The 115,343-nt window shown below is 49.5% G+C and carries 100 protein-coding genes, 1 tRNA gene, 2 pseudogenes and 1 riboswitch (1 of these 104 running past the window's edge); of the genes and pseudogenes, 79 read left to right on the top strand and 24 right to left on the bottom strand.

Translation table 11 applies throughout. The features are described from left to right. From C812_RS10775 to C812_RS10755, 5 genes are all read left to right on the top strand, one after another. Positions 1-175: the end of a response regulator transcription factor gene (locus tag C812_RS10775; protein ID WP_016312693.1), read on the top strand. 1,385 nt of this gene lie to the left of the window's left edge; the window shows 175 of its 1,560 coding nt (coding positions 1,386-1,560); its start codon lies off the left edge, out of view; its stop codon occupies positions 173-175. A gap of 3 nt (positions 176-178) precedes the next feature. Further along, positions 179-1,999, top strand: a complete 1,821-nt coding sequence (locus C812_RS10770; protein WP_016312692.1) for a cache domain-containing sensor histidine kinase — start codon at positions 179-181, stop codon at positions 1,997-1,999. Between the two features lie 199 nt (positions 2,000-2,198). Further along, on the top strand, positions 2,199-3,551 hold the full coding sequence (locus C812_RS10765) for an ABC transporter substrate-binding protein (protein WP_016312691.1): 1,353 nt from the start codon (positions 2,199-2,201) through the stop codon (positions 3,549-3,551). A gap of 103 nt (positions 3,552-3,654) precedes the next feature. Next, the gene (locus C812_RS10760; RefSeq protein WP_016312690.1) at positions 3,655-4,551 is read left to right on the top strand and encodes a carbohydrate ABC transporter permease; all 897 of its coding nucleotides are present in this window, start codon (positions 3,655-3,657) and stop codon (positions 4,549-4,551) included. After that, on the top strand, positions 4,544-5,371 hold the full coding sequence (locus C812_RS10755; protein WP_016312689.1) for a carbohydrate ABC transporter permease: 828 nt from the start codon (positions 4,544-4,546) through the stop codon (positions 5,369-5,371). The genes C812_RS10760 and C812_RS10755 overlap by 8 nt, the downstream gene beginning before the upstream one ends. Positions 5,372-5,386: 15 nt before the next feature. Here the strand turns inward: C812_RS10755 and melA are convergent, their stop codons facing one another. After that, positions 5,387-6,685, bottom strand: a complete 1,299-nt coding sequence (gene melA / locus C812_RS10750; protein WP_016312688.1) for an alpha-glucosidase/alpha-galactosidase — start codon at positions 6,683-6,685, stop codon at positions 5,387-5,389. 155 nt (positions 6,686-6,840) lie between these two features. Between melA and C812_RS10745 the strand changes: the two genes are divergently transcribed. Next, entirely contained in the window at positions 6,841-7,701 is an 861-nt protein-coding gene (locus tag C812_RS10745) for a helix-turn-helix transcriptional regulator (RefSeq protein WP_016312687.1), read from the top strand. A 63-nt stretch (positions 7,702-7,764) separates the two neighbouring features. Here the strand turns inward: C812_RS10745 and C812_RS10740 are convergent, their stop codons facing one another. After that, on the bottom strand, positions 7,765-8,955 hold the full coding sequence (locus C812_RS10740) for an ROK family protein (RefSeq protein ID WP_016312686.1): 1,191 nt from the start codon (positions 8,953-8,955) through the stop codon (positions 7,765-7,767). Between the two features lie 200 nt (positions 8,956-9,155). On the opposite strand from C812_RS10740, the gene C812_RS10735 reads away from it, so the two are divergent. Then, positions 9,156-9,240, top strand: a tRNA-Leu gene (locus tag C812_RS10735). A gap of 72 nt (positions 9,241-9,312) precedes the next feature. Here C812_RS10735 and C812_RS10730 read toward each other — a convergent pair. Then, the gene (locus C812_RS10730) at positions 9,313-10,647 is read right to left on the bottom strand and encodes a sensor histidine kinase (RefSeq protein WP_016312685.1); all 1,335 of its coding nucleotides are present in this window, start codon (positions 10,645-10,647) and stop codon (positions 9,313-9,315) included. A gap of 1 nt (position 10,648) precedes the next feature. Then, the gene (locus tag C812_RS10725; protein WP_016312684.1) at positions 10,649-11,335 is read right to left on the bottom strand and encodes a response regulator transcription factor; all 687 of its coding nucleotides are present in this window, start codon (positions 11,333-11,335) and stop codon (positions 10,649-10,651) included. 276 nt (positions 11,336-11,611) lie between these two features. Here C812_RS10725 and C812_RS10720 point away from each other — a divergent pair, with 276 nt between their 5' ends. The 8 genes and pseudogenes from C812_RS10720 to C812_RS10685 all read left to right on the top strand — a co-directional run bounded on the left by C812_RS10720 (position 11,612) and on the right by C812_RS10685 (position 18,435). Beyond that, positions 11,612-12,646, top strand: coding sequence for a DJ-1/PfpI family protein (locus tag C812_RS10720; protein ID WP_016312683.1), 1,035 nt, complete (start codon positions 11,612-11,614; stop codon positions 12,644-12,646). 43 nt (positions 12,647-12,689) lie between these two features. Beyond that, complete coding sequence (locus C812_RS10715) at positions 12,690-13,328, top strand: DUF2306 domain-containing protein (RefSeq protein WP_016312682.1); 639 nt, start codon at positions 12,690-12,692, stop codon at positions 13,326-13,328. A gap of 112 nt (positions 13,329-13,440) precedes the next feature. Beyond that, a pseudogene (locus C812_RS10710) lies at positions 13,441-13,843 on the top strand (type 1 glutamine amidotransferase family protein); the annotation flags it as partial. A 367-nt stretch (positions 13,844-14,210) separates the two neighbouring features. Beyond that, on the top strand, positions 14,211-14,525 hold the full coding sequence (trxA, locus tag C812_RS10705) for a thioredoxin (protein ID WP_016312679.1): 315 nt from the start codon (positions 14,211-14,213) through the stop codon (positions 14,523-14,525). 24 nt (positions 14,526-14,549) lie between these two features. Continuing rightward, positions 14,550-15,452, top strand: a complete 903-nt coding sequence (locus C812_RS10700; RefSeq protein WP_016312678.1) for an NAD(P)/FAD-dependent oxidoreductase — start codon at positions 14,550-14,552, stop codon at positions 15,450-15,452. A gap of 111 nt (positions 15,453-15,563) precedes the next feature. Next, the gene (locus tag C812_RS10695; RefSeq protein WP_036625318.1) at positions 15,564-16,472 is read left to right on the top strand and encodes a class I SAM-dependent methyltransferase; all 909 of its coding nucleotides are present in this window, start codon (positions 15,564-15,566) and stop codon (positions 16,470-16,472) included. 78 nt (positions 16,473-16,550) lie between these two features. After that, positions 16,551-17,942, top strand: a complete 1,392-nt coding sequence (locus C812_RS10690) for an MDR family MFS transporter (protein WP_016312676.1) — start codon at positions 16,551-16,553, stop codon at positions 17,940-17,942. Positions 17,943-18,033: 91 nt separating this feature from the next. Further along, the gene (locus C812_RS10685; protein ID WP_016312675.1) at positions 18,034-18,435 is read left to right on the top strand and encodes an Rrf2 family transcriptional regulator; all 402 of its coding nucleotides are present in this window, start codon (positions 18,034-18,036) and stop codon (positions 18,433-18,435) included. A gap of 280 nt (positions 18,436-18,715) precedes the next feature. Here C812_RS10685 and C812_RS10680 read toward each other — a convergent pair whose 3' ends face one another. Beyond that, positions 18,716-19,735, bottom strand: a complete 1,020-nt coding sequence (locus C812_RS10680) for an alpha/beta fold hydrolase (RefSeq protein WP_016312674.1) — start codon at positions 19,733-19,735, stop codon at positions 18,716-18,718. A 146-nt stretch (positions 19,736-19,881) separates the two neighbouring features. Here C812_RS10680 and C812_RS10675 point away from each other — a divergent pair, with 146 nt between their 5' ends. The 3 genes from C812_RS10675 (at position 19,882) to C812_RS22265 (ending at position 21,454) form a co-directional block, all read left to right on the top strand. Beyond that, positions 19,882-20,766, top strand: a complete 885-nt coding sequence (locus C812_RS10675; RefSeq protein WP_016312673.1) for a LysR family transcriptional regulator — start codon at positions 19,882-19,884, stop codon at positions 20,764-20,766. Positions 20,767-20,885: 119 nt separating this feature from the next. Continuing rightward, positions 20,886-21,173, top strand: a complete 288-nt coding sequence (locus C812_RS10670) for a hypothetical protein (protein ID WP_167669318.1) — start codon at positions 20,886-20,888, stop codon at positions 21,171-21,173. 116 nt (positions 21,174-21,289) lie between these two features. After that, positions 21,290-21,454, top strand: a complete 165-nt coding sequence (locus C812_RS22265) for a hypothetical protein (protein WP_016312671.1) — start codon at positions 21,290-21,292, stop codon at positions 21,452-21,454. 415 nt (positions 21,455-21,869) lie between these two features. Here the strand turns inward: C812_RS22265 and C812_RS10665 are convergent, their stop codons facing one another. Then, positions 21,870-22,508 carry an HD domain-containing protein gene (locus tag C812_RS10665; RefSeq protein WP_016312670.1) on the bottom strand — a complete coding sequence of 213 codons (639 nt, stop codon included), beginning with the start codon at positions 22,506-22,508 and terminating at the stop codon, positions 21,870-21,872. A gap of 141 nt (positions 22,509-22,649) precedes the next feature. Between C812_RS10665 and C812_RS10660 the strand changes: the two genes are divergently transcribed. From C812_RS10660 to C812_RS10650, 3 genes are all read left to right on the top strand, one after another. After that, on the top strand, positions 22,650-23,552 hold the full coding sequence (locus C812_RS10660) for a LysR family transcriptional regulator (RefSeq protein ID WP_016312669.1): 903 nt from the start codon (positions 22,650-22,652) through the stop codon (positions 23,550-23,552). 238 nt (positions 23,553-23,790) lie between these two features. Continuing rightward, on the top strand, positions 23,791-24,312 hold the full coding sequence (locus tag C812_RS10655; RefSeq protein ID WP_016312668.1) for a putative ABC transporter permease: 522 nt from the start codon (positions 23,791-23,793) through the stop codon (positions 24,310-24,312). 33 nt (positions 24,313-24,345) lie between these two features. Then, positions 24,346-25,269 (top strand): divergent polysaccharide deacetylase family protein, encoded by a 924-nt coding sequence (locus tag C812_RS10650; RefSeq protein ID WP_016312667.1) that lies wholly within the window; start codon positions 24,346-24,348, stop codon positions 25,267-25,269. Here C812_RS10650 and C812_RS10645 read toward each other — a convergent pair. Further along, on the bottom strand, positions 25,256-25,966 hold the full coding sequence (locus tag C812_RS10645) for an N-acetylmuramoyl-L-alanine amidase family protein (protein ID WP_028537994.1): 711 nt from the start codon (positions 25,964-25,966) through the stop codon (positions 25,256-25,258). The two genes, C812_RS10650 and C812_RS10645, sit on opposite strands and share 14 nt — an antisense overlap. A 161-nt stretch (positions 25,967-26,127) precedes the next feature. Between C812_RS10645 and C812_RS10640 the strand changes: the two genes are divergently transcribed. After that, the gene (locus C812_RS10640; RefSeq protein ID WP_016312665.1) at positions 26,128-26,355 is read left to right on the top strand and encodes a YqzE family protein; all 228 of its coding nucleotides are present in this window, start codon (positions 26,128-26,130) and stop codon (positions 26,353-26,355) included. A gap of 186 nt (positions 26,356-26,541) precedes the next feature. Here the strand turns inward: C812_RS10640 and C812_RS10635 are convergent, their stop codons facing one another. After that, positions 26,542-28,038, bottom strand: a complete 1,497-nt coding sequence (locus C812_RS10635; protein WP_016312664.1) for an aminotransferase-like domain-containing protein — start codon at positions 28,036-28,038, stop codon at positions 26,542-26,544. A 133-nt stretch (positions 28,039-28,171) separates the two neighbouring features. Here C812_RS10635 and C812_RS10630 point away from each other — a divergent pair, with 133 nt between their 5' ends. Continuing rightward, positions 28,172-29,128 (top strand): DMT family transporter, encoded by a 957-nt coding sequence (locus C812_RS10630; protein WP_016312663.1) that lies wholly within the window; start codon positions 28,172-28,174, stop codon positions 29,126-29,128. 83 nt (positions 29,129-29,211) lie between these two features. Here C812_RS10630 and C812_RS10625 read toward each other — a convergent pair whose 3' ends face one another. The 4 genes from C812_RS10625 to C812_RS10610 all read right to left on the bottom strand — a co-directional run bounded on the left by C812_RS10625 (position 29,212) and on the right by C812_RS10610 (position 34,461). Next, on the bottom strand, positions 29,212-30,273 hold the full coding sequence (locus tag C812_RS10625; RefSeq protein WP_016312662.1) for a hypothetical protein: 1,062 nt from the start codon (positions 30,271-30,273) through the stop codon (positions 29,212-29,214). A gap of 165 nt (positions 30,274-30,438) precedes the next feature. Beyond that, a complete protein-coding gene (locus tag C812_RS10620) occupies positions 30,439-31,398 on the bottom strand; it encodes a YqhG family protein (protein ID WP_016312661.1) in 960 nt (319 codons plus the stop codon). 6 nt (positions 31,399-31,404) lie between these two features. Then, positions 31,405-33,183 (bottom strand): DEAD/DEAH box helicase, encoded by a 1,779-nt coding sequence (locus tag C812_RS10615; protein ID WP_016312660.1) that lies wholly within the window; start codon positions 33,181-33,183, stop codon positions 31,405-31,407. A gap of 231 nt (positions 33,184-33,414) precedes the next feature. Further along, positions 33,415-34,461 carry a 2,3-butanediol dehydrogenase gene (locus C812_RS10610; RefSeq protein WP_016312659.1) on the bottom strand — a complete coding sequence of 349 codons (1,047 nt, stop codon included), beginning with the start codon at positions 34,459-34,461 and terminating at the stop codon, positions 33,415-33,417. 482 nt (positions 34,462-34,943) lie between these two features. Between C812_RS10610 and C812_RS10605 the strand changes: the two genes are divergently transcribed. Beyond that, on the top strand, positions 34,944-37,529 hold the full coding sequence (locus C812_RS10605; protein ID WP_016312658.1) for an adenosylcobalamin-dependent ribonucleoside-diphosphate reductase: 2,586 nt from the start codon (positions 34,944-34,946) through the stop codon (positions 37,527-37,529). A 75-nt stretch (positions 37,530-37,604) separates the two neighbouring features. On the opposite strand, the gene C812_RS10600 is transcribed toward C812_RS10605, so the two are convergent. The 4 genes from C812_RS10600 to C812_RS10585 form a co-directional block, all read right to left on the bottom strand. Continuing rightward, a complete protein-coding gene (locus C812_RS10600) occupies positions 37,605-38,690 on the bottom strand; it encodes a Ger(x)C family spore germination protein (RefSeq protein ID WP_016312657.1) in 1,086 nt (361 codons plus the stop codon). Then, on the bottom strand, positions 38,687-39,778 hold the full coding sequence (locus C812_RS10595; RefSeq protein WP_016312656.1) for a GerAB/ArcD/ProY family transporter: 1,092 nt from the start codon (positions 39,776-39,778) through the stop codon (positions 38,687-38,689). The genes C812_RS10600 and C812_RS10595 overlap by 4 nt, the downstream gene beginning before the upstream one ends. 18 nt (positions 39,779-39,796) lie before the next feature. Continuing rightward, entirely contained in the window at positions 39,797-41,251 is a 1,455-nt protein-coding gene (locus tag C812_RS10590; RefSeq protein WP_016312655.1) for a spore germination protein, read from the bottom strand. A 151-nt stretch (positions 41,252-41,402) separates the two neighbouring features. After that, positions 41,403-42,167 (bottom strand): SDR family NAD(P)-dependent oxidoreductase, encoded by a 765-nt coding sequence (locus C812_RS10585; RefSeq protein ID WP_016312654.1) that lies wholly within the window; start codon positions 42,165-42,167, stop codon positions 41,403-41,405. Between the two features lie 111 nt (positions 42,168-42,278). On the opposite strand from C812_RS10585, the gene C812_RS10580 reads away from it, so the two are divergent. Beyond that, positions 42,279-42,671, top strand: a complete 393-nt coding sequence (locus C812_RS10580) for a MerR family transcriptional regulator (RefSeq protein ID WP_016312653.1) — start codon at positions 42,279-42,281, stop codon at positions 42,669-42,671. A 410-nt stretch (positions 42,672-43,081) separates the two neighbouring features. Here the strand turns inward: C812_RS10580 and C812_RS22260 are convergent, their stop codons facing one another. Continuing rightward, complete coding sequence (locus C812_RS22260; RefSeq protein ID WP_016312652.1) at positions 43,082-43,477, bottom strand: hypothetical protein; 396 nt, start codon at positions 43,475-43,477, stop codon at positions 43,082-43,084. A gap of 144 nt (positions 43,478-43,621) precedes the next feature. On the opposite strand from C812_RS22260, the gene C812_RS21525 reads away from it, so the two are divergent. Continuing rightward, complete coding sequence (locus tag C812_RS21525) at positions 43,622-45,601, top strand: M28 family metallopeptidase (protein WP_208855752.1); 1,980 nt, start codon at positions 43,622-43,624, stop codon at positions 45,599-45,601. A 143-nt stretch (positions 45,602-45,744) separates the two neighbouring features. On the opposite strand, the gene C812_RS10570 is transcribed toward C812_RS21525, so the two are convergent. Then, positions 45,745-47,184, bottom strand: a complete 1,440-nt coding sequence (locus C812_RS10570) for an MFS transporter (RefSeq protein ID WP_016312650.1) — start codon at positions 47,182-47,184, stop codon at positions 45,745-45,747. A 691-nt stretch (positions 47,185-47,875) separates the two neighbouring features. On the opposite strand from C812_RS10570, the gene C812_RS10565 reads away from it, so the two are divergent. From C812_RS10565 to C812_RS21875, 10 genes are all read left to right on the top strand, one after another. Beyond that, a complete protein-coding gene (locus C812_RS10565; RefSeq protein WP_016312649.1) occupies positions 47,876-48,784 on the top strand; it encodes an ABC transporter permease in 909 nt (302 codons plus the stop codon). A 33-nt stretch (positions 48,785-48,817) separates the two neighbouring features. Beyond that, the gene (locus C812_RS10560; protein ID WP_016312648.1) at positions 48,818-49,738 is read left to right on the top strand and encodes a carbohydrate ABC transporter permease; all 921 of its coding nucleotides are present in this window, start codon (positions 48,818-48,820) and stop codon (positions 49,736-49,738) included. 58 nt (positions 49,739-49,796) lie between these two features. Continuing rightward, positions 49,797-51,494 (top strand): extracellular solute-binding protein, encoded by a 1,698-nt coding sequence (locus tag C812_RS10555; protein WP_016312647.1) that lies wholly within the window; start codon positions 49,797-49,799, stop codon positions 51,492-51,494. A 36-nt stretch (positions 51,495-51,530) separates the two neighbouring features. After that, a complete protein-coding gene (locus tag C812_RS10550; protein WP_016312646.1) occupies positions 51,531-52,514 on the top strand; it encodes a Gfo/Idh/MocA family protein in 984 nt (327 codons plus the stop codon). Positions 52,515-52,532: 18 nt separating this feature from the next. Continuing rightward, a complete protein-coding gene (locus tag C812_RS10545) occupies positions 52,533-53,615 on the top strand; it encodes a Gfo/Idh/MocA family protein (protein ID WP_016312645.1) in 1,083 nt (360 codons plus the stop codon). A gap of 294 nt (positions 53,616-53,909) precedes the next feature. Beyond that, on the top strand, positions 53,910-54,500 hold the full coding sequence (locus C812_RS21520; RefSeq protein WP_167669317.1) for a hypothetical protein: 591 nt from the start codon (positions 53,910-53,912) through the stop codon (positions 54,498-54,500). A gap of 115 nt (positions 54,501-54,615) precedes the next feature. Beyond that, positions 54,616-55,590, top strand: a complete 975-nt coding sequence (locus C812_RS10535) for a hypothetical protein (RefSeq protein ID WP_016312643.1) — start codon at positions 54,616-54,618, stop codon at positions 55,588-55,590. Further along, positions 55,577-56,881 (top strand): hypothetical protein, encoded by a 1,305-nt coding sequence (locus tag C812_RS10530; RefSeq protein WP_016312642.1) that lies wholly within the window; start codon positions 55,577-55,579, stop codon positions 56,879-56,881. Before C812_RS10535 ends, C812_RS10530 begins: the two co-directional genes overlap by 14 nt. Continuing rightward, positions 56,871-57,542: an ABC transporter ATP-binding protein gene (locus C812_RS10525; RefSeq protein WP_016312641.1), complete on the top strand. Its 672-nt coding sequence runs from the start codon at positions 56,871-56,873 to the stop codon at positions 57,540-57,542. The genes C812_RS10530 and C812_RS10525 overlap by 11 nt, the downstream gene beginning before the upstream one ends. 74 nt (positions 57,543-57,616) lie before the next feature. Further along, positions 57,617-57,901, top strand: a complete 285-nt coding sequence (locus C812_RS21875) for a transposase (protein ID WP_084770697.1) — start codon at positions 57,617-57,619, stop codon at positions 57,899-57,901. Between the two features lie 272 nt (positions 57,902-58,173). Here C812_RS21875 and C812_RS21870 read toward each other — a convergent pair whose 3' ends face one another. Beyond that, positions 58,174-58,479, bottom strand: coding sequence for an IS110 family transposase (locus C812_RS21870; protein WP_167669315.1), 306 nt, complete (start codon positions 58,477-58,479; stop codon positions 58,174-58,176). Positions 58,480-58,530: 51 nt separating this feature from the next. Here C812_RS21870 and C812_RS10510 point away from each other — a divergent pair. The 4 genes and pseudogenes from C812_RS10510 to C812_RS10495 all read left to right on the top strand — a co-directional run bounded on the left by C812_RS10510 (position 58,531) and on the right by C812_RS10495 (position 62,121). Further along, a pseudogene (locus tag C812_RS10510) lies at positions 58,531-59,676 on the top strand (IS3 family transposase). Between the two features lie 134 nt (positions 59,677-59,810). Next, positions 59,811-60,089 (top strand): hypothetical protein, encoded by a 279-nt coding sequence (locus C812_RS10505; protein ID WP_167669314.1) that lies wholly within the window; start codon positions 59,811-59,813, stop codon positions 60,087-60,089. Between the two features lie 166 nt (positions 60,090-60,255). After that, positions 60,256-60,903 (top strand): GntR family transcriptional regulator, encoded by a 648-nt coding sequence (locus C812_RS10500; protein WP_016312637.1) that lies wholly within the window; start codon positions 60,256-60,258, stop codon positions 60,901-60,903. Between the two features lie 42 nt (positions 60,904-60,945). Then, positions 60,946-62,121: a helix-turn-helix domain-containing protein gene (locus C812_RS10495; protein WP_016312636.1), complete on the top strand. Its 1,176-nt coding sequence runs from the start codon at positions 60,946-60,948 to the stop codon at positions 62,119-62,121. A gap of 52 nt (positions 62,122-62,173) precedes the next feature. Here C812_RS10495 and C812_RS10490 read toward each other — a convergent pair whose 3' ends face one another. Further along, positions 62,174-63,082 (bottom strand): RraA family protein, encoded by a 909-nt coding sequence (locus C812_RS10490; RefSeq protein ID WP_016312635.1) that lies wholly within the window; start codon positions 63,080-63,082, stop codon positions 62,174-62,176. 287 nt (positions 63,083-63,369) lie between these two features. Between C812_RS10490 and C812_RS10485 the strand changes: the two genes are divergently transcribed. The 4 genes from C812_RS10485 (at position 63,370) to C812_RS10470 (ending at position 67,535) form a co-directional block, all read left to right on the top strand. Beyond that, positions 63,370-64,326 carry a carbohydrate ABC transporter permease gene (locus C812_RS10485; protein WP_016312634.1) on the top strand — a complete coding sequence of 319 codons (957 nt, stop codon included), beginning with the start codon at positions 63,370-63,372 and terminating at the stop codon, positions 64,324-64,326. Then, on the top strand, positions 64,323-65,150 hold the full coding sequence (locus C812_RS10480; RefSeq protein ID WP_016312633.1) for a carbohydrate ABC transporter permease: 828 nt from the start codon (positions 64,323-64,325) through the stop codon (positions 65,148-65,150). The genes C812_RS10485 and C812_RS10480 overlap by 4 nt, the downstream gene beginning before the upstream one ends. Before the next feature lie 65 nt (positions 65,151-65,215). Further along, positions 65,216-66,526: an ABC transporter substrate-binding protein gene (locus tag C812_RS10475; RefSeq protein ID WP_244268304.1), complete on the top strand. Its 1,311-nt coding sequence runs from the start codon at positions 65,216-65,218 to the stop codon at positions 66,524-66,526. 25 nt (positions 66,527-66,551) lie between these two features. Continuing rightward, a complete protein-coding gene (locus C812_RS10470; protein WP_016312631.1) occupies positions 66,552-67,535 on the top strand; it encodes a mannonate dehydratase in 984 nt (327 codons plus the stop codon). A gap of 87 nt (positions 67,536-67,622) precedes the next feature. On the opposite strand, the gene C812_RS10465 is transcribed toward C812_RS10470, so the two are convergent. From C812_RS10465 to C812_RS10455, 3 genes are read right to left on the bottom strand one after another with little or no spacing between them, the layout of a single operon-like run. Then, positions 67,623-69,011, bottom strand: a complete 1,389-nt coding sequence (locus tag C812_RS10465; protein WP_016312630.1) for a mandelate racemase/muconate lactonizing enzyme family protein — start codon at positions 69,009-69,011, stop codon at positions 67,623-67,625. A gap of 48 nt (positions 69,012-69,059) precedes the next feature. Continuing rightward, positions 69,060-69,836: an SDR family NAD(P)-dependent oxidoreductase gene (locus C812_RS10460; RefSeq protein ID WP_016312629.1), complete on the bottom strand. Its 777-nt coding sequence runs from the start codon at positions 69,834-69,836 to the stop codon at positions 69,060-69,062. After that, positions 69,833-70,630 (bottom strand): SDR family NAD(P)-dependent oxidoreductase, encoded by a 798-nt coding sequence (locus C812_RS10455; RefSeq protein ID WP_016312628.1) that lies wholly within the window; start codon positions 70,628-70,630, stop codon positions 69,833-69,835. Before C812_RS10455 ends, C812_RS10460 begins: the two co-directional genes overlap by 4 nt. A 171-nt stretch (positions 70,631-70,801) precedes the next feature. On the opposite strand from C812_RS10455, the gene C812_RS10450 reads away from it, so the two are divergent. The 11 genes from C812_RS10450 to C812_RS10400 all read left to right on the top strand — a co-directional run bounded on the left by C812_RS10450 (position 70,802) and on the right by C812_RS10400 (position 86,206). Beyond that, a complete protein-coding gene (locus C812_RS10450) occupies positions 70,802-71,695 on the top strand; it encodes an RCC1 domain-containing protein (RefSeq protein ID WP_016312627.1) in 894 nt (297 codons plus the stop codon). Positions 71,696-72,163: 468 nt separating this feature from the next. Then, positions 72,164-72,253: riboswitch (cyclic di-GMP riboswitch) on the top strand. Positions 72,254-72,404: 151 nt separating this feature from the next. Beyond that, the gene (locus C812_RS10445) at positions 72,405-73,217 is read left to right on the top strand and encodes a CheR family methyltransferase (protein WP_016312626.1); all 813 of its coding nucleotides are present in this window, start codon (positions 72,405-72,407) and stop codon (positions 73,215-73,217) included. Between the two features lie 19 nt (positions 73,218-73,236). Continuing rightward, the gene (locus C812_RS10440; RefSeq protein WP_016312625.1) at positions 73,237-74,274 is read left to right on the top strand and encodes a protein-glutamate methylesterase/protein-glutamine glutaminase; all 1,038 of its coding nucleotides are present in this window, start codon (positions 73,237-73,239) and stop codon (positions 74,272-74,274) included. Positions 74,275-74,426: 152 nt separating this feature from the next. Further along, the gene (locus tag C812_RS10435) at positions 74,427-76,535 is read left to right on the top strand and encodes a chemotaxis protein CheA (protein WP_016312624.1); all 2,109 of its coding nucleotides are present in this window, start codon (positions 74,427-74,429) and stop codon (positions 76,533-76,535) included. Between the two features lie 2 nt (positions 76,536-76,537). Next, complete coding sequence (locus tag C812_RS10430; protein WP_016312623.1) at positions 76,538-77,029, top strand: chemotaxis protein CheW; 492 nt, start codon at positions 76,538-76,540, stop codon at positions 77,027-77,029. A 17-nt stretch (positions 77,030-77,046) separates the two neighbouring features. Next, a complete protein-coding gene (locus C812_RS10425) occupies positions 77,047-78,765 on the top strand; it encodes a methyl-accepting chemotaxis protein (RefSeq protein WP_016312622.1) in 1,719 nt (572 codons plus the stop codon). A 198-nt stretch (positions 78,766-78,963) separates the two neighbouring features. Further along, the gene (locus tag C812_RS10420) at positions 78,964-79,926 is read left to right on the top strand and encodes an ABC transporter permease (protein WP_232228376.1); all 963 of its coding nucleotides are present in this window, start codon (positions 78,964-78,966) and stop codon (positions 79,924-79,926) included. An 18-nt stretch (positions 79,927-79,944) separates the two neighbouring features. After that, on the top strand, positions 79,945-80,835 hold the full coding sequence (locus C812_RS10415; protein WP_016312620.1) for a carbohydrate ABC transporter permease: 891 nt from the start codon (positions 79,945-79,947) through the stop codon (positions 80,833-80,835). A 119-nt stretch (positions 80,836-80,954) separates the two neighbouring features. Further along, complete coding sequence (locus C812_RS10410) at positions 80,955-82,652, top strand: type 2 periplasmic-binding domain-containing protein (RefSeq protein ID WP_016312619.1); 1,698 nt, start codon at positions 80,955-80,957, stop codon at positions 82,650-82,652. A gap of 70 nt (positions 82,653-82,722) precedes the next feature. Then, positions 82,723-84,645, top strand: a complete 1,923-nt coding sequence (locus C812_RS10405) for a cache domain-containing sensor histidine kinase (protein WP_016312618.1) — start codon at positions 82,723-82,725, stop codon at positions 84,643-84,645. Then, the gene (locus tag C812_RS10400) at positions 84,617-86,206 is read left to right on the top strand and encodes a response regulator (protein WP_016312617.1); all 1,590 of its coding nucleotides are present in this window, start codon (positions 84,617-84,619) and stop codon (positions 86,204-86,206) included. Before C812_RS10405 ends, C812_RS10400 begins: the two co-directional genes overlap by 29 nt. Positions 86,207-86,313: 107 nt before the next feature. Here C812_RS10400 and C812_RS10395 read toward each other — a convergent pair whose 3' ends face one another. Further along, complete coding sequence (locus C812_RS10395; protein WP_016312616.1) at positions 86,314-87,297, bottom strand: aldo/keto reductase; 984 nt, start codon at positions 87,295-87,297, stop codon at positions 86,314-86,316. A gap of 423 nt (positions 87,298-87,720) precedes the next feature. Between C812_RS10395 and C812_RS10390 the strand changes: the two genes are divergently transcribed. The 24 genes from C812_RS10390 (at position 87,721) to aac(6') (ending at position 115,170) form a co-directional block, all read left to right on the top strand. After that, positions 87,721-90,012: an AraC family transcriptional regulator gene (locus C812_RS10390; protein WP_244268302.1), complete on the top strand. Its 2,292-nt coding sequence runs from the start codon at positions 87,721-87,723 to the stop codon at positions 90,010-90,012. 267 nt (positions 90,013-90,279) lie between these two features. Next, positions 90,280-91,242 carry an ABC transporter permease gene (locus tag C812_RS10385; RefSeq protein ID WP_016312614.1) on the top strand — a complete coding sequence of 321 codons (963 nt, stop codon included), beginning with the start codon at positions 90,280-90,282 and terminating at the stop codon, positions 91,240-91,242. Positions 91,243-91,257: 15 nt separating this feature from the next. Beyond that, the gene (locus tag C812_RS10380) at positions 91,258-92,157 is read left to right on the top strand and encodes a carbohydrate ABC transporter permease (protein ID WP_016312613.1); all 900 of its coding nucleotides are present in this window, start codon (positions 91,258-91,260) and stop codon (positions 92,155-92,157) included. Positions 92,158-92,185: 28 nt separating this feature from the next. After that, positions 92,186-93,826, top strand: coding sequence for a type 2 periplasmic-binding domain-containing protein (locus C812_RS10375; protein ID WP_016312612.1), 1,641 nt, complete (start codon positions 92,186-92,188; stop codon positions 93,824-93,826). Positions 93,827-93,851: 25 nt separating this feature from the next. Further along, the gene (locus C812_RS10370; RefSeq protein ID WP_036625072.1) at positions 93,852-94,901 is read left to right on the top strand and encodes a glycoside hydrolase family 88/105 protein; all 1,050 of its coding nucleotides are present in this window, start codon (positions 93,852-93,854) and stop codon (positions 94,899-94,901) included. 246 nt (positions 94,902-95,147) lie between these two features. Next, positions 95,148-95,906: an SDR family oxidoreductase gene (locus C812_RS10365; RefSeq protein ID WP_016312610.1), complete on the top strand. Its 759-nt coding sequence runs from the start codon at positions 95,148-95,150 to the stop codon at positions 95,904-95,906. Between the two features lie 94 nt (positions 95,907-96,000). After that, positions 96,001-96,174, top strand: a complete 174-nt coding sequence (locus C812_RS22255; protein ID WP_016312609.1) for a hypothetical protein — start codon at positions 96,001-96,003, stop codon at positions 96,172-96,174. Between the two features lie 171 nt (positions 96,175-96,345). After that, a complete protein-coding gene (locus C812_RS10360; RefSeq protein ID WP_016312608.1) occupies positions 96,346-96,831 on the top strand; it encodes a nitroreductase family protein in 486 nt (161 codons plus the stop codon). A 215-nt stretch (positions 96,832-97,046) separates the two neighbouring features. Beyond that, the gene (gene helD, locus C812_RS10355; RefSeq protein WP_016312607.1) at positions 97,047-99,422 is read left to right on the top strand and encodes an RNA polymerase recycling motor HelD; all 2,376 of its coding nucleotides are present in this window, start codon (positions 97,047-97,049) and stop codon (positions 99,420-99,422) included. Positions 99,423-99,502: 80 nt separating this feature from the next. Next, complete coding sequence (locus C812_RS10350; protein ID WP_167669313.1) at positions 99,503-100,216, top strand: TetR/AcrR family transcriptional regulator; 714 nt, start codon at positions 99,503-99,505, stop codon at positions 100,214-100,216. Positions 100,217-100,374: 158 nt separating this feature from the next. Further along, positions 100,375-101,238, top strand: a complete 864-nt coding sequence (locus tag C812_RS10345; protein ID WP_016312605.1) for an NmrA family NAD(P)-binding protein — start codon at positions 100,375-100,377, stop codon at positions 101,236-101,238. A 273-nt stretch (positions 101,239-101,511) separates the two neighbouring features. Beyond that, entirely contained in the window at positions 101,512-101,838 is a 327-nt protein-coding gene (locus C812_RS10340) for a hypothetical protein (RefSeq protein ID WP_016312604.1), read from the top strand. Between the two features lie 134 nt (positions 101,839-101,972). Beyond that, entirely contained in the window at positions 101,973-102,494 is a 522-nt protein-coding gene (locus C812_RS10335; protein ID WP_016312602.1) for a GNAT family N-acetyltransferase, read from the top strand. A gap of 29 nt (positions 102,495-102,523) precedes the next feature. Continuing rightward, the gene (locus C812_RS10330) at positions 102,524-103,030 is read left to right on the top strand and encodes a GNAT family N-acetyltransferase (RefSeq protein ID WP_028539901.1); all 507 of its coding nucleotides are present in this window, start codon (positions 102,524-102,526) and stop codon (positions 103,028-103,030) included. Between the two features lie 69 nt (positions 103,031-103,099). Then, positions 103,100-103,642, top strand: a complete 543-nt coding sequence (locus tag C812_RS10325) for a histidine phosphatase family protein (protein ID WP_016312600.1) — start codon at positions 103,100-103,102, stop codon at positions 103,640-103,642. A gap of 190 nt (positions 103,643-103,832) precedes the next feature. After that, positions 103,833-104,120, top strand: a complete 288-nt coding sequence (locus tag C812_RS22555) for a hypothetical protein (protein ID WP_167669312.1) — start codon at positions 103,833-103,835, stop codon at positions 104,118-104,120. A gap of 249 nt (positions 104,121-104,369) precedes the next feature. Further along, positions 104,370-105,446: an ABC transporter substrate-binding protein gene (locus C812_RS10315; RefSeq protein ID WP_016312599.1), complete on the top strand. Its 1,077-nt coding sequence runs from the start codon at positions 104,370-104,372 to the stop codon at positions 105,444-105,446. A 13-nt stretch (positions 105,447-105,459) separates the two neighbouring features. Continuing rightward, complete coding sequence (locus tag C812_RS10310) at positions 105,460-106,437, top strand: FecCD family ABC transporter permease (RefSeq protein WP_244268301.1); 978 nt, start codon at positions 105,460-105,462, stop codon at positions 106,435-106,437. Then, positions 106,434-107,216 (top strand): ABC transporter ATP-binding protein, encoded by a 783-nt coding sequence (locus tag C812_RS10305; protein WP_016312597.1) that lies wholly within the window; start codon positions 106,434-106,436, stop codon positions 107,214-107,216. Before C812_RS10310 ends, C812_RS10305 begins: the two co-directional genes overlap by 4 nt. Positions 107,217-107,259: 43 nt before the next feature. After that, positions 107,260-108,198 (top strand): magnesium chelatase ATPase subunit I, encoded by a 939-nt coding sequence (locus C812_RS10300; RefSeq protein WP_036625299.1) that lies wholly within the window; start codon positions 107,260-107,262, stop codon positions 108,196-108,198. Beyond that, positions 108,188-110,227, top strand: coding sequence for a VWA domain-containing protein (locus C812_RS10295; protein ID WP_016312595.1), 2,040 nt, complete (start codon positions 108,188-108,190; stop codon positions 110,225-110,227). The genes C812_RS10300 and C812_RS10295 overlap by 11 nt, the downstream gene beginning before the upstream one ends. Before the next feature lie 12 nt (positions 110,228-110,239). Next, entirely contained in the window at positions 110,240-114,007 is a 3,768-nt protein-coding gene (locus C812_RS10290) for a cobaltochelatase subunit CobN (protein ID WP_016312594.1), read from the top strand. A gap of 110 nt (positions 114,008-114,117) precedes the next feature. Further along, positions 114,118-114,672: a GNAT family N-acetyltransferase gene (locus C812_RS10285; RefSeq protein ID WP_016312593.1), complete on the top strand. Its 555-nt coding sequence runs from the start codon at positions 114,118-114,120 to the stop codon at positions 114,670-114,672. 57 nt (positions 114,673-114,729) lie between these two features. Then, the gene (gene aac(6'), locus C812_RS10280; RefSeq protein WP_016312592.1) at positions 114,730-115,170 is read left to right on the top strand and encodes an aminoglycoside 6'-N-acetyltransferase; all 441 of its coding nucleotides are present in this window, start codon (positions 114,730-114,732) and stop codon (positions 115,168-115,170) included. Positions 115,171-115,343: the final 173 nt, after the last annotated feature.

Genomic DNA, 115,343 nt, shown 5'->3' with positions numbered 1-115,343 from the left:
CCGGGTTCGGATTGCCAAGGCGATGGAACTGCTGCGTTCAGATGGATTGCCGATCTCGGAAATCGGCAGCCGCGTCGGTTATTCGGACCCGAGTTATTTCACCAAAGTGTTCAAAAAACATACGGGATTGTCGCCGCGGGAATACCGGCGGCAGCAGCTCGCCAAGAGGGGATGACGGATGAAGTTGATCGAAAAATTTCGCCGCAGCCGTCTGATTTCCAAACTGTTCATCGTCATGACCGTCAGCATCGTTGCCGTGTGTCTGCTCACCTCATTGATCACCATCCGCATGGCGGAGCGGCTGTTCGCTGAGACGTTCAGTATCACCAACGGGAAGGTATTAAATCAGATCAATACTGGACTGGAATCATTTAACGATTCCGTCGTTAATGCCGTCACGTTTGCCTCGCAAAGCGGTTCGGTGAAGACGTATCTCACCGGCGGGGATACGAATTCGGTGGCGATGTCGAAGGTTTACTACCGCATGGCGGAGCAGATGGAGCAAATCTCGTCCAATCTGGGGGCATATGATGTTGCTGTCACCATTATCGGGGTTAATGGGCGCAGCTATTCCACCGATCCGTATTATTGGCCGGCGTCGCCGCAGGATCTTTCCGACGATCCGTTAACCCGCCAAGCTGCCGCCGAGCCGCTGCGAGTGTTGTACCAATACGATGAGCGGGACGGGAAAGCGGGCAAGGAACGGTTTATTGTGGCTACGAAAGCGTTGGTCGACCGAACCGGCGGGCTTAGTTACGGGATGCTCTATATCGCGATACGGGAGTCAGAGTTTCGGCGTTTTTTTGCCAACTTTACCAGCAACGGCAACGATGTTTTGGTGCTCGATCCTTCTGGAGTCGTGGTCTCCAGCAACCGCACGGAGCTGATCGGCGGCAAGTCGCCGGAGCTGCTACGCGATGTGGAGACGCTGAAGCGCGACCAGCTCGATTATTTAAACGGTACAGCGTTTGGTCAAGATGCCATCATTCTGGCGAATGAGCTTCCGCCTTATCATTTCTATCTAGTGAATCTGATCGACCGGCAGTACACCGCCGGGCAGATCATGAACATCCGCCAACTGGCGCTGATCTGCTTGACTATCATTGGCGCTGCGCTGCTAGTTGTGTTCGTGATCTCACGCCGATTAACGCTGTCGTTAACCCGTTTGGTTCGGCTGATGTCGACCATCACAAAGAAGGATTTCCGCAATTATATCGCTGTCAGCGGCAGTTATGAGGTAAGAGAGCTGAGCAAGGCGTTTAACTATATGCTGGACGAACTGAACGATTATGTGCACCGGCTGCTGGAGACGCAGAAGGAGCAGCGGAACGCCGAGCTCGCCGCATTGCAGCGGCAGATCAACCCGCATTTTCTTTACAATACACTCGCTTCGATCAAGTTGTTGGTGCAGAAGGGCAATAAGGAGACGGCCGCCGAGACGATTAATGCGCTGATCTCCCTGCTGCAAAATACGATCAGCAATGCCAACGAAACGATCACGATCGAGCAGGAACTGGAGAACTTGAAAAACTACGTATTTATTAAACAAGTCCGGTACGGCGACCGAATCAAGGTAAGCTATTTCGTGTCGCCTGACTGTATGCATTGCAAGGTCCCGAAGCTGATGCTTCAGCCGTTTATCGAAAACGCCTTTTTCCATGCGTTTAACGTCAAAACCGAAGGGACGATCTACATCCTGATCTCGAGAACAGAGCACACGCTTGTGTGCGAAGTGGCAGACAACGGGGACGGGATGGAAAATGGCGGACAAGAACTAATGCTGGAGCAGCACACTTCTGACGAATCAGTTTCGGGTACTTCCAAGGGGCGGAGACGGAAGCCTGCGGGTATCGGTATTCAGAACGTTAATCACCGAATCAAGCTGTTGTACGGAGAGTCCTACGGTGTACAGATCTCCAGTGTTAAAGGGCAAGGGACGCAAATTCGCATTGTGCTCCCGTTAATGGAGGAAACGGACGTTACCGGGGATGCGGTCTAAAGATTTTTCCATTTTCCAAAAAAAAGACCACTGCCGCGAAAGCCCCTCCTTCACACGGACAAGAAAATCACCAAACCACACAAAGATATTCCTAACGGCCGGTTCAACCGCAATGCTATCCTAAAAGCGAGCAAAAGGAAGCGCTTACTTATGAGTTGAAAGCGCTGCCCATCATTAAACATGAGGGGGATGAACCGAAATGAGAAAAAGCTTGATTGTGCTGCTAGCCAGTTTACTGCTAACGCTGGTGGTGTCTGCTTGTTCCGGAGGTTCCGGAACTTCAGGAAACGGTGGGAACGCGGCAAATCCAGGCAATTCAGCCGATTCGAGTGCAGGAGACGGCGTGGGAGCGTCGCAAGGCAGCCAGGAAATCACAGTTTGGGCTTGGGATCCCAACTTCAACATTGCGGCATTGAACCTGGCCAAAGAACGCTATGAAGCGAAGCATCCCGACGTGAAGGTGAACATCGTAGAATATGCGCAGGACGATATCGTGCAGAAGCTGAACACCGGGCTCAATTCGGGAACAACCAAAGGGCTGCCCAATATTGTGCTGATTGAAGACTACCGGGCGCAAAACTTCCTGCAGGCTTATCCGGATGCATTCCGCGATATGTCTGATGTGATCAAAGCAGAGGATTTCGCCGAGTACAAAATCGGGCCAACCAGCTATAACGGCAAGCAATACGGCGTTCCGTTCGATTCCGGAGCAACAGGGCTGTATGTGCGGACGGATTACCTGGAGCAGGCAGGTTATACCTTGGACGATGTAACGAACATCAATTGGAACCAATATATCGAAATCGGCAAGAAGATCAAGGAAGTTACCGGCAAAGATATGCTGACTCAAGATCCCAATGACCTCGGGTTAATTCGGGTGATGGCGCAGTCAGCAGGAGAGTGGTATCTGAAGGAGGACGGCAAAACGCCAAACTTGGCGGACAATCCGGTAATCAAGGAAGCGCTGGAAACGTACAAAGCGATGTTTGATGCGAATATCGTCAAGATGAATTCGGACTGGAGCCAATTCCTGGCGGCCTTTAACAACGGAGATGTCGCGACCGTGCCTACAGGTAACTGGATTACGCCGTCCGTGAAAGCCGAGGCCTCCCAATCCGGCAAATGGGCGGTTGTCCCAACGCCGAAACTCGCGGGCAGCGCCAATTCCGTGAACGCCTCGAGCCTTGGCGGCAGTTCATGGTATGTCATGAACCTGGACGGTCAGGACGCGGCAGCGAATTTCCTCGCGGAAACGTTTGGTTCGGACAGCGAATTCTACTCCCTGCTGCTGGAGAAGATCGGTGCGATTGGTTCGCTGAAGGCAGCCTCCAGCGGTTCTGCTTATGATAAAGCCGATGATTTCTTTGGCGGCCAGAAGATTTATGCAGATTTCGCGAAGTGGACGGAAGAAGTGCCTAAGGTCAATTACGGGCTGCACACCTATGCGATTGAGGACATTCTGGTCATCGAAGTCCAAAATTACTTAAACGGCAAAGATGTGGACAGCGTCATGCGCGACGCTCAAGCTCAGGCTGAATCCCAGCTGCAATAAGCGAAGCGAAAGGAACCAGTGAAACCTTGGGCTGTTCCCAGTTCCAAGGTTTCACTGGTTCTGAGGCGGCCTTGCGGACTACAAAGAGAAGGAGATGAAATCAATGAGAGCATCCGGGCCTGCACTTCGCTTGCGCTGGAAAACATCGATTGTCGGTTGGTCTTTTGTCCTTGTTGCGGTGCTGATGATCGCTTGGTTTTATTTCTATCCGATGATCCAAGCTTTCATCCTGTCGCTGCAAACCGGCACCGGTTCGAATCTGACCTATCACGGGCTGGGGAATTACCGGCGGTTGTTTACAGACTCCATGTTCCTGACCGCGGTCAAAAATACATTGATTTACCTGGTTGTTCAGGTGCCGATCATGGTGTTGTTGGCTTTGGTGCTGTCCGTCGTGTTAAATGACCGGAATTTGAAGTGGAAAGGCTTCTTCCGCACGGCGATTTTCCTGCCTTGCATCACGTCACTGGTCGCGTACTCGGTCATTTTCAAGTATCTGTTTGCAGGCGACGGATTAGTGAATCTGATGCTGCTGCATTTGCACCTCATATCCGAACCGATCCCCTGGATCACCGACCCGTTCTGGGCGAAGGTGACGATCATTATCGCGATCACTTGGCGTTGGACCGGATATAACATGATTTTTTACCTATCAGGGATTCAAAATATCGAGCCGACGATTTACGAAGCGGCCAAAATCGACGGGGCGTCGGCGGTGACGCAGTTTTTCCGGATTACGATTCCGCTCCTGAAACCGATCATCTTGTTTACTTCAATCACTTCGACCATCGGCACGTTGCAGCTGTTCGACGAAGTGATGAACATTACGCAGGGCGGACCTGGGAACGCCAGCTCTACGATCTCGCAGTACATCTACAATCTCTCGTTTAAATACTCGGCAAATTTCGGGTATGCGGCAACGGTGTCGTATTCCATTGTCGTGATGATCATACTCTTATCCATCATCCAGTTTAAAGTGGCAGGTGATCGCGATGCTTAGAGCGGCCAAACGATTTTCGATGTATGCCTTCCTCGCTGTGGCGGCGTTTGTCTCGATTTTTCCGTTTCTATGGATCATCGTGAGCTCAACGAACCCGTCGGTGGACGTCACCCGGGGCAAGCTGCTGCCAGGCTCCCATTTTATGGTGAACCTGCGCAACCTGATGGATTCGGTTGATATGTTAAATGCGTTGAAAAATTCGCTGGTCGTTTCCGTCTCCACGACGCTGCTGGCCTTGTTGATCGCTTCATTGGCGGGGTATGGCTTCGAGATTTACCGCAGTAAAGCGAAGGACATCGTATTTAATGTGCTGCTGCTGTCGATGATGTTGCCCTTTGCAGCTTTGATGGTGCCGCTTTATCGCATGTTCGGCCGCATTACCAATCTGTTGCCCTTGATCGGCATCGATACGCTGGCCGCGGTAGTGCTGCCAACCATGACGACGGCGTTTCTGATTTTCTTCTTCCGCCAGAGCACCAAGATGTTCCCGAAGGAACTGTTGGAAGCCGGCCGAATAGACGGTTTATCCGAGCTGGGGATGTTCTTCCGGGTTTATGTGCCTACGATGAAAACGACGTATGCGGCAGCGGCGATCATTACGTTTATGAGCAGCTGGAACAACTATATGTGGCCGCTGATCGTGCTGCAGACGCCACAGAAGCAGACGGTGCCGCTGCTGATCTCGACGCTGGGTTCCAGCTACTCACCGGATTACGGACTGATCATGCTGGCGATCGTTATTTCAACGCTTCCGACGGCCATTGTATTCTTCGTGATGCAGAAGCATTTTGTGGCCGGGATGATCGGGTCGGTCAAATAATTGAGAGACTCGCCATTAGTGATAAGTTGGCAGCCAATCGCCATGCGCTTCGATTAAGTCATCGCACAATGCGATAATATCATCGATGGACAACTCGGCGGACGTGTGGGGATCGAGCATGGCAGCATGGTAGATATGCTCCCTCTTACGGGTAATCGCCGCTTCGATCGTCAAGAGCTGGGTGTTGATGTTCGTCCGGTTTAACGCAGCGCATTGCGGCGGCAGATTTCCTACATAGGTAGGCGTTACGCCGCTGGCATCCACAAGGCAGGGAACTTCCACGCACGCTTCGGATGGCAGGTTCGGGATCAGCCCTGTGTTCATGACGTTGCCTCCGATCTTAAACGGAACATTGGTTTCAATGGCTTCCATGATGTACGAAGCGTACTCGTGCGTGCGTTCATGCTTCAGCTCCCGGTTGTTCACGAGCTCTTCGCGCATGCGCTCCCAATTCGAGATTTGCTCGACACAGCGGCGCGGGTATTCATCCAGCGGAATTTGGAAACGATCGATCAGTTCAGGGTAATTCCGTTTGATGAAATAGGGATGATATTCAGCGTTATGCTCCGACGATTCGGTCACGTAGTAACCAAATTTCAACATTAATTCGAAACGGACCATATCATGATGCGGCTGCTTTTGCTTCTCTGCCGCAAGTCGTTTGATTTCGGGATAGAGGTCAACGCCGTCCCGGGTAACTTCGAGCAGCCAAGCCATGTGGTTGATGCCTGCGATTTTTGCCTGAACCCCGGTTGCGTCCAGACCTAGGCTGTCGAACAATCCGGGCACGCAAACCTGCACGCTGTGGCAGAGACCCACGGTACGAACCTGGCCATATGTATTCATGACGTTGGTCAACACGGCCATTGGGTTCGTGTAGTTGAGGAACAACGCGTCGGGACACACTTCTCGGATATCTGCGGCAAAGTCCAGCATTACCGGAATGGTCCGCAGATTGCGGAAGATACCGCCGATCCCCACTGTATCGGCTATCGTTTGGCGCAGCCCGTATTTCTTCGGAATCTCGAAATCCGTGATCGTACATGGATCGTATCCGCCGACTTGGATGGCGTTGATCACGTACTTCGCACCTCTCAGCGCTTCCTTCCGATCGGTGTAGGCTTTGACGACACACGTGCTGCCGCTGCTATGCTTCAAATTGGTTAGCATGTTCTCGGAATCTTTGAGGCGCTGCAGGTCGATATCGTACAAAGCCAGCTCGAAGCCTTGCAACGCGGGAGTCAACATACAATCGCCTAGTACGTTTTTTGCGAATACTGTACTTCCAGCCCCGATAAATGTAATTTTGGACATGTTTGATCTCCTCCTTTTTCCTCCTCAATATAGCTTTCCGGCTGATGGAAAGGTATGGAGGAATGAAAGGGAAGTATGGAGGAATGTTGTATTTTGGTCTGCCATCCCTTACGCTAGGGAGAGCAGGCCACTATGCGTTCAGGAGGTTGTGAGGATTGTTTCCCGATCACGACTTGTTTGAAGTCCAGATGAACCCCGATGACCGAGAGCGGGATATCACGATTTTGTTTAGCGGACAAGGGCGGCCGCACCCGAACCATCGCATTGGGCCGTCCGTGCATGACTATTTTTTGCTGCATACGGTGTTTGAAGGGAAGGGGATGTTTACCTGGGGAGGACGGGAATACCCCTGCCAGAAAGGGGATACCTTTGTCATTTTTCCCGAGGGACTGTTCACTTACGAGGCAGATTCGCGGGATCCGTGGCATTACGCATGGGTTGCGTTAAGAGGACCGGGGGTCCTTCGGCAGTTGGCGGATGTTGGCATTACACCGGATAAACCGGTGGTAAGTTCTGAAGAGCCGGAGGAACTACGGGAGTTATACGCTCGGCTGCGATCATCGTTTCGTCAAAGCGACCCTCCGCATTTGGAGAGTCTTGAGGCAGCGGGCTGGATGACGCTGCTGCTGCATCATTTCGGAAGGGTGAATCGGGAGCACCTGCCTCGTAACGCAGCGAAAGAGCCAACGATGATCGACCGGCAGGTAGAGCAGGCGATCCGCTGGTTCCAGCTGCAGTATCCGCAGCAGATCGGTATTGAAGAGCTGGCGCGCAATTTAGGTTACCATCGCGCCCATCTGTTCAGCGCCTTCAAGGCCCGGACAGGACTGTCACCGAAGCAGTACTTAACGAAGGTCAGGATCGAGAAAGCGAAGGAGCTGCTCACCGGCCCGTTAACCATTGACCAAATCGCTTCCTCCGTAGGTTTTAACGATGCGTTATACTTCTCGCGGCTATTTAAGAAATCCACGGGTATGTCCCCTAGTGAATATCGCAGCAGGAGTGGAAGGGGATAGGAGGACAGCGCTCAGAAACATGCAAAAGGCGCTGTGTGCAAACAACGCCTTTTGCGTGATGTTCTAATCCCCTGACCAGCGCTGCAGCACCATCAAGGCGGCTCCTGTGGCTACGGCGGATTCGGTTAGCTGCCCTTGGGTGAAGAGCGGATTATACTGAGGGTAATGGTACGCATTCTGCTTGGCGACCTCCACCGCAGTATCGAAGACGAGCGGGTGCGCGTTGATCAGCGGGCCGCCCAATACAACATATTCAGGGTGTAACGCATTAATCAGATTCGCCAGCCCGGTTCCGAGGCAGACCGCCGTCTCCTGAAATTGTTCCTTAACCAGTGGATCATCCTGCGACAACGCGTCAACCAGAGTCGCGAAGTTGATCTGCTCCGGGGCTAGGCTGGACAAGACGCTGTTGCGGCCGCTCTTCAGCTCTGCACGTACCCGATCTTCCAGCGCAGGCACGGACACGAAAGCCTCCAAGGCACCGGAGTTGCCTTTATTGCGGAGCTTGGGTCCGTTCATCTGAATGATCATTTGTCCAATCGCTCCCTCGGTATCGGCGGCGCCCCGAAGAATCCGGCCTTCTGACATAGCGGCGGACCGGATATTCACGCCGACGTGTACGTAAAGCGCATGGCGGATCGTGTCCGAGCGCAGGGCCCAGTGTTCGCCGATCAGCGCGGTGTTGGCGCCGTTATCTAGCTGGGCCGGGATACCCAATCTCTCTTCAAGCATGGCACAGATCGGGACGTGGCGCCAGGACGGCGCGGGGAACCACTCCGGTTCGAGGATGATGCCATTCTGATGATCCAACGGGCCTACCGCCCCGATGCCCAGGCCCAGTACGTCGGCGGATGTGATGCCATGCTCATGAAGAAACCTTTTGGCCGTATCGGTAACAAGGTCGGCCAGCACCTCCGGTGTCATGTGTTCATCCATTTTCCAACGAGCCAACGACAACGGGGTCAAATGCATATCATACAAACCGAGAACCGAGTAAATTCGGGAAATCTCCAACCCTAAGATATACCGGTACTTCGGATTGGTTTGGAACAAGATTGGCTTGCGGCCGCCGGTCGAGTTCCCCAGCCCGGAGATCACGAGCAGCCCCCGGTTGGTCATCTCCTCCAGGAACCGCGTCATGCTGCTGGGGGTGAGTGAAAATTCGTTCATTAAATCGGCTTTGGAGACGGTGCCGAGAAATGAGATTCGGTCATAAATCTGTTTCTTAATAGAAGGATTGGAATGAGTCAACATTGATTAAGGTCTCCATTTCCAAGTTCATACTGCGGGATATTTTTAGGTATCAAATATAAAGTATAAAGGGAGTTGGAGTGTAAAACCAGCCCCTCTGAACTTTGATCAGAACGATAGATTAAGGATTTTCCTGTTGACTCTCTGAAAAAGAAGTGATAATATATATTCTGTTGCTGCAAATGATTGCATCAACTATTTATGCGGTCGTGGCGGAATTGGCAGACGCGCACGGTTCAGGTCCGTGTGGGCTAACCCCCCGTGGAGGTTCGAGTCCTCTCGACCGCATCACTTCATCAATGACAGGCTCCTGATCTGCTGTTTCTAGCAGAGCAGGAGCCTTTTTGATTACTCAATATCTTAATCAGGCGCAGCTGCAGGCATCCAACCAGTTAGCAGCGCTCCGCCTTCCGAATGGTTACCTGCGGAGAGCTCACCTCCGTGAAGCCTTACAATTCTTTGTGAAATGGTCAGCCCTAATCCGCTGCCTCCAGTTAAACGATTTCTAGATGCTTCACCGCGATATAGAGGTTCAAAAACTCGATGTAGTTCTTCCGAGGAGAAGCCCGGGCCGGTATCACGGATCATAAACTTTATCTTGTTACCTTCTTTATCACATTGAACAACAATTTCACCATGCGAGGGTGTGTGTCTGACGGCATTATCCAACAAATTGTTTATCGCTCGCTCCAATAAATGCAGATCACCGTTAATGAAGCAGTCGTCTGCAGCATGGGTCGAGATCGAGAGGTTCTTTTGGCGAGCTAGCGGACTTAAACTTTCAACCGATTTCAGGATGATGAATTTAAAATCAATCTTCTGATGATGAAGATCCATCTGCACATGCTCCATCTTTGTAAATGTGAACAGGTCCTCTACCAACCGGTCCAATTGCGCCGATTTTTCCTTACAAACCGCCAAATATTTGGTTATTTTATCCGGGGATTGGGCAATGCCTTGCTCCAGACCATCCAAGTAACCTCGTAAGGCGAACAATGGGGTACGCAAATCATGAGCAACAGCTGTAATCACGAATCGGCGCTCTTCTTCCAATTCCGCTTGTTTTTGAAAAGCTTTTTGCATTCCATTCACCATCACTTCGAATGCATCGCGTACCTCAGAGATTTCGGTGATATAGGATCTAGGCAACTCTACGTCCCAATCTCCTGCAGCGATTTTTCTAGCTGCAAAGCTCATCTTTTCGAGAGGCTTTAGAAGAAACCTTCGCATTTCAACACCGACAATAAAAAAAGCTAACAATAGCCCGGTAAATATCGAAATGAACTTAGCCGCATTTGACTTCGGAAGATAAATCATGACCTTTCCAAGTAAATGACCGTCCTCTATAATGGAGAACCGTTCGGTAGAAGGCAATACGCCATGGCTCTGCGGATTAGAACGGTAAATTTCTTGATCTGATGCAGATAGAATAGCCGCTTCCATTTTCGCTTGTTGCAACTCATGATGCAATTGGTTTTGCCAATTCGGATCCCTCCATTTGTCCGAATTGGTTTCGATCAGCCGTACGATCTTCTCGATCCATTGTCCTTGCAGAATCTCGGCTTGAGATCCATTTTTTGCGAAGCTGAGCGTGTTTGTCTCTATGAAGTGTGTTGTCACATAAAAGATCCACGGCACTAGCATTATGAAAAAGAAAAGCAGTAAAGTAAACGAACGAATACGAAGTGTTCTCATCTTAACCTCCCTCGAAGCGATACCCTATTCCCCATACGTTGACTAGGTATTGAGGATGGTTCGGATCGGATTCAATTTTTTCGCGAAGTCGACCGATGTGCACCCGAATCGTATGCCTGTCGCCTACTCCATTCCAAAATTTCGAAAGTATCTGTTCATATGAAAAAACATGCCTGGGGTGTTCGGCAAATAATCGCAATAATTCATATTCCCTCGGGGTGAGCACTATACTCTTCCCATCCACGAACACTTCTCTTGTGGATAGATTTAACTTGATGCGGCCAAAATCCAGGATTCTCTCACTCATTTGCAGTTGGGAAACAGAACGTCGTAGTACAGCTTTAATCCTGGCTACAATTTCACCGGGTGAAGCGGTTTTGACAATATAATCATCACCGCCGAGCGTCAGGCCGCGAATCTTGTCCACATCGTCGCTGCGTGCGCTCAAGAAAAGGATCGGAACGTTACTCTTCTCCCTAATCCGGCGACATAACTCAAACCCGTTTTGACCCGGCATCATGATGTCAAGAACAATACAATGAATGGAATTCTGCTCAAACAATGTCCAAGCTTGAATAGAATCACAAGCGGTTATAACGCGAAAATTTTCGTACTCTAAAAAGTCGCTCAATAGTTCAACAATGCTTTGATCATCGTCTACAACCAGTATGGTACTGATTTCACTCATGAATATCCCACCTTTGAAAACTAGTTTATCATTTAACCCCATGCAACAAACAGAACCACCTAATTTGTGATGATTTGTTTATTGTTTTGTGACCTTTATACAACTTCATTTGAGATACTCGTTTGTTACGATACTTCTTGCCGAGTCGGACAGCAAATATCGCGAGTTAGGGCTTTTCTACGCAAAAAACGGATGAAGGAGGTTGACATATTTCCCAGATACGATCCGCAGCTTCGAGAATCAATCGACTGACTTTGAATATGAGGAGGATTATGGATGTTAACGGTTCAAGTCGTGCTTTTTGATGGCTTTGACCTTCTGGATGCCATTGCGCCTTACGAGGTTTTTTGTGCCGCGGCAATGTATGCTGAACACGCGTTAAGCGTAGAATTCGTCACCGCTGAAGGGCCGAGAATCGTCACCAGCGGCATCAACGGGTTAAAAATTGAAGCGAGCGGCAGACTGAACCCGGAACGTACGGGCATCATTCTCGTACCTGGCGCGTCGGGTGACGTCGAAGGAGATGGGCCGAATTCGCCCCCAGCCATTCTGTCTCGGGCATTGAATACGGAATTGGCTGGATTGATTGAGCGAGCACTCGGGCAAAAAGACATCATCGTTGCCACGGTTTGCGGCGGTTCCCTGTTACTGGCCATGGGGGGGCTCTTGGAGGGCAGACCGGCGGTAACGCATCATCTGGGCATGAATGTACTTGGAGCAACCGGAGCCATTCCCGTTCCTGCACGCGTAGTGGATAGCGGCGATCTGGTTACTAGCGGCGGCGTTACTTCGGGACTCGATGTAGCGCTGTATCTGGTGGAACGCGAGCTTGGACCGCGTATCGCGCACGCGGTAGAGCAGCTGTTCGAATATGAACGGAGAGGAACGGTCTGGCGGGAAGAAGGAAGGGCGCCTAGCTCTCACAAGGCAGAGACCGACGAAGAAACGAACATCGCGACGAACAATACGGGGATGATTTATGATACCTCGGAAATCAAATTACCCGGAGAATCTGAATTCGACGGGGATTGGGATACGACAATTGCTACGCCTGTTGGGAAACTGGAGGTCAAGCTCTCCATTTCCATAAGGAATGGGTTGATCCAAGGCCAGGCCACACAAGGGGATGAGACGGTCGAGTTTATAAACCCCTTACTTCAGGACAATAAGCTTACCTGGTCGCTGCGCGTCACGAAACCTATGCGGTTAAATCTAAAATTCGAAGTTATCGTGCGTGGAGATGACATGATTGGATTCGCCAGGGCCGGCATACTGCCTGCATCCAAATTAACAGGCAAGCGTGTTACCTAACCCATAAATGCGATTTGGCAATTAAAATGAGGGGATGGATCGCATGAAGGAGTGGAAAATATCATACGGCCTTTTGGCCTGCATCAGTATTCTATTTATCCTTTACGCTTTGGTGGCCAATTTTATTATCGATCCCGAAGCAAAGGCGTTTATAAGCCATAAAATCGGCCTGAAGCGCGAACTTAATCTTCCGGTCTGGATCAACGTTATGCACGTTCATGTTGCGTTTGCCTGCATCGCCATGGCGACAGGGTTGCTCAACTTCTCCAACCGCGTCCTTGAAAAAAGCCGCAAGTTCCACCGTATAAACGGCTACGTTTATTTAGTATCCGTCCTTCTTGTCGTGATTACTTCCGGATATATGGCTCCTTATGCTACCGGAGGAAAAATAAGCAGTATGGGGTTCAACGCTCTTAATCTAATATGGCTGTTTATCACCATTACGGCGCTTGTACAAATCAAAAAGAAACGCATCATTCGGCACCGGAACTGGATGATCCGAAGTTACGCCTTTTGTTTTACGAACATGACAATTCATCTCATCACCTCCCTTTTTTATCAGGGATTTGGTCTCATTTACGCTACCAGCTATACAATTGGCGTTTACGGCTCTATTGTGCTGCTGTTGATCATTCCTAACATCATTATCAGAAATATCAATCGATCCAGAAAGGCAGTGTAGGATGAAAAAAATTATAGGAGTACTCATGTCGTTTGTACTAGTTCTATGTCTAGTTACCTCTACAGCAAGTGCGAATTCAACAGAGAATAATGATCCATTCAAAGACAAAAGGATGTATGTTCAAATCGTCTTGTTCGATGGTTTCGATCTGCTGGACGCATTAGCACCATACGAAGTATTCGCTGCTGCGGGAATGTACTCAAAAGGAAGTTATTGTAGCTACAGTATGTGGTGGTACACTACTGCCTGCGATGGGAGGTTTGTTGAAAGATAGACATGCGGTTACCAATCAAATAGGCATGGAAGCGTTAGGAGCTCTTGGTGCAATTCCGATTGAAGCAAGAGTCGTTGAAGATGGTCCTCGCTTCGTAAGCGGGGGAGGCGTGACTTCGGGTCTTGATGTGGCCTTGTATTTGATTGATCGTGAGTTAGGTCCCCAAATCGCAAATGCTGTAGAAAAGTTATTCGAGTACGAGAAAAGAGGCACGGTGTGGCGAGCGGAAGGCATTGCGCCGATCAATTTTAACGAAAACTAATACCGATCCGATAAGAGCAACAGCGGCAGACTAGGATGCAAAAGACCCTAGCCTGTCCGCTGTTGTTGGCTCGATCACAGGCCAAAAGAATGCAACTGGCCTTGGTTTGGCTAAATTTTCATGAGACTGACTTGCATCTTATCCAAAACAAAGTTATCATAGATACATAAAGTCTTTAATTTGAAATGGAGGAGTGCTATGAAAATTCACAAGCAACTGATTATGCGTTTGAGGTGATGTTCTATTTTTTAGTGGCAACAACGCCGGACAAGATTACTAGACCCATTTTATGACAAATTAAAGATATTATATATCCATAGTATATTTAATTGAAAGGAAGATCACGATGGCTATTCAACATGCGAAAGATTCTACTTTTAAAGAGATGGTGCAGACGGAAGGGATAACAGTAGTGAATTTTTGGGCTGCTTGGTGCGGTCCATGCAGAATGTTTGCACCTGTATTAGAGGAGTTTGAAAAGGAAGCAAATGATTCCATTAAAGTCGTTAAAGTTAATGTAGACGAAAATCCGGTAACCTCTTCACAATTTCAGATTATGAGCATACCGACAACCATTATATTCAAAGATGGACAGCCTCTATATAAAGAAATAGGCATATTGTCGAAAGGTGAACTGCAGCAGCTTGTTGCCTCCAAATAAATCAACAAAAAAGGGGAGATTCTTTTGACTTATGATTGTGCTATTATCGGCGGAGGCCCGGCAGGACTCAATGCGGCTCTGGTACTTGGACGAGCCAGACGCAGTGTTGCGTTATTTGATAACAGCCAGCCCCGAAATGCGGTTACACATGCTTCTCATGGATTTATAACAAGAGACGGTGTGACACCAGCTGAGTTTAGGCGTATTGCATATGAGGAGGTTCTGGGGTATCCCTCCGTTGAACTTTTACCTTGGGAGGTAACCGAGATTCACCGGAATGATCACAGGTTCGTCGCCGTGGCGTCAACCGGAAAACAGATTGAAGCACGCAAATTACTGATCACCACGGGACTTAGGGAGATTTTCCCGGATATTCCAGGTTTACGTGATTGTTATGGAACAAGTTTGTTCAGTTGTCCCTACTGCGATGGTTGGGAGCTTCGAGATCAGCCGCTAATTGTTGTTTCCGAGAACTCTGGAGTGTTTCATATGGCCAAGCTGCTCTATACCTGGAGTAAAGATCTTGTGATTTGTACAAATGGGCATGCGGTTCTGGACAACGATCAAAAACAATTGTTGAAATCCAGAAACATCGAAGTGGTTGAACAAGCAGTAACGATGTTTATCGGTTATGAGGGGAAATTGCGGCAGGTGGAATTTGCGGATGGCACACGAATCGAGAGAACGGGAGGATTCATTACACCGGAATGGAAACCGAAGGCGTCTTTTCAGGGTTCGCTTGGTTACGAGGTAAATGAGTTTGGCGGTATCGCCACAAATGAGTGGGGCAAAAGCTCGGTTCCAGGTGTGTATGCCGCCGGGGATGCAGCTTACGTAATGCCTTCCCAGTTGATTTATGCCGCAGCAGGCGGAAGCAAAGCGGCGATTGGCATCAACATGGAGCTGACAGAAGAGGATTTCGTTTAGCTCTAAGTGGACATGTCCTTCTCTTGGGGAAAAAGTTTCTTATAGAGAAGGACTTTTTTCAAAAGTCATAAGTGTAATGGCTACATATAACAGAAAGGGATGAAGAGGATGATGACGAACGATTTTTTTAATGATGCCGTTTGGGAAGCAGCTTGGAAGAATGATCCAGATACAGCGGTTAGCAAAATGAAAAAAGCTGGAATTGATCCAGCACATACTTTTGACCATAGGGCAAAGTCATTTAACGAGCAGGCGTTTAGCGAAGAAGGCAGGCGAAGAACAAAACGGATTATGAATTGGCTGGAAAGTCAGGGTGTGACATTTAAAGATATCTCCATATTAGACATTGGAGCGGCCTCAGGCGGATTTACCGTGCCATTTGCGGAGAGAGGGGCTAGTGTTACTTCTGTGGAGCCTAGTCTTCCATTAGTTGAGCTATTGAAAAGTAATATAACGGGATTAAAGAACGGGAATGTAGAGATTGTGGCTGAGCCTTTTGAAGACATTGATATTCAAGCAAAGGGGTGGGAAAAAGCCTTTGATTTCGTATTTGTCTCCATGTGCCCGGTTATTGTCGATTGGGACAGTGTGGAGAAAGTGCTGAGCTGCGCACGACAGTATTGCTATATCAGCCTGTCTGTCGGCTTCAGGGAGCACAGTCTGGTAAAAGAGATTTGGCCTTTGGTCACTGATCAGCCCATGAAAACGGAACATTTGGAAATGGCTTATTTGCTCCATTTACTGTATCTCAAAGGGTATTCCTATCAGTCGCTCGTAACCCGGGAAATGAAATCTACAGAAGTATCTAGAGACACGGCGCTCCAGGAGGTTATGGAATGGCTGAGAATTTTCGGTTTGACTGCGGACGACCAGAATAGGAAAATCATAGCCAATTATTTGGAACGGACCTATCCGACGGATAAGGTTGTCATCCAGCAGGGTGGGCGTTTTGGCAAGGTGCTTATTCAATTGAAGGATCAGAGCATGTACACCGGTGTCCAAGAATTTCCCCATAAGTAATTTCTTTAACTGTATAATGGATAAAAAATATCTGTAATATCTACAAACTGGAGTGTCTGTAGTAAATTGAGGAACGTTATGAAAAGAAAACCTGTAATCATTGTCGCATCTCTAATCGTCGCGAATTTTTTGGCACAACTCATGCAAACCATGCTGAACACGGCTTTGCCACAAATGATGCTTGACCTTGGAATCCAGGTCAATCGGGCGCAATGGCTGATCACCGTCTATCTTCTGGTTTCTGGAATTGTCATCCCTGTGACGGGATTCCTGATCGGAAAATACTCGACGAGAACCCTATTTTTCGCATCCGCTGGGGCCTTTACGACAGGGACGCTAATTGCCGGCTTCTCCGTCGACTTCACATTGATCCTATGCGGACGAATTATTCAGGGGATTGGCGCCGGATTGCTGGTACCAGTGTTCCTGAATACGATTATCCTAGTGTTCCCAAAGGAAAAACTCGGGGCAGCGATGGGGCTGGCCAGTCTCATTGTGGGACTCGCCCCTGCACTGGGGCCGACGATTTCCGGCTTCGTGATTCAAAATCATTCTTGGAGAATCTTATTCTATGGGGTGGCGCCCATAGCGATCGCGAACCTGTTTGTCGCATATTATTGCTTGGAAAACGTTTGGGATACGCATAAAGCGAAATTGGACTGGAGATCTATTCTCTATTCGAGTTTGGGCTTCGGTTGTCTGTTGTATGGATTTAGCATCCTTAGCGATCAGGGAAAAGGGATTCAGTTTGCGCTGACCTTCCTTATCGTGGGATTCGCAGTGTCGTTTCTGTTTGTGAAGCGCCAATTCAAACTGGCCGTCCCTTTGCTTGATTTCAACGTATTTCGTTACCCGAGATTTACTTATGCATCGATTATAGGCGTAGTCCTGTTCATTGTGATGGCCGGGGTGGAACTGCTGCTCCCGATATATGCACAAAATGTCAGGGGACTACTGCCTAGAGAATCGGGGCTAATGTTGCTCCCAGGTGCATTGCTGATGGGGGTGTCCGGAGTGGTTTCGGGTAAAATCTACGACCGTTATGGCGGTCGCTATTTGATTCGGATTGGCTTCTTCGGGATAGCCGCCGTAACGGCCCTATTAACGATAGCGCTATCGATTCACGCTCCGTATGGTCTGTTGGTAGGGTTATATGCGTTGCTTATGACCGGGGTCGGTTTTATGATGACCCCAATTACTGCTTTTGCCATGGCAAGCTTGCCGAATTCGATGATGAATTACGCTTCGCCGATGACCACGGCCATACGTACATTGGGCATGTCAATGGGCGGGGCTCTGCTCATCACCCTGGTGACAATTACCGCAGATTACAGCTCATTATCTTTTCCGATCAATATGCATCAAGGAATTCAAGCCGCATTTTGGTCACTAGCCCTCGTTGCAGCGAGTGGTTTTCTTCTTACCTTCTTTGTTCCATATGGTAAAGGTTCAGTGGAATATAACGAATAAAGGAGTAATAAGGGAGGCGATATTTGACATAAGCCAATGTAAAAAGTTATTATGGGCACATAAAGTCCATAATTGAGGTGAACATCACGTTATGAAATTTTCTAAAGCGACAAACTATGCTCTTCATACGATGCTCTTTCTTGCCGCATTCCCGCCGAACAAACTTATCGGCGTACAGCAATTGGCGGAGAGACAAGAGGTTTCTCCAACGTATTTATCCAAAATCCTTACCAAGCTGGTCAAGGCAGGAATGATTGAATCGACTTCAGGAGCCAATGGTGGATATCGCTTAAAACGGAATTGGGAAGAAATCTCGTTTCTCGACGTGATTCAAGCCATTGAAGGCTCCGCCTCCTTATTCGACTGCGAAATGAATCATGGATCAGAGTGTTTAGTTCAGAAGGTGATGGTATCGGCTGAAGAGAAAATGGAGGACTTTTTAAAAAAACAAAAATTATCTGAGATTGCTAAGAAAATGACAGTAGTTCTTTGAAGAAAAACTGTTTTTATGAGAATGGTTTATTTTATTAAACCGTGTTCACGAAGAAGAGCTCTCGATATACCTTAATGGTGAATCGAGAGCTTCTTTTGCATATTCGGAAACTTGTCGAATGCAGGAGCCTGGAGGTTCTGGTTTAAACTGAGAAAATAAGTTTTAGACTCACATGGTGGTGCTGAACGGGCAGTATAACGCGATACAGACTCTGTGGTGTATATAAGCTGAATGCTTATCTGAAGGCAGTCCCCTCAGCCAGGGCCCAGTTAAAGATCATTTATTCGTGAGGGCTAAGGGCTAACAAGCGTTTCAGGTTATCATCAATAAACAGATTATCCGCACTGTTGATTCCACGGCCGGCAAAATGGCCCCAGATGGACGGAATTGGCTTAAAGTCGGCATTAGGCATAAACTTGGCTTCGTATGCATTATCGTCGGCTGAGCAGAAGAGGTCCGTGCTCCCCGGCATGATGCAGGCTAGAGCTTTAATGCTTTTAAGCGCCTTCTCAAAATCCCCGTTGTATGAAGGGTTCGCACTAATATCTGCATGCTGGCCTGTCTCTAACATGGCCAGTACATTATGCGGATCCATCTTCATGAAGCTATGTTCCCAGACCTCGGTCACAAAGGCCTCCAAGGAGTCAAAGCCTAACTCCCGGTACAGCTCCTCCCTATAAAACGCCTGCGACAGTCCCCATCCGGCATAAACCCGGCCAACGGCGCGCATGTCTTCGGAAGTCAGCTGGTTTAGCTTGCTTGAATCAAAGCCTACTCCTGCCAGCAGCGCGGCCTTCAGACTGTCCAGCACCACAAAAGTATGAGGCCAAGTTTTGGCAATTCCCGCGAAAGGCGCAATTCGTTCCACCATCTCCGGGTAACTTGCCCCCCACTGAAAGGCTTGAATGCCGCCCATGGACCAGCCCACTACGAGTGCGATCTTTTGAATGCCAAATTGTTCGGTCACCAGCCGATGCTGGAAACTAACGTTGTCATAGAGGGTTACCTTGGGAAAATGAGCTCGGTCAAACGGAGGGGCTGTGTTGCTGGGAGATGAAGATAACCCGTTGCCCAGTAGATTGGGAACGATAATAAAATATTTGTCCGGATCCAGGGCCATTCCGCTGCCAATCAGCCATTCATTCTGAGTATGCTGGTCACCAAATGCAGTCGGATAGACGATAACATTATCTTTTTGTGCATTTAGTGTCCCATAAGTCTTATATGCTAGAAAAGCGTTCGGCAAAATCACTCCTGATTGCAAGGTGACATCACCCAAATTAAAAATTTCATAATCCATCCTAGAGGCCTCCCTTCTAAATGAAACCACATGTTCAAGGTCAGATGTGATTTCTTGTGTTTAGTATAGAGTCGTGATACTCTCAGGGAAAGTGAACATAATTCACAATAGTATTCAATAATTTTGAAGGTATGGGGGATCGATAAATGGAGCTGCGTCAACTGAATACGTTTTGTACGGTTGCGTCAACCTTAAATTTCACTCGGGCCGCAGAGGTGCTGAACTACGTACCCTCTAACGTTACCATGCAAATAAAAGCCTTGGAGGAGGAGCTGGATGTTCGTCTCTTTGACCGCTTGGGCAAGCAGTTGGTTCTCACCGCAGCGGGTAAACGCTTTTTGATACATGCCCGGAGCGTTCTGGACAAATTGGACGAAGCACGCAGCGTTGTTCATGATAACGAGTCTTTAAGCGGTACTCTGACGATAAGTGCCAATGAGGTTATTTGTGTGTACCGGCTTCCTGCTGTCTTTCGGCACTTTCGTTCGCAGCATCCCAGCGTTCGTCTGATCTTCCGCTCCGTTCCCAATCAAGAGCTCAAACAATCGCTTTTTGAGGGGAACTCAGATATCGTCTTCATGCTTGACGAGCCCATTCGCTCAAGCGGACTTGCCGTAGAACCGCTGCTGGAAGAAACCTTCCGCCTGTTTGCTGCTCCGGATCACCCGCTTGCTAGGCAAAAGGAGCTGCAGCTGGAGGATTTTCACGGAGAAGTGTTCCTGACGAATGAAAAAGGCTGTCCTTATAGAACCATGATTGACCGGTCATTTGAGAAAGAGGGCATTGACAGTATTACGTATTTAGAGTTTCAAAGTGCAGAAGCCATTAAACAATGCGCCATTTCGGGAATCGGTATAGCTTTTCTCCCAGAAATCGTAACGGAAGCCGAGGTAGAGCGCGGTGAACTTGTTGCCCTTCCCTGGCAAATTCCCGATCTGCATGTGTATACACAGATGTTATGGCATAAAGACAAGTGGCTTTCACCCATCCTGTTGTCTTTCATAGAAGCGGCGAGAGAAGTTCTGACTTAACCCCCCTTTTTTTGTCGGGATACAATCAAGGACTTTAGTTTTCACATGGGAGGAAATTGATGGATCTATAGCGTCTCACGCACCGGGAGCAACTGCTGTCGAAGTTGTAAAGTGTTCTAATGTCTGCAAGGAAGCTTCTGCGTTATATGGATGTAGAAGGAAAGAAGGCGGATTCGTATTTCGAACTTAATGAACTGAGAGAAGTTGGCACGCCTAGTATTAACATTATCACACTGACGGGATATCAATATACTGAGGCAAGTTTCTCGGATATTATCACTACGCTTATCACTCTACTAAATAAATCCGCAAAAATAAAAATCCAAAATAGATATTTTTTAAAAGCCGATTTTTGTATGGATTATTCATGCAAAAAATCGGCTTTTTTTGTTTTTATTAAAAAATGAGAGGATGAATAAATATGTTCAATTTATTTAGAAAAGAGAATCGTATTCAAGCCGAGGTCACTTCTTTTATATAACAAGAAAAATATCGGAGTAAAAAGGCGGATGAGTTTATTCGGATGCTCTCAGAAGCCATCCCATATGTTGCAGAAGAAGTATGGGGGTTGCGAGATAAAGAAATTACGATTGGCGATAATATTGTTTTTCAGTTAGAGGAAAAACGATTTTACCTCATGGAAGAGATAAACGACACAATACAAGAAGTTGAGAGGTTAAAAGGGTAATTATACTGGAGAAGCGTGCAGGTAATTATGAACTATGCTAAAGATATGATCGAAGATATACAGGGTTACCAACATTCCTCCAGCCTCTCTTAAATTGAGGGCAGCATTATAGCAGAAATACGTCAATATAAACAACGATAAAGGCCAAGCCAGAACAGCTCCGACAATTTTACGAATACAGGGGGACTACAATCGTCGTCCCAAACTCGAACAAAATCATCAACGAAAACAGTTGTTTGGGGCTGATTGAAACTTTGCTCAATGACTGTCTCTCCATTAAACCGGTGTTGTTATACTGTAATTATTCGTAATCCTTCCCTTATTTATGAGACAAAAAAAGGAGCTCCAGCGAGAGGATCTCACTGAAGCTCCTTGGGATTTGTCAGTCATTTGCATCAGTTACCCGGATCAGGACTTACTCGTTCCAAGGCGAATGATGAATGCAATCGCAGAAATTGGTCCGTTTAAAGTCAGGGATCATTGCAGCGCAAACGTCGGCTTTAATGTTGCCGAAGGTCGTTTCTGTTTTGTGTTTGAAGCCCTCGAAGAACGCGGGGATGATCCGGTTCTTGAAATCGTTGCGCGGGAAAGCTGTTACGATCTCATGGCGCAGCTCTTCGGAGATGGCATCAAAGTTTTCGCCCATAACGTCATAACCAACCCCATGGTAGAGCAAGGCGACTTCCGGTTCTTTGTACTGGGCAACGCCGATGGTAGTATGCAGAGCGATGGCATCCCAGACCAAGCGGATGGATTCCTGCGGCACACCGTGGCTGTTCAGGAAGTCGCGGGCGGCGTTCGCACCGTCAACTTCAAAGCGCTTGTCCGGGCTGCTGTAATGCTTGGTGAGCCCGAGATCATGGAACAAGGCGCTGATGTATAGCAACTCGGGATCATATTTTACGTTGTTCTGGGTACCCTGCAGGGCACCAAACAAAAATACGCGATTTGAGTGGTTCCACAACAATTCGTCTCCGTATTCACGCAACAGTTCAGCGGCTTCTTTGGCAAGTTTACTATCCGGTATTTTAACATCGGCGATCAAGTTCGACATGGTGATTCCTCCTTAGGTTTTATGATTTCTCTCACGCATTCATCGTACCTTTCGCTCTATCTATTGATCAATACGATTGTTTCGATGATAATAATAGATAGATTAAATCGATAGCGTGAGTTTAAGGAAGGATGGAGGAGCATGGAAATTCGGCAACTGGAGTGCTTCAAGGCGGTTTGTCAGGAGATGCATTTTACAAAGGCGGCTGAACGGTTGAACATCTCGCAGCCTACGCTTAGTTATCAGATCAAGCTGTTGGAGGATGAACTAAAGGTTCCGTTATTTAATCGGATTGGTAAGAAGATTACGATGACTCCGGCGGGGGATATTTTGCATAAATATTGCACCCTGATTTTTAACGCCTTGGAAGGGGTTCAGCAGGAAATTTCCGAGCTGCATCAGTTGGAGCGCGGTGATTTGACGGTAGTTACGTTGATTGGTGAATTAAATGAACTCATTTCCGGGTTGCTTGGCGAATTTTATCCGCGGCATCCCCGCCTGCACCTCAAACTGCTGGGGGTTGAAGATGTTGTCGAGTACGTGGTGTCGGGGGAAGCGGATTTTGCCGTGACGATCCTGCAGGAGGGGGACGAGCGGTTTGAAGTCATTCCTCTCTATAATGAAGAATTTTATTTCGTGGCTTCACCGGATCATCCGCTCGCCGGACAGGCTTCTGTTGATTTCGATCGAATTGCGCATGAGCCGGTAGTGATGTTTCCCGAGACGCACCGTTGTCGCCAGCTGGTTGATGCGGCCTGTGCACTCAAGGGGTTTACACTGCACCCCCATATCGAAACGACGACCATTGACTCTTTGCTGCAGTTAGTCCGTTCCGGCGCAGGCGTAACGATTCTGTCTAAAACACTGTTGGAAATGTACGACTTGCAAAAACTATGTCTGCTGCCGCTGTGCAATCCATCCTTGACTCGAACGGTAGGAATCGTGTATCTCAAAGACAAATACCTATGTGCGGCGGCACAGGAATTCATTGCGTTGATTCAAGAACGGGTCCAGAAGTTGAAGAAAATCCAAGTACAGGACTAAATAGCTTATAATGAGAATGCAAGATCATGATTCCTCCAAAAATCAAGAGCGGCCCGTCTTGAAGAACCGTATGTGCCGCATCCGGTGCTGGGGATGTAGCCATCCAACCGCCCCTGGGGAGAAGCCTGTTTTAGTGCTTCTCCCCAGGGGCTTTTTTATATCAAGCAGGGTTAAGGCGATGCAGCGCATGTTTCCCGACAGGGACAGTCATACTAGCAGAAAAGGAGGCTGGTGTGGATTGACGACGGGGGAAATCGCTTTTTACTTTTTGCTGTACGCGTTATTGGGCTGGCTGCTCGAAAATGTGTACAACTTCTTTACGCAAGGCGTGTTCTGGAAGGAAGGCTTTATGAAAGGACCGTTTAAGCCAATGTACGGCGTGGCCCCGATTCTCTTGCTGTGGCTTGTCCAGGAAGGAGGACACCGGCCGCTGCTTACCGGATTGCTGTGCTGCATCATCCCAACCGTAGTGGAAGGAGTTAGCGGCTGCTTGCTGCTGATGTTGTTTGGTCGCAGATGGTGGGATTATTCGGGGCAGCGCTTCCAGCTTGGAGGGCATATCTGCCTCAAGTTCTCGGTGTATTGGGTCGTTCTGTCGATATTGATGCTGAAAGTGGTGCACCCTCTGGCGGAGCAGGCTTATCGAAGCGTTTCTGCTGTCTGGCTGGTGGTGGGTCCGGTGCTGCTCTTATTATTTGCCATTGATCTGGCATGGACCTGTCTTACGCGGCGAAGAGAATATCGCGGGAGCTTGATCTAGCCCATCGTTGACAAGAAGAAAGGAGGAAACCTCATGTCCGAGTTCAATCAAATGGTTCGACGAATCCTGATCCTGGCGGTCGGCGGTCTTACTGCACTGTTGCTAACGACCTCGATTAGCGGTCAAGCCGCGCCATCAGCAAATCAGTTCGTGGAGAACTCCAGTACGGAAACAGGTGAATTGAAGTCAGCAGCGCATGATTCTAAAGCCTCCCTTAAACCGCGTTCTGCTTCCCGCAAGGTGGCGGTCATTATTGATGATTTAGGCAACGGGATGGAAGGTACTGAGGAAATCCTCAACCTGCCGATCAAATTAACCGTGGCGGTTATGCCATTCTTGGAAACGACGCAGGAGGATGCGCGGCGCGCGCATGAACGCGGGCACGATGTGATCATTCATATGCCGATGGAGCCCAAGCAAGGCAAGCCGGAATGGCTAGGACCTGGGGCGATCCTCACCAGCATGTCGGACGAGGAGATCCGGCAGAGGGTAGAAGCTGCGATTGACCAAGTTCCCTACGCCGTTGGAATGAACAATCATATGGGCTCGAAGGTCACCGAGGATGAGCGGGTGATGTCGGTGGTATTACAGGTGTGCCGTGAGCGGGGGTTATTTTTCATTGACAGCCGAACGAACTATCGGTCCGTTGTTCCCCGTTTAAGCGAGGCGATGGGGCTGCCTCGGTTGGAAAACAATATTTTTCTGGACGATGTTGGCAGTGAAGCCCACGTGACGAAGCAACTGCGGCAAGTTCTGAACATGCTGAAGAAGGGGGAGCGCAATAGCTGCGTCACGATTGGGCATGTTGGTATACAAGGGAAGAAAACAGCGGCTGCTTTGAAAAAAAATATCCCGATCTTACAATCCGAAGGCATTGAGTTCATCGGAACGAGTGAGCTGGTATGGGAACAATTTAGTCCCAGCCTACAGCTGGGACCGGGGGTTACATTACCGTAAAGTATTCGGCGATGCCGCGATACAACGCTTCGGCAATCTTCTGTTGACCGCGTCTGTTCGTGAGAATAGCGCGGTCTTCCTCGTTGCTGAGAAAGCCCATCTCTACAATGACGGCCGGACAATCAACATGGTTAAGTAAGTAAAACGGTTTGCCAAGCTCCGGACTTCGGGAAATGTCCAGTTGGTAGAACCGCTCCAGCGACCGTTGAATCGAAGCAGCCAGCATCGCGCTGCGTCCTTCGTTCTGGTGGAGTACAAGCGGTCCGCGTTTCGCCGAGTTCCGCCCCCAGTTGACATGCAGGCTGACGACGATCGAAGCTGGCAACTGTTCGCTAAGTTCCTTGCGCTGTGCCAAATCCCGCAGGTGCCGTGAGCGGCTCTGAAGCCAACGGTTGTCGTCGCTTAATGCGTAATCACCAGTTCGGTTAAGAATCGCGCGGTAGCCGTGGCTTCGGAGGACGACGTAAAGCCGACGCCCGATTTCGAGATTGATGTCCTTTTCTAGAAATTGCTTATAGGACGTGCCGCCGTCAATTCCGCCATGGCCGGCATCGATAAGGATCACCGGCTCGGGGAAGGCATGCCTGAGGTCATTGCCTTCATCCGCCGCAGTCGCAATACCGCAGCTTCCCGAGGCAACGGAGACCGTGAACAGGAGTGTTATCAGGCATCGTATCATCTTTCCCATTTGTCTCACCTTTCAGGAGATACTTCCTCTATAGAGTGAACCTGCGGCGGAGAAATCATGCATTCCGCGGCTTCGTCAGATGCCTGGAGGATTTGTGGGTTTAAGGCAGGGGGAAACGGCACAAACTAAAGCTAACGAAGAACGACAAAGCGAGAAAGGAGCTTATCTCCATGGCTAAAGGTGACGAGCTGGTCAAATATATCACCGAACGAGTGGTAGATTACGTGGAAACTCCGCGGGAAATCCGCCGTGAGCGGTCGAAAGCGAAGGAACCGTGGAGTCGGCGCTGGTTCGGCATGATCCCGTTCTCCATCTCCTTGTGGGCGGGGCAGCTTCCCAAGCCAAAGAAGAAAGAAGTCCAGAGAAAAGAACAGGCCTCCCACTCACGGGAAGTTTGAGCAAGCCAAAGCTTGAACCCGGTTATGAATGACAGCCGCCTTCTGTCCCGAAAGGGAGAGGGCGGCTGTTTAAGTTAGCATAGTGCAGAGGCATCCTTGGTCTTGCTATAGCCTTCGTCAACGCCATCTTCATCGTGACCTGCTTTGCAACTCACTACCCTGCGTCAACGTACCCTATGCTTCAATTTATCCTCGTTGTACGAACTCATCTGTTAACTGGATCAACAGGTGAATGCCTTCGCGAATCTGAGCCTCATTTTGAAACGAAAAGCTAAGCCGGATCCGTTCGTCTAATTCTCCCAAGGGATCGCAGATCGTTCCGGGGACAAACGTCAACCCGCGACGGATGCCCTCGGTGAGCAGTTGATTGGAGTTTATGCCTGCAGGGAGGCGGACCCACAAGTTCAATCCGCCTTGCGGACGGTACCACTGCCATCCGGTGCCCGGGGCGAGTGCTTGCTCCATGACGTCCCGGCGAATCTGCAGCGCCGTCCGTAGCTTCTCCAGGTGCTGTTGGAGCCGCTCGGACTCGAAGCAGTGCTGGAACAGCTTCTGGTTGACCAGCGGCGTGCCGTTGTCGGCCAGCGATTTGGCCGTCAGCAGCGGGGCCATGACCGCTGTGCGAGCGGCAACGGCACAAATGCGCAGCCCCGGCGCCAAATATTTGCTGAAGCTGCGCAGGTATACGACCCAGCCTTCGGTATCGTAGGAATAAAGCGGCGGGGGAGGCGGCATATCGAAGTAGACGTCATGAACCGCGTCGTCCTCGACGAGCAGGCAACCGTAGCGCTCAGCCAGCTCGACCAGCCGCTTGCGTTGGCTGGCCGGCACGGTATATCCCGTCGGATTATGAAACGTGGGATTCATATAAAACATCCGGGGCTTATGGCGTTTCAGATAAGCCTCAACAAGGTCGAGATCGTATCCGTCCCGATGAATCTCCACAGGCAGGAGACGCGCGCCTCGCTGACGGAAGCAATCAAGCGCCGAACTGTAGGTTGGGCGTTCGACCAAGACATAATCCATCGGACGAAGATAAACGCCCGCCAACAGGTCGACCGCTTGTTGTCCGCCAGTCGTAATCAGCAGCTCGTCGGGGGAGACCTGAAGCTTATCTTTCCGCTGCATATCTGCACAGAGCAGTTCCCGCAGCTCCTCGTCCCCCTGGACGGACGAATACGTGCCCAGCAGCTTAGGATAACGGTCGAACACCTGCTTCACGTGGTCCGACAGGAACAGGTTCGGCAGCAGATTCGGGTCGATGAGCGCCTGGGAGAACGAGTAGACGGCGGGGATCTGGTGAATCTCGCTTAACGAATTTTGCAGATACCCGGTCCTGTGCCAAGCGACAGGAGGAGACGTGGTTCCGCCTGCTCTGCCGGTGCCCTGGTTGGAACGGGGGGGACTCCCATCTTCGGGTACAGCAGGTTTTGTGGACGGTCGGCTTCCGGACACGAAATAACCGGATTTTTCCTTGACGTAAATGGTTCCGCGCTCTTTCAGCACCCCGTACGCCCGGAAGACGGTTAATCGATGAAGCTGCAGCTCGCCTGCTAACTCACGTACGGAGGGCAGCTTATCATGCGCTTTCCAATCCCCCCGATCAATCCGGTCTAAAATATACTCGATCACTTGCGTATACCGAACTCTCCGGGGTTGTGCCAGCTTTGGTCTTACGTTCATCGTCATCCTCCTTGCGTTGTGCCGTGAGTTCTATTTTAAACCGAAAAACCGAGAATCTGTTCTATCCCGTGTCATCTGTTCTGTTCTCTTTCCTGTATGATACAGATCAACAGCTGAAAGGGGAAGATTTTCGATGATTGTGATCAACTATTTCATGATGTGTCTCGTGTTTGGCACGACGTTTTTAGCGATCAAAATTGGCGTGGATCATGCTGCGCCTCCATTCTTTGCGGCAGGGGCCCGCTTCTTCGCCGCCGGGGCAATTCTGTTTCTGTGGATGGTTTGGAGGAAAAAAGCGAAGTGGTCTCTGCTGCTGCGCAAGGAGATGCTGGTGACAGGCGCTTTGTTGACCTTCGGGACGTTCGCCTTGTTGTACTGGGCGGAGCAATACGTCACCTCTGGCGTCGCTGCGGTATTATCGGCTACCGGGCCGCTCATGATCCTGTTGATGCAGATGATGGTGCTGCGGCAAAAAGCGACCGGACGCGCTGTCCTGGGTATTCTCATCGGCTTGTCCGGCGTCATGCTGCTGGTGCTGCCCAACATGGTGTCAGTTCAGGCCGGGTCCCGCTGGGCGATCGGCTGCGCGGCGGTGTTGATCGGGGAAGTGGTGTATTCGGTCGGCGCGTTATATACCAAACGAGTCACGGAGAATTTTGCTGCCGTCTCGCCGATTGCGCTGAATGCGGCACAAATGATCTACGGCGGCTTGCTGCTGTTCCTCCTGTCGGCTTTTACCGAACGAGTGACAATGGGAGATTTGCTGGAGCCGACGGTGCTGGGCTCACTCATCTATTTAACCGTGGTGGGGTCGATGGTGGGACACAGCTTGTTTTACTGGCTGGTGGCCAAGACTAACCCGGTGTTTCCCTCGACTTGGCTGTACGTATCGCCGCTGATTGCGATGACAATTGGCGTGTTGTTTTACGGCGAAACGGCCGGATGGCTCGCGGTGTTAGGCGGGGTTGCGATTATTGCCGGCACGGTGCTGACCAATTTGGACAGCTTGCGCCAGCTGCTTCGCAGGCCGGCACGATTGACGGCACAGGCTGCCGCAGAGGGAGGTACGGGTTCGACGACGGGGTCGTAGGGGAGGCCTGAGAAGATGTCTGGAAAAAACTGCAAAAAAGAGCACTGCCAGCAAACAGCAGTGCTCGTGTCAGGTCTCGCATTTTAAAAAGTGACGAATTTCCCGCTCGCCATCAAGGCATCCAGCGCGATCACCCGGAGGGTCGTGTCGGTGCCCGTAACGACGTAAACGGCTTCGGTTTCGGTCCCAGCTTCTGCCGAAGGGGCGGTTAGTGTCTCGGACAAGCTGTCGTTCTTCCAGATTTGATAGCCGTAGACCGGCAGAGGGAAGGAATAAGTGCGTTCGGCTCCGGAAGCCGCATAGACGAGCTTCTGGCTTGTTGTTAATTGACCGATGAAGTTGTTCGGCTTCAACGTCAAAGGCTTGGCCGTCATCCATAGCAGGTTATCGTAAGGATCGAAGCGGGATGACGTATACACCATAGCGGCGGGCGATAAGGCATCGCGGCTGCCGGCGGCCAGCCGCGGCGGCGCGTAGCCGCCCGCCTGCTTGTCCCAGCTGCCCGTCGTCTCGGGCAGCCATTCGCCGTCGGCGGCATTGACGTAGCCGGGTTCACCGCCCTCGGGCAGGTGAACCCTCCACGCGGCCAATGCCGGGCCGGCGTAGAGCGGGACGGCGGTCACGCGTCCCGCAGCGGCTGCGCCGAGGCCGCTCTGCCGCAGGGCGGCCTCGAGCAGCGCCGGGTCGAATACGGAATAAGCGCCCATTCCGTATTCGACCAGCTTGTAATCTCCGCTCTCTGTCGCGGAGATGATGAGGTAGCCGCGCGGCGTTCCAGCCGCACCGCCGGCGGCTACGGTGACGAGCCAGCTGTGCGTGCCCGGTCCCAGCGGCTCGATGGCGGCGCCGGCGCCAGCCCAAGCCGTAAACGGCTCGGACTGGGCCAGCTTGTCGATGGCCTCGGCGGCAAAGCGCCGCAGCGCCTCCGGCGCTGGCGTATCCGCCGTGGCCCGCAGCGTCGCCAGCGCGACCGTCCCCGTCCACGCGTCGGCCGCGCTGCCTGTGCCTTCGGCGGCCGCTGTGCCCAGGCCGCCAAGCCCTCCCGCTGTGCTGGCTGCACTATATAAGATGCTTGCGCATAAGAGAATTTTGCAAGTAATCGATCGTTTCTTCAGGTTGGTTCGGGAATAACGCGGTTGCAGCATGAGATCGCCTCCCTGGCAATTCGTTTGGCACCTTGGCCATTAAATTTCGATTGCTTGTCCATTGTACCGAAGCCGGTCCAAAAAGGATGTTACAACCTGTCGCGCGGCTGGTCTGCCAACCGCTTCTATTTTTGCGGTCTTTTAGCGAGATCCGTCTATTTGTCGTTACCTCGGCGAACGCAGATGAAAGATGCCGCAGCCCATGGCGGATACGACAATTCTCGGCTCATATTGCCAGCGGATTTCCTCCCGTCTCGCTTCATATTGCTCCGTTGCGCCTTGCGCCCGCTCGGGTTCAGGATCTTTGATCAAATCCTTGTAATAGGCGTCGATCAATGCCAACTCATCGCTCAGCCGTTCGCGCGCTTCCTTCGCCCAGCTGTCGTCATAGGCCTGGATCCGTTCGGTCAGACGCTGTTCTAATGCCAGCCGACCGGCATCCAAGGACAGGCGGGTAGGCTCGATATGGATATTCTCTGGCAATCGGGGAACCAGCGGCTTGCCTGCGATTCGCGACTGAAACGATTCATCGACCGTACCAGACTGCAAGGATACCCCGTAAAAATGGAGCTCCTCCCGCTTCATATCACAGCAGAACTCCACCTTAAAGCAAACCCCGAGCCACGGCTCATAGGCGGCGGGCAGCAGGGCGGTTCGCTGCCGTGGTCCCGGCTCCTCGAACAAGTACACGTAGCGGCCGCCTTTTCGTGCCGCCTCAAAAATCTGTTTGAGCCGCGGGCTGCCAAACGCCAGCTCTTCGCGCTGAATCCGTCCGGGGCCAAGCACCGGCAGCGGCCGGACCGCGCCAAAGTAACGCCCCAGCAGGGTGTCCTCCTGGGCGGTTTCCATCGGTTGCCCGGCGTTCGCCTGCTCTTGAGCTGCTTTCGCTTTCTCAGCCGCTTGATGCGCCTCCGGGTCAAAAATAAACGAAAACGACATCGTTTCCGGCTCCGCTCCGGTCCGATCGATGAACCCCCAATAATAAGGGCGGTTCGTCAAATCACGGTCGGCGCGAGGGGAGAGCTTCACCGTGACGTGATGGGGCGATTTTTCGAGAAACTGGCATTCCGTCGCTTCCAAATAAGTCATCACAAAATCGCGAATCTGCTCTCGGGTCATCGACATAACCGTTTAACCTCCCAAGAGCTGCTGCAGGCCGCCGCTGTCCCCGCGGTCTTCGGCTTCTGCATCCAGCTCGGATTTAATCGTATCGAACTTGCGTCCCAGCGAATCGACGCGGCTGGCGATTTCCTCGTCGCTGCCGGATTCCAGAATGATTTGGTAGAGGCTTTTTTCCAGGGAATGCTGCTTCTCGAACCGTTCCAATATCACATCCAGGTGGCCGATGACCATTTCGAACATATTGATCTTCTCATGCAGCAAGTGAAGGATGTGTTCTTCAATCGTGCCTTTGGTGGACAGGTTATAAATATGGACGTCATTGGTTTGCCCCAAACGATGGACGCGGCCAATCCGCTGCTCCACACGCATCGGGTTCCACGGCAAGTCGAAGTTGATCATCTGGTGGCAAAACTGCAGATTGATCCCTTCGCCGCCCGCTTCAGTAGCGATCATGACCTGAGCGCGGCCGCGGAACAGGTCCATCATCCAGTCTTTTTTGCCGCGATTCATTCCGCCCCGATACGGCACCGCCGTCATTCCGCGCTCGCGGAAGTATTTCAGCAAATACTCCTGCGTCGCCCGATACTCGGTGAACACGATCACCTTGTCGTTCATCTCGCGGATTAGCTCCATTGCTTTCTCCGCTTTGCTATTGGCCTTGATCTGACGGATCAGGTCGACGAGATCCCATATCCGGTCGCGGATCGGGGAGTCTGGAGCGAGCTTCTTCGACAAGTTCACCAGCGTAACAAATACGGCGTCGCGGCTGCTGCACACCTCGCGCTGCAAGGTGACAAGGGACAGCATGCTGTTCAGGTCGCCGCCGTTGGCCTGATATTGGTCTTTGACAAAGGAAGTGACCCCATCATACAGATTCTTCTCCTCAGGGGATAACTCCACATCGATGTTGCGGACGATCCGCTTGGTGAATTCCAACTCTCCGTCGCCGCGCCGGTTACGGATCATGACCTTGGCCAGCTCATCCTTCAACTGCTCCTCATTCTTCGGCAGCCGCTTGTCAACGACGAAGTTGGCGGCAAACTCGCTTTGACCGCCCAGTTGTCCCGGCTTCAGGAGCGTGATCAAGTTAAACAGCTCGCCGAGGTCGTTTTGCACCGGGGTGGCGGTGAGGAGCAGACAATATTTTTTTCGCAGCTGCAGCATGAACTGGTAATTTGACGTTTTCTTGTTTTTCAACTTATGGGCTTCGTCCACGATCACCAGATCGTATTCGTTGTTGAGCAGAATGTTCTTATGTGGGTCGCGCTTTGCCGTGTCCATGGACGCGACCACTACGTCGTTGTGCCAGGAATGCTCCTTCTTCTGGGCAACGGCTGGAATGCCGAACTTCTGGTTCAGCTCCCGAACCCATTGCAGCACCAAGGAGGCGGGCACCAGGATCAACGCTTTTTTCACTAATCCGCGCACGATATATTCCTTTAAAATTAAACCTGCTTCGATCGTCTTCCCCAGTCCCACCTCGTCAGCCAAAATGGCTCGTCCGCGCATCTCGAACAGGACTTTGCGGGCAGTTTCCGTCTGATGGGGCAGCGGGGTGACGTTGTTCAGATGCTTTATGCACTGCATTTCCTCAAAGCTGGTCACAAGCGAAGCGGTTTCGGCCTCAAGGGCAAGGTTAAACAGCTTCCAATCGTCCCAGGGGCCGCCCTTTTGATGCCGGGTCTCCAGTTCGTTGAACCAGCTTCGGTCGAAGTCGATGGGAATCGGGGCGTGCAGGTCTGGCGACGCGGCCGGGTGGGGGGAAGGGCCGGAGGGATGTGGATTCATAGTGTAAAACCTCCCTTTCGGTGCGTAATTATCAGCTCGATTACGGTGAGAAGAAATCCGAATCAGGCAGCTCTTGTGCTTAAATTGCAGACGTAGGTGTAGTATGGACGAAAAGGAAGGAGTTCATAACTTTGGAAGGGCAGGAGGGGAGGCGGGATGCTAACTTTCTGATATGTAAAAAAGCCGGTCAGGGATTATCTCCCGGACCGGCGAATATCTGTTTACTCGATTTTACTCTGCTTTCACCAAGATCTTGATTTGGTTCCGCTCTTTGAGGAGTCCTTCAAAGCCTTCATCGATGGCTTGGTCCAGCTTAATGCGCTTCGTCACCAGCTTGTCCGCCGAGAAGTACCCTTGAGCCATCAAGCTGATTACCGCCGGGAAGACATCGCGATAGCCGATAATGCCGTTCACGGTGCGTTCCTTCATGACGATGTTTTGCGGATGGAGGGAAGCTTCCTTCTCGAAAATGCTGACGATCATCGTTTCGCCGCCAATTTTGGTGGATTGGATCGCTTGGGTGAGCACAGGAGAAACTCCGGTTACTTCATAGGCGACATCCACACCGCCTTGAGTGCGTTTGTGAATTTCCTCAACGGCATCGTATTCTTTTGGATCAATGACAATGGCGCCAAGCTCGGCAGCTTTCTGTTTCCGTTCCTCGGACAGCTCGACTGTATAGATTTCCGATGCGCCTGAAGCCTTCAGCGCTTCGATCACGAGCAGACCAATTGGCCCGGTGCCAAAGACCGCGGCTTTATCGCCTACTTTCAATTTACTGGAGCGGACAGCGTGAAGAGCTACAGCGGATGGCTCAACCAGAGCGCCTTGCTCGAAGGATACCGAATCCGGGATTTTGTGCAGCATTTGTTCCGGTACATTGGCATATTCGGAGAATCCGCCGCCTCCGCCCGCCAGGCCGAAGAAGCCCATTTTATCGCAAAGATTGTATTTCCCTTGTTTACAAGCCTCGCAGGTTCCGCAAGCATAAATCGGTTCAACGACAACGCGATCGCCTACAGCTACGCGGGTGACGCCTTCGCCAACCTCAACCACTTGACCGGAGAATTCATGTCCCATGACGATTGGCGCTTTATCTCCGCTGAGCGGGTGGGTCTCCAGCGGAATGAATATCGGGCCAGCTACATATTCATGCAGATCACTGCCGCAAATGCCGCACCATTCCACCTTGATTTTCGCTTTACCCGGTTCCGCCTTCGGCTCCTCGATGTTCTCCAGTCTTAGGTCCTTGACGCCATGCCATCTTAACGCTTTCACTTGAACTCATCTCCTCGTAAATTATGAACCTCATATACTAGGTTACTCCTTTTTCGCGGAGTGGCATCGATCAATTGTTAAAATTGTGTTAATTCAAATTCAATTAAACTTAGGAGATGTTTCCCTGGTTTCTTGGAAATGGTTACAAAGCGGTTTCATAGTTTTGAGTCTGAAAAATAGAGAGAATGGAAGGAAACGGGGGGTTGGGCCAGATGAAATCGGATTAAAGCCTAAAATTTCACTCTGAACTGCTATGACAACGAGATATTGTATAGTATAATGGTATTCGCACACAATATATTGTGATTCATACATATGATATTACCGTTTACAGGGTGTGTGCTGCGGTGATCAAGTGGGCAGATTCCGGCTTGATACAGCGTTTTTTTTCGTTTTTTTGCCTAATTTTCACTTCAGGAAACGAGGCGAATGACCGATTAATTAATGGATACTCTGAATCAATTTTTAGGAGGGTGTTTTCTTTGAAAACTGTGCAAAAACAGCGCCTTGAGGGGCTAAGTGAGAAAATCTTCTTGGACCGGTACGCCTGGAAGGACGCAGATCCTAGCCACGCTAAAGTAGGCGATGTCGTACTTGTTCTGACGAAGGACGACCCCAAATTCCCGACGAAGGAAGTAGGGGAGGTTGTTGCCCGTGACGGTCGCAAGGTCACGGTGAAGACCCGCCGGGGAGATCTGGTGGAGACCGACGTCGAGAAGCTGACCCTCAATATCGAGAAAACGCCTGAAGAAATGTGGGACCGTCTGGCCAAAGCGATGGCTTCGGTAGAGGAGACGCCGGAGAAACAGAAGGAATGGGAAGAGAAATTCCGTTATATTCTGGATGATTGGAAGCTTGTTCCGGGCGGACGGATTGCAGCTGGCGCAGGTGCCAGCGATGAGTTAACTTTGTTCAACTGTTACGTTATTCCTTCGCCGAAGGACAGCCGGGGCGGCATTATGGAAACTCTGTCCGAAATGACCGAGATCATGGCTCGCGGCGGCGGTGTTGGGATTAACTTGAGCTCCCTTCGTCCGCGTCGTGCGATCGTTCGTGGCGTGAACGGCTCTTCCAGCGGTGCGGTTTCTTGGGGCGGCTTGTTTAGCTACACCACTGGTCTGATTGAGCAAGGCGGCAGCCGTCGCGGTGCGTTGATGCTGATGATCAATGACTGGCATCCGGATGTGCTGGACTTCATTACCGTGAAGCAAACGATGGGCCAAGTGACCAATGCGAACCTGTCGGTTTGCGTCAGCAACGCCTTCATGAAAGCTGTGAAGGAAGACCTCGATTGGGAACTGGTCTTCCCGGATACAACTTATGAGGATTACAACGAGGTGTGGGACGGCGATCTTGATAAATGGAGAGCTGATGGACGTAAAGTCATCCACTACCGTACCGTCAAGGCGCGTGAAATCTGGCATACGATCATCGAATCGGCTTGGAAATCCGCTGAGCCGGGCGTGGTCTTCATGGAATACTACAACCAAATGTCCAACAGCTGGTACTTTAACCCGATCATCTGTACGAATCCGTGCGGGGAGCAAGGGTTGCCGGGCTGGGGCGTATGTAACCTGTCGGCGATGAACTTGTCCAAGTTCTACGATGAAGAGAAACATGATGTCGCATGGGATGAACTGGCGACAACTACGCGTTATTCGGTTCGCTTCTTGGACAATGTCATCAACAAGACGCCTTATCATTTTGAAGAAAACGAGAAGAACCAGAAGAAAGAGCGCCGCGTCGGCCTCGGAACGATGGGTCTGGCCGAGCTGATGATCAAGCTGAACATCCGTTACGGCAGCCCGGAATCGCTGGAATTCCTCGATAAATTGTATGGCTTCATTGCGAAGGAAGCTTACTTGGCCTCTGCGGATATCGCAGAAGAGAAAGGCTCCTTCCCGGCATTTGAAGCTGATAAATTCCTGCAAAGCGGCTTTATGAAGAACATGACGGAAGTGTATCCGGAAGTTGGCGAAGCAGTTCGTACCAAAGGGATTCGCAACGTCACCATCATTACCCAAGCGCCAACGGGCAGCACGGGGACGATGGTAGGCACCTCGACGGGGATCGAACCGTACTTTGCCTTCAAATATTACCGTCAAAGCCGTCTCGGCTTCGACGAGCAATTCGTGCCGATCGCTCAGGAATGGATGGACGCGCATCCGGGCGAACCGTTGCCGGATTACTTCGTAACGGCGATGGATTTGTCTGCGGAAGATCATATCCGCGTACAAGCAGCCATTCAACGTTGGGTGGACAGCTCGATCTCGAAAACGGCCAACTGCCCGTCCGACTTCACGGTTGAAGATACGAAACGGCTGTATGAACTAGCCTTCGACTTGGGCTGCAAAGGCGTAACGATTTACCGTGACGGCAGCCGCGACGTGCAAGTTCTGCAAACCGAGAAGAAAGAGGAGAAGAAAGAGGAAGCACCAGCTCAAGCTAGTGCACCGGCAACTCCACAACCGGCAAGTGCTTCGGTTCAAGCTAGCAGCCCAAAAACCGGCGAACAATACAAGAGACGCCCGCAAGTGCTGCATGGAGCAACGTATAAAATTAACACGCCGTTTGGCATGGCTTATATCACAATCAATGACATGAACGGGACTCCAGGTGAGATCTTCTTGAACGTAGGGAAAGCGGGTTCTGACGTATTCGCGATGGCCGAAGCCCTTGGCCGCGTCTGCTCGCTGTTCCTGCGTTACGGCGACCATGGCGAGAAGGTTGAACTGCTGATTAAGCACCTCAAAGGCATCGGCGGAACGGGAGCCATCGGCTTTGGTCCGAACCGTGTAGAATCGATCGCGGACGCCGTCGCCAAAGCGTTGGAGACACATGTACAAAACGGCCCATACGGGGACCACGACCCGGCTCCGGTAGCCGCAACGGTTGCCCAAGAGACGGCGCACGTTCATGATACAGCAGACGGCTCGCATGGCGGCCACAACCACGGCAGCGCACCAGCCACCTCTCGGGACCTGTGCCCATCGTGCGGATCGGCCTCGCTGATCAACATTGAGGGCTGCAAAACTTGCAGTAACTGCGGATATAGTAAGTGTTCTTAAGCAATTCAATAACACCTTAGGTCAGGCGACTTTTGCCTGACCTTTTTTTGTTGTCAGAAGTATAACTTAATACCCCTATCTTCGTATGCCTTCCCCTACCACTTGAATATTAGCAACAGTCCGAAGCTTCAAATGGGGATAGTGCGCTTTCCAGGTGTCTTCCTCCCAATGCCGGGTCTTGCTCCGGACAAAGTCGCCTATGCCGAGCGGATCAATTTCATTTCGCTGGAACTTCCACATGAGTTCATTCCCTGAACGTTCTAAATTTTCCTTGAGTGCTTCGCGTACCTCTTCGATCGTATGTGAGGAAAAATTCTCACCATTCAAATCCGACACGGTGACCTTCATGTTCAGCATAATGTGGATTTCGTCCTGTTCTAGGTTATCCGTCGATCTTATGAGCTGATAGGTCGGCTTAGTCCGTATTAGTTGAACGGTGATAATCGTTCCGGTTGGCAACTTGACACTGATTCTGCCGTTATGTTTTTCCTCCAGGAGAAGCTTCAAGGTCGTCATTTCTTTCACATTAATGGACGTTATATACTTATCGTGTTTAAACAGAGCTAAGCCGCAAAGAGTGACTTTATGATCATCATCAAGTTTTATCAACGGCAGGAAGGGGTCTATGCCTCTCCCTAAGAGGGCGTACTCGAATAGATGAATGTCTTGCTTCGGAAGGTATCCGTATTCGATATTCTCCTCAAGTAATCTTTCTAGGAACATGCCTTTTACTTCTTTGCCGTTGAAGTCTGCATGCAGAAGCTCCTTCGCCGTCCCATCGACTACCGTTAGATGCATTTTTCGAGTCGATCTGCCATCCCGCAATATCACATCCAGATCTTTTTCCAGGCCCTGTGTTGCCACTTCCTTTCCATACAAGAACACCGTAGTTTTCGAGGGATAGATGCGTCGATTGATTTTCCTTTGCATCTTCTCAGTAATCTCTGCCTTGGTAGGACCTGCAAGCGTGATCACTTGATCCGATACCGTTTCTATATTTCCAGGGCTGAAAGATGGGAACGCGAAGGTCAGTTCGATTTCATTATTATCGACAAAATCCACCCCGCCTGTCAGCGGTAAGGCGATTCGATCCACAATCTCTTGATCCACACATGCGTTCATCAATAAGCAGCACAAAAATATCGGAATGAACTTGCTCATGATACTTTCCCTGCCTTTGACCGGATGAGATGCAGGATATATAGGAGAGGAATATATCCATACAGCAGATATAAGCTGAAGTTGGATAATATAGTTTGAATCTTCTCCATGATCTCATCGCTCGATAAGATACAAAAAATGGCAAGTACGATAATCAGGATGACCGGTACAGCATGTTTCTGTTTCATGTTGCTTACCGATTTCAGAATTCTGGCCGCCGACCATAGACATAAACAGACGATCGGCATAACCCGGAAAACATGGATGGCTGCCCCCATAAACTCGAACCGTTCGAGAAAAGGGAGTTGTACGAATTTAAATTTTGTCATGACAGGCCATATTTCCTTAGCCAGCTGTTCAGGCTTGAAGAGCAGAATGGAGAGAAACATCGATAACAAGTAGGTAACCGTCGTCGCAGCGTTTCCGGCATGGGCCCATCTTTGAGACTTTGGAGCATTTTTGACGAATATGTAATAAAAAAATAACAATTCAAAGCCCATATAGGAGAACGTGATAGGTTTGGATGCTTTGATAAGCTCTGCCACTGTATGTTCAAAAATGGGAGTCAGATTGCGAAAATGAAAATAGGGTGCTGAGAATACGAGTGTAAGCACCAAAACTTGGGTCGTCAGGGTGAAGGCGCAGATCCCTGCAATGGTGCGGATGCCGCCGGAAACAATGTAATAAACCAGCAGGAAAATCACGAAGCCGAGTACCCATTCGCTAATTTCAGGAAACAGCCAGGCTTGAACGAGTTTAATATACGAGCTCACTTGGAATGCGGCTGTTACCATGAAATAACAAAGAAACAGGAGGTTGAATACATGTCCTGTCCATTTCCCAAGCAATTGCTGATGAATTTGGATTAAGTCAGCGTTGCGTCGGGTCAATATTCTATACATCAGGAAAATAATAAGATGAACGCTTATCGCGCTTATTAGAACCGATATCCATACATCTTGTCCGGCCCATTGAATAGCCGGGGTAGGCATGGACAGGTAGCTAAGCCCATACTGAGAGGAATGGATCAATACCATGACATAAAAATCCGATACCTTGAAGCGATCCTGTATGGGTGGCGACTCCATGACATGTACCTCCTCTGTTCAATAATCGTCCGTATCCATCGGATTTTGGGACTTATTCCCTCTATTGTTTACTTTTGGTGTACGGAAGTAGGATGGGGGACGACCCATCTTGTCGAATTGCAGCCTTATGAGCGTATCGAAATGATCCTTCGAACGCCATGGGTAGAAAGGGGCCAGATAAGGCATTCCAAGTGATGTCAGCCTGATCAAGTGGGTTATAAGGAATAGGGTGCAAATGGCTATGCCGAGCACTCCCCATAAGTGAGCTGCAATAATAAACGGAAAACGTAATAGCCTGATCGTGGTGCTCATCCGAAAAACGGGAATCGTAAATGACGCCATCGCCGACGAGGCAACGATAATCAGCAAAATATTGCTTGTTAATGCCCCTTCCACAGCGGCAGTACTGAGTACAAGGCCCCCAACGATACTGATCGTCTGCCCGATCTTGGTCGGCAGTCTAGATCCGGATTCCCGGAGCAGCTCGATCACAAGCTCCATCAACAGAACCTCTACAACAGGCAAGAACGGAACATTCATTCTCGACGTGATGATCGTGGGTAAATACAAACTCGAGATGCTTTGGCTGTGATGGGTGACAATCGCTACATATAGAGAAGAAGCAAATATGGAAAAGACGATGGATACGATCCGAAGCAATCTTAAGGCAGAACCTACGATCCAAGGCAAGAAATAATCTTCGTAGGAGACAAAAAACAAACCTATATTAGCTGGTCCCAGTAACGCGGTAGGGGAGCCATCGAGCATAATACAGATTTGACCAACCGATATCGCCCAAGAAATTCGGTCAGGACGCTCCGTTCCGAGCAGCTGGGGGAAAATCGATTTCGAATTGTCTTCAATCATTTGTTGGAGGATCGTAATATCCGGGATAACTTTAAACTCTATATCCTCAATACGCTGTTTGATCGTTTCGATATTTTGTTGGTTGGCAACCCCTTCCATATAACAGATGGCCACTCTCGATTTAGACATATTGCCAATCTTTAGTTCGACAATACGCAGGTCAGGGACGGGAAGACGCTTGCGCACAATGTTGATATTGGTATCCAAGGATTCAACCAGCGCTTCCTTGGAGCCCTCCACTGTCGATTCTACTTCGGTTACGGTAACTTGACGCCCTTTGTCGGCGGTGGCATGAACAAGAAGACATTGGTGAGCCTCGAGTCCGCACTGAATAGCCACATATCCCCTTAACAGATTAGAGCGAATGGACTCCATATCGGAGGTGAGCTTCTTATCCGCAACAGGCATGATTGGTAGAAGCTGCTCCAATGTCAGCTCGGATTTGATGTGGACCAGGGTATCCATAATATGTTCATTTAGTACTTTTGAATCTACGATCGACTTGATATAACCTACATAATACGATTGCCCGCCAATCATGTGCTCATAACATTTGAAATCTGTTGAAAAATATAATTCCTTCCACATCGGAGGCACACGATCCATAACTGAACCCCATTTCTTATAACGTTAAACATTAACATTATTGGTACAGATGAGAGGGACTATTCCAATATTTCAATGGATATCATGGAAATCATCGGTCAAAATAAGAAATGAACCCGGTTTAATACCGGGTTCATTATAAACGGGCTGATTAAAGTTGCTGCCCACCAGATACTTCAAGACGTGTCCCATTTACCCATCCAAATTCATCTGTACATAAAGATGCAACAACCCCGCCAATATCATCGGCTTCCCCAACTCTGCCTAAAGCAATTTGAGAAGCAATAAATTCGCGCATGTGCTCATTATCTCGCACCGCACCTCCTCCAAAATCGGTTGCAATGGCTCCTGGAGCTACAACATTGACTCGAATCCCCCGTTTACCCCATTCTTTGGCCATATATTTCGTGAGAACTTCAATTGCACCCTTCATGGCTGAGTAAGCCCCAAACCCATCAATAACAAAACGTGTTAGGCCCGTTGAAATATTGATGACTCTTCCATTATCGGAAATGAGCGGGAACAACTTTTGGGAAAGGAAAAATACGCCTTTGACTTGCACGTTCATCAGATTGTCGAATTGCTCCTCCGTCGTTTCCATAATTGGAGCATGAACTCCAAAACCTGCATTGTTAACAAGAATATTGAATTGCTCGCGATCCCATTTTTCTTTTAGCAAAGTGGACAACTGCGATACAAATGTATCGAAAGAGGAAACATTCCCGGCATCCAATTGTAATGCTGCAGCTTTTTGGCCATTGTATTCAATCTCTTTAACGACTTTTTCAGCTTCTTCCTTCTTCGTATGATAAGTAATGATGACGTCAATTCCCTTGCGGGAGAGAGCCAATGCAGTATTTCTTCCTAGGCCTCTGCTGCCGCCCGTAACGAGTGCGATCTTCTGTGTTGAATTCATAATGTATTCTCCTTTGGATTGGTTTTATTTTGTCCCACTTGTTATCTTATTGCTCGTGGTCTATAGTGAGTATATTGGTTTGAGTTAACTCTAAGTCAAGGAGGAATTTTTTTGAATTACACCATTCATGAAGTTGCTAATAAATTTGGCCTGTCTACCCATACGCTCCGTTACTATGACAAAGAAGGTCTAATGCCATTTATAGGGAGAACCAAATCCGGTAACCGGGTATTTAGCGAAGCGGATCTCAATTGGGTGAAGATGGTTTGCTGTTTGAAGGATACAGGAATGCAAATTAAAGAAATCAAGAAATACGCGGATTGGTGTATGGAGGGCATGCGAACAATCGACGAAAGAAAAGCAATGCTCATTGAGCATCGCAAACAAGTCGTAAAGCAAATGGAAGAACTAAAGAAAAACCTGGAACTTATAGATTCTAAGATCGCAATCTATGATGATCCAGAGTTGGCCGAAAAGATGTACGGAGGCCTCGAGAAGTCATGAGTTGAGCGGCTGTATTCAAGGTCTGTTCAGAAGTAGTTTACCTTCCCTCAACTAGATACTAATTGCATCGCTCAAAGGATTCCAAACGGGCAGATAGTATGGGGGGAAGTGCCATTGAATGATCGGCTCTGTTCTACTTAATTGGAATTGCCATGGAGAACATAGACACCAACTGTTTTTCAGGTACTCTATGGCTTTTTCTAATCACAAGGAAAGAAATCAATTTCTGAAGAACTTTCAAAGTATAAAAAATAAGGATTTGCAATAAATGATCTCTTTTCTATCAGCATAAAGAAACCGCTTTTTCGAAAATGGTGATTCCAACAGACCATTTTCTAAAAAAGAACGGTTTCTTTGTGCAATCATTTAAAAGACATAGGCGTTTCTATAAGTATAATATACAAATCAGCTTAATTATGATTGTATTGATGAGTGGTTCTTATAAAATTGCCTTGTACTTGTTGTGATGCTCTACCGCAAGCACAACTGTATGTTTTGACTTCATACCAATTGGTAAGATTACAGTTTACTGCTTGTTGACTTCCATCCGGATTTTTAATGATTGCAGAATGTGATCCCCCGGAATATCCCACAGATTGAGTTCCGACAAGAACCAATCTATGTTGACCGTCAGCGTAGTAATCACAGGGTAATGCTTGTGGTTGAATGGTCATTTCAGGATTCAAGGATTGAGCGGATGATTGAATTTGAATAGGTGTAATCGCTTGCTCCTCTGCCGAAACTGAGCCGGCAAATCCTACTAGTAGAAAGAAAGTAGAAAAAATTAAAATGGTAAAATTTCTCATAAATTTCACCTCCTCCCAACTATATTATCACTTATTTACATTTATTTGTAAATATAAACTTACAAAAAAAGAAATTAATGGTATAATCTGAATAACAATAAAAATCGGAGGTTAACGTTTGTGAGAAACACGTCGTCCATAAATTTGTCAGCAATCATTGTTCTCATTTTGCTAGCAATCGCTCTTTTATTAAGTGGATGCTTTTACGCATCCCCTGCGACGGAAGAATTCGGGGTAGAAACTACAGTCAAGGAACTATCATCCCCAAAGCTTTTGGGAAGGTTGACGGGAACGGATGGAAATTTGAAAGCACAAAGCTTGATCGAAAATCATTTCAAAAGCCTGGGTCTAAAGCCTTTATTTTCAGATAGCTATTTACAGAGTTATTCCCATACGATGTTTCAACCGGATAAGCAGGAATTCACGCTAAACTTTCATTTAGAGGATGGATCAGTAAGGAGATTAACTTACGGCAAGGACTTTATGGAGCAAAGAGTCAATGAACGGTTTCATACTGTCTCTCCGCTCTCTTTTGATTTGCAAGACTCTCATATAGAACAGAAAATTGCGATAATCGAAGACAGCGCTAAACTCTCTCAAGCCTATGAACACAAACCTCTGGCAATCTTAAAACGAAGTGATACTTTTATGAAGCTCCTGCCTGAACCATCGGATGGTGTTCCGGTTTTACAGATCAGTCCTGATACGGCAGATTGGCTAAATCATCATCGTAAGGAAGTTCGAAATGTTGAAATCGGAATGAAATTACATGCTGAAGAAATTACCGCATCCAATGTTGTAGGATATCTTCCGGGAACACAGAGTGAGGAACATCGGCATGCCATCGTCTTGTCGGCACATTTTGACCATGTGGGTTGGGTAGGAACAGGGAAGGATAAAACGATTTATCAAGGGAGTTTGGACAATGCCTCCGGGGTTAGTGCCTTGCTGCAGCTAGCATCTATATTAAGTACTGTATCCGCGGCAGAATTCGAAAGCGACCTCATTTTTGCGGCCTTTAACGGAGAAGAATCCGGAATGCAGGGAAGTAAAGCATTCGTCAAGCAGTTAAGTGATAAATATGATCATGTGTATAACATTAATATTGACTGTTTGGGACTTAAGAATGGCAACAGAATGCTATTGGTCGGGAACCCATCGAGCCCTTTGCTTTCCGCTTTAAACACTTACATGACGAAACGGGGGATATCGTCAACAACCGAAGGAACCTATGGTGGGAGTGATCATCTTTCATTTTTGGAATCTGGTTTTGAAGCAGTCACCATTACACAGGAAAATATCCAAGGTTTCCATACAACTGACGATACCCCGGATCATCTCGATTTCAAGCTGCTTGATCAATATGTCGAGGTCTTATCCAATTTTATTCTGGAACAAGGGGATTCTCCTGAGTTTGTTCATGGTGATCAAACTGTTCAATCGCAAATCTCTCCACTCATGTCTGAACAACAGGCAACCATGAGTGAGCTGCTAGAACAAGCTGAAAAAGAGCGTGAGAGTTTGCGATTGGGAGAATACAAGCTGATAGGTCCGGATGAACAGCCGCTGTTGGTGATTGGATCGAATGAAACATTCACAGATAAAAGTTCTGCGGAACAAGCTGTGGTGGGCTTGATGTTGCCTGCGAAGATTGGTGAATATGCTTTTGGCTCCGCCATTGTCAACTTAACGTTTCCCAATACGGAGACCAACGATTTTAATGGCACAGAATTAAACAAAGTTTATAAATATAAATCAGAAATCACGACGGAAGATATCGAGGGATTGGGACTGATCTACAAAGACGATCATGGAAGAGGCGTCTCTATATCGATAAGTAAAACGAAATTCGACTTCGAAGGGCAAAACATAAGCGAATCAAAAAAGATATATAACGGTCACGAGTATACCGTCATATATACGCCTGAATATGTCATCTTATCAACCGAAGCAAACGTTCGCGGACAGCAATATTTTCTGCAAATTTATGGGGGGAAAGACCACCAGGTGGGCGGTGAAGGAACGTCGTTTGTGTTTAATTGGACAAGCGAAGACCTGCCGTTGGCGCTAAAATGGACGGATGGGATTGACTGGGGAGCGTTGATAGAAGGCATGGGCATTTAATGGATTCTCTATCCTAAAGAGGCTACCTCTCGGGTCAAAGTTAATGACCTTCTGAGGTAGCAGCTCTATATTGCAGCATGAATCGGCTATGCCAATAAGGCAGGCTGTCGTGGGTGAGTCTGTCGATTTCGGCAATCCATTAGTCATTTCGTAGGTTTGACTAATCTGCTACCCTGTTTATCATTCTTTAATCCGATACTTGCGATTAATGCGACGATCACTGCAATGGTAACCACCAGAAATGAATCGGAGTAGTTTACGACATCTAAACGATACATTGGGTTTAACGGAAAGTTAGCATCTCTCCGTGCATGCAGAAATGCTCCAACGAGGCTAGCTCCTGCTCCTGCCCCAAGATACAGTGCCCCCTGAAAGAATCCCATACCGACTCCAATCATATCCTTCTGAAGAACTTTTACAGCAGAATTCGTAGCGGGTGAATTAACTAAAGCAAAAGCTATTCCCGCCCCCATGACTCCCACTGAACTCATAATGGGGGATGCCCCTGAGGCAAATGTCGACAAGAAAAAAGTAGAACTTCCCATCACGATTAGTCCAGTGAAAATAAGCGATTTGGTCCCAACACGATCCGATATTCGGCCAACCCATGGCGAAAGGAGTGCAACAGCCGCGCCACCTGGTAAAAGTGTTAAACCTGCTTCACCAGGAGTGAGTTGGTTAACTTCCAAATTAAGCAACGGTACGTATACAAGGACTGCAAAATAGGAAAACGCAGACAAAAATGCTACAACCACGGAGCTCACATAGAATTTATTTTTGAATAAGTCCGGTCGTACGAATGGATTTCTTGCCACGCCAATACGCCAAATGAATCCAATCATGGAAATAAGGGAACCCAAAAGACTTCCTAATGTAGACAATGAGGTAAACCCTTGCGTTACCCCCAAAAGGAATAGTCCCACGGCAAGACCTAACAGAGCACCACCTGCCAAATCAAATCCTCGCCCGGCTTCATCTGCAGTTATCGGTTTATTTCCTGGCAGAGCAAAAATAGACCCGACTACAGTGAAGAGTGAGAGGATAAAGGTTATCCAGAATAAAGCAGGCCATCCCCATGTTTGGCCGACAACGCCGCCGAAGATCGGTCCTAAGGCTGTTCCTATACCAATACATCCCGCAATGACTCCTAGTGCGGTGCCGCGTTTCCCTTCTGCAAAAAACTTCGAAACCGCCACAACAGATAAGACCGGTATGGCAGACATTCCAGCTCCTTGAACCATCCGGCCGAGTACTAATACGGGCAGGCTAGGAGCAAGAACGCAGATCAAACTTCCAATGCTCAATACAAAAGTGGCAAAAGTGTACAGCTTTTTGAGTTCAATAAAATCCGACATTCGTCCGTATAGAGGAATACCAATAGCAAGTAGAAGTGTAATTCCAGTCACTACCCAACTCACTTGAACTGTCGAAGCTTGTAAGGATTCGCTAATGAGACCAAGAACAGGGTTCACCATATCCACCGTGATGGCTGCCAATAGGGAAGACAAGACAAGGACCATCATGAATAATTTTGTGGACACCCTATTTTGTACAGATTCATTTTGTTTTGACTTTGTTTTCATTTGGAAAAGCCTCCTAAAATATGTGATTGCTTATTTTAGGAGGCTTTGTCATCTGATTTCTTTACCACGTACATTCACCCTACCCACATGTGACAAAGGTTGGAGATAAAATAATAGACCTGCAGGGGCCGCTATTGTCATTTTAGGTCAGAAAAAAACGGTTTTTACGGAGACGATTTAAAACTTATGACATTATGACATTATTATGAAGCAACTGAGTCTGACAAACAAGAGCACGAATTCATGATAATCGTTAAATCTTAATTTTAATAGCTTCTCTAACACTTTAGCTCGTTGTCTCCATGAATCATTTAAAGATCCATTTTTCATTAGTTTACATCAATTTGTATATTGGAATTACTTCAACCTAAGCTGACAAGCTTAGGCTTTTTTCTACATTCAGAACTTATTACGTATATTTAATATGTCAAATAAAATGTTCCACAAAAATGAATATAAACGCCATTTAATTCCTAGAAATTTACACATTTTAAGCCTTGTAGGTTGGTTTTACAAAAAATATCTTGGAATTTTTCTTATAGCATATTGAATATATTCATTTATATCGAATATTATTAACACATAGAAAGAAAACGCTTGCAACTAAGGGGGGAGTCTATCGCAAAGTTAGCAGCTTAGGAGTACAAGTCACTAGAATCCATCCAACGAAGCTTTAGGAGGTGAACACAGCATGGGATCCAGCAAATTACGTAAAATTTGGTATTTCCGGCATATTTACTTGTTTTTGCTTCCGGCGATCATTTGGTATTTGATTTTTGCCTATTATCCGATGTACGGCATTTTAATAGCGTTCAAAGATTTCAAATACAATCTGGGTATATTAGGGAGCCCATGGGCTGGCTTTAAGTATTTCGAACAGTTCCTTAACGATTCCAGCTTTTATGATGTCCTCCGCAATACCTTGTCGATCAGCGCGCTTAAGCTGATTTTCGGATTTCCGGCGCCGTTGATTCTGGCTTTGATGCTCAATGCGGTGATGCACGGAAGGCTCAAAAGAGTGTTCCAAACGATTTCTTATTTGCCGCACTTCGTTTCGTGGGTTGTTGTTGTGACTTTGCTGCAAAAAATTCTGTCCCCGAACGTCGGGCTGATTAATGACATCCGGTATCAAATGGGGTTGGAACCGATCTTTTTTATGGGTAAGCCGGAATTGTTCTATCCGTTGGTCGTCATATCCGACATCTGGAAAGGGGTCGGCTGGGGATCGATCATTTACTTGGCTGCGTTAACGAACATTGATCCTCATTTGTATGAGGCGGCGGAAATCGATGGGGCCGGAAGGTGGAGTAAGCTGTTTAAAATTACGCTTCCCAGCTTGACGCCAACGATCGCGATCCTGCTCATTTTCTCGCTCAGCGGCATTCTGAACGCAGGCTTTGACCAGATTTGGCTGATGCAAACCCCGGCGACCTTAAGCGTGTCGGAGATATTAGACACTTATGTGCTGAAGACAGGACTCCAGCAAGGGCAATTAGCTTATTCTACTGCCATCGGTTTATTCAAATCAGCGATCTCACTTGGGCTCATTGTGCTTGTCAACTATATCTCCCGAAAAGTGAGCGAGGTATCGCTATGGTAATAAGCCAACGGCAAGCATGAGGAGGTTGTGCGCATGGGGGCGAAAAGGCTGACGTCGGCGGACCGAATTTACATGGTGCTTAACTATTCGGTGTTGTTTATATTTTGCGCCACGGCGCTGTATCCCTTTATCTATTTCCTTGCCCTTTCGTTTAATGACGGCTACGACGCGATGAAGGGCGGAATCTACTTTTTTCCGAGAGTCTTTACTTTAGAGAATTATGCAAAAGCGTTTACCAATCCATTGATCTTAAATTCGTTTTATGTATCGATCGCCCGAACCGTGATTGTAACGGTTGGTTCGGTATTATTGACGGCTTTGCTGGCCTACGCGCTGTCGCGGAAAGGCTTGCCCGGCCGGAGGTATATTGTCTTCTTCTTTTTCTTCACCACATTGTTCAGCGGGGGCTTGATCCCGACCTTTATTCTGTTCCGGCAAATCCACATTCTCAACACGTTTTGGGTATTGGTGCTGCCTTCCCTTTACAGCTTCTTTAACGCGATTATTATGAAAACCTTCTTTGACGGAATTCCTGAAGCTTTGTCCGAGTCGGCCCGGATTGATGGTGCCAGCGAATTATCCGTATTCGCCAGAATCATCCTGCCGCTCTCGATGCCGGTACTGGCGACCATTGCCTTGTTTGTTGGGGTCGGGGTGTGGAATGACTGGTTCACGGGGCAGTTTTTTATCCAAAATGAAAAATTACACCCTGCAGCGACCTTTCTAAACAAAATGATTAGTGAAGCTTCCTTCCAGTCGATGACTTCGTCGTCGGGGAACAGCGGTTCTGCGATTCAGAACATGACCGAATCCCAACTGGAGCTGCGAGGGGTGACTCCGGAGGCCTTGCGGATGACGTTCGTCATCATTATTACGACACCGATCATTTGTGTGTATCCGTTTCTCCAGAAGTATTTCGTAAAAGGCGTATTGGTTGGCTCGCTTAAGGAGTAGTTGGTATAAAAGGCGAAGCCTTTTATATAAAAAATGTTCATTGAAAGGGGAGTAGAGTATGAGCAAGAACGGGTTGAGGAGCGGTTTGATCATCACACTGATCGCCATTCTGCTGACAGCATGCGCAGGTTCAGGAGGGAATAAGGAGGCGAGCACGGTTAACTCGGGTTCGAACGAGCCGGGGAACGTGAGTGAGACGGGGGCTGAAGAAATTAAGCCTGTCACCTTAACGTACCTCAGCGCCTGGAACGGCGGCGGGGGTGCTTTTCCACAAGATCAGGAGAATAATCCCGTAGCTCAAAAAATCCGGGAAAAAACCGGGGTTACCTTGAAAATGGAATCGATCACGACCAGCGAAGTAGAGAAATTGAACACGATCTTCGCTTCCGGTACCGTACCGGATATCGTGAATGCCCCATTCTGGTCAACGACCGGGGGAGAAGGACAAGTTATCAAGAAAGCGGCCATGGAAGGCCAGATTCTGGACTTGACTCCTTATCTGGATAAATACCCGAACGTAAAAAGACTTGTGACGACCGGGATCGCGAAAGACTTTAACGAGTTCGATCTGAACAGCCCGGATTTTGAAGGAAAAACCTATCTCATTCCTACCGAAACTCCAGACGGAACCCCTGAGAGCATTCATAACTGGAACTACGGCCTTTTTGCCCGGGGAGATATTCTGAAGGCACTGAATGTCAAAGCCGAGGAGATCGACACGCAAGAAGAGCTGTATGATCTGCTGGTTAAGATCAGAGACGGCGGATTTAAGGATATTGCCGGCAAGCCGGTTATTCCGGCAGGTACGATGTGGAATGGTTGGGACTATGGCCAATTCCTTGCCGGTTGGTCCGATTACAACATCTCCGACTATCGTGAAGAAGACGGGAAGCTGATCCACTGGACGCAATCCAAGGATCATGAAGAACGGCTGCTCTACATGAGAAAGTTGCTGAACGAAGGGCTGTTTGACCTTGAAGCCTTCAGCAATACGAGCACAACGGCGAACGAAAAGCTGACGACAGGTAAGCTCGCTGTATTCGGTGCGCAACCGATGTTAGCGGAGTTGTCTAAGACGCTGTATAAGACGAATCCGGAAATGCAATACGAGCTGCTTGGCCCGATGAAGAATAAGCGCGGTGAAATTCGGACGCAAGTAGAGAAACCGGGACGTTCCGGCTTCCCTGTCCTGTTCTTAAGCGCGAACATCAAGGACCCTGATGCAGCATTGCGTTACATTGATTACGTAAACAGTGAGGAAGGTCGTTTATTGGCCTACTACGGTATTGAGGGGACGCACTATACGCTGGAAAATGGGATTCCGCAATGGATTCCGGATGTGAAGAAGCAATTTGATGAGAACCCGGATCTGAAGAGAGACGCAGGGCTTAATTTCCTTCCGGGAAGATTCATTGGCGCCTTCTCTGATTCCGTCACTTGGCCGATTCCAGAAGACCAAAAAACGCAGTGGCAAAAACTGGAGGAGAGCTTCTCGGCCAGAATGCCGATCAAGATCATCGACAAGGTTAGCGCGAGCTACCTGGCGAGAGAATGGCCGAAGTATGACGAGTTTATCAATAAGACCAGCAGCTTGAATTTTGACGATGAATTTAAGAAAGCCCTGTTTGCCTCGTCGGATCAAGAAGCTCTAAATATTTTGCATAAAACTCAAGAGAAATTCCGAGATGCAGGCGTAGAGGAAATGGCAGCGTTTGTGGCGCAAAAAGCGGCAGAGCGGGATGATGTAGGGTTCTAAGCCCTACTCATCCTGAAGATGAAGGAGGGAACGAGGATGTTAAACGTGGCGATGTTAAGTAAGTGGCATGTGCATGCAGAGGACTATGCCAGAGTGTTACAGTCCCATGGGAATGTGAAGATTACCGCGGTCTGGGACGAAGAACCTGAACGCGGAAGGGAATGGGCTGCCCGATTGAGTGCGGACTTTGAGGCGGATCTGGACACTCTTTTGCGGCGGGAAGATGTGGATGGGGTAGTGGTGGATGCCCCTACGAGCATGCACGCTGATGTCATGGTGGCTGCGGCGCAAGCCGGCAAGCATATTTTCACCGAGAAAGCGATGGCGCTGACCACGGAGGAATGTGAGCGAATATCGGCAGCGGTACGTGAGGCCGGCGTTAAGTTCTGTATCTCCTTCCCGGCCCGCACGAGACCGCAGGAATTGTTCGCAAAGCAGCTGATCGATGACGGAATCCTAGGGGATGTGACACTTCTGCGCATTCGGAACGGGCATGACGGGGCATTAAACAATTGGCTGCCGGAGTACTGGTATGATGAGAAGCAAGCCGGCGGCGGGGCGATGATGGATTTAGGCTGTCACCCGATGTATCTTGCCAGCTGGTATTTAGGAAAGCCAAAACGGATCACTTCCATGTTCCACTACTTCACTCATCGCGCCGTGGAAGATAATGCACAATGCTCCATCGAGTTTGCCAACAACGCGGTTGCCCTGGTCGAAACCAGCCTGGTGACGTATCGAACTCCTTCTGCGCTTGAAATTTACGGTACAGAAGGCACATTGATCATCTCGGATTCGAACGTGAAAGTCATTTCGAAGAAATTCGATTCCCCCTTCTCCGGATGGATATCGCCAACACAGCTCCCTGCAGCGCAGCCGCTCCCGATCGTTCAATGGGTGGATGCCTTGCTTGAGGATAAGCCGATGCCGTTCGGACTGGAAGATGGAACGAAATTAACAGAGCTTCTGGAGGCGGCCTATATCGCCCACAAGGAAAATCGAACGGTGGAGTTCAAGTAGCGCGGAGGAGGGGAACGGATGAGAACGGTAAAAGTAGGGATCATCGGTTGCGGACTCATTGCCAATGACAAGCATATGCCGAGTTTAGCGAAGGTGGACAATGTGCGGATGGTAGCCTTCTGCGACTTGATCCCGGAAAGAGCTGAGGCTGCCGCGAAGAAATTTGGTACGCCGGATGCCAAGGTGTTCACGAATTATAAGGATCTGCTGGCGCTGGAAGAGATCGAGGTTGTACATGTGTTAACCCCCAATAGTTCTCATGCCTCGATTTCCATCGATGCGCTCGAAAGCGGCAAACATGTCATGTGCGAGAAGCCTATGGCGGTCACGGGTGCTGAGGCAAAAGCGATGTATGAAGCTCACTTGCGAAGCGGCAAGAAGCTCACCGTCGGTTACCAGAGTCGATCCAGCGCCAAGAGCCAACTGCTCAAGAAGATGATCCAAAATGGCGAACTGGGAGATATCTATTTCGCCAAAGCGGTGGCTACTCGCAGAAGAGGTGTACCGACCTGGGGCGTGTTCTTGGATAAAGAGAAGCAAGGCGGCGGCCCGATGATCGATATCGGAACTCATTCCCTGGACCTGATCCTCTGGTTAATGGATAATTATGAACCGGAAAGCGTCGTCGGCAGTGTGTTCCATAAGCTGAAATACACCGAAAATGCCGCAAACGAATGGGGCTCTTGGGATCCGAATGAGTTCGAAGTCGAAGACTCCGCGTTTGGCTACGTGAAATTCAAAAATGGAGCTACGGTCATCATCGAAACGAGCTGGGCCTTGAATATTGCAGATGACGCGGGCAATCTACTGTGCGGCACGAAGGGCGGGGCGGATTTTAATAACCGTAAGCTGCGGATCAACGGCGAGAGAGACGGAAGCTTGTTCGTGAATGAAATCGATGTCGATCCTAACGCAAGAGAACTGTTCCGCGGGGAGAAGTTGACCGATTTCGAGTATGAAGCCAAACAATGGATTCACAGCTTTGTCAACGACACGGAGCCTCTCGTGAAACCGAGGGAAGCGATGATCGTATCTCAGATTTTGGAGGCGGTCTATCAATCCGCGGAAACAGGGAAGATCGTTTATTTTGATCAGGAATAAGTACGTATAAGGCCGTGAGGCGTAAGCTTCGCGGGACAGAGGGCATGAAAACAAAATGGGGCTGTCCAGAAAGTCAGTGAAAATTGACCTCTGGACGCCCTGTTTTGATAAATGTTAAAAAAAGGAACAAAATAACCTAATTTTCCTGTAGAATGAAGTTACCACACAACAATCTACAAAAGGCGTAGCTCGGCGTGATTGATGAGATGATTGAAGCCATCCCGGATGAGCAGTTGTTTGCTCACTATACGGCGAGGGCTAAAGAAGGTTCACACGGAGTTTGGGATTGTGGCTTTGGCTCACAATCTGCTTAAGGTGGCGGGTATCCGCCAAGCTACTCTATCAATCAAAATATATATTATATTTACAAAAATGCCATTGACTAAAAATAATAAGAGAATTATTATAAAAAGGTATATATTGACATTTAAGAGGATGGAGGTAATTGAATTTATGAAAACTAGTTTCAAGTATTTGGTGGCGACGTCTGTAATTAGCATTTCTCTTCTTGCAACTGCTGTGCCTGGATTTGCCGATACAGCGCTAAAAGCATCGGGTGGATGGAGTGAATCAGGAGGCTATTATATTAATCAAGCTAGATCAACTGGCGTAGGTATTTTCGCAAGTGATAGTCCCGATAAACATTATGGTGAACGTCGTACAAAAACAGAAGATCATGGTGAGACTGTATTTTACGCAGCTTATGGTTACACTATTTGGAAGGATACATACCATTATACAACTGCAAGGATGGAAGATAACAAAGGAAATGTGAGAACAACTAGTGGTAGACAATGGGGAACTGGATATACAGAGGCACAATCTCCATGGTATGCACCAGGTATATTTGAAAATACTGAGGCCAGAACGTACTGGGGACATTAAGCTTAACTCATATTGGGACATAAGTAGGATTAATATAGTGAAAAGGTTACTCAATCTATGGATTCGGATTAAGTAACCTTTCACTCTTTAACCCAAATGAAATGAGGAAAATGAATTGATTACGCTAAGAAAGAAAGATGCAGTTCTTTACATTGTTTTGACCGGTCTATTTTTATTCTTCTGTATCTTTCAAACTTATTTACATAAGCAAGAAGAGTTTAATGAAATTTCTAATGAACTATATACTAATCATCATAAAGTTCTTATTAATCAAGGTGATGATCGGTGGTTAAAGGAATTGTCGGATTCCGATTGCAGAATTTTCGCAGAATATAATAGCACCTATCGAGCGTTATTGAAAAATTCAGGGGAATGGTCTCCTCCAATAAGATCGGGGCATTATTTCTTAGAAACAGACCAAGGCCGCAAGGCAGTGGTTGGCAATGAAATGAGAAAACAAGTATATGAACGCGGAGGAAATAAATATATTACTTTTCAAGGAGTAGAATATGAAGTCACCGGTTTTATGGGGGCTTCATTTGCAAGTTCGATAGATTATTTAGTATTACTTATTAATCCTGAACTTCCGAATATCCCTAAAAATACTAGAATTATTGTGGATGGCGATAACGAATCTACAGTTGAAGAGTTAGTTGAAAAAGTTGTAAGCAAAAACCCCCTTATATCTCAGATTGAAAGTACACAGAAAGGTGTAACTAGAACAGCAGAAGTATCATTTTTTAATTTTTTGTTATTCGTTGAAATGTGCATTCTTATATTATTCACTATTACAGCTTTTATAAGATACTGGTATGAAAAAGAAAAGAAAACCATTCGTGTTTTGTTCCTCTTGGGCGTTTCGAAAAGAAAAATATATCAACAAATTATAAATAAATCACTGCTAATTGTGATTTTTTCAAGTATTTCCACATTTTTTGTCATTTATATCTTTGATTCATTCATCTTATTTAATTTGGGTTCGATGATTTTGCTGACATTTATTTTCTTATTTAGTGTTTGGCTATTGTTGAGCTTATTTTTTTATAATGATCATGCAAAAGGAAAGGTAACCAGGAATGATCCTCAATGAATATAGGTTATTTCTAAAGAAATATAAATTTTTGGTACTCATCATGTACTTGCAAATCACAGTTTTTTTAATCCTTTTTGGAACGTTTGTTGCTTTTCTACAGCAACTTGATTATGAAAGTAGGAGCCTTGGTGAAATATATGAAGGAAAGGCGGTCTATCAATTACTGGACAATTATTATGATGGGGAAAAGTATCAAGATTTTAATAGTCAATCGGACTATTTAATAAAATTAAAAAATTACTATTCGATGCTAAATACTTCAACCGATTTTCAATATTTGGCAATGTTTAATCATCACATTCTACTGGAAGATAAAGGCCTTCCGCTTAAATTTGTTGAAGGTTACGAAAGCGGGGGAGAAAAACACCAGGAAAGTATTAATGGAACAGTATATACAGCAGTAAAATCATTTCAAATGAATAAAAAAGCTGCTGATTTTTTTCATCTAAATACGTCGGAAGGAACAATGTGGGGCGAGGACGATTTTAGTAATTCTACCAATACCATGTCAGTATTATTAGGTTCTTCGTATAGAAAGATCTATCAATTAGGTGAAGAAATATCCATAAAATACTACAATAAACCACAAAGAGTAAAGGTTATTGGGTTCTTGAAGGAAAATAGTAAGTTGTTTTTTAATAATAATCCGGAGTTTTATCTTGATGATTACATAATTATTCCATATAGAGAATATGGGAATCCAAAATCAGAGGAAGATGAGTTGTTTCAACAAATAAATTATTTTGCCATGATTAACGGTTTTATTGTTACTGAAAATAATACTGTACAGACTCAAAAAATGTTTCAAAGAATTGATGCGATTGCAAAGCAAAATGCTATCGACTATTCTTTTATCGGTTTGAATCCACATTTTCTAAAATATCGAGGTTTGCTGACAACACTATTAGAAAATAAATCGTTGGTGCAATCATTCTTTTTCGCTATGATTTTTTTAAATTTGTTAATTATTAGCTATATCATCATTTTGCAACAAAAAAGAAGATTTCCTTTTTTATTTATTCATTTTATAAATGGAGCCACTAAGATGGAACTTATCAAAATGCAATTTTTGGAAATTGGAAGTGTTTTCCTGGCAGCTTATTTATCCGCGTTTATTATTATTGATCAAGTTTTAAAATTGGGTGATCTTAAAACACAGTTTATTTTGTTACTGCTGAGCATAGCTATGAGCGTTATTTCGTGCATTGTCCCCGCTTATAAGCTTCTGTATACACCATTCGTTATAAATCATGAAGAAGAAGGGGGAAGAGGGCAAAATGCTTATTGAACTAGCTGGAATCACTAAATGTTATAAGAACGGAAGCCAATACGTCAATATTTTAGAGGATTTGAATTTAAAAATTCATGAGGGAGAATCAATAGCAATAAAAGGGAAGAGTGGTTGTGGAAAATCAACTTTACTAAATATTATAGGTGGGCTTCTTCCTTTCGATAAAGGTGTAATGCTCTTCAATGGTACGGATATCTCAAAACTAACAGAAAACCAAAGAGCCGAGTACCGCAAAAAAAATATTGGCTTTGTAACTCAAAATTTCCATTTGCTTGATGACAGGAATGTTTTTGAAAATATTGCCCTCCCGCTACAATATCTTGGGATGCCAAAACATCAAATAAAGGCTAGGGTTGAAGAAATTCTTTATGATCTGGATATTGAGTATACAATAAAGAGAGAAATTTCAACATTATCTGGTGGTGAACGTCAACGGGTTGCTATTGGACGTGCTATTGTAAAAAGACCATTATTGCTTTTGGCAGATGAACCTACCGGTTCACTTGATGAACAAACCGAAGAATCGATTTTGAAAATATTTAGTTCTCTGCATCAACAAGGAGTGACGCTAGTCATAGTTACTCATGACGATACTGTTGCAAAAAGTTGTCAGCATATATATAAACTACAGCATAAGGAGTTGCATTCTGTAAGTTAGTAAATTAGTATTCAGTAAAAATATGTACAAATTAACGAAGTCTTCACGTTAACAAATATTCAGACAATAAGGATGTGAGAGCCAAAAAGCCGACGGGGCTGTCCAGAAAGTCAGTGAAAACTGACCGCCGGACGCCCCGTTGTTGTCGACTACTACAGAACGGTTACTCGCAAAAGGTTTACTCCTGTCACGGTATCGAAAAGCTGTTGCGTGAAAATCTCCCGGCCATGTGGCTGGCAGCCATGCAGCAGCCCGACTTCCGCACCTTGAACGATTTCCGTGGTGTGCGCATGAAAGCGTTCATGGACGAGCTGTTTGAAACGATGATCCAAAAGCTCATCGCAGAAGATCGAAGCTAACGCCAATAAGTATTCGTTTGTGTGGAAAAAATCCACGCTTCGCTCTGGGGAGAAGCTTAAGGAAAAGGTGCAGGCGACCGGAGCATCTTTATGTTGCTCGAATAAATTGGACAATAACTTTATCGTAGTTTGCCAATTCTTCGACTAGAACGCACAACTGTTTAATAAGCACGAGGGCTAGTCTGGATTTGGCTCTTACAGTAGCTTCAGGTACAGGAATTTGAGGACTATGTGCAATCCGAAGGATTTCCTCCGCTTTTGACTCCGGTGATTTATGGCGACATCCGGAGTTCCTCAATAAGCTCATTAGAAATTGTTAAGGCTCTGAGATTAGCAAATTCCTTACGTCCTATATCAGCCAACAGCTTAGCGTTTATAAAGTCTGTTTTCGCTCCTGATGGTCTACGCTGGCGATCTACAACCTTTGGATTAAGTGGATAAATACGAAAACCTTCCTGTAATAAAGCGCTGACCAGCAATCCCCGACTAGTTTCAATAAAGCAGTAAGTTTTGTCTTTGGGAATATGCAGTTCTTTTAAATGTTCAGTAAATTTGATGCTAGACTTAAAAATGGACACGGAGAATCGAGAATGCGAAAATAAAATCAAATCGACTCGAGGTGTCCGAAAATGGCTAAACCGTACGACAAGGAATTTAAACTACAGACGGTCCGGATGATTCAGGACGAGGGAAAGCCGGTGGTGCAGGTCGCCCGGGAACTGGGGATCAACGACAACACCCTGTACCGCTGGATGGCGGAGTACAAGCAGAGCGGACAGCAGGCCTTCCCAGGCAGCGGGCAACTGAAGCCTGACGACAAAGCGATCCGCGACATGCAGAAACGAATTCGTGACTTGGAAGAGGAGAACGAGATCCTAAAAAAGGCGATGCACTACTTCGCGAAAGACCGGCGCTGATTTATTCCTTTATCCACGAACACCGCTTCCAGTGTCGTGTTGCGAAGATGTGCCAAGTATTCGATGTATCCAGAAGCGGTTATTATGCCTGGGTGAAAGCAAACTGAGCGTCAGAAACGCCGTGAGGCGTTGGAGCAGCACATTCGTCGGGCTTTCCTGGACTCGCGAGGTCTATATGGCAGCCCGAAAATCACAAAAGTGCTGAACGGACAAGGCGTTCACGTGACGGAGAAAACCGTTGCCCGTATCATGAAGGAGCTTGGCCTCAAATCCCGAACCGTGAAGAAATACAAAGCAACAACCAACTCCAATCATCGGCTGCCGGTGCAAGAGAATGTACTGAATCAGCAGTTTACAGCCGAAGCGCCGAATCAGGTGTGGACAGCGGACATCACGTATATCCCGACCGACGAAGGCTGGCTGTATCTGGCGAGTATTTTGGATGTATGCACGTGCAAAATCGTCGGTTTCCATATGGACGAACGGATGACGAAGGAACTGGTCATCCAAGCGCTGGATCAAGCCTACAGCCTGCAACGGCCGCGCGGCGAAGTCCTGCACCATTCCGATCGCGGCAGCCAATATGCTTCGTACGACTATCAGGCGCGTCTGCGCAAATACGGCATGACGGGCAGTATGAGCCGAAAAGGCAACTGCTACGACAATGCCTGTATCGAGTCTTTTCACAGCGTGCTGAAGAAGGAACTCATTTATTTGGAAAAATTTCAAACGCGTGAACAGGCGAAAAAGCGCATCTTTGAATATATCACTTGTTTCTACAATGGGAAACGGATTCACTCCGCGATTGGATACATGACGCCCAATCAACGGGAACGTATGTACCGTCTTTCTGCGTAGTTCTCTCGATTTTTTGTGTCCATTCTATTGACAGAGGTCCACTGAAGAATATCCAATGGGATTGGGACACCGCTTGGGTTAAGGGAAATCTCATTCATCAGGAGGAAGTGCTGGAGGAATCGGAACACCGTAAAGTGGAGCGAACCGGCCTGCATTCCCGGCAATTTATCGAGACCTTCCGGTACACCTTCTCGCAGTCGATCGACATTGAATGTAACGACAGCGTCCAGGTGCTGAACCTCGTAGAAGGCGGGCAAATTACGATCTATAGTAAGACCGACGCTTTTCCCCCATTCGATGTTCACTACGCCGAGACGGCGATTGTCCCGGCAGCCGTAGGCACTTACTCGATCCGGCCTTCGGGAGTGTCGGAAGGGAAGAAGGTCATGATCATCGTTGCATCGGTTCGCTAAGCTCGCACGAATCAAAAATTGATTATAGTCCGTGAGGCGTAGGCTTCGCGGACTTTTTTTGTTTTTTATCCAAAAATCGGTATCAGATGCGCAGATGCTCTCATACAATGGAACAAATCAAATTATCGATAATCGATAAACGATAATCGAATGGAGACTGAGAAGGATGCCAAGCAATGAAATCGTCCCGTTGGTGAATTCCATCAGCGAACAAATTTATTTAAGTCTAAAGAGCAAAATTCTTACTGGGGAGTTGGCTCCCGGAACCCGACTGCTTGTGCTCGAGATCGCGGGTCAATTCCAGGTGAGTCAGGCGCCGGTGCGAGAAGCGCTGGAACGGTTGAAGCAGGAAGGATTAATAACCGGGATTCGGAACAAGGGGTCGGTGGTGTCCAACATTACATCCAAGGAGATTCGAGATCTGTTCATCCTCCGGGAAATCATCGAGGGCTACGCGGTTCGCACGACGATGCCAACCTTAACGGAGGCGGATTACGAGGAACTGGAAGCGATGATCCAGCGCCTGGAGAAGTCCGTCGAGCAGAATGACACGCTGCAAATTCTCGAGCTAGATATGGATTTTCATGGCTTCTTCTATAAACGTTGTGACAATCAAGCCATCCTGGAGCTATGGAACCATATGCGGACGAAGGTGATGCGCTTCATGGCCATCTCGAATCGGCATCATACGACGAAAATGTTGGCCGATTGGCATCGGCTGTTGATTGACGCCCTTCGGACCGGGGACAGTGAGGCGGCGGAGGCAGCCTTTATCGAGCACATGCACGCCTACAAATTCATTCATTTGGATTAGGTGCTTGCACACGTTCATTGTTTTTCAAAAGGGGGAAAGAGCATGCTGAATGAACGTCTGGTGTTGGACCAGCAGGCGATCACGACCTGGATGAGTGACCGTCTCCTGCGGTATTTAGTCTCCGGGAGCACAGAAGCCAAGGTAGACTTGAAGGAATGCTTGACCCGGCTTCAGTTGAACCCGTATTACACGTTTCCAACGATTGCGTTGTTGGAGCCGAGTACTCCCGCTGATCATGATTACGATAAGCTGGCTTATTTGGAGTCTATGCGGGAATCGCTTCAGGAACAGATGCCGCGAAGCAGTATCGCCTTCCTGGCGGGTGATGGACGAATTGGGCTGCTGTTCTCATGGGTGTCCAAGGAAGTGCTGGAGCGGCTGCAAGCGGTGCTTCGGGAGCGTTTCGATTACCCAGTGTATATCGGAGTAGGGAAGCCATGCAGCCATTTGAGGGACATTCACCTCTCTTACCGGCAGGCGGCTTGGGCGTTACAGAGCAAGTTCTACAGCGGAAGCGGGCAATTGATGTACTATGGGGAGCTTCGCCGTTTAGAGCCTATCAACCGTTACCCGGCCAAAGAAGAGCAGCAATTGTATGATCATTTCCGGGCGGCGGATTCGGAGGAAGCGATTGCGGAGGCGGTGGAACGGTTTTATTCTGCTGTGTTGGAGCAAGGTCCGATTGACATCAAGAGCATGTATGAGCTGACGATCCGCATGTTGGTTGGCATGGAAAGAAGAGTGGTTGCTGACGAACAAAATGTAGGCGCTTACAATCCGTTTGAAGCGACATTATTGGTTAAGTTAAGCACACTGGAGGAGCTTAAACGCTACGTCAGCCATTTTTTGACCGGGTTGTGGAAGGTCGCCTCCCCTGGCTTAAAGGAACGGGAGCATCATCGCAGCATCATTAAGAAGTCCATCCACTACATGGAGCAGGAATGCCAGCACGCTTCCCTGCAAAGCGTGGCACAAAAGGTGTATATGACGCCAACCTATTTAAGCCTGCTCTTCAAAACGAACACCGGCAAGACGTTTATTGAACATCTGACCGATATCCGGATCGATAAAGCCAAGGAAATGCTCCGGACCACTCACTATAAAAACTACGAGGTAGCGGAGAAGGTTGGATACCAGGATCCGCGTTATTTCAGCCAAATCTTCAAGAAGAAGGTTGGGGTTTCGCCAAGCGAATATCGAGAGTCGGTGAGCAAATAAAAGAAGGGAGCGGCGCAGCGCCCGCTTCCTTCCTTTTTTGGAGCAAACTCATCTACAGTCGAACATCCGAACGGCGGCCGCCATCCTGTTCGTTCCGGCGCGCCTCTTCGAGCTCCTTCTCCCATGTTAAATGGCGGTATTCTGCAGCTGCCTCGTCGCTTTGGAACCATTGGATGAAGTCCTCCCATAATGCGGTGGGCCAAGCGCCGTCAATCTGCGCGGTTGTGTAGACCCCTTCCTTCAACCGGATGAAACCAAAGACGTCGCGAACCTGGGATTTCTCCGCCTGTTCAACGGTCAGTTCGGCAAGATGGGGAGGGATGAAGATGACGCCTGCCGGCGTTCCCAGCACGACGTCGCCGGGAAGGCAAATCGCCTTGCCGATCCGGGCAGGTACGTTCATGCCTACCATCGTGACATCCCCAATTGCCGTCGGGTCGCTGCCGCGGTAATAAATATTAATGTTCTTGATTTCGGCCACTTGCTGATTATCCCGAATACCGCCCCAGATTACGGCGCCGCCTCGTTTCGTGCGGGTAGAGATGGCTGTCGACAGATTGCCGCCGACATAGGTGCCGAGATGGATTTTATCGAACATATCGACCACCACGACATCATCCTCGACCAGAGAATCGATCACCCACTGGTTAAAGAAGCCCCTTCGTCCCTCTTGCTCATGACCGTAATGGAGCAGCGTTTCATGAAGATCGGGCCGCTTCGGCACCATCACAGCCGTCACCGCACGTCCTACCATCACCTGATCGGGATGGATGATCTTGAAATCGCCTTCAAACTGAAACGTATAGCCACGGTGCCAGAGCGGACCCCATGCTTCCTCCAGCGTAATTTTACGAATTCTTCGCAGGACGTCATCCGGTACCTTCGGACGTCCGTTCTCAAAGCGATCGCCCTTCCACAGCGGCGTCAGTTGAATGATGTCTTCCGGATTATCAAATTTCATTGAAGCGCCTCCTCCCAGCTGGGTAATTGTGAAGCCTTGTCGTTCGATATGACTTTATTGTTAGGGACGGCGGCTCTTTTGTCGATGCGACTATCTTAAGGCTTTTTGCCCGTTGAATCATAATTTTTCCTACCGGCACGCCGGAGGATGAGAGTGAAATCCATGAATTTTAAAAAATCAAACAATATCATAATTTCCTCACCTTCATGGATGAAAGCGCATTCGAATACAGTAGAACTACATTCTTAATCTCAATCACGGATTGCAAGAGGGGAGGAATCCATAGGATGGCTGCACAAATGAACGCTTCGAACGAGGGAGGAATCGCTGAACACGCCGTCCGAAAGCGCGTGAAGACCGGCGCGAATCACCTGGCCGGATATATTTTTATATCTCCGTGGCTGATTGGCTTTCTATTGCTGACGTTATGGCCTATCGCTCAATCGTTTTATCTGTCGTTTACCGACTATTCCTTGCTGGAAGATCCAGTTTGGACAGGAACGAGCAACTACGTCAATATTTTTACCAATGATTCCACCTTTACGAAATCGTTAAGCGTGACCTTTACATTTGTTTTATTCTCCGTGCCGCTGAAGCTGCTGTTCTCGCTGCTCGTCGCGATAGCGCTTAATCAGAAGCTGAAGGGGATGAACCTGTACCGGACAGCGATTTACTTTCCTTCATTGATTGGCGGCAGCATTGCGGTTGCGGCATTATGGCGCAACATGTTCGGGTTAGACGGCTACATCAATCAGGTACTAGCCTGGTTTGGCATCCAAGGCGTGGGCTGGATCACGAACCCGGATACCTCTCTGGGGACACTCATCTTGTTAAATACGTGGCAGTTCGGCTCAACGATGGTCATCTTCCTGGCTGGACTGAAGCAGATTCCGCAAGAGCTTTACGAATCTGCGGCGGTGGACGGTGCGGGCAAGTTCCGACGGTTTATCAGCATTACCATCCCAATGTTGTCTCCCGTCATGTTCTTTAACTTAATTCTCGGCGTTATCGGCTCCTTCCAAACCTTCACCTCCGCTTTCATCATTACCAAAGGCGGCCCGATCAATTCCACTTATGTGTACGCCTTATTCTTGTATGAGAAAGCGTTCAAGCACTATCAGATGGGGTATGCGTCAGCGCTGGCCTGGATTTTGCTGGCGATCGTTGGGATTTTAACCGCGATTAATTTTGCTGTCTCCCGCTACTGGGTGTTCTATGAATCGGAAGGAGGGGGCTCGAAATGAAGCTGGGCTCCAAGTTAGCGAATCATCTGCTCCTTACGCTATTTTCGTTCCTCATGCTGTATCCAGTGATTTGGTGGATTGGCGCTTCTCTGAAGAAGACAGAGGAGCTGAGTTTACCGACGTTGTGGCCCAAGACGCCGATTTGGGAGAACTACATCAAAGGCTGGCACTACTCCAACGATTACACGTTTGCTCATTTCTTTGGCAATACGCTGCTGATGGAGGTGGGGAACGTGTTTGGCGGTGTGCTGACCGCCGCCATCGTCGCTTATGGCTTCGGCAGACTGGATTTCAAGTTGCGTGGTTTCTGGTTCTCAGTGCTCTTGCTGACCATGATGCTTCCCGGCCAGGTTACGGTCGTTCCGCAGTATATCCTGTTTAACTCCTTTGGCTTCGTGGACAGTTACGTGCCACTGGTGCTGCCGCATTTCTTCGGGGGAGGCGCGTTTTTTATCTTCCTTCTGGTCCAGTTTATTCGCGGGATTCCCCGTGATTTGGACATGGCAGCGAAGATCGATGGTGCGTCCGTCTACGGCATCTTTGGTTGGATTATCTTTCCGCTGATCAAGCCGGCGCTTGTGACGGTTGCGATCTTCACCTTCATCTGGAGCTGGGACGATTTCTTCTCGCAAGTGCTGTACCTCAGCTCAGTGGATAAATTTACGGTTGGGCTGGCGCTCCGGGGATTCATTGACCAGTTCGAGATTCAGTGGGGACAGCTGCTAGCGATGTCGCTGTTGTCCGTCATCCCTTCTGTGCTGATCTTCCTTTTCGCGCAGAAGCACTTCGTGGAGGGGATAGCGACAACAGGACTTAAAGGTTGATTTCTTTTTTATCAAAGTGGGTCTTACGCTTAGAAATCGGGAGAAGAAGAAAGGGGATATCGATGATGAGAAAAGTAAAATGGATGAGCTTTGTTTCACTCCTACTGGCGCTGTTGCTGGCCCTGACGGCTTGCGGCAGCGGTGGAGGCGGTGGCAGTGCCGGCGGGAATGGTGGAACAGGAGGTAACAGCGGTGAGAAGACGCTTAGCATCATGTGGTGGGGAACGGACGCGCGTCATGAAGCAACGCAGAAAGCGTTGGACCTGTATTCGCAGCAAAACCCTGGCGTGAAATTCAAACCGGAGTTTATGGCTTGGGACGCGTATTGGCAGAAGCTGCCGACGTTAGCAGCCTCCAAGACGATGACAGACGTCCTTCAGATGGATGCAGCTTATATTCAGGAATACGTCAGCCGGGGACAACTTGAGGATCTGTCCGATATTGACCTGACCGGCATTGTGGATCCTAACGTGATCGAGAACCTGAAAATTGACGGCAAGCTGTACGGCATTCCACTGAGCCAGAACGCCCAGGGAACGGCCTTCAACAAGGTCGAGTTGGAGCAGTATGGCATTCCGCTGCCGCATAAGGACTGGACGTATGACGAGTTTTTCCAATGGGCAAGGGACGCTCGTGCCAAGCTGCCGGAGGGTAAATACCCGATCGGCGATACAACCACTTGGGACTTTTATAACTATTATCAGACGGCGATGGGGAAACCGCCGATTATGTCTGACGGTGGAAAGACATTTACGCTCGACAAGGACCTGTTCATGAAGTTCTATCAAACCTATGAGCAGTTCCGTAAGGACAAAATCGTACCTCCTGCCGAACAGTCAGCCGCCTTCCTTGAAAACGATCCGCAGGCTGACCCGATGGCAAGTGGAGTGGTCATGACGAGAGGTGCAACCACCGGTTCCGTCAGCGCGCTTGAACTGCTCATGCCGGGGAAGGTGGGCGTAGTGAACATGCCGGTTGGTCCTACAGGCGGGGGCTGGGCACAGTCCACGATTTTCCTTAGCGTCAGCACCAATTCAAAGAACAAGGAAGAAGCTAAAAAGTTCGTTAAATGGTTTATCACCGATGAAGCCGCAGGCGATGTGCTGGGTTTGACCCGCGGCATCCCGATCAACCCAGATATTTATAAGAAGCTGGAACCGAATCTGGAAACCAAAGATAAGCTTGGGAAAGAAATTTACGATATGTCTGTAGATAAGGCGTTGCCGTTCTATTCTCCGGCTCCTGGCTTCTCGGAATGGGTCGATACCTATAAGAAGGAGATGGACGCGGTGACGTTCGGTCAGCAATCGATTGAAGAGGCCTTTAACAAGATCGACAAGCTCGGCAAGGAACTGGCGGCCAAGGCGGGCAAATAAGCGATAGAAAGCGGGGAATTACCAAATGCAGCTTGCGGAATTTCTTTCATCTAAGCCCGATCAACTGTGGTATTTGTCGAAGCAGATGAACATCAATTATGCGGTCAGCGGGCTGCCGTGGGACGAGAAGACGGAGAAGCCATGGGATTTGATGCCGCTGATCCGGATGAAGCAGCGGTTTGCCGATTTTGGGCTGACATTATCCGTGATTGAATCGATGCCGCCCAGCAACAAGATTAAGCTCGGGACGCCTGGCCGCGACGAGGAGATCGAGATTTTTCAGCAACTTATTGTGAATATGGGGGCTGCGGGCATTCCCGTACTTTGCTATAACTTTATGGCGCAATTTAACTGGTTCCGCACATCCACGACAACCCGAACGCGAGGGGGTGCGCTTGTCTCCAGCTACGATCACCGCTTGATGGCGAATGCGCCATTAACGGAAGCTGGAATCGTGACGGAGGAGCAGCTGTGGGAGAACCTGCATTATTTTCTGGAAAAAATCGTTCCGGTCGCAGAATCCGCCCGGGTGAAGCTGGCGCTTCATCCGGACGATCCGCCGATTTCGCCAATTCGCGGCGTATCCCGGATTTTGACGAGCGCGGCGGCGTTGCAGCGGGCGATCGATCTGGTGCCCAGCGCGTACAGCGGCATCACGCTGTGCCAAGGGACGCTGGCAACGGCCGGCGAAGACATTCCAGCGGTGATTCGGCATTTTGCCAATCAGCAGAAGCTGTTCTTCGTTCACTTCCGCGACGTGAAGGGCACGCCCGAGAAGTTCGAGGAAACGTTCCATGACGATGGTCAGACGGATATGCTCGAAGCGATGAAGACGTATTACGAGGTAGGCTTTGACGGTCCGGCGAGACCGGATCACGTGCCAACGATGGAAGGTGAGAGCAACGAAAACCCGGGGTATGAGCTGCTTGGCCGTCTGTTTGGCGTCGGTTATATTACCGGCTTAATGGAGGCGGCGGCCAAGATGACCCCAGGTTCCGCTGCCCGATAAGGATATTCGAGAGAAGGATCGTCTTGACCGGCAGATGCCGTTAGGACGATCCTTTTTTTACAAACACATAAAAAAAGCAGCAGAGCGTTAACTCCACTGCCGATCGTTAGAATAATGATAGTTCCATTGGTCTGTAGATTCCCAGAGGCCGCCGATTTCCGGGTGAAGGTGAGCTGCCAACACTTCGTCATTGAGATCGTCGATTCCAAGCCCGGGGGCGTCCGTCAGCGTAATGAAGCCGTTCTGGACGATTCTTTCCGGAAGGCGGCTGCCAATCACGATGTCGTCCCACCAATCTACGTCACAGGAATGGTATTCAAGTGCAAGAAAGTTCTCGGTGGCGACGGCGACGTGAGCCGCAGCGAGGCAGGCGATAGGGCTTTCGGCCATATGGATCGCCATGGCCACACCGTAATCCTGTGCCATGTCTCCGATTTTCTTCGTCTCAAGGATGCCGCCGGCTGTCAGTACGTCCGGGTGGATGACGGACACGCCGCCGGCTTCGAGCAGCGGCTTGAAGTTTTCCTTCAAATAAATGTCTTCGCCCGTACAGATCGGCGTCGTCACGGCGCGGGACAGGCGGGCGTATTGGTCCGTGTACTGCCACGGAATCATATCCTCCATCCATGCAAGATTGAACTTGTCGATGCGCCGGCCCAGCTTGATGCAATCCTCCAGGCCGATATGACCAAAGTGATCGATGGCCAGCGGTACATGACTGCCGATCACGGAACGGACCTCAGCGACGTATTGCTCCAGCATCTCGAGTCCTTTTTCGGTAATGTGAATGCCGGTGAAAGGATGAGGGATGTTGAATATGTCATAATGGCGGTTTTTGATTTCACGAAGCTCTTGTTCGGTAAGGTTACCTTTGTCTCGGGCGTACCGGCGCTTTGAGATCTCCCGCATGTCCTCCAGGAAGCCGAGCGGTGCGCTCAGGGTGCCTGGTTCGTCGATGATCTGTCCGATGCCAAGGTCCATCTTCAGGAAGGTGAAGCCGGCCTCCATCCGTTTCTTCAGCGCCTCGCCCATTGCTTTGCCGGTGTCTTTGCCCACAACGTCCGTGTCGCAATACATGCGGATCCGGTCGCGGAACTTGCCGCCTAGCATTTGATAGATCGGCACTCCGTACGCTTTGCCGGCCAGATCCCAAAGTGCGATCTCGAGTCCGCTGACGCCGCCGCCTTGACGGGCATGGCCCCCAAACTGCTTAATCCGGCGGAACAACTTGTCGATGTTGCACGGGTTCTCTCCGAGAAGCCGGCTTTTTAACATCAGGGCATATACCTTATCTGCGCCGTCGCGGACTTCCCCAAAGCCGACCAGCCCTTGGTTCGTGTAGACCTTGATCAGGCTGCTGTGGAACGGTCCTCCGACGATATCGGTAAAGCGGATATCGGTAATGCGGAGCTCCGAAGGGCTGGAGGAGGTACGGACATGGGCCAGCGTTTCTTCGTATGTTTCTTTATTTACCATGAAATCACTCCTTAGCGAAGGATTGGCTGCAGCCAGCAGCCATGCGGGTTATAAGAGCATGCTCCCGCCATCGAGTCGAATGGCAGAGCCCGTCATGAATTCGCTTTCGTCTGATGCGATGAAGCAGGCGAGATGAGCCACATCAATGGGGAGGCCAACGCGCCCCAACGGAAACTTCTCTTGTTGCTGCTTACGCCGTGCTTCCCGTTTCTTCTCTGCATCCGGATCGTCCGGTGAGATGCGGGGGGATTTGCCCACATCTACGGCTCCCGGTTCAATTGTGTTCACCGTGATGCCATAAGGTGCCAGCTCGATGGCGCTTTCCCGCCCCAGCATGCGGATCGCACCTTTGGTCATGGCATACACCGGGTCAAAATCAGTGGGGCGTTTGGCGTGCACCGACGAAATGAGGATAATTCGCCCGGTTCCTTTTCGTTTCATCCCGGGTATTACAGCTTGGATGCATTGCCAGTAGCCCTTCACATTCGTATCGAACAGGAGATCAAATGTCTCACCATTGTGTTTGAATAGATCGTAATTCAACTGTACGGCAGCATTGTTGACCAGAACATCAACTGGTCCAACCTGGCTTTCGATCTTGTGTATCATCGCGTTATTTTCCCTCTGCTTCGAAATGTCCGCCTGGACAATCAAGCAATGGCCTCCCGATTCGTCTATTCTCCGCTTGGTCTCCAGTACGCCAGCTTCACTCCGGTTATAGTGAAGAGCGGTGACAGCGCCTTTCTTGGCCATTTCCACGGCAATTCCCTGACCGATGCCAGTTCCGGATCCGGTGACGAGAACGACTTTGCCTGTTAAACTCATGGCGAATCACTGCTCCTTGGTTGTCTCATTTTGTGATCCATATAATGAAGCAGGAATCCTCCGTCCAGCCGCAGATCCGCGCCGTTTACGTAACGCGCCTCGTCTGATGCCAGGAAGCAGGCAACATTTGCGATATCGTCCACTGTCCCCAGCCGGGCGCTCGGCACCTTGGTTTCGTAGCTGCGATAGAGCGTGGTCAGCGAACTGCGGAATCGCTCATTATCGCCTGGGATGGGGCCGGCTTCAATGGTATTCACACGGATGCTGTGTCGCCCAAGCTCAAGGGCCGCTTCTTTAGCAAGCAGCTTTATGGCGCCTTTGGAGGCACTGTAGGCGAAGGAGGAGCCGTTAGGTTTCTCAGCATGGATGGAGGAAATATAGATGATGCAGCCAGACTCCCGTGCAGCCATCACCTTCCCGGCAGCTTGCGTGCAAAGAAAGGCCGATTTTGCGTTGATGTTGATCACCTCGCGGAACAATGCTTCAGAGCCGGCTTCAACGGAAAAAGGTACGAACAGGTCATGGTTATGGATCAGCACCTGCAGGGCACCAAGCTCCCGTTCTGCTTGCAGCACAAGTTCGTTTGCGTTGGTGCCGGAGCTTAAATCGACATTGCTTACGAGCACTTTGGAGCCGGAAGCCTTAGCCAAGTTGATTTCAGCTGCAATCTCTATGCCATTGGACGGACTGCTTAGCAGGAGATGGGCGCCATCCTTAGCCCAGCGACGGATCAATGCTTTGCCCGTCGGCTGGTCGGCGTCTGTAATCCAAACGACTTGCGGTGATCGCTTCATACATCACCTCCGAATAGCACGCCCAAGTCAGGGCGGCTAGCTATGACACACTTTCATCATAAGTTTCGACCGTTCCGGGTTCGAGACGTGAAACTTATGATTTTGTTTGATTTTTTTAGGAAGCCTTTCGTATGATGGGGATAGCTTGATTTCTTGGCAAGGGGGATAACTATGGAGCCAGTTTCTCCGAAAATATCGGCGTTCCAAGGAGTACACCAGATGAATATCCCTTTAGCGGCTGGCCCGCGGCATTCCGTTGGACTTCGTTCGGACGGTACAGTGATGGCTGTAGGAGATGCCCGAAATGGCCAGTGTGATGTCAGCGATTGGCGGGGGATCGTGGCGGTGGCGGCAGGTAATGTTCATATGGCAACGAACACAGGAAAGTCGCATACCGTAGGGCTTCGTTCGGACGGTACGGTGGTTGCCACGGGCTGGAATGGGCATCAGCAATGCGAAGTGAGCGAATGGAGCGGAGTCGTAAGCATTGCGGCTGGTTGGCGCAGAACGCTTGGGTTAAGAGGCGATGGTACGGTGGTGGCCGTGGGGCGGAATGCGGAAGGCCAATGCGAAGTCAGCAGTTGGCGGGATATCGTGGCGATCGCAGCAGGGGATTGGCATACCGCTGGTCTGAGCGCCGACGGTACCGTGATCATGGCCGGTAACAATCGCTACGGCCAATGTAATGTGAGCCAGTGGCATGATATCAAGTCCGTGGCGGCCGGTTATCTCCACACCGCAGGTCTTCGATCGGATGGCACGGTCGTAGCCACAGGGTCGAACAAGCATCACCAATGCGAGGTAGGGGATTGGCGCGGAATTATGGCAGTTACTGCCGGTAGCTACCATACGGTTGGATTGAAATCGGACGGCACCGTAGTGGCAGCGGGCTCGAATCAATATGGTCAATGCGAGGTCAGCAACTGGCGTGAAATTGTTGCCATTGCCGCAGGATGTGCGCATACGCTTGGTCTAAAGGCGGATGGCTCGGTTGTGGCGACTGGCCATAATGAGTACGGTCAATGTGAGGTTAGCAAGTGGAGAGGGATAAATTTGTTACTTTAACCCTATTTAACACTATCAGCATATCTCATTAATATTGGCCCTTATCATAGAGTACAGAAACTCAAAACACATAGGAGGTTCGAACTCTATGAAACTGGCAAAAAGCATGCGTTTAAAAGCAGCATTTGCGATAACAGCAGCGACAGCTGAAATCGCAATCTCAGGGTCCTTGAGGATGAACTTCCTCCCATAAGCCTTGCTTCCACTTTCACTAAAAAATGTGAGAGGGAGGCAGGGCTTTTTTGGGTTCGGGTGATGTTAGGAAAACTCTCAAAGTTCTGAAATTTGTCTAAAATTAATTTAAAAATAGGACTATACGCCTATCTTACATTTTAAACCTGAAAATTTTCGTTTTGTTCATTGTTTTTTTCAAGACCACTGCTATAATCTTACATAACAAATCGAAATATGTCGAAAATCACTGTCGAATTCGACATAATCTGATCTTTTTCGCATAAACCACCTTCATAATTTTCTGGGCAAAATTACTGAAAAGTAATGACGCAAAGCCATGGGTCTAAAGTTCTGAAATAGAGCTATGATTGCCAGGTTGCCAATGACTGAATTGCTGAATTCATGCATTGACGATGCCCTTCCAGACAACTAGAAGGGTTTTTCTTTTAACGGATAACATGAATTCGGCAACGAAGGTGTAATTCTCAAACGGGAGAGTCTTATGGCTCTCTCTTCGTATAGGGGAGGTGAAGTGATGATTGAAATTTCAGATAAGGAATTTATCAAATTAGCCGGTTATATCAAAACAAATTTTGGGATTCATTTGAGCGACGAGAAGAGAACGTTGGTAATGGGCCGATTGTGGAACGTCTTGAATTCGCTGAACATGGAAAATTTCTCGGACTACTTGAACTATATTGCTACCGATCAGAGCGGCGAAGCCGCAAGAACGTTTATCAATCAGATGACAACCAATCATACATACTTTATGAGAGAATCAGATCATTTTGATTTGTTTCGCGCCAAAGTTCTCCCCGAACAAGTCCCCAAAATCAAAGATCGAGATTTGAGGGTGTGGAGCGCCGGTTGTTCCACCGGGGAGGAAGCCTATACTTTAGCCATCCTGATCAATGAATTTTTTGGAAATGCTCGGCTCGGATGGGATACAAAGCTGTTGGCGACCGATATATCGGAAAAGGTGCTGATTGAAGCTAAGAAAGGGATTTACAGCCGTGAAGAGGTTGCGCTGTTGCCGGAGCGTTGGAAACATAATTATTTTCATCCGCATGGGATGAACCAATATGAAGTGAAGCCCAAAATCAAAAACGAAGTGGTTTTCCGGCGATTTAATCTCATGGATCCGTTCCCCTTCAAAAAGAAGTTTCATGTGATCTTTTGCCGGAATGTGATGATCTATTTTGACGCAAGTACGCGCATGCAACTGATTCACAAATTTTACGACAGTCTAGTCCCCGGAGGGTATTTATTTATTGGTCATTCCGAAACGATCCAACGGGATCACACCAAATTTAAGTACGTGATGCCTGCGGTTTATCGCAAAGAGTAACGATTGGAGAGTTGCCTGGATGCAGGTCAGAAATAAGATTAAAGTTCTGGTCGTAGATGATTCTATGGTGTTTCGCGAAATGATTGCCCGCGGGATTACGACGGACCCTGACATTGAAGTTGTAGCTACAGCTGCGGATCCATTCGAAGCAAGGGACAAGATATTAAAATATCATCCGAATCTCATGGTCTGCGACGTGCAAATGCCGAAAATGAACGGGATTGAATTTCTTCGGCGCTTGCTGCCTCAGTATTCGATTCCCGTTATCGTGGTCAGCGCGATCAGTTCGTCCGTGTTTGACGCCTTAAACGCCGGTGCGATTGATTTTATCTCGAAGCCGGATAACAAGTTATCGCATGTGGAGAAGTTTATCGAAGAACTGATCGAGAAAATCAAGATTGGCTCGAAAGCAAAAATTGTCCATCAACCGAAGAAACTGGCCGCTTCTCCTGCCGATCCGCCAACGAAGCTGGTTACTGCGAAACCTGCTACAACCAAGAAAGTGATTGCCATCGGGGCTTCTACCGGCGGCACAGAGGCGATTTATACCGTGTTAAAGTCGTTGCCCAAGGATATGCCAGGTATCGTTATCGTTCAGCATATCCCTCCCATGTTCTCGAGAATGTTCGCCGAACGGCTGAATCAGAGCTTATCGATTCGTGTGAAGGAAGCCCAAACAGGCGATACGATTGAGCGGGGCAAAGTGCTGATTGCACCGGGAGATAAACATATGCGAGTGAAGCGTTCCGGAGATCATTTCGTGGTCGAATGTTTTGCAGGCGATAAAGTCAATCGCCATTGTCCCTCGATTGATGTGTTGTTTGAATCCGTGGCGAAAGAGGCGGGGAATCAATCGATCGGAATTATCTTGACCGGTATGGGTTATGACGGAGCCAAAGGATTGCTGGCTATGAAACGCAAAGGCGCCCGAACTATTGGACAAGATGAGCAATCCTCTGTTGTATATGGGATGCCGAAAGTGGCCTATGATCTGGGAGCAGTAGAGAAACAAACCTCGCTGTCTAACATTTCTCATGTTTTAAGTACGATGCTGTAAAACCGTCTTTATTGTAGGGCATTCATTGAATGCCGGTCTCACTAATTAGGTTGGGTTAAACAACTGAAAACCAGTGACGCAAAAGCTTTTTCCTTTAATTTATTAAACCAGTAAAGGGTACGACATCCACAGGAAGAATAGGGAGGGAAATGATGGGATATCAGCAAGGCGACCCCATATTTGAGGCATACATTACCGAAACCTCTCAGCTGGTCGAACAGCTGGAAGAAATCATTCTGACTTGTGAGAATGCGAATTTCTTCTCAGAAGAGATGATTAACGAGATTTTTCGCATCATGCATACGATTAAGGGCTCTTCCTCGATGATGCAATTTCATAATATAGCGACCTTATCGCATGCATTAGAAGATCTTTTTTCATATTTACGTCAGCACCATCTCAAATTGGAAGATTGGTCTGAGTTGTCCGATTTGATGCTGGAGGGCGTTGACTTTACGAAAATTGAGCTCCATAAAATCAAACATGGCGAGCACGCCGATGGAGATTTTACGGCAATCACGCAGAGAGTTAAAGGGCTATTAGGCTCTCTTGAACAACAACGTTCTATTACCAAAGCAGATGAAAGGGCTTCTCAGGCTGAGATAGTTCGACCATCGAACAATTTTAAAGCTCAGATTCTCTTCACTGAGGATTGCGAGATGGAGAACATCAGAGCGTATCAAATCGTTCATCAACTCAAGGATCAGCTCGAGGATTACTGGCATATTCCGGAGGACGTGCTGGAAGATCCGACATCGGCGGAGACGATACGAAATCAAGGATTTCAGTTGTTTATTCGGACGAGCAAAACGTATGACGAGATCTACTCGGTGCTCTCCCAAACCAGTTATCTGAAGTGTTTGGAACTAGAGCAGGTTGAACTAGACAGAGAACAAGCGGTTTCAGACAAGGAGAAAGCTCAAGAGGTCCAAGATGAGGTTCAAGGAGAGGGACAAGTCGTTCAAGAAATACAAGCTCTTCCTGATTTGCAGAACATTGTAGAGAAACCAAGCTTTTCTAAGCCCGCGATCGTGGACAATCCAACTGTTAAAGAGACGAAGAGTTCAACAAGCGGTTATCAAGGGAAATCCATCAACGTAAATGTGGGCAAGTTGGACGAGCTGATGGATTTGGTTGGGGAATTAGTCATCGCGGAAGCGATGGTCACTCAAAACCCGGATATTATCGGCTTGCAACTGGAGCAGTTTCAAAAGGCTGCAAGTCATTTACAGAAGATCACCAAGGAAATTCAAGACAAGGTGATGGAAATCCGCATGGTTCCGCTAGCCACAACGTTCCAACGAATGCATCGGGTTGTGCGGGATATGAGCAAAAAGCTTGGGAAGAACGTACAGTTACAACTGTTAGGTGAAGAAACGGAAGTAGATAAGAACATTATTGAACATATCTCAGATCCACTGATGCATTTGGTGAGAAATGCGGTTGATCATGGTTTAGAAACCACCCAAGAGCGAATGGAGGCAGGGAAGCCGGAAACCGGAACCTTGACGCTGGAAGCGCTCAATGTTGGCGGCGAAGTCATGATTATCGTGAGAGATGATGGTCGGGGATTAAACAAACAGAAAATTTTAGAGAAGGCAAGAGCGAATCATCTGCTGCATAAATCCGAAGGGGATATGACCGACAAGGAGATCTTCAACCTGATTTTCCTTCCTGGATTTTCGACCAAGGAGAACATCACGGAGTACAGCGGCCGAGGCGTTGGGATGGATGTCGTAATGCAGAACATCGCGGCAGTTGGCGGAACGATTTTTGTTAACAGTGAACCCGGTAAGGGCTCAACCTTTACAATCAAAATTCCGCTTACGCTCGCGATCATTGACGGGATGAATGTTCGGGTGGGAGATGCCCAGTATACGTTACCTACGACGTCGATTAAAGAGTCGTTTAAGCCTCTCGTTAAGGATCTCATTACTGATCCGCACGGGAACGAAATGATCATGGTTCGGGGAGAATGTTACCCGATTCTACGCATTCATGAACGGTATCATGTACCTACAAATACTATCCAGTTAACCGATGGCATTTTGATTATGGTGGAACAGGATGGCAGAGGGTTATGTATTTTTGTGGACGAGCTGGTCGGCCAACAACAGGTTGTTGTCAAAGCGCTGCCGCCTTATATAAGAGGATTTAACACCGTTGAAGGGATATCCGGTTGTACCTTGCTGGGGGATGGGGATATCAGCTTGATTCTGGATGTTCAAGGCTTATTAAAAATGAAAGAAGAGGAGTGGTGAAGATGTCGGAGGCCGTTCGAGAGGATGTAGATCTTTTGGAGGAAGACTCGCAAAAGGATAAGTACTTGACCTTTATTGTGGACGAAGAATGCTATGGGATTGAAATCAGGTATGTAACGGAAATTATCGGGTTGCAGAAAATTACCAGCGTGCCGGAAATGCCCGATTTTGTGCGCGGAATCGTGAATTTGCGGGGCAAAATTATCCCGGTGATGGATGTACGGGTACGATTTAAGAAACCGTTCCGGGAGTATATGGAGCGAACATGTATTGTCGTCATCGACATCAATGAATTATCGATTGGCTTGATTGTTGATAGTGTGGCAGAGGTAATTAGCATCCCGTCCAGTGAAGTCGTGGCACCGCCGGATCTGAATCAACGAAGCAATCGCTTTGTGATGGGTATTGGAAAGGTGGGGAATGAAGTCAAGCTGTTACTGGATTGCGAGAAGCTGCTGAACGATTACGAAGTAGATCAACTATTAAATAATTAAAAATGGGGGCAACAAGTATGAATTGGTTTAGAAATATGAAAATAGCTACAAAGCTGATTTCCGCCTTTATTATTGTATCTTTGATTGCCGGAGCCATGGGAGCGTTTGGGATCTTTAACATGCGCAGCGTGGAGAAAGACTACAAAAATTTATATGTAAACTTTGGTACATCATTCGGAGATTTGGGTTCAGCCGGTATTAACTTCAATGCAATTCGGGTTAAGGTATCAACCATTATTATGAATAAAGACCCCGAAGTTCGTGAACAACTCGTAAGTGAAATTGCTGAATTAGATGCTGACATGAAAGCATACCTTGATAAATTCGAAGCTTCTATCCAAATGGATAATGCCCGGGAACTGTTTGCATCCTTTGAGAAATCGCTCGCACAATATGATGCGACCCGTGAAGAAGTGGTTGAGCTCGCGCTCGCCGGCAAGGAGGATGAGGCATCGGCTTTACTCACGTCGGAGGGATCAAAGACTGCAAACGCAACGAATCAATTAATTGAAGAAATGTTTGAAATGAGAAAAAACAACGGATCTAATCTATCCGCAGAACTCTCGGCTCAAACCGATTCGACAACCGTTACAATGGTTGTCATCGTAGCCCTGATGATGGTCTTGTCCATTGGCTTTGGGATGTTCATTTCTAGAATGATTAGTAAGCCGGTTCAAAAACTGGTTGAGTCTGCAGATCAGATTGCCGATGGTGATTTGAACGTCGTCGTTGACATCTACAGCAAAGATGAAATTGGCGATCTGGCAGCTGCGTTCCGAAAAATGTCCGATAACTTAAACGAAACGATGAGCAACATTCAAACCGCTGCAGATCAAGTTGCTACGGGAGCTAAAGAAATTTCGATCTTAAGTACGACGCTTTCCCAAGGGTCAACGGAGCAAGCCAGCTCGGTAGAACAATTAACCGCATCGATTGAAGAAATCGCCTCGCAAACCCGCAAGAATGCGGATTCTTCGAATGAAGCCAATGAGTTGGCGGAAGCTGCAAGACAAAATGCAATTCTCGGCAATAATCAAATGAAAGAAATGCTCGGCGCGATGGATGAGATCAATGCGGCTTCTGAAAATATTTCTAAAATCATTAAAGTGATTGACGAAATTGCGTTCCAAACTAATATTTTGGCACTAAATGCAGCGGTGGAAGCGGCAAGAGCAGGACAACATGGTAAAGGTTTCGCGGTTGTCGCCGAAGAAGTCCGGAATCTGGCTGCACGTTCTGCCAATGCCGCTAAGGAGACAACGGAACTGATTGAGGGCTCCATCAAGAAAGCAGAAGGCGGAACCGTGATTGCGAAAGAAACGGCCAACGCGCTGCAACAGATTGTTGATGACATTGCCAAAGTTGCAACTATTATCGGCGATATTGCTTCGGCATCGAATGAACAGGCGATTGGAATCAATCAAATCAATCAGGGCATCATGCAAGTATCCCAGGTCGTACAGACCAGCTCGGCGTCTTTGGAAGAAGGAGCCGCCACTAGTGAAGAGCTGTCCAGCCAGGCAGATTTGTTAAAGGAGCAAGTGAACCGCTTCAACTTAAAGAAAGTGCATGCGGGTTCCTATCAATCCATGGATGATATCAGTCCTGATCTTCTTCAATTATTCGAGAAAATGTCTGCCAAGAAATCAAGATCTCGGTCAGGAAATCATTCGAACGCGGAGGCAGAACAAATCACGAAAATTGATCTAAGTGATATTGAATTTGGCAAATATTAAGCGTTAATCTATCTTAATATGTAGACCTAAGCTCGCACCAATCGGTGCGGGCCTTTTTTCGGTCAGCCGAAAAACGAATACACCGAGACGAAATCTGGAGCATATCCCTACGACTCGATCCCAAGTACAATAGATACAGAAAGGTGAAAGTGCTTACATTACTAGACTTGAACAGCTTGGAGGTCAGAGGAGATGGATATGAAGCCGTCGACGCAACCCGCAGCCATGCAAGAGATAGAGACGCCGCCTTCATCAAGGCGAAAATGGCTGAAGAAACTTTACTCGCAAAGACATATTCAAATTATGGCTTTGCTTGGCATCGCTTGGATGATTATTTTCAACTATATTCCAATGTACGGTGTCATTATTGCTTTTAAGGATTACGACATTATCCGAACGATTGCAGAAGCACCATGGGTTGGTTTGGAACATTTCAAAGAGTTTCTGTCCGATGAAAATTTCGGCTATGTGATCAAAAATACGCTGGGGATCAGTTTCCTGAAGCTGCTCACTTTTCCGTTGCCCATTATCTTCGCCTTGTTCCTGAACGAGGTTCGCTCGCTCCGGTACAAGAAAGCGATCCAAACGATCTCCTACCTGCCCCACTTCCTGTCTTGGGTCGTACTTGGCGGGATCCTGGCAACTTGGTTGTCGGATGTAGGGATCATCAACGAGATCTTTATGGCTTTGCATATTATCGATAAGCCGATCTCCTTCTTGGCGGAGCCGAAGTACTTCTGGACGATCGTCATCACCTCGGATGTCTGGAAGGAGCTGGGCTGGTCCGCAATCATCTATTTGGCGGCCATTACAAGCATTTCGCCCGAGATGTACGAAGCGGCAACGATTGACGGAGCTGGGCGTTTTCAGCAAATGTGGTATGTGACGCTTCCAGCCATCAAAGCGACGATCAGTATTTTGTTCATTCTGGCAGTCAGCGGTGTGCTGAACTCCAACTTTGATCAAATCCTGGTGTTACGTAACTCACTGAATGATAGTGCAAGTAACGTCATTGACTACTATGTCTACTACACGGGGATATCCTCGGGCCGTTATTCGTATTCAACAGCAATCAACTTGTTCAAATCTGTGATTGCACTAGCTCTGCTGCTGATTGCGAACCAAGTTACCAAAAAACTCAACGACACTTCGTTGTTTTAGGCCAAGGGGGACCTGCTTATGTTTTCATTACGCCGCAGAACAAAAGGCGATGTCGTCTTCGATACAGTTAACAATTTAGTGATGCTCGTCGTATGTTTTGTTACCTTGTATCCGATCTGGTATGTGTTGGTGAACGCTTTTAACGACGGGAAGGATGCGATGCTTGGCGGTATCTACTGGTGGCCGCGGAAGTTCAGCTTTGAGAATTTTGAAGCGGTCTTTGAAAATCCCGGCATCATGACAGCGATGGGGCTCACCGTAGCCAAGACCGTCATTGGGGTGGTCGCACACGTCTTCTTTACGGCGATGGTCGCGTACGCGTTCTCTCGCAGAGACCTCATCGCAGGAAAGTTCTATATCTTTATGGGAACGATCACGATGATCTTCTCAGGAGGGCTGATTCCAACCTTCCTCCTCATTCGCGATTTGCATATGCTCGATAAATTTATCGTTTATATTATTCCCGTGTTGTTCAGTTTCTTCGATCTGATTATCTTCATGACCTTCTTCCGGGACATTCCCGATGGTCTGGAGGAAGCAGCCCGAATCGATGGAGCAAGCGATTGGACCGTCTTCCTGCGGGTCGTGCTGCCGGTATCGCTGCCCGTTCTCGCCACCATCGCTTTGTTCCATGGGGTGTATCAGTGGAATGACTATTTTACGGGGATCATTTATGTCAACAACGAGAACCTGCAGCCAATTCAGACGTTCCTGTACCGGGTTGTGGCACAGTCCAGCTCCAATATCATGACGACAGCGGTACAGGGGAGTGCGATAACCAAAACGGTCACATCCCAATCGATCAAGCTGGCAACCATGGTCGTGACCACCTTGCCAATCGTATTTGCTTATCCGTTCCTGCAACGCTACTTCGTTAAAGGGATGATGATCGGCTCGATCAAAGGTTAAGTGTAAGACTCTGGTAAACTCGCTCTATCACAGTTGGTAACTCCTCCGAGCCGCATTACGACGGCTCTGGAGTTGCACATAAATGGAATTACATCAAACGAGAAAAGGGGTAAAAAAGCATGGGCATGAAAAGCAAGTCCAAAAAAGTGATGATGCTGCTGATGGCGGCCATCATGGTCCTGTCCCTGGCTGCTTGCGGAGGCAATGGCAATAGCAGCAAAGAAAGCGCTAACAATGCTGCTGCGAACACCAACAGCAATACCGGCACGCAGGACAGCGCCGATCCGGCTGCAACACCATCGGCAGACGAGCCGGGATGGAAATCCGATACGTCCCCCATCACCTTCGATTGGTACCTGAACTTTGCTTGGTTCCCGAATAAATGGGGCGTTGATCCAACCTCCCAATATGTCACGAAGAAAACCGGCGTGAACATCAACTTCATCGTCCCTGCCGGGAATGAGAACGAGAAGCTGAATACGCTGATCGCTTCCGGCAAGCTGCCTGACTTCATTACGCTGGGCTGGTGGGAAGACGGTGTGAAGAAAATGATCGAAGGCGGACTGGTGGAGCCGCTGAACAAATTGGCGGAACAATACGATCCGTACTTCTTCAAGGTCGCTGATCCAGATAAATTGGGGTGGTATACGCAACAAGACGGGAACGTATACGGTTATCCGAACTCTTCCTCGTCTCCGAAAGACTATGAGAAATACGGCGACAAGTACGTATCCAACCAAACGTTCGTCGTACGTAAAGATATTTATGAAGCGATCGGCAGCCCAGACATGCGGACTCCGGAAGGCTTCGTTGCTGCTCTGAAAGCCGCTCAAGAGAAGTTCCCTGAAGTGAACGGGCAGCCGCTGATTCCGCTGGGATTGCATGAATTTACGGCTACCGGTAACGACTCCTTGGAAGGCTATCTGCAGAACTTCCTGGCAATTCCGAGAGAGAAAGACGGCAAGCTGTACAACCGTGAAACGGATCCGGAATATATTACTTGGTTGAAAACGCTGCGTAAAGCGAACGAAGAAGGCTTGTTGGCGAAGGACATCTTTATCGACAAACGCGCTCAAATGGAAGAAAAAATCGCGCAAGGCCGTTACTTCGCAATGCTGTACCAACGCACCGACTTTGCAGCTCAACAAGGTACCTTGTATCAACAAGATCCAAACAAGATTTACATCGCCGTGGACGGTCCGGCTAACTCGAAACTGGATCCGCCTACGTTAAACGGTCCTTCGATCTCCGGCTGGACAGTAACCCTGATCTCCAAGGACGTGAAGGATAAGGCTCGCGCGATCAAATTCCTGACGTACCTGATGAGTGAAGAAGGACAGAAAGACCTGTATCTGGGTGAAAAAGGCGTCAGCTACGATACGATTGACGGGAAAGATCAATTTAAACCAGAAGTATTTGATCTCATGAATAAGGATCGTTCCGCTTTCGATAAGCAATATGGTTCCTCCTTCACATTCTGGATGATGCAAGATACGAACATCATTCAGCAATGGCAGCCTGAATCGGTAGAACCGTACAAACAATTGGAAGACTGGACTCGTGGTAAAACGGTAAGCGTCTCCGAGTTCGACCTGCTTGACCCGCTGGCCAACTCGGAAGAAGGCATCATCCTCGGCAAGATCAAGGATCTGCGCGGCAAAACGTTGCCGAAGCTCTTGATGGCATCGTCCGAAGCTGAGTTTGATAAGATCTGGGCGGATTACATCAAGAAGCAAGAAGATCTGGGGCTTGCCAAAGTCCAGGCGTTCCAGCAAACTAAGTATGAAGAGAACAAGAAGAAACTTGGCAAAGAATAATCGTTAATGCCCAAAAAATGCCCGCATTCCGCGGGCTTTTGGGCTTTTATTCAAAGGAGTCGCTCGGCATATGGGAAGAAGCAAACCTTGGACAGCTTGGTGGGAGTCATTTAAATATTGGTTTGGGCGCCGCTCGCTTCAGAGCCGCCTGCTTGCTTCGTATATCTTTATCATCTTGGGCCCCAGTGCGCTGGTGTCCTATTATTCCTATGGTTTGATTAACAATATGTATATCCGTGATGCCGAGGACAAGAACAACTCGCTGCTGGAGATGGAAATCCAGCATATTGAGACACAGATTGAATCGATGGTACGGGCGGTGCAGGTCGCCTATGATGATATCGAAGTTCGAGATTATCTTGCGAATACGACCGAACCCGGCACCGAAGAACTGGTAAATTTCAGTAACCACAGCTTCAAAAGCCTAACACGCATTCAATATTACAACCCGAATGTGGAGCATTTGCGCCTGTTCTCTAGCAGCAACGTGACCGAAATTTGGCCGATTTTTTTCCGGGAGAGCCGGGTGGCGGAAGAGCCGTGGTATCAAGAAGCGAAGGAATTAAAAGGCATGGAGTCCTGGTCGTTCTTACACAATGATCCAGACATCATGGAACGCTATCAAGGGCAGACCCCCGCTCCAACGCCCAAAGTGTCTTTGCTGCGGGAAATGAGCATTCCAGCGAATCATCATGTTGGAATGGTTCAGGTTGATATGCTGCTCGAGAAGTTTAGTCCAAGGACTTATGCGGCGGTTCCGAACAGTGACTCGCAAATGGTGCTGATGGACAGCAAAGCCCAGATCTTTACCCGTGAACGAGATTCTTATCTCCAAGCGAATCCAGGACTGGAGCAGGCGATCCGGGAGCGTCTGATGCACTTCAAAGAAACAGGCGAATGGAATAATGACTATAAAGAGAACGGAAAATCATTTCTGCTGCTGCACAAGCCCATCGAACGAATCAATGCGGACTTGGTGAATGTCGTTTCGATGGACGGTGTGTTTAAAGAAATTTCACATATGCGGAATATATTGATCGGTGCCAATATCGGCTTTATTACGTTGGTTACGATCATTGCTTATATTCTTAATGCGTTTATCCTGAAGAATCTCCGTGTGCTGACGGAAGAGATGAAGAAAGTACGACGCGGTGAGGCATACAGCGGCATTACGATCCGTGGCGGCGGTGAGGTTGGCGAGTTGGCGCATCATTTCTCCAAACTAATGAACACCATTAATACGCTGGTGGCTCAAGCAGTTTACAAAGAAGCGCTTACGAAAGAAGCGGAGCTCCGAACGCTTCACAATCAGATTGATGCCCATTTTTTGTATAATACGTTAGAGAACATTAAAATGCTGGCGGAGATCGAAAATCAAAGACAAATTTCTGATGCGCTGACTTCTCTCGGAGGCATGATGCGATACAATTTCAAATGGTCCGGGGAGTACGTCAAGCTGCGCGATGAGCTTCGCCATATCGAAAATTATATCGATGTGATGAATATCCGGTTTGATGAACCCATCGACCTGCGGCTGGATATTCCGCAGGATCTCCTGGATATGGAGATGCTCAAAATGTCGCTTCAACCGATCGTCGAAAATGCGGTGAAGCACGCTTGGGAAGGGGATGAGACGGGGCCGCGGAACATCTCGATTCAGGTGCAGCAATTGCCGCAAAGTGACATTCGAATTGTCGTCAAGGACAACGGAAGAGGGGTCGACGAAGCTTCGCTGGCTGAATTGAACCTGGAACTGGATAAGGTCGGCCTTACGGATAAAGCTCCGGGGAATTTTGCGCCGAAGCCGCCAAATCAATACGGAATTGGCCTTCGCAATGTTCAGGAGCGCATTCGCTTATATTATGGTAAACAATACGGCCTCAAGGTTTTCAGCGATCAAGGACAGTATACAGAGGTAGTGATGATAATGCCGAAGGTGCTGTTAACGGGGAGGGTTGGCACAGATGAGATTCAAACTATTGATCGTGGATGACGAGAAGAATATCCGTATTGGGCTAAAAACGATGATTGAACGGGAGTTCCCGGAACAATTCGAGATCTCGATGGCAGCTCAGGGGGCAGAAGCCCTCGAGCTGTATCAGGCCCAAGGCGCTGATGTGATCATTACAGATATCCGCATGCCCGTCATGGATGGCATTGCACTCATCGAACAAGTATCGGAAGGACCGCAGCCCGCCATTCAAAACGGTCGACCACAAATTCTGATTCTGAGTGGATACGAAGATTTTCGGTATGCCAAAGCCGCGATCCGGTATCAGGCGGTGGATTATTTGCTCAAGCCGATTCGCCGGGATGAGCTGTTTGCCGCGCTGCGCAAGTGCGAGGAGAACATCGCGAAGCGTTCGCAAATGGCTGAGCAGTTAGCCGTGACGGAAAGCTATCGACTGCAGGTACAATCGGTACGTTTGCAGGAGCTCCTGTTGCAAACGGATTTGAGCGAAGAGGATATTGGCATTTGGAGTTCCGAAATCGGTTTCGACCAGTATACTTTACCTTTCTCGGTTGCAGCCTTGATTTACAAAAATTTAGATGGCAGTCGCATGAAGAAAGAAGATCTAAAGTCGCTTGCCGAGCATATGTTTGAAAGCGTGGATGGGATTCTCAGCGCTACCTTGCTGGATCGCGATGGGCGAATGATTCTGGTTGGCGGCCCTAGAAGCAAGTTTGAGGATTTGTCCCTATTGGCGGCAGAACGGGAACTTGACGGGATGCTGATTGGTGTCAGCCAGGAGGGGAGCAGTCTTACGGACCTGCCGCGATGTTATCGTCAGGCCTGTGAAGCGTTGAAATACACGTTCATCTATCCGAAAGCCCGGTTAATCTGGTATGAAGAAATGAATTCGAATCGCTTGTTTCTTCCCGTACCAAAGGAGGCCATTCGCAAGCTGGGAAATATTCTGGGGACGAATCGAGAGAAGGAAATTGGGCCGCTGTTGCATGAGATTTTCCGGGTAGATCAGCTGCCTGAATTAGATATTACGTATCTGGAATCAGTCAGCCGGCATATGAACGAGCAGGTATTGGATGAAGTGTTCCGGGTGTATGGAGAAGCATCCGTAGATGTGCTGAAGCTCTATCGCAAAGTCGGGGATATGTCGAGTTTCTGTCATTTTCATGATTATTTCCGATCACTGGAACAGCTGCTATTCGATCTTGACGCCTATATCAAGGAAATTCGATCCGCCCACAGTGAGCATGGCGATATGAAAGAAGCCGTGGCGTATATCGAGAGTCATTACCACCGTCCATTAAATATGGCAATCGTCAGCAATCATGTCTCGTTGAACTACTCCTATTTTAGTGAGGCGTTTAAGGCGTATACCGGGGAAAATTTTGTCACCTATTTGAAAAAAGTCCGGATCCGCAAAGCGAAAGAGCTGCTCGAAGGCGGCTCCACCAAGCTGTCGGAGATCAGCAATGCGGTGGGGTTCGAGAATACCCGCCATTTCTCCCGCGTCTTCAAAGAGCTGGAGGGAGTGTCACCGCAGGAATACCGCGATAAGTTGGTGGCCGGTAACGGGCGGCAGATGTAACCGTTCATAGATAAAGGGAGAGGAACGCGCGGATAAGCCCGTGCTTTCCTCTCCCTTTCGTTTCGCCGATGATGGGGTCAGACGCTTGCTTGGCAGTCCGGTCCGGACTACAGGCTCAACTGTTTCATTGCTTCCTCCGGGTAGCGAGGGCCGGAGGCAGCTCCCTTGGGAGCGACCTCATCGATCCGCGCCAAATCCGCCTTTGTCAGCTTGACGTCAAGCGCGCCGACATTTTCCTCGAGATAGCGTCTGCGCTTCGTTCCCGGAATCGGCACGATATCCTCTCCCTGGGCTAACAGCCAAGCGAGCGCCAGTTGGGACGGCTCGCAGTTTTTCTCAGCAGCGATTTCCTTGATCTTCTCGACCAGATCGAGATTTCGCTTGAAGTTCTCGCCCTGGAAGCGCGGCGAATTGCGGCGGAAATCGTCCTCTGCGAGGTCCTCGTACTTCCGGATCTGACCGGTCAGAAATCCCCTCCCGAGCGGGCTGTAAGGGACAAAGCCGATGCCGAGCTCGCGGCAGACCGGCAGAATCTCATCCTCCACATCGCGGCTCCACAGCGAATATTCAGTTTGCAGCGCAGTTATCGGATGCACGGCGTGCGCGCGGCGGATGGTGGACGGTCCGGCCTCGGACAGGCCGATAAAGCGTACCTTGCCCTCCTTCACGAGCTCGGCCATGGCGCCGACGGTTTCTTCAATCGGTGTATTGGGATCGACCCGATGCTGATAATAGAGGTCGATGTGATCGACGCCAAGCCGACGAAGGCTCGCTTCGCAGGCGGATCGAACATAATCGGGCTTGCCGCTGATGCCGAGAAACTGCCCCTCCGGACCGCGTACATTGCCGAATTTGGTGGCGATGACGACTTCATCGCGATGGCCTTTGAGCGCTTTGCCGAGCAATTCCTCGTTCTTCCCCACGCCGTACATATCGGCTGTATCAAAGAAAGTGACGCCGAGCTCCAGTGCGCGGTAGATGGTGCGGATCGATTCTTCTTCATCGCGTCCGCTGTAGAAGTCGGACATACCCATGCAGCCGAGTCCGATCGCCGACACCTCAAGCCCCTTGCCCAATATTCTCTTCTTCATTTTCGCTACCGCCTTTCTCCCTTAAATTCGAATTAGCTGTCTTCGCTATACGTCTTCGAGTGTTCGTCGTGCCGGTGACAAGCTCGGATCCATTTGCCGCCGACCTGTTCCGTTACACCCATACTAGCACATATAGCTTACCTCCCTTTCGGTGAAACAATCATAGCACGGCCTATTACACATTTCAATATACAAAAATAATATTTTGTAACTCGAATCTGAGATTGGGGTGGGGAGAGTAACATGAAATATCAAAAAAAAGCCATGAAAGAGAGGGCGCGAAGATGGTTCGGCTATAGGGCCAGTAGACGTGGGAATAGCCCTAAGAGCACCGATGATGTATAATTTATCCAAGTGTGGATTGAAAACGCTTTATTTTAGTTGACCCAGAAGTCTGCTGCGGATAAGACCATTTCGGAGGGGATGAAGGGGAAGATGAAACGGATTCCGATGATGCTTCAGTTAGGAATCATCCTGTTCTGCGTCATGGCGGTTCCTGCGATTATTCTGACGTTGTACAGCGGAACGCAAATTTTGCGGTATTCAGAGAAGGCGATTGCCGAATCTTCCCTGGCGGGGCTGGATGCGAACCGAAGACTAACCGAAACGGCTTTAAACAATCTGGCGCAAGATACGGTGCGGCTGACCGCGAACCGGGTGTTTGACCGCATTCGTTCGTTCGAAACGTATGCTGAGTTACAGGGGAATTATCAACATGTCAGCCAAGCTCTGGTCGTGCTCCGGGAGCTGGTGAATTTGAATCATCGGGTGAACGGGGTATATTCCTCTTATTTCTACTTAAGCGATGCAGATTATGTGGTCTCAACTGACAAGGGTATCACTATGCTGGATCGCTATGAATCGTTGGGCTGGCTGGATGAAGCGTTGGCCGGACGCCGGGGGATTAGCGGCGTATGGTACCCGCGCCAACTGGCCACCGGGGAGACCGTTATATCTTATGTCTTGCCGCTCAGCCGCTTGTCCACAACCACCCGTGGCACGATCGTAGTCAACTTGCGGGAAAGTCAGATCGGCACGTATTTACAGTCGACGGAACCCGAGGAGCAAGGCTATGTGCTGTTAAATGCGGACGGGATGATCCTGTCGCATAACGACAAGTCGCTGCTGCTTACCGAGGGGCGCGATCAACCATATCTTCAGAGCATTCTAGAGAGCAAAGCGGAGAAAGGGTACGCCTTCCACGAACTGAATGGGGAGCGCCTGTTATATACGTGGTCTTATTCCAAGCTGTTTGACTGGTGGAATGTAAACGTCTATTCCATGGACGCGCTCATGACCAAGACGAATAAGCTGCAGCATAATATCGTTTGGTTGACGGCCGTCGTAATTTTTGCCGGCTCGGTGTTGACGGTGTTCCTTGCAACCTGGTTATCCAAACCGTTGCGGGAGTTGGTGAGGACCGTAAGATCCCGCGGCAGTCGAGGGGTGTCGGACAAAAATGAACTGGCCTTCCTCAACTCGGTCTTCCAGCGGATGCAAGAGGAAGAGGAGCAACTGTATAAACTGCTGCAGGAACGGGAGCAGGATGCCCGCAGTTTGACGGTTCATCGTTTGTTGCGCGGGGAAGAGGTGCAGTCCGTAGAAGAGATCTTCCCCGAAGCGAATTACCTCGTGGCGGTCCTCTCGATTGATCGGTATCGAAGCTATGTGGACGCGACAAACCCAGAAACCCGCAGCTATCACCGGTATTTGATCGTCACCCATAGCGAAAACGTGTTTCCGCCTGGGATATCGGCGAGGTGTGTTTATCAAGGTGAGGGATGCTTCGCCGTGGTGGTCAATTTCGGAGAAGGGGAAGCCGATTGCGGTTACGAAGGCATTAAGGAAGCGCTGGGGACGCTTCGTCAGTATGCCGGAAAATTGCTGGGGCATACCGTGACCGTTGGCGTCAGCAGCCGGACAGAGAGCTGCTCCGAACTACAGGACCACGCGGCGGAGGCGATGGAGGTTATCAAGCAGCGCATGGTGAACGGCGGCGGCGGGATCTCCTTCTGGAGCGAGGAGGATGAACGCGGGCGCGGCAAGCATTATCTGTATCCCGTGGACAGCGAGAGACGGATCCTTAATTACTTGACTGCGGGTGAGCTTGAGCGGCTGCTGGAGGAATTAACGGCGATTCGTCAGGAAATTCAAGGATCCCCGTCAATTTCCTACGACAACATCATGTTCATCTATCATCAGTTAGTTGGGGTTACGATTAAGCAGCTTCGGGAAAATCAAATCAACCCAACGCGGATTTTTGCCGGGCGGGGAAACATCTATTCCTCCATCGCGTCGATGGACACGTTGGAGGAGTTGGATGCGTATATGCGTGAGTTCTACCGCGATATTGTTCAATACCTGGCTCGCAAGCCAGAGAGTGACGCGGGGTATGGAGATCGCATTCTTCGTTACCTGGATGCGCATTATTGCGAAGAGATCGTCTTTGAGGAGATGGCCAAAGAGATTGGCATCAGTTATTCCTATATGCGAAAGATCGTTTACGAGACGACGGGGACCAGCCTGATCGATTACCTTAACCTGCGGCGCATCGAGAAAGCGAAGGAGCTGCTGCTGGAATCCGGGATGACGGTGAAGCAGATTGCGGCGGAAGTGGGTTACGGGAACGTCCAGAGCTTTAACCGGTTTTTCCGGAAATATGAAGGGATGCCGCCGAGCGGTTACAAGGCAAGCAAGCTGCGGAGCTCGGGATAGATACGGTGGAGCTGTATTGCTTCGGAGAGAGCCGGGGCATATAGCTCCATTTTTGCTACAACCTATCAAATTTGATCTTTTTGCTGCAGGAAACAAGCGATTTGCAGGCTTTAGAATCAAAAATGAAGCTTAGTATCAAAACTCATGATTTACGGCGGCCGGGCGGGGCGGTATGATTTGACACAAACTCACCATCGCTAAACCGCAAGATGAGATGGAACCGAGTCCGAAACGAGCCAGGCCAGAATGAACGAGGAGGTGAATGTTATGAAATTTGTAAGCGCTTCAAATGTGAAGTCCAAGCCAAAGCTGGACCCTTCGTTAGGTCGGGGGGCCGCATTTTATCTTCGACGGGATTGGGAGCTTTATGTGCTGCTGCTGATTCCATTGTCCTTTGTACTCTTGTTCAAATACGCACCGATGTCCGGGCTTGTGCTCGCCTTTAAAGACTACAAAATCGCCCGGGGGTTCTGGGGCAGCGAATGGGTAGGCTTTGAAGTGTTCACCGAGATCTTCGGAAAACACGACTTCGGCCGTGCGGTCCGCAATACGTTGTTGCTGAATACGCTCGATCTGGTTTTTAGCTTCACGATTCCTGTGCTTCTTGCCATTTTGCTTAATGAAATCAAGAACGTGAAGTTCAAACGGATGAATCAGACGTTGCTCTATCTGCCGCATTTCCTGTCCTGGATTATTATCGGGGCCATCGCTTATCAACTTCTGAGCGAAAGCAACGGCGTCATTAATAATCTCATAGCGATGATGGGCGGGACACGCATTCCCTTCCTGCAAGAAGATTACAACTGGCTGGTCAGTTATCTGGCGATCGGTGTCTGGCAAAGCATGGGCTGGGGAACGATCATCTACCTGGCCTCGATGAGCGGCATCAACCCCGAGCTGTATGAGGCAGCGACCGTGGACGGTGCCGGAAGGTGGCGGAAAGTATGGAATGTGACGCTGCCTTCGATTCGCCCAACGATCGTCACGCTGCTCATCATGAATTTGGGCCGGGTCATGGAAGGATCTTTTGAACGAATCTTTGCCTTGCAAAATAAAGCGACAACAGAGTTCACGACGACGATCCCGGTATTGGTGTACCGCTGGGGGATTGAGAGCGGGAACTTCAGCCGCGCCACTGCACTGGGGCTGTTCCAGTCTGTCATTGGACTCGCGCTCGTGCTGATGGCCGATCGGGTCGCCAAGAAGCTTGGCGAAGACGGGTTGCTCTAAGAAAGGAGGCGAACCATGAAAGCATCCGCAAACACGCTCCCGCTGCGTCGCAGCAAACGCTATGATATCTGGGATGTCCTCATCCATATCACGATCGTTCTCGCCTCGCTCGTATGCCTGCTGCCGTTTCTCCACGTCGTCGCCAAATCATTAAGCGATGACGCGTATGTCATCGCGAACAAGGTGTTCTTATGGCCCGAAGGGTTTACCTTGGAGGCGTACAGTAAAATTTTTGCTGACGCCAGCATCCTGCGCTCCTTGTATGTGTCGGTGGTGGTGACGGTGCTGTTCACCTTGCTGGGCATGATCATTACGGTTTGCGCGGCGTATCCCTTATCTCGCAAGCAACTGAAGGGCCGTACGACGTTGACCTTTCTCTTCATGTTCACCTTGTACTTCAGCGGCGGGATCATTCCCGAATACATGCTGATTAGCAATCTCGGTATGCTGGATACGTGGTCGGCGCTGATTCTGCCGCAAGCGTTCAGTGCTTTTAATCTGCTGATCATGAAGACGGCGATCTCCAGCAGCATTCCGGTCAGCCTGGAGGAATCGGCGCGGATCGACGGTGCGGGGCATTTCCGCATCCTGTGGAGCATCGTGCTCCCGCTCTCCAAGCCCATCTTGGCTACGTTGTCGCTGTTTTACGCGGTGGGGCGCTGGAACGCTTATCAAGACGCTCTTTTTTACATTAAACAACGGGTGGATTTACGGCCATTGCAGCTCAAATTGTATTACCTGGTCATTCAGGCGAGCGAAAGCTTCCAACTGGAAGCGACGCAAGTATCGTTAAGCAATCCCGAGGTGCTCAAAGCCTCGTGTGTTGTATTCGCTACCCTGCCGATCTTGTTCGTGTATCCGTTCATCCAGAAGTATTTCGTCCAGGGGGTCATGCTCGGGGCGGTGAAGGAGTAGCCATCTATTCAAAATAGGGGGAATCGACATGGGTAAAAGGTTCACTTGGATCTTATGTTTGGTGATGATCATTGGTTTATTGTCCGGCTGTATGGGAGGCAGCAGCAAGAGCGCCAATTCGAACGACAACACCACGGAGCCGTCTCCTTCCTCCAACACGAACACCGATGGCAAGTATCCCGATTATTCGACGGGTTTTCCGGAGAGGGTCACGCTTGAGCTTCCGGTTTATGAAAGGGCTTTCGAAGGCTGGAACGTAACTGACAACTATTACACGCGTTGGATTCAACAACAATTCGGCGACAAGTACAACGTTGACGTGAAATTTATTCCGATCACTCGCAGTAACGAGGTGACGGATTATGAGCAGCTGCTGGCTTCGCATAAAGCGCCGGATATTATTTTCCATTATGATATGCCTCAGGCTTTGGCCTACTACGGGGAAGGCGTGATGCAGGAGCTGGATTGGAACGAAATCGCGCATTATGCGCCTACGTATTGGAAAACGATGGGGGACACCATTCAAAAGTACGGGGTAGTCGATAAGAAAAACGTGTTCTTCTTCGGCGAGCGCCCCAGCTTGGACAGCTTCACGACGCTGATCCGTAAGGATTGGGTTGAGAAGGTGGGGATGAAGGTCGAAGATCTGACTTCTCTCGAAAAATATAATGAGCTGCTGGGCAAATGGCGAGATGCAGGCCTTGGCGTCGGCGGCGAAACGTTGAAAAAGAACAACTACACGTTTAACTACGCGTTCCGCGATTGGCCGATCGACGAGAAATACCGTGCTCTTTACTCCGACTTGGGCGTTGCCGATCTGACCACCGCCGATACGGAGCGTTACTTGCGCAACCTGAACTATCAATACAATAACGGCCTGATTGATAAAGAATTTTATCTGCGCGACGACGAGAACAAAGCCAAGGCTGAATTTGTAGCAGGGAAAACCGGTACCTTCAGCTTCTATCTCTCCAGCAACACTGACGTAATCACCTCGACCTTAAAAAATAATCCGGATGCCGAGTTCGCGGTACTGGACCCGCAAGCCGGGGTACCGGAGGGACGGAAGCCGCAGGGACGCGCTTACTGGCCGTTTGGGATGATCATGGGCATTAATTATGAGTCCTCGGATATGGAACGCGCAGCGGTATGGATGTATCTGGAATGGATGAGCCAGCCGGAGAACCTGTTCTTCCTGCAAAACGGCGTGGAGGGTCAAAACTACACGCTGGATGCCGATGGCATCGCGGTGAAAAATCCGGATTTTAAAGGAGATTCTGTCCTCTCGCAAAATAACAACAAAGACTATTGGTGCCTTGTGGTTGAAACGGTGAAATACGATGATCCGGTAAAAATGCGCGAAGCATATCTCCGCAGCATGTCGCCTCCAGGGCATGAAGATTTGGCGAAGGATTCGTTAGCTTATTACGACAAATATGCGGAGTACCGTACACCGGACGCTTTGTTTAGCGTGGTGCTTGAGAAAGTAAATGAATATAAAGCGGATCTGAATTCGTTGTTCCAGGAGCTGTATGTCAAGATCGCGATCGCGCCGGAGAGTGAGTTCGATGCCACCTATGAGGCGGCGAAGAAAACGTACCTTGATGCCGGATACCAGGAGATTTTGGACGAGAAGCAAGCGGCGATTGATGCCGGGAATTACAAGTAAGAGTTAGCCGTTCACACGAAGGGAGATGGAAAGATTGAAACTGAAGGCAGCCCCTTCCGAGTTGAAGCAAATTGCCGGGAGCATCGTAGAGTACACCTTCGGGATGGACCTGACCTGGGATTGGCCGTGCGGCGTGGCTTATTACGGGATCAGCCGGGCCTTTGAAGCAACAGGGGAGCAGGCTTATGTGGAGCGGATGGCGGAGTGGTGCGACGAGTACATCGACGCCGGGCTTCCGGTGTGGACCGTAAACTCCTGTGCGATGGGACATATGCTGCTGACATTATATGAACAGACGAAGGAGCAGAAATATCTTGATCTCATCCTGAGCAAAATCGACTATCTGCAGAACCAAGCTCCCCGTTTTGGGGATCGGGTGCTTCAGCATACGGTATCTGCGAGCAATGATTTTCCGGAGCAGTGCTGGGCGGATACGTTGTTTATGGCGGCCTACTTTATGCTGCGCACTGGTATCATGCTAGACGAGAAGCCGCTCATCGAGGATGCGCTGCACCAGTTCTACTGGCACATTAATTACTTGCAGGACGAAGACACCGGCCTCTGGTATCATGGGTACAATCACATCGGCCAAAATCATATGTCCGGGATTTTCTGGGGGCGCGCCAATGCTTGGGCGGCGTACACGATGTCCCGTGCGGCGAAGATTTTGCCGGAAGCTTACCTGTATCCGTCGATGATGCATATTTGGAGTTCCTTGCGCGATCAGCTGGCGGCGTTGAAAACATTACAGCACGAGGACGGATTGTGGGGCACGGTGCTGGATTACCCGGCTGCTTATGGTGAAGTGTCCGCGACAGCGGGGATCGCGGCGGCGATGGTCATTCAGGGCAATCCACTGCATGCCAAATATGTGCAGAAAGCGTTAGATGGCGTACTCCAGAACGTCACCGATCGCGGGCGGGTGCTCAACGTATCCGGCGGTACCGCCGTGATGAAGGACATCGAAGGGTATCTGGGCATCGACAAGAAGTGGGCCCAGGGCTGGGGGCAAGGGCTGACGCTGGCGTTGCTGGCGGCTGTTCTCGAAGACGGCGGCTTGCAGGCGGACCTCTAATCTCGAACTTGAGTCAGTGATCACACGAAGAGCGGTGAGATCACTGGCTCTTTTTTTCACACGATTGTCAGATTCTCCATCTTGTGAAAGCGCTAAAATTTGAAATATCATAAAATTAAATATTCAAAGTCGCGCCTAGGCGAGGGAGCAACAACAACTGTCGCATACTTGATGGCATTACGTGCATACTATTCGCGGCGTGATCTTGGATAGGTCCAACAATTCTATGAATGAGGTGCATGACGAATGAAGCTGGATGGAAAAGTTGCGGTCGTCACAGGTGCAGCATCAGGGATGGGCAAAGCGATCGCGGAGCTATTTGCCGCCGAGGGAGCTAAGGTTGTGGTTTCGGACTTGAACCTGGACAAAGCTCAGGAAGTTGTGGACGGGATTAAAGCGAAAGGCGGCGAAGCGATTGCCCTTGTGGCGAATGTCGCGAAGGAAGAAGACGTCCAAGGATTGATCTACGGGACGGTCAGCCAATATGGTACGGTGGATATCCTGATTAATAATGCGGGAATCATGGATAACTTTGTGCCAGCCGGTGACCTGACGGATGAGCTTTGGGACAAAGTCTTTGCCGTGAACACGACAGGGCCGATGCGGACGATCCGCAAGGTGCTGCCGATTTTTACAGAGAAAAAATCGGGGGTTATCGTAAATGTAGCCTCGGTCGGCGGGCTGTTTGGTTCCCGCGCCGGTGCAGCATATACGGCATCTAAGCATGCGGTTATCGGTCTAACGAAGAACGTCGGATTCCAATACGCTATGCAGGGAATCCGTTGTAATGCAATCGCGCCGGGAGCGGTAGAAACGAACATTGCTTCAACCCTTACAGCGATCAATCCGTTTGGCATGGAGCGGGCACAAGTCGGTATGGGCGTAAATCCAGGCACGGGCCAACCTGAGGAAATTGCTAAAGTCGCTCTGTTTCTCGCTTCGGATGATTCGAGCTTCCTTAATGGTACGACGGTTACGGCGGATGCTGGATGGACAGCGTACTAAGTCATTCGATTACATAGGAATAAAAAAGGGCATTCGGCCGCACCCTATCGCACATAAGGCATTACATGAAAGGCAGAAGGAGTGTGCATAGGTGATGGCGAATCCATCGAAAGATACGTCCAAAGCAGCGAGGGAGCAAACCCCGGACAAGAAGCGGGCAACCCCCGCAAAACGCGCCGAGGATACGGAATTTGCCGATGAGTTGACCCAAAGTGATATTCAATCGGCGTTTAAAAATCCGGTCACCGGTGAGGAACGTTTGTACTAGGCGTGAAAAAGGTTCTGGATCTAAGGCAGCCCTGATTGTGCGGGGCTGTCTTTTGTTTTGGAGACGAGGAGGGGACGCGCTTGACTTTTGCTCTGGATACGTATAAAAACAAGAGGGAGAGTCAGAGGTCATTTATTCCATTTGTTCGCTACTTAAGGAGGTACATCCCGAATGTCTGTGATCGATTTGATCAAAAGCCGAAGAAATATAAAAGCATTTAAACCCGACCCGATTGACGAGCAAGCGCTCATGAGTTGGCTGGAAGCGGCAAGCTACGCGCCAAACCATCGCTTTAATGAACCGTGGGAGCTGCTGCGCGTTGGACCTGAGACGCGAGCGAAGCTGAAGCATAAGAGCGATTTCTGGGGCGCTCCCGTTGTGATCGCGTTGTTGTCCAAGCCTGGGGCTACTCCGCTCGAACGGGATGAAAACGTGATGGCCGCCGCATGTTTCGCTCAAAACTTGATGTTGGCTGCTCATGAGGCAGGCGTCGGTACGTTCTGGTCGTCTGTCGGAAGCTCGGCGCAAAATCGGGAAGTGTTGGGTGTCGCCGAAGGGTACGAGGTGATTGGCGTATTTGGAATCGGGTATCCGGCCGAAATTCCAGAGGCCAAGCCAAGAACACCGATTGCGGAAAAAATCAAAACACTGCCATAATCCAGAATCGATGCGTAAATGCCCAAAACGGCCTTTGCTCCAATTGGAGAGAGGCGGCTTTGGGCATTTTCTATATTGATAAACACAAAAAAGCGTGCTATATTGGTATAGCATGCGCACGGATTTTGTGCACGATTATATATTTTCCCTAATTTTATTGTACAGAAAAAACGGCGCTGCGTCAACCCCTATTTTTGCCAAAAGGAGTGCTGATTATGGAGAAGGAGCTTCACCAGGAGCTGGAGCGAGAGCAGGAACGGTTGGACCGTGTTATGGAAGTCCTCGCAGAGAGCATCGGCGAACTGGAGGAGGATACCTCACGCCGCAGACAGGAGGTCGTCGAGTTCCGCAAGCATTTCTGGGAAGACGTCACGGTGAACGTGGACAATTTTGACGATTTTCTGGAAACGGTAATCAGCTTGCGCCAGCAGGCCGAAGTATTGTCATTAAGCCAAAGCAGTCATCGTCAAGCCTCGAAACGCCGGGCGGCACTGCTTAGAATGCAGGAGAATCCCTATTTTGGACGGATCGATTTCTTGGAGGAAGGGGAGCCGGAGGCCGAACGGGTCTATATTGGCGTCTCCTCCTTGATGGATCCGAGCGGCGAGAAGTTTCTCATCTACGATTGGCGGGCCCCAATCTCGAGTGTGTATTACGATTACGGGCCGGGTCCAGCTCAGTACGATACACCCGGCGGGACGATTCACGGGGAGCTGAAGCGGAAGTGGCAGTACCTCATTCGCCGTGGACGGATCGAATCGATGTTTGATACCTCGCTGACGATTGGGGACGAAGTGCTGCAGCAGGTGCTCGGACATACAGCTAATACGCAGATGCGCAGCATCGTGGCTACGATCCAACAGGAGCAGAACCGGATCATCCGGCATGATCAAGGCCGGTTGCTGATCGTGCAAGGCGCTGCGGGCAGCGGGAAAACGTCCGCGGCGTTGCAGCGGATCGCCTATTTGCTGTACAAATACCGCGATCGGATGACAGCTGATCAGATCGTGTTATTTTCGCCGAATGCCATGTTCCAGACTTATGTATCTGGCGTCCTTCCCGAGCTTGGGGAGGAAAATATGCAGCAGGTGACGTTCCAGGAATACCTGGATCACCGACTCAGCGGGATGTTCGAGGTGGAGGATGCTTATGGACAGCTGGAATATGTGCTAACGGCGAAGAAGGATCCAGACTACCAAGCGCGTCTGGCTGCAATTCGGTTGAAGGCGTCAGCGTCTTTCTTCGAGGCGATTCAAGCTTATCGGTCGTCCTTGGAACAAGGCGGCATGCGGTTCCAGCCGATCCAATTCCGCGGGGAGACGTTGGTGTCGGCGGAAGCAATGACAGAGCAGTTTTACGGCGGAGAAGAGTCTCTGCGTATGTCCGGGCGGATTGAACGGCTGACGACATGGCTGAATGAACGAATCAACGAGATTGAGAAGCAGGAGCGCCGCAAGCCCTGGGTGCGGGACGCGATTGAGATGCTCAGCAACGAGCAATACGAACGAGCTTACGAACGGATCCGGAAAAAATACGGCTTAACCGAGGATTCCGACGAGGAGATCGAAGGCGAACGGTTGGAGAGGGAGCTTGCCCGCATCGTCGTGCGCAGAAAGCTGAAGCCGATCCGGGAACAGATCCGAGAATTGCGTTTTATCGATCTGACCGGGGTGTATAAGCAGCTGTTTGAAAATCCAACGCATTCCGGTGCTTGGTTGGAGACGGAGGCGCCGGAGGTTCGAGACGCCTGGTCAGAGATTTGCCGGATTACGGTTCAGAGTCTTGATAAGGACAAATTGTTTTATGAGGATGCGACGCCGTTTCTGCTGCTGCATGAGCTGATTCTTGGGTTTCAGGCGAACGTATCCATCCGTCATGTTTTGATTGATGAGGCGCAGGATTACTCCCCGCTTCAATTTGAGTTTATTAAGAGGCTGTTTCCGGCCGCAAAGCTGACGGTACTCGGCGATTTTCATCAGGCGATATTTGCGCATGCTGCCGAAACGGCGGATTTCCAAGGGTTGTTACGCCTGTATGGGCCCGAGCAAACGGAGACGATCCAGTTGCGGCGAAGCTATCGGTCGACCCGGCCGATCGTTGAGTTTACGCGGAGTCTGATCCCCGGCGGCGAACAGATCGAACCGTTTGACCGAAACGGAGATCTGCCATTGCTGACGCAGACGGCTGATTATGAGGAGTTGCACCAACGGATTGAAGCCAGAGTCGCTGAATGGAAAGAGCAGGGGGCGGCGACGATCGCCATCATCTGCCGGTCGGCAGCGGAGAGTGCAACCGCCTATGAGGCTTTTAGAGGAGAACGAATCACTGATCTCAAGCTGGTTACCCGTGATTCGGCCGAATACAAGCAAGGGGTGGTGGTCATCCCCGCTTATTTGGCCAAAGGCATCGAGTTTGATGCGGTGATCCTTTACGATGCTTCGGCAAGCTCCTATGGCGAGGAAAACGTGCGGCGATTGTTTTATACGGCATGTACCCGGGCGATGCATCATTTGCAGCTGTTTAGCGTAGGTGCTCCAAGTCCGTTCATGGAGCCGGCGATCAATCAGGGGCTTGTAGTAATTGAGCAGTAAAGCGGGAGAAGCCAGGAGAAATAGGCTCGATGTCCATCCCGGAGATCAAGGCGAAGCTGATGACGGAGTCTTAGATGCATATGAAAAGTATGACCCTGCGAATGGCGGGGTTTTCTTTTTCATCGTCAGATAAGTGTGAATTCGGTTATAATGTAACTATTATCATCACGATCATAGTTAGAGGTGCTTGTCCATTGGCTGATGAAGTGTTGTCCAAAGAATTGGTTCTCGATACAACGGAGACCGTGCTGCGCAAGTATGGTCCGGCGAAGACGAATATGTCTGACATCGCCCGGGCGCTTGATGTCACGCACGCCGCATTATACCGTCTATACAGCAATAAAGCTGCCCTGAAGGAGGCTGTGGTTGAACGTTGGCTAGAGCGCTCACTTCCTCCGCTGCAGGCAGTTGCCAGTGAGGCATCACCTGCCAGTGAGAGGCTGTACCGCTGGCTGGATACATTGCGCAAATTTAAAAGAAACCGCGCTAGCCAGGATCCTGAATTGTTTGAAATGTACTCGATGCTCGTCGAGGAAGCACCTGAAGCCATTCGGGTGCATCGCGATCATTTGTTAGACCAATTGACCGCAATTATTGAAGATGGCATACAGGAAGGGACGATTGCCAAGCAGGATGCGCGAGCTGCTGCAAACGCTGTGTTTACTGCTACGGCGGCTTTTCATCATGTTGCCCACGCTGCAGAATGGGAACTTTCCGATTGGGACAGCCGTTTTGAAGCTGTTTGGCGTTTGATTTCCGTCGGCTTGTTTACTGATCCATCAGCTGTCAAGTAGATCTAAGATGAAACTATAATCGAAACATTACAACCTCCTTTCGTGCGCAGAAAGGAGGCTTTTTTTGCGGATCAAGTTACAAAAATAATATTTTGTATATTGTAACTTGTAAATCTATGTGCTAGAATAACCACATTCGTCATAAGGAGGAGATACATGTGTACGTCATCATGGGAGCGACAGGTCAAGTAGGCGGAGCTACCGCAAAGGCTTTGCTGGCAGAAGGTAAGAAAGTGAGGGTTGTGGTTCGGAATGAAGAGAAAGCGAAGGTTTGGCGAGAATACGGAGCTGAACCGGTGTTTGCCGATTATGGCTCGGCCGAGGCATTGCAAGCGGCCTTTACATTAGCTGAGGCTGTATTTGTGATGAACCCGGCGGTATTTTATCCATCAGAGGGCTTTTCGGAAACGAGAGAGACCGTAGCAGCGGTCGCCAAAGCGCTTGTTGGGGCAAATGTGCCGAAGTTTATAGCATTGTCTTCCATCGGGGCACATCTCCCGAACGGGCTTGGGATTATTGAATCTCTGAATATTCTGGAACGTGGTTTGGCTGATCTGCCGATTCCATCAGCCTTCCTGCGCGCTGCTTGGTTCCAGGACAATTCCAAATGGGATATCGAATCTGCTAGAAACGATGGGAAGGTAGTAAGTTTTCTTCAGCCGCTTGATCGAAAAATTCCAATGATCGCCACTGCGGATATTGGAGAGATTGCGGCGAAGACGTTGCAACAAAGTTGGGAAGGTGTCCGCTACCTTGAACTGCAAGGGCCAGAGCCTTATTCCCCGGACGATATTGCCTCTGCATTTTCGAAACTGCTGAAGCGTGAGGTTAACGCAGTGGCTCTTCCACACAATGAATGGGCTGAAGCATTTATAGCTCAAGGAGCGCCCGAGGACCGCATCCATGGCAGGATTGCTATGCTGGAAGGTTTCAATTCGGGATGGATTGATTTTAAGTATGAAGGTACAGAGCTTATTTCTGGGAAAATCACCTTGGAAGAAACGTTAAGTCAATGGGTGTAAAGCCACCTGAGGAACTCATTCATTCTTGCGACTCCGGGTAACCAGTATGTCAACGAAAATCGATATTTGATTAGGATTAATTACATTGGGCAAACGAGCAGATAGCAGATCTCAACTGAGATCTGCTTTATCTTTTTGGAGGATAATGAGATAGAAGGCTGCTAATTATCGGATTTGTTGCTATTACCGTCTTCTGAATGTTGTATAATTATGGAAGTCTAAACTTCCAGGATAGCCGAAGAACCTTATCATGTGAGAGGAAGGGGCTGCGGAATGAAGCGTGATCTTCAGTCGTACAAAGGCTGGTTATGGATGACGGGATACTTCGTAGTATTGATTTTAGCAAGCAATCACAGTCAAGGATATTCCTTGTTGGATCGTTTTCTGGACGACCTTGGAATTGGCAGCTGGACGAAAGAAGTGGAAATTGGAGGGCGATTGCACACCACTTCCTTGATTTCGCTCCCTTTGTTGCTGCTTTGTTTGTACCAAACGGTTCGTGGGTTAAAGGAAAGGGTTCCCCAAATCTTGTTCATCTTGCTCATCGTCACGGGGATATGGACTGTGGTGTACCCGAAGATAACGGAAGGGATATTTTAGAATTCATGGTGGACAGCCATGAAAGATTCGATCCAGGCGGATCCTTCTCATCGTTTGCATCAAAGAATGAAGGTAAAATATAACTTGGATAAAGTAATTTACGGACAGATAAAAGAGGAGTGGAATCCAGGCCTATGATCATTAGAGCGGAAGAACCAAGAGATGCCCGAGCTTTATTTGCACTTCACTTTCAGGCTTTCGGGGAGCGGGAGGATGAGTCCAAGCTAGTCGACCGCATCCGAAACTCCCCTCAATATAACCCCTCCTTGTCGTTAGTTGCGGAACATGAGGGGCAGATCGTTGGACATGCTCTTTTTAGCAAAGCAGAGGTAGTTGGTAAGAAGCAAGTAAGCCATGAGGTAGTTGTTCTCGCTCCCCTGGCGGTGAGTCCTTTCTTTCAGAAGCAAGGGATTGGAACACAGTTAATTCAGGAGGGTTTACAACGAACCCAAGAACTTGGTTACGGAGTGGTCTTCTTAATCGGACATCCTGAATATTATCCTCGGTTCGGGTTCAAGCCTGCAAGGTCATTGGGCTTCGAACTCAAGCAGTTTGAAGTGCCGGATGAAGTGTTTATGGCCATTGAACTGAAGGAGGGAGCAACTTTATCCATTCAGGGGGAACTCCTATATCCGGAAGCCTTTTTTGAAAAATGAGCAACAAGAAGGAAGTGTCATTCGCAGTAATGAACGATTTTGAACGTGTATTTGAGATCATGTCCGCATCCTTTCCGGAGATTGAATATCGAACCAAATCGGGACAAATGGAGTTGTTGCGGCATCCAGAATATCGGCTGATCACCGAATCGGATGAGAAGGGACGGGTTGTCGCTTTTTTGGCGGTTTGGGATTTTCCGGCCTTTCAATTTATTGAGCATCTTGCGGTAGATCCTGCTGTGAGAGGAGGGGGGATTGGGAAAAGGTTGGTCGAAAAATGTCTGAAGACCTCTGCCAAACTGACCGTATTAGAAGTGGAACTTCCGGAAAATCACGTGGCCTGCCGACGGATTCGGTTTTACGAACGGCTGGGATTCCATCTCAACGATTTCAACTATGTCCAGCCGCCGCTGCGGCCCGGTAGAGCCGAACTTCCCCTGAAAATGATGAGTTACCCGAAGCCGCTGACGGAGGAAGAGTTCCTGGTGTGCAGAGCGTTGATCTACAGCAAAGTCTATCGCGTGCCTGAAGCTTAACATGTGTAATCGGTCCATTCTAGTTTGCATAAGAGAGGATGTTGTCCATGAACCGGGGAGGGCATGGAAATGAAAAGAATTTACCTGATCAGGCATTGCAAAGCGCATGGGCAGGAGCCTTCGGCGGAACTCACCGCAGAGGGACGCAAGCAAGCGGAGTTGTTGGCCGATGTTTTGCTTGACCGACCGATCAATTGTATTGTCTCCAGCCCTTATCTTCGAGCCATCTCCACCATTCAACCGTTAGCAGAACGATTGGGGTTGCCCATCCATCAGGATGATCGGCTTAGCGAGCGAATTTTGGCGGCTCACGATTTGCCGGATTGGATGGATCACTTGAAAAGATCCTTTGATGAACTTGATATGAAGCTGCCTGGCGGAGAATCTTCAAGAGAAGCCATGAACCGGGGAATCGCAGCGATTGAAGACCAGCTTCAACGGCCGGAGGAGAATGCAATTGTCGTCACCCATGGAAATTTGATGTCCTTAATTTTGAAACACTATGATGATTCATTTGGGTTCGAGGCATGGAGCCGGCTGACGAATCCGGATGTGTATGAGCTGGGGTTCATCGGGGATAAGGCAATTGAGGTAACGCGTCTTTGGAAGTAGTTTTGGATTTCTAATTAGACTTGTAAGAGGGTGTACACGAAAAATCGAGTACATTTTTGAATTTTCGGTGGTTTTGTCGCAATGTATATGAAATTTCATATATATTTGCACGTTTTCAAGTGTTTTGGTCCAAATCTATATGAAAAATCGAATACATTTCGGATTTTTCGACGCTAGCGCCAATTTATACATGAAATTTCGAATACATTTCCGATATTACATCAAGCATTATCAACGGGACCGTCATGCGGCTCTGCGAGAACGAAGGATTACTTTATTCTTCCAAGCCTATGGCATGGAGGCTCCAGATCACCTTAAGGATTGGGTGATTTCGCGAATCCAAACTATGTGCAAGACCTTGTCTGAGCGCGCTGCTGCCGGTGATCCGGCTTTTCAGAAATTAGTCGAAGAAGGACATCTAGCTCACTATGAGCAAGAAATTAAATTTCTAGAGGAACATTTTGAGGACTGGTGGTGATCGTATTCCCGCCAGTCTTTTTTAGTGATTTATCCCCGGTGAAAAGTCCACGTTTACCTCAGCCTGGATCCTCCCCAATAGACTCCTCAACCACCTTTCAATCCTCTGTAAATCGTAACTGTTACGTATAAGATGATAAAATGTGTCAAAATTCCCCACTAAAATATGGATTGACAACAAAAAGAAGGTCTGATTATACTGTCTACATCGTAATAATTACGATTAAGGAAAGGAGAGAAACTTAAAAATATGAATCAAACGCAAGCTACAGGCTCTAAAAGCATAACGGTCAAGCTGCTAGCAGGTGGACTGTTGGGGAGTATGCTACTGGCTTTGACTTCGGGGTGCGGGTCACCTGCGGGCAGTCAGGCAAGTGAGACGACGATCACCAGCTCGTCGGCGACAACGGTGCAAGCCACAGAAGCTGCAACGGTTACGGATCAAGGAAAGAGTGAGACGTTTCTGTCCTTTACAGATGATGTTGGGCACGAGGTTACACTTTCGTCCCGTCCTCAGAGGATCATCGTTCTTTCTCCACAGCTGCTGGATTTATTGTATGCCGTGGATGGTAATGCTATCGCCCGCGCGACTTCCACCGGGGGAACTGTGCCGGAGGAAGCAAAGTCGATTGAAGATGTGGGGAACATGACCTCGGTAAATACTGAAAAACTGCTGTCCCTAAAACCGGATCTGGTCATGGGCTCAACGGCATTTCATCGTGATCTGGCGAGCGTACTCGAAGCCAGCGGTGTTCCGCTAGCGTTATTTAATCTCAGCACGTATGAGGATTTACGGGAGAAGGCGCTGCTGTTCGGTAAATTAGCCGGTACGGAGACGAAAGCATCTGAGGCGCTGGCGAAGTTACAAGGTCAAATCGAGGAGCTGACCGCGAAGGTGCCGACGGGTTCATCGCCTAGCTTTATCATGCTGAACGTGACGCCCAGCAGTATATCAGTTCAGCGGGAGAATACCGTAGGACTGGAAGTTGCTAACCTGCTACATATGGAAAACGTGGCGGCAACACTGACGCCATCCCAGAAAAGCCCAACGACAGCTCCTTTTAGTATAGAGAAAATTGTGGAGCTGGATCCGGACTATGTGTTCCTGCTTATTCACGGGGCTCGCGAGGAAGGGGAGAAGATCATAGAAAACGACCTGGCGAGTCAACCGGCTTGGGCCTCGTTGCGTGCGGTCAAGGAACAACATATGGCGATTCTGCCCTCTGACCTGTTGCTCTCCAATCCGGGATTTCGGTTTAACGAGTCGGTAGAGTATTTAGCAAAACTGGTGTATCCGGATATTTTTAGCTATGGAAATGGCAACTAAGACGAAGTCATTCTTGGCAGCAAGAGGAGGGCTTGTCCTTGCGATCATCGCGTTGGCAGCGGCAGGCGGGATCGTGTGGAGCATAGGGACGGGGGCCGTCTTCATTCCAGCGAGAGAAGTTTGGCTGTATCTGTTTCATAGGTACGACGGCCCCCTGAAAGATGTGATTTGGAACATCCGGCTGCCCCGTACGTTGGTTGCGGCGCTGGTTGGCGTAAATCTGGCTTTATCGGGAGCTATTTTACAGGGAGTTATGCGGAATCCGCTCGCTGACCCGCATATCATCGGCGTCTCCTCTGGGGCCGGGCTGCTTGGCATTATGATTCTGATCTTATATCCGGAGGCCTGGCCATGGTTGACGCCGGTTGCCTTCCTCGGAGCTTCAGCCGCAGCTGCAATCATCTATGTGTTAGCTTGGAAACAGGGGGTTCAGCCGGTTCGACTGATCCTGGCAGGTGTGGCAGTATCCGCGTTTCTTGGTTCGGGTATCTCGGCACTGCTCACCTTCTACAGCGACCGTGTCAATGGCGCGCTTGTCTTCCTCGTTGGCGGCTTGTCAGCCAAAAGCTGGCCGGAGCTGCATATGATGCTTCCTTATTCGCTGGCAGGCACGGCGTTGGCGCTGTTGGGGGCGGTGCACCTCAATCTGCTGGCATTAGGTGATGCCAATGCACGGGGACTTGGGGTGAGAGTAGAAGCCACGCGGCTTATCCTCACGGCAGTCGCCACGCTTCTAGCCGCTAGTGCGGTAAGCGTGGTGGGGTTGCTTGGTTTTGTAGGACTGATCGTCCCCCATTGTGCGAGATTGCTTATCGGCAGTGACCATCGTCTGTTACTGCCTGCCTCTGCCTTGCTGGGCGTCGCCGTGGTGACCGTTTGTGATACGCTGGCCCGCTTGTTGTTTGCACCGATCGAGCTTCCAGTTGGCATCATTCTGGGAGTGCTGGGGGCACCGTTTTTTCTGTATTTGTTAAGGAGGGAAGGCGAATGACCGCGTTAGTGCTGGATCATTTGGCTGTTAGGTACAACGATCGTACGGTCATCGAGCAGATCAGCTGGAGGGCAGAGAAAGGCAAGATCTACAGCATTATCGGGCCGAACGGATGCGGTAAAAGTACCTTATTGAAGGCAATCTCCGGACAACTCAAGCCGGCTCGCGGCACGATTTTGTTGGACGGCAAGCCCCTCTCAAGCTATTCCAGACGGGGCCTTGCTCAATATTTGTCCATGCTGCAGCAGAGCCAGGAGAAGCAGCCGGACCTGACGGTACGCACCTTGGTTGGCTATGGTCGCTTCCCTCATAAACCAGCTTGGGCCGGGTTTCGCCGGGAGGATGAGGAGGTCATTGACTGGGCCTTGGCTCAAACAGGGACTTCATCGTTTGCAGATCGGAAGCTGTCTGCTTTGTCGGGAGGAGAACGCCAGCGAGCCTGGATCGCTTTGGCTTTGGCGCAACAGCCCAAGCTGCTGCTGCTTGACGAGCCAACAACGTATTTGGATGTCAGCCATCAGTGGGAAATTTTGGAGCTGGTCTCCGAGTTGAACCGAAAGTATGGCATTACCATCGTCATGGTGCTGCACGATATGCATCATGCCGCTGCTTTTTCCGACGAACTGTTGGTGCTGCGTCAAGGGGAGGTCTATGCCAGCGGATCACCGGCAGATACGCTAACCGAGCAAACATTAGGTGAAGTGTTTGGCGTGAAAGGACAAATTGTACAGGATCCCGCAACCGCTCGCTTAAGCTGTTTGGTGACGGGACTGCTATAAAGACAGGAACATCGAAAATAAGGAGTAACGGGAGAGGATGAAGATGAACGGGAAACCGGAAGTGTATCCGTTTGCCGCAATTGTTGGACAGGAAGCCATGAAAAAAGGGTTGCTCTTAAACCTCGTTGAGCCGCGGTTAGGCGGAATGTTGATTCGTGGCGAGAAAGGCACCGCCAAATCAACGGCAGTCCGTGCCCTTGCCGATCTGATGCCGGGGCTTCGGGTCGTCAACCTTCCGGTGAGCGTCACGGAGGATCGGGTGGTCGGCACGCTGGATATCGAACACGCGATCCGTGAAGGGGAGAAGCGTTTCGAACCCGGCTTGCTGGCTGCAGCGGACGGTCATATTTTGTACGTGGATGAGATTAATTTGTTGGATGACGCGATTGTAGATGCGTTGCTGGATGCCGCTGCGATGGGGGTAAACACCGTGGAGCGGGAAGGAGTGTCGTATTCGCACTCCGCTCGTTTTATTCTGATCGGAACGATGAATCCGGAAGAAGGAGAACTGCGGCCCCAGCTGTTGGATCGTTTTGCGCTGTCCGTAGAAGTGGCCGGAGAACGCGAGATAGCGGATCGGATGGAAGTCGTCAAGCGCCGCCTGGCCTTCGAGGCGGATCCAGCCGCTTTTCGCCGCGAGTATGAACAGGAACAACAACAGCTGAATGAACGCATCGAGAGCGCGCGAGAGAGACTTGCAATTATCGAGCCCACCGACCAACTGCTGGAATGGACCGCCAAAGTGGGGATTCGCCTGGGGGTGGACGGTCATCGCGCAGACATTACCTTGATGAAAACAGCCATGGCGCTTGCCGCTTGGGAAGGCCGTACCCGAGTCCAACCGGAGGATATGGTGGAGGCAGCGATGTTAGTCATGCCGCATCGGATGCGGAAACGGCCGTTTGAGGACGGAGAAATCCATGCGGAGAAAATGGTGCAACTGCTTGATGAGCTGATGGCGGAGGTCGCGAATGCAGTCTGAAGCTTATGCTTACCCCTTCTGCGCGGTGGTGGGGCAAGAACAAGCCAAATTAGCCTTGCTGCTTCATGCCGTCAACCCAACGCTGAGGGGAGTTCTGTTGGTCGGGGAACCCGGTACGGCCAAGAGCACGATGATTCGTGGTTTAGCTGAGCTGTTGCGGGATCAAAGAGGGATGACGATTCCGCTTCACGTTGATGAGGAACGATTGTTTGGCGGAATCGATACGGCGGCGGCTATCCGCTTCGGTGAGCGACGGGTTGTCCCGGGCCTGCTTCGGGAAGCGGATGGGAATTGGCTCACGATTCATGAAGTGAATCTGATGCGCGAAAGCATCTTGCGAGCGATTCTTTCTGCTGCTGAGCAAGATGGATATGATCAGGCGGAGGGAGAGCAGCCGAGCTGGGTGCCGTCCTCATTCCGGCTGTACGGAACGATGAACCCGGAAGAAGGATCGCTGCCCAATGCGTTGCTGGATCGTTGGGGGCTGTATGTGCCGGTTTCGACGTTAACCGATCCGGCCGAACGGGCCGAAATCGTCCGCCGCAGGCTTGCATTTGAGCGCGATCCGAGCGGGTTCGTTCGCGCCTTCGCCGCGGAATCGCAGGCGCTTCGGGAGCGGATCGCGCAGGCGCGGGCACACCTGCCTGCGGTGCGGATCGGCGAGCCGATGCAGCGGCTCGCCGCCGAAATTGCCGCGGAGGCCGGCTGCCCCGGCCACCGCGCGGAGCTGGTGCTGGCGGAGCTGGCCCGAACCTTGGCCGCCTGGGACGGCCAGTCGGAGGTCGCCGCCGCGCACCTGCGAGAAGCGGCCGCATTCGTGCTGCCGCATCGAATGCGCGCCGCCGGCGAGGACCTGCCGCGAGATGGAGCGGCAGGGGCAGAGCGCGGGCCGTTGGACGACGGCCAAGCGGCGGAATCGCCGCCGCAGCCGCAGCCGCCCGCGGAGCCAAGCCGCGCGCCCGGTGGCAGCGGACCGAGCACGGCTGCGGCCGATGGCGAAGCGGCCGCGGCAGCCACACCGGAGCCGCCTCTGGGCGACGGCCCAGTCCACGGGAGCGAGGCTGCGGGCTCCGGCGAGCGGCGCGGCCAGGGCGCAACGGCGGCTGCCGCACGCGCCATTGTGGAGGCGGTGGGACGGGACTTTGAGGTCCGTCGCCTTGCCTTTACTCCGCCGCGCACCGGCTCTCACCAAGCCCAAGCGGGCAAACGCAATCAGACAGGCGAAGGCAGCCGGGGCGGACGTTACATCCGCGCGGAGGCGCCGCGCGGTCCGGTCGTTGATTTGGCCCTGGATGCCACGCTGCGGGCCGCCGCGCCTTATCAACAGGCACGGCGGCAGCAAGCGTCGGACCGAGGCGAAGGGAGACCACGTCCAAGCGTGCTTATCGAATACAGCGATTTGCGTGTCAAGGTGCGGGAAAGCCGGACAGGGACGGCTTTGCTCTTCGTTGTGGACGCCAGCGGTTCGATGAATGCGGCCAAGCGGATGAAGGCGGTTAAGGGAGCGGTGCTGTCGCTGCTGCGCGATGCTTACCGGCAGCGTGACAGTGTGGGGCTGGTCGCCTTTCGCGACCGCGGAGCCGAGCTGCTGCTCGATATCACGCGCAGCGTTGAACTGGCCGAGCGTCGATTGAAGTCGATGCCCGTAGGCGGGAAAACTCCGCTGGTTGCCGGATTGGAGAAAGGAGAGGCCACTCTTCAGACGCTGTTGCGTAAAGGAAGCGGGCTTGTACCGGCGATGATCATCCTGACGGATGGCAAAGTCAATGTCGGGGCCGCTTCGGGGCTTAACCCGTGGCGGGAGATCCAATCCGCAGGCATGCGTTATGCTGCCTATGGGATTCAGACCTTGGTGATCGATACGGAGCAAGGATTCGTTCGACTGGGCTATGCCCGCAAGCTGGCAGAAGCGCTGGGGGCACAGTATATCCGGCTGGAGGAATTGGAGGCCGGACAAATTGCCCAAGCCGTTCGGAAATTGGCCGCAGGAACAAAGGACATACACCGCCGATTTGATATGAAAAGATAAGGAGATGAGAGCTTGAACATCCTCGTCATCACAAACAACGAAGCATCGCAAGCCCATTTGTCAGCGGCGTACCGCAGGCTGGATGAAGCTCAGCGGCAGCAACTGAAGCTGACCGTCGTTGATCCGGGTGGCAACGAGACCGTCGATGCACCGGCGGACCTGAAAACAAAGCTTACAGCGAATGCCTTCGATATGATCATTTTTGATGCGCACGGCGTTCCAAAGGAAAGCGTGGAATTGATCAAGAAAGTCCTCCAGGGAGGAACCGCACATATTGTTCCTGTCGGCGGGGATATCGCGGAAATTCGCTCATTGCTCCGATTAGGCCAACTGAGTGCCAACGATTTATCCCATACGGGTACGATTTCGGAGGAAGGGTTGGATAGGCAGGATCACCGCACAGACTACGATCGTTATACGAAAATGACGGAATATTGGCGGGGCGGCGGGACGGCAAATATGGTGGGGCTGCTCAGTTTGGCCGGCCGGGAATACGGTGGTTGCGATCTGCTGCCAGCTCCGACCGAGCCGAATTTTCTCCAAGAGATCTGCATTCTTGAGCCAGCAACCGGAACCCGCTTCGCCAGTCTAAATGACTATCGAAACAGCCGAGGATATTCGGGAGAGCGGCAGACGGTGGCGCTGTTTTTTAACGGCAATGGGAATCTACAGGATATCAGCGAGTGCGTCGGGGAGATCATGAACCAAATCGAGGAGTTTGCCGATTGTTTACCGATCGCTTTTCCTTCCGTAATGAATATATCGCTGGATCGGCTGGGCCAACTTTTGACCGAGGGAGGTCGGTCCGTTGATTTGATCGTGAACCTGCTTCCATTCCGTTTAGGGATTGGTCCGGGCGGAGGGGGAGCTGCGACAGGAAAAAAGTCCCTAAACGGCATGGGGTCTCGGGATCATGCGGGCGGAGCGGTAACCTGGCTTGAGGAGCTGGGAGCCCCGATGTTGCATCCGTTCCTCTTGTCCGGTACGACCGAGGAGGAGTGGCGCCAGTCTGTCCGAGGCGTAAATCCTGCCCAACTCATGGTACAGGTTGTGCTTCCGGAACTGGACGGGGCGATTGAGACCTATCCCATTGCCGCTTTGCGCCCTGAGGGGGAGGATCCTGAGCTGGGGATCGCTTTGAACAAGCTGGCATTGATTCCCGAGCGGGTGGAGAAGCTGGTTCAGCGCGTTAAGCGTTGGCTGGAGCTTCGCAGCAAATCCAACCGGGAGAAGAAGCTGGCTCTGATTTGCTATAACTATCCTCCCGGTGAGGCGAATGTGTTTGGCGGGTCTTTTCTGGATACCTTTGAATCGGTTGCCCGCTTGTTATCCCGATTGCGGGAGGAAGGCTACGAAACCGAGGAGATGACTGCGGAAGAGCTGCGTTCCCGATTCGTAGAGGGGGGGCTGGTGAACTCCGGTCAGTGGACGTCGTTGGATCAGACAGACGGTCAAATGATCCGCTGCACGGATGCCGACTTTGCGGGTAAACTAGCCGCCCGTGCCTGGGGCAAGGAAGCTGTAGAACGCTGGGGGCAGCCTCCGGGAGAGATTATGACGGAAGGGGAGAACTTCCTGATTCCAGGGATCGTGAATGGCCGTATTTTTATTGGATTGCAGCCATCTCGCGGGATCCACGAGGATCCTGAAAAATCCGTCCACGATCGATCCTTGCTTCCAACGCATCAATATACCGCCTTTTATCAGTGGATTCGTGAGCAGTGGGGGGCAGATGCGGTCGTCCATATCGGGACTCACGGGACGCTGGAGTTTCAGCGCGGGAAGGAAGCCGGAATGTCAGGGGATTGCGTGCCGGACGATTTTATCGGGGATCTTCCTCATTTCTATTACTACTACGTGGGGAACCCCTCAGAAGCAATGATCGCGAAACGCCGCAGTCATGCGGTGTTGGTCGGCTATCAGGCCCCTCCGTTTACGGAGGCGGAGCTTTACGGTGAATGGGCGAACCTGGATGCACTGCTGCATGAATATCGTGAGGCGCAGCAGTTGGATCCTGAACGCTGCGGGGATCTTCTTCGCAAGCTGCGAGAGGCGGGCGAAGCGCTTCATTTTGCTGCACAGACGCCGGAGGAGATGGAGGAGGAGCTGTACCGGATGCAGCGTTCCCTAATCCCAAGCGGATTGCATGTGCTGGGTGAGGGTTATGATCATGAAGCGGCCGCTGCTTATATGCGGTTTGTGCTTCGTCACGAACGGGGGACGGTCCGTTCCTTGCGGGGATTACTGGCTGAGCGAGAGGGATTCATTGTGGAGGAGCTGAGCGCCGGAGGGCACACGGACGAATTACACCGGCTCGATCAGGCGGCAGCGCAGCTGGTCCATGAGTACCTGTCCACCAAGGCGCTTCCGGCTAGTGTGTCAAATGAGCCGCCGGAGTGGCAGGCGGCGGTGCGGCAAGCGCTGGAATTCGGGTATCGCGCCTATGAGAGCTCCATCAACAACCAAGAGCTGGAAGGCATGCTAAAGGCGTTGGAGGGACGTTATCTTCGTCCTAAGCTGGCTGGTGATGCAATCCGCTCGCCTGAAGTGATGCCGTCGGGATACAATCTCTACGCTTTTGATCCGCGGGCTGTACCTAGTGTGACCGCTGTGGAACGGGGGGCGCGTATCGCCGAAAACTCGATCCGTCAGTATTTTGAGCAATATGGAGAATATCCCGGAACAACGGCTGTTGTCTTGTGGGGGATTGAAACCTCGCGGACGCAAGGGGAGACGATCGGACAGATCCTTCGCTACATGGGAGTACGCGTCCGAGGCGAAGCCGGGTCATTTCGGACCGAATATGAGATCATCCCATTGTCTGAGCTTGGCCGCCCGCGCCTCAACGTGGTGGTACATATGACCGGTTTGTTTCGCGACATGTTCCCTAATTTGTTAGAGGATTTAAACCGGATCTTTCGGCGGGTCTCCGAGCTGGAGGAGCCGGATGAGCTTAATTGGTTTAAGGTTCACACCCGCAAGACGGAGGAGCAGCTGCTGGCTGGCGGCTATGAACCGGAACGTGCCCGGGATCTGGCGAATGCTCGGATTTTTGGCCCTGCGGAGGGCCAGTACGGCACGAATATGACCCGATTAATCGAAACGAAGCAGTGGAGCGACGAGTCTGAACTGGGCCAGGCTTATGCGGACAGTCAGCAGTATGTTTACAGCTTGAGGGAACGCGGTCAAGCGGAACCGGAACTCTATCGCATCCGTCTGATGGCCGTGGATGTCGTGTCGCAAATACGTTCCAGCCATGAATGGGAGGTAACGGATTCCGACCATTATTACGAGTATTTTGGCGGACTCTCCAAATCGGTAGCGATGGTGAAGGGAAGTCCGGTGGAGATTCATATTTCAGATTCAACCTTAGAGCAACCCGTCACCGAATCGGCAGAGCATTCGATTGCTCGTGGCGTACGTACCCGGCTGATCAATCCGAAATGGATAGACGCCTTGCTCCAGCATCCTTATCACGGGGCGCAGCAAATCGCCAAGCGCGTCGAGTACGTGCTGGGACTGGCCGCAACCACCGGCAAAGTTGAGCCCTGGGTGTTCGACCAGCTCCATGAAACCTATGTTGCCGACGAAGAGCGAAGCCGGCAGATGGAGGAGAACAATCGCTGGGCATATCACGGGCTGGTGGAAACGTTGCTGGAAAGCCATCAACGGGGATACTGGGAACCTGATGAAACCCAATTGGAGATGCTCCGCCAGAAATATCTCGATCTTGAGGGAGATCTGGAAGGGCAAACGGACGACAAGGTTCTTCTCTCTTGATATAATAAGCAATAAGATTCAAAGTTTCAGATCGCATGCTCCTCTTCCCTGAGGTAGCATGCTTTTTTTCAGGGAGAACCTGACCGATACCCTAACTTAGGCGGGATTACATGAACTATCCAAGTATTGAAACCGAGCGATTGCATTTGAGAGAATTGACCTTGGAAGATGCTGATGCGGTTTTTAAGCATTTTTCGGTGCCGGAACTCACGCGATTTATGGACATAGAGCCTTGTCAAGACCTCAAGGAGGCGGAGGAGATTATCGCCTTTCATATCCAGGATTCGGGATGCCGATATGGCTTGTTTTGCAAAGAATCCAAGGAGCTCATCGGGACTTGCGGATACCATTGCTGGTCTACCGATGATCACCAGAAAACCAAAGCGGAAATCGGATTTGACTTGGCTCCGAACTTTTGGGGCAAAGGCTTGATGCAGGAGGCGTTAAACCCATTGATTCGCATGGGGTTTGATGTGATGGGCCTGGATTATGTAGAGGCGACAACGGAGCCTGAGAATATTCAATCGCAGAGGTTGCTTAAGAAGTTGGGATTTGACCAAGAACGTGAGTTGAAGGACGGCCTGATCTATTTTACATTAAGGAAAAAGAAACTTTTGTACATCAACCGAGCAAAAATGAATCAAGGAAGCTCAGACCACAAATGACCCAGCCTTAGAAATGAGCGATCTAGGCTGGGTTGTGTTTATAATGGGGGGATTTATGTGAGAATCGAGCAAGCCAATCCAACCAATCTGGATGACGTTACTCGTTTGGCGTTGAAATTGTGGCCGGAGCATGCATGGCGGGAGCTGCGGAACGAGTTGGAGGATTTGCTGGCGTCTGAGAAAGATCGTATCTTTCTTGCAGTCAAGGAAGGGGACACGATTGGATTTGTACACATGTCTCTCCGATTTGACTACGTCGAAGGCTCCAGCTCAAGTCCGGTTGGTTACGTGGAAGGGATTTATGTTGATGAGAACTATCGAAACCAGGGCGTTTCAAGAAAACTGGTGGAAGCGGGAGAAGCTTGGGCCAAATCGCTTGGGTGTAAGGAGATCGGCTCGGATACGGAGCTGGACAATCACGGAAGCCAAGCCTTCCATCAACGGATTGGGTTTAAGGAAGCGGGCAGAATCGTGGCGTTTATTAAAGAAATTGATTAAGTTGAAAGGATGGAAATCTAATTGAAATGCAAAAGTGCAGTTTAACATCGGCATTTTTCCGTATTTACCGGCTTTGAAATGTAAAAGCGGCTAGGCCCCCTAAATCCGGAGTCCTGACCTACAAGTTTTGTGTTATCGCAGTCCAGCTCATTTTCTTGTGTGTTTACATCGAT

It is taken from the genome of Paenibacillus barengoltzii G22 (genome assembly GCF_000403375.2).
GTDB classification, from domain to species: Bacteria; Bacillota; Bacilli; order Paenibacillales; family Paenibacillaceae; genus Fontibacillus; species Fontibacillus barengoltzii.
This window is presented reverse-complemented; position numbering and strand designations above follow the sequence as displayed.

Excerpts from the sequence above, each read along its gene's own strand:
- C812_RS10770 (WP_016312692.1), top strand. The coding sequence starts at position 179 with ATGAAGTTGATCGAAAAATTTCGCCGCAGCCGTCTGATTTCCAAACTG.
- C812_RS10765 (WP_016312691.1), top strand. The coding sequence starts at position 2,199 with ATGAGAAAAAGCTTGATTGTGCTGCTAGCCAGTTTACTGCTAACGCTG.
- C812_RS10760 (WP_016312690.1), top strand. The coding sequence starts at position 3,655 with ATGAGAGCATCCGGGCCTGCACTTCGCTTGCGCTGGAAAACATCGATT.
- C812_RS10755 (WP_016312689.1), top strand. The coding sequence starts at position 4,544 with ATGCTTAGAGCGGCCAAACGATTTTCGATGTATGCCTTCCTCGCTGTG.
- melA (WP_016312688.1), bottom strand. The coding sequence starts at position 6,685 with ATGTCCAAAATTACATTTATCGGGGCTGGAAGTACAGTATTCGCAAAA.
- C812_RS10740 (WP_016312686.1), bottom strand. The coding sequence starts at position 8,955 with ATGTTGACTCATTCCAATCCTTCTATTAAGAAACAGATTTATGACCGA.
- C812_RS10730 (WP_016312685.1), bottom strand. The coding sequence starts at position 10,647 with ATGAGAACACTTCGTATTCGTTCGTTTACTTTACTGCTTTTCTTTTTC.
- C812_RS10725 (WP_016312684.1), bottom strand. The coding sequence starts at position 11,335 with ATGAGTGAAATCAGTACCATACTGGTTGTAGACGATGATCAAAGCATT.
- C812_RS10720 (WP_016312683.1), top strand. The coding sequence starts at position 11,612 with ATGTTAACGGTTCAAGTCGTGCTTTTTGATGGCTTTGACCTTCTGGAT.
- C812_RS10715 (WP_016312682.1), top strand. The coding sequence starts at position 12,690 with ATGAAGGAGTGGAAAATATCATACGGCCTTTTGGCCTGCATCAGTATT.
- trxA (WP_016312679.1), top strand. The coding sequence starts at position 14,211 with ATGGCTATTCAACATGCGAAAGATTCTACTTTTAAAGAGATGGTGCAG.
- C812_RS10695 (WP_036625318.1), top strand. The coding sequence starts at position 15,564 with ATGACGAACGATTTTTTTAATGATGCCGTTTGGGAAGCAGCTTGGAAG.
- C812_RS10690 (WP_016312676.1), top strand. The coding sequence starts at position 16,551 with ATGAAAAGAAAACCTGTAATCATTGTCGCATCTCTAATCGTCGCGAAT.
- C812_RS10685 (WP_016312675.1), top strand. The coding sequence starts at position 18,034 with ATGAAATTTTCTAAAGCGACAAACTATGCTCTTCATACGATGCTCTTT.
- C812_RS10680 (WP_016312674.1), bottom strand. The coding sequence starts at position 19,735 with ATGGATTATGAAATTTTTAATTTGGGTGATGTCACCTTGCAATCAGGA.
- C812_RS10675 (WP_016312673.1), top strand. The coding sequence starts at position 19,882 with ATGGAGCTGCGTCAACTGAATACGTTTTGTACGGTTGCGTCAACCTTA.
- C812_RS10670 (WP_167669318.1), top strand. The coding sequence starts at position 20,886 with ATGTCTGCAAGGAAGCTTCTGCGTTATATGGATGTAGAAGGAAAGAAG.
- C812_RS22265 (WP_016312671.1), top strand. The coding sequence starts at position 21,290 with ATGCTCTCAGAAGCCATCCCATATGTTGCAGAAGAAGTATGGGGGTTG.
- C812_RS10665 (WP_016312670.1), bottom strand. The coding sequence starts at position 22,508 with ATGTCGAACTTGATCGCCGATGTTAAAATACCGGATAGTAAACTTGCC.
- C812_RS10660 (WP_016312669.1), top strand. The coding sequence starts at position 22,650 with ATGGAAATTCGGCAACTGGAGTGCTTCAAGGCGGTTTGTCAGGAGATG.
- C812_RS10650 (WP_016312667.1), top strand. The coding sequence starts at position 24,346 with ATGTCCGAGTTCAATCAAATGGTTCGACGAATCCTGATCCTGGCGGTC.
- C812_RS10640 (WP_016312665.1), top strand. The coding sequence starts at position 26,128 with ATGGCTAAAGGTGACGAGCTGGTCAAATATATCACCGAACGAGTGGTA.
- C812_RS10635 (WP_016312664.1), bottom strand. The coding sequence starts at position 28,038 with ATGAACGTAAGACCAAAGCTGGCACAACCCCGGAGAGTTCGGTATACG.
- C812_RS10630 (WP_016312663.1), top strand. The coding sequence starts at position 28,172 with ATGATTGTGATCAACTATTTCATGATGTGTCTCGTGTTTGGCACGACG.
- C812_RS10625 (WP_016312662.1), bottom strand. The coding sequence starts at position 30,273 with ATGCTGCAACCGCGTTATTCCCGAACCAACCTGAAGAAACGATCGATT.
- C812_RS10620 (WP_016312661.1), bottom strand. The coding sequence starts at position 31,398 with ATGTCGATGACCCGAGAGCAGATTCGCGATTTTGTGATGACTTATTTG.
- C812_RS10615 (WP_016312660.1), bottom strand. The coding sequence starts at position 33,183 with ATGAATCCACATCCCTCCGGCCCTTCCCCCCACCCGGCCGCGTCGCCA.
- C812_RS10600 (WP_016312657.1), bottom strand. The coding sequence starts at position 38,690 with ATGAGCAAGTTCATTCCGATATTTTTGTGCTGCTTATTGATGAACGCA.
- C812_RS10595 (WP_016312656.1), bottom strand. The coding sequence starts at position 39,778 with ATGGAGTCGCCACCCATACAGGATCGCTTCAAGGTATCGGATTTTTAT.
- C812_RS10590 (WP_016312655.1), bottom strand. The coding sequence starts at position 41,251 with ATGGATCGTGTGCCTCCGATGTGGAAGGAATTATATTTTTCAACAGAT.
- C812_RS10585 (WP_016312654.1), bottom strand. The coding sequence starts at position 42,167 with ATGAATTCAACACAGAAGATCGCACTCGTTACGGGCGGCAGCAGAGGC.
- C812_RS22260 (WP_016312652.1), bottom strand. The coding sequence starts at position 43,477 with ATGAGAAATTTTACCATTTTAATTTTTTCTACTTTCTTTCTACTAGTA.
- C812_RS10570 (WP_016312650.1), bottom strand. The coding sequence starts at position 47,184 with ATGAAAACAAAGTCAAAACAAAATGAATCTGTACAAAATAGGGTGTCC.
- C812_RS10565 (WP_016312649.1), top strand. The coding sequence starts at position 47,876 with ATGGGATCCAGCAAATTACGTAAAATTTGGTATTTCCGGCATATTTAC.
- C812_RS10560 (WP_016312648.1), top strand. The coding sequence starts at position 48,818 with ATGGGGGCGAAAAGGCTGACGTCGGCGGACCGAATTTACATGGTGCTT.
- C812_RS10555 (WP_016312647.1), top strand. The coding sequence starts at position 49,797 with ATGAGCAAGAACGGGTTGAGGAGCGGTTTGATCATCACACTGATCGCC.
- C812_RS10550 (WP_016312646.1), top strand. The coding sequence starts at position 51,531 with ATGTTAAACGTGGCGATGTTAAGTAAGTGGCATGTGCATGCAGAGGAC.
- C812_RS10545 (WP_016312645.1), top strand. The coding sequence starts at position 52,533 with ATGAGAACGGTAAAAGTAGGGATCATCGGTTGCGGACTCATTGCCAAT.
- C812_RS10530 (WP_016312642.1), top strand. The coding sequence starts at position 55,577 with ATGATCCTCAATGAATATAGGTTATTTCTAAAGAAATATAAATTTTTG.
- C812_RS10525 (WP_016312641.1), top strand. The coding sequence starts at position 56,871 with ATGCTTATTGAACTAGCTGGAATCACTAAATGTTATAAGAACGGAAGC.
- C812_RS10500 (WP_016312637.1), top strand. The coding sequence starts at position 60,256 with ATGCCAAGCAATGAAATCGTCCCGTTGGTGAATTCCATCAGCGAACAA.
- C812_RS10495 (WP_016312636.1), top strand. The coding sequence starts at position 60,946 with ATGCTGAATGAACGTCTGGTGTTGGACCAGCAGGCGATCACGACCTGG.
- C812_RS10490 (WP_016312635.1), bottom strand. The coding sequence starts at position 63,082 with ATGAAATTTGATAATCCGGAAGACATCATTCAACTGACGCCGCTGTGG.
- C812_RS10485 (WP_016312634.1), top strand. The coding sequence starts at position 63,370 with ATGGCTGCACAAATGAACGCTTCGAACGAGGGAGGAATCGCTGAACAC.
- C812_RS10480 (WP_016312633.1), top strand. The coding sequence starts at position 64,323 with ATGAAGCTGGGCTCCAAGTTAGCGAATCATCTGCTCCTTACGCTATTT.
- C812_RS10475 (WP_244268304.1), top strand. The coding sequence starts at position 65,216 with ATGAGAAAAGTAAAATGGATGAGCTTTGTTTCACTCCTACTGGCGCTG.
- C812_RS10470 (WP_016312631.1), top strand. The coding sequence starts at position 66,552 with ATGCAGCTTGCGGAATTTCTTTCATCTAAGCCCGATCAACTGTGGTAT.
- C812_RS10465 (WP_016312630.1), bottom strand. The coding sequence starts at position 69,011 with ATGGTAAATAAAGAAACATACGAAGAAACGCTGGCCCATGTCCGTACC.
- C812_RS10460 (WP_016312629.1), bottom strand. The coding sequence starts at position 69,836 with ATGAGTTTAACAGGCAAAGTCGTTCTCGTCACCGGATCCGGAACTGGC.
- C812_RS10455 (WP_016312628.1), bottom strand. The coding sequence starts at position 70,630 with ATGAAGCGATCACCGCAAGTCGTTTGGATTACAGACGCCGACCAGCCG.
- C812_RS10450 (WP_016312627.1), top strand. The coding sequence starts at position 70,802 with ATGGAGCCAGTTTCTCCGAAAATATCGGCGTTCCAAGGAGTACACCAG.
- C812_RS10445 (WP_016312626.1), top strand. The coding sequence starts at position 72,405 with ATGATTGAAATTTCAGATAAGGAATTTATCAAATTAGCCGGTTATATC.
- C812_RS10440 (WP_016312625.1), top strand. The coding sequence starts at position 73,237 with ATGCAGGTCAGAAATAAGATTAAAGTTCTGGTCGTAGATGATTCTATG.
- C812_RS10435 (WP_016312624.1), top strand. The coding sequence starts at position 74,427 with ATGGGATATCAGCAAGGCGACCCCATATTTGAGGCATACATTACCGAA.
- C812_RS10430 (WP_016312623.1), top strand. The coding sequence starts at position 76,538 with ATGTCGGAGGCCGTTCGAGAGGATGTAGATCTTTTGGAGGAAGACTCG.
- C812_RS10425 (WP_016312622.1), top strand. The coding sequence starts at position 77,047 with ATGAATTGGTTTAGAAATATGAAAATAGCTACAAAGCTGATTTCCGCC.
- C812_RS10420 (WP_232228376.1), top strand. The coding sequence starts at position 78,964 with ATGAAGCCGTCGACGCAACCCGCAGCCATGCAAGAGATAGAGACGCCG.
- C812_RS10415 (WP_016312620.1), top strand. The coding sequence starts at position 79,945 with ATGTTTTCATTACGCCGCAGAACAAAAGGCGATGTCGTCTTCGATACA.
- C812_RS10410 (WP_016312619.1), top strand. The coding sequence starts at position 80,955 with ATGGGCATGAAAAGCAAGTCCAAAAAAGTGATGATGCTGCTGATGGCG.
- C812_RS10405 (WP_016312618.1), top strand. The coding sequence starts at position 82,723 with ATGGGAAGAAGCAAACCTTGGACAGCTTGGTGGGAGTCATTTAAATAT.
- C812_RS10400 (WP_016312617.1), top strand. The coding sequence starts at position 84,617 with ATGAGATTCAAACTATTGATCGTGGATGACGAGAAGAATATCCGTATT.
- C812_RS10395 (WP_016312616.1), bottom strand. The coding sequence starts at position 87,297 with ATGAAGAAGAGAATATTGGGCAAGGGGCTTGAGGTGTCGGCGATCGGA.
- C812_RS10390 (WP_244268302.1), top strand. The coding sequence starts at position 87,721 with ATGAAGGGGAAGATGAAACGGATTCCGATGATGCTTCAGTTAGGAATC.
- C812_RS10385 (WP_016312614.1), top strand. The coding sequence starts at position 90,280 with ATGAAATTTGTAAGCGCTTCAAATGTGAAGTCCAAGCCAAAGCTGGAC.
- C812_RS10380 (WP_016312613.1), top strand. The coding sequence starts at position 91,258 with ATGAAAGCATCCGCAAACACGCTCCCGCTGCGTCGCAGCAAACGCTAT.
- C812_RS10375 (WP_016312612.1), top strand. The coding sequence starts at position 92,186 with ATGGGTAAAAGGTTCACTTGGATCTTATGTTTGGTGATGATCATTGGT.
- C812_RS10370 (WP_036625072.1), top strand. The coding sequence starts at position 93,852 with ATGGAAAGATTGAAACTGAAGGCAGCCCCTTCCGAGTTGAAGCAAATT.
- C812_RS10365 (WP_016312610.1), top strand. The coding sequence starts at position 95,148 with ATGAAGCTGGATGGAAAAGTTGCGGTCGTCACAGGTGCAGCATCAGGG.
- C812_RS22255 (WP_016312609.1), top strand. The coding sequence starts at position 96,001 with ATGGCGAATCCATCGAAAGATACGTCCAAAGCAGCGAGGGAGCAAACC.
- C812_RS10360 (WP_016312608.1), top strand. The coding sequence starts at position 96,346 with ATGTCTGTGATCGATTTGATCAAAAGCCGAAGAAATATAAAAGCATTT.
- helD (WP_016312607.1), top strand. The coding sequence starts at position 97,047 with ATGGAGAAGGAGCTTCACCAGGAGCTGGAGCGAGAGCAGGAACGGTTG.
- C812_RS10350 (WP_167669313.1), top strand. The coding sequence starts at position 99,503 with ATGAAAAGTATGACCCTGCGAATGGCGGGGTTTTCTTTTTCATCGTCA.
- C812_RS10340 (WP_016312604.1), top strand. The coding sequence starts at position 101,512 with ATGAAGCGTGATCTTCAGTCGTACAAAGGCTGGTTATGGATGACGGGA.
- C812_RS10335 (WP_016312602.1), top strand. The coding sequence starts at position 101,973 with ATGATCATTAGAGCGGAAGAACCAAGAGATGCCCGAGCTTTATTTGCA.
- C812_RS10330 (WP_028539901.1), top strand. The coding sequence starts at position 102,524 with ATGAACGATTTTGAACGTGTATTTGAGATCATGTCCGCATCCTTTCCG.
- C812_RS10325 (WP_016312600.1), top strand. The coding sequence starts at position 103,100 with ATGAAAAGAATTTACCTGATCAGGCATTGCAAAGCGCATGGGCAGGAG.
- C812_RS22555 (WP_167669312.1), top strand. The coding sequence starts at position 103,833 with ATGAAATTTCGAATACATTTCCGATATTACATCAAGCATTATCAACGG.
- C812_RS10315 (WP_016312599.1), top strand. The coding sequence starts at position 104,370 with ATGAATCAAACGCAAGCTACAGGCTCTAAAAGCATAACGGTCAAGCTG.
- C812_RS10305 (WP_016312597.1), top strand. The coding sequence starts at position 106,434 with ATGACCGCGTTAGTGCTGGATCATTTGGCTGTTAGGTACAACGATCGT.
- C812_RS10300 (WP_036625299.1), top strand. The coding sequence starts at position 107,260 with ATGAACGGGAAACCGGAAGTGTATCCGTTTGCCGCAATTGTTGGACAG.
- C812_RS10295 (WP_016312595.1), top strand. The coding sequence starts at position 108,188 with ATGCAGTCTGAAGCTTATGCTTACCCCTTCTGCGCGGTGGTGGGGCAA.
- C812_RS10285 (WP_016312593.1), top strand. The coding sequence starts at position 114,118 with ATGAACTATCCAAGTATTGAAACCGAGCGATTGCATTTGAGAGAATTG.